At 40.0% G+C, this 115,343-nt stretch carries 115 protein-coding genes, 11 tRNA genes, 3 rRNA genes and 1 other annotated feature (2 of these 130 only partly in view); of the genes, 116 read left to right on the top strand and 13 right to left on the bottom strand.

Annotated features, from left to right (window positions below; translation table 11 throughout):
• Positions 1-127, bottom strand: the beginning of a protein-coding gene (gene serS, locus QE450_RS16575) for a serine--tRNA ligase (protein WP_307300670.1). Its footprint begins 1,157 nt before the window's first position; only the first 127 of its 1,284 coding nucleotides appear in the window; it begins with the start codon at positions 125-127; the stop codon falls past the left edge of the window.
• Between the two features lie 879 nt (positions 128-1,006).
• Between serS and QE450_RS16570 the strand changes: the two genes are divergently transcribed.
• The 91 genes from QE450_RS16570 to glmS all read left to right on the top strand — a co-directional run bounded on the left by QE450_RS16570 (position 1,007) and on the right by glmS (position 75,670).
• Complete coding sequence (locus QE450_RS16570; protein ID WP_307300668.1) at positions 1,007-1,468, top strand: CtsR family transcriptional regulator; 462 nt, start codon at positions 1,007-1,009, stop codon at positions 1,466-1,468.
• 27 nt (positions 1,469-1,495) lie between these two features.
• Positions 1,496-2,020 carry a protein-arginine kinase activator protein McsA gene (gene mcsA / locus QE450_RS16565; RefSeq protein ID WP_273616361.1) on the top strand — a complete coding sequence of 175 codons (525 nt, stop codon included), beginning with the start codon at positions 1,496-1,498 and terminating at the stop codon, positions 2,018-2,020.
• Between the two features lie 13 nt (positions 2,021-2,033).
• Positions 2,034-3,107, top strand: coding sequence for a protein arginine kinase (gene mcsB / locus QE450_RS16560; protein ID WP_204827245.1), 1,074 nt, complete (start codon positions 2,034-2,036; stop codon positions 3,105-3,107).
• Between the two features lie 20 nt (positions 3,108-3,127).
• Positions 3,128-5,623 carry an ATP-dependent protease ATP-binding subunit ClpC gene (gene clpC / locus QE450_RS16555; protein WP_273613677.1) on the top strand — a complete coding sequence of 832 codons (2,496 nt, stop codon included), beginning with the start codon at positions 3,128-3,130 and terminating at the stop codon, positions 5,621-5,623.
• Between the two features lie 198 nt (positions 5,624-5,821).
• Entirely contained in the window at positions 5,822-7,189 is a 1,368-nt protein-coding gene (gene radA / locus QE450_RS16550) for a DNA repair protein RadA (RefSeq protein ID WP_204827247.1), read from the top strand.
• 12 nt (positions 7,190-7,201) lie between these two features.
• Positions 7,202-8,278 (top strand): DNA integrity scanning diadenylate cyclase DisA, encoded by a 1,077-nt coding sequence (disA, locus tag QE450_RS16545; RefSeq protein ID WP_204827281.1) that lies wholly within the window; start codon positions 7,202-7,204, stop codon positions 8,276-8,278.
• A gap of 55 nt (positions 8,279-8,333) precedes the next feature.
• Entirely contained in the window at positions 8,334-9,044 is a 711-nt protein-coding gene (gene pssA / locus QE450_RS16540) for a CDP-diacylglycerol--serine O-phosphatidyltransferase (protein ID WP_069328328.1), read from the top strand.
• A 105-nt stretch (positions 9,045-9,149) separates the two neighbouring features.
• Positions 9,150-10,142, top strand: coding sequence for a PIN/TRAM domain-containing protein (locus tag QE450_RS16535; RefSeq protein ID WP_307300665.1), 993 nt, complete (start codon positions 9,150-9,152; stop codon positions 10,140-10,142).
• Positions 10,143-10,269: 127 nt separating this feature from the next.
• Entirely contained in the window at positions 10,270-10,968 is a 699-nt protein-coding gene (ispD, locus tag QE450_RS16530; protein ID WP_273613675.1) for a 2-C-methyl-D-erythritol 4-phosphate cytidylyltransferase, read from the top strand.
• A complete protein-coding gene (gene ispF / locus QE450_RS16525) occupies positions 10,965-11,444 on the top strand; it encodes a 2-C-methyl-D-erythritol 2,4-cyclodiphosphate synthase (protein WP_307300663.1) in 480 nt (159 codons plus the stop codon). Before ispD ends, ispF begins: the two co-directional genes overlap by 4 nt.
• A gap of 39 nt (positions 11,445-11,483) precedes the next feature.
• Positions 11,484-12,944 carry a glutamate--tRNA ligase gene (gltX, locus tag QE450_RS16520; protein ID WP_307300661.1) on the top strand — a complete coding sequence of 487 codons (1,461 nt, stop codon included), beginning with the start codon at positions 11,484-11,486 and terminating at the stop codon, positions 12,942-12,944.
• A 464-nt stretch (positions 12,945-13,408) separates the two neighbouring features.
• On the top strand, positions 13,409-14,053 hold the full coding sequence (gene cysE, locus QE450_RS16515; protein ID WP_273613672.1) for a serine O-acetyltransferase: 645 nt from the start codon (positions 13,409-13,411) through the stop codon (positions 14,051-14,053).
• 61 nt (positions 14,054-14,114) lie between these two features.
• The gene (cysS, locus tag QE450_RS16510; protein ID WP_307300658.1) at positions 14,115-15,512 is read left to right on the top strand and encodes a cysteine--tRNA ligase; all 1,398 of its coding nucleotides are present in this window, start codon (positions 14,115-14,117) and stop codon (positions 15,510-15,512) included.
• Positions 15,509-15,961, top strand: a complete 453-nt coding sequence (locus tag QE450_RS16505; RefSeq protein ID WP_307300655.1) for a Mini-ribonuclease 3 — start codon at positions 15,509-15,511, stop codon at positions 15,959-15,961. The genes cysS and QE450_RS16505 overlap by 4 nt, the downstream gene beginning before the upstream one ends.
• 32 nt (positions 15,962-15,993) lie before the next feature.
• Positions 15,994-16,746: a 23S rRNA (guanosine(2251)-2'-O)-methyltransferase RlmB gene (rlmB, locus tag QE450_RS16500; RefSeq protein WP_274171827.1), complete on the top strand. Its 753-nt coding sequence runs from the start codon at positions 15,994-15,996 to the stop codon at positions 16,744-16,746.
• Between the two features lie 5 nt (positions 16,747-16,751).
• A complete protein-coding gene (locus QE450_RS16495; RefSeq protein ID WP_273613668.1) occupies positions 16,752-17,276 on the top strand; it encodes an NYN domain-containing protein in 525 nt (174 codons plus the stop codon).
• Positions 17,277-17,461: 185 nt separating this feature from the next.
• Positions 17,462-18,106 (top strand): RNA polymerase sporulation sigma factor SigH, encoded by a 645-nt coding sequence (sigH, locus tag QE450_RS16490; RefSeq protein ID WP_069328338.1) that lies wholly within the window; start codon positions 17,462-17,464, stop codon positions 18,104-18,106.
• Between the two features lie 320 nt (positions 18,107-18,426).
• A complete protein-coding gene (secE, locus tag QE450_RS16485; protein ID WP_069328339.1) occupies positions 18,427-18,618 on the top strand; it encodes a preprotein translocase subunit SecE in 192 nt (63 codons plus the stop codon).
• A gap of 22 nt (positions 18,619-18,640) precedes the next feature.
• Entirely contained in the window at positions 18,641-19,174 is a 534-nt protein-coding gene (nusG, locus tag QE450_RS16480) for a transcription termination/antitermination protein NusG (protein ID WP_204827258.1), read from the top strand.
• A gap of 174 nt (positions 19,175-19,348) precedes the next feature.
• Complete coding sequence (gene rplK, locus QE450_RS16475; protein ID WP_069328341.1) at positions 19,349-19,774, top strand: 50S ribosomal protein L11; 426 nt, start codon at positions 19,349-19,351, stop codon at positions 19,772-19,774.
• Between the two features lie 97 nt (positions 19,775-19,871).
• Positions 19,872-20,564, top strand: a complete 693-nt coding sequence (rplA, locus tag QE450_RS16470; protein WP_273613667.1) for a 50S ribosomal protein L1 — start codon at positions 19,872-19,874, stop codon at positions 20,562-20,564.
• Positions 20,565-20,640: 76 nt separating this feature from the next.
• Positions 20,641-20,805, top strand: a sequence feature (ribosomal protein L10 leader region).
• A 72-nt stretch (positions 20,806-20,877) separates the two neighbouring features.
• Positions 20,878-21,381, top strand: a complete 504-nt coding sequence (gene rplJ, locus QE450_RS16465) for a 50S ribosomal protein L10 (RefSeq protein WP_273613666.1) — start codon at positions 20,878-20,880, stop codon at positions 21,379-21,381.
• A gap of 102 nt (positions 21,382-21,483) precedes the next feature.
• The gene (gene rplL / locus QE450_RS16460; RefSeq protein ID WP_273613665.1) at positions 21,484-21,849 is read left to right on the top strand and encodes a 50S ribosomal protein L7/L12; all 366 of its coding nucleotides are present in this window, start codon (positions 21,484-21,486) and stop codon (positions 21,847-21,849) included.
• An 87-nt stretch (positions 21,850-21,936) separates the two neighbouring features.
• The gene (locus QE450_RS16455; protein WP_307300646.1) at positions 21,937-22,533 is read left to right on the top strand and encodes a class I SAM-dependent methyltransferase; all 597 of its coding nucleotides are present in this window, start codon (positions 21,937-21,939) and stop codon (positions 22,531-22,533) included.
• A 368-nt stretch (positions 22,534-22,901) separates the two neighbouring features.
• A complete protein-coding gene (rpoB, locus tag QE450_RS16450; RefSeq protein WP_204827263.1) occupies positions 22,902-26,450 on the top strand; it encodes a DNA-directed RNA polymerase subunit beta in 3,549 nt (1,182 codons plus the stop codon).
• A 156-nt stretch (positions 26,451-26,606) separates the two neighbouring features.
• Entirely contained in the window at positions 26,607-30,221 is a 3,615-nt protein-coding gene (gene rpoC / locus QE450_RS16445; RefSeq protein ID WP_204827264.1) for a DNA-directed RNA polymerase subunit beta', read from the top strand.
• A gap of 229 nt (positions 30,222-30,450) precedes the next feature.
• On the top strand, positions 30,451-30,699 hold the full coding sequence (locus tag QE450_RS16440) for a ribosomal L7Ae/L30e/S12e/Gadd45 family protein (RefSeq protein WP_069328348.1): 249 nt from the start codon (positions 30,451-30,453) through the stop codon (positions 30,697-30,699).
• Positions 30,700-30,837: 138 nt separating this feature from the next.
• Positions 30,838-31,257 (top strand): 30S ribosomal protein S12, encoded by a 420-nt coding sequence (gene rpsL / locus QE450_RS16435; RefSeq protein WP_069328349.1) that lies wholly within the window; start codon positions 30,838-30,840, stop codon positions 31,255-31,257.
• A 49-nt stretch (positions 31,258-31,306) separates the two neighbouring features.
• On the top strand, positions 31,307-31,777 hold the full coding sequence (gene rpsG / locus QE450_RS16430) for a 30S ribosomal protein S7 (RefSeq protein ID WP_069328350.1): 471 nt from the start codon (positions 31,307-31,309) through the stop codon (positions 31,775-31,777).
• A gap of 51 nt (positions 31,778-31,828) precedes the next feature.
• Positions 31,829-33,904 (top strand): elongation factor G, encoded by a 2,076-nt coding sequence (fusA, locus tag QE450_RS16425; protein WP_273613663.1) that lies wholly within the window; start codon positions 31,829-31,831, stop codon positions 33,902-33,904.
• Positions 33,905-34,014: 110 nt separating this feature from the next.
• Positions 34,015-35,205 carry an elongation factor Tu gene (gene tuf / locus QE450_RS16420; RefSeq protein ID WP_204827267.1) on the top strand — a complete coding sequence of 397 codons (1,191 nt, stop codon included), beginning with the start codon at positions 34,015-34,017 and terminating at the stop codon, positions 35,203-35,205.
• A 329-nt stretch (positions 35,206-35,534) separates the two neighbouring features.
• Entirely contained in the window at positions 35,535-35,843 is a 309-nt protein-coding gene (gene rpsJ / locus QE450_RS16415) for a 30S ribosomal protein S10 (RefSeq protein ID WP_028609655.1), read from the top strand.
• A gap of 44 nt (positions 35,844-35,887) precedes the next feature.
• Positions 35,888-36,511, top strand: a complete 624-nt coding sequence (gene rplC / locus QE450_RS16410; RefSeq protein ID WP_069328353.1) for a 50S ribosomal protein L3 — start codon at positions 35,888-35,890, stop codon at positions 36,509-36,511.
• A gap of 25 nt (positions 36,512-36,536) precedes the next feature.
• Positions 36,537-37,160, top strand: coding sequence for a 50S ribosomal protein L4 (rplD, locus tag QE450_RS16405; RefSeq protein WP_273613662.1), 624 nt, complete (start codon positions 36,537-36,539; stop codon positions 37,158-37,160).
• On the top strand, positions 37,160-37,453 hold the full coding sequence (gene rplW / locus QE450_RS16400) for a 50S ribosomal protein L23 (RefSeq protein WP_069328355.1): 294 nt from the start codon (positions 37,160-37,162) through the stop codon (positions 37,451-37,453). Before rplD ends, rplW begins: the two co-directional genes overlap by 1 nt.
• Before the next feature lie 13 nt (positions 37,454-37,466).
• A complete protein-coding gene (gene rplB, locus QE450_RS16395) occupies positions 37,467-38,297 on the top strand; it encodes a 50S ribosomal protein L2 (RefSeq protein ID WP_069328356.1) in 831 nt (276 codons plus the stop codon).
• Positions 38,298-38,359: 62 nt separating this feature from the next.
• Complete coding sequence (gene rpsS / locus QE450_RS16390; protein WP_069328357.1) at positions 38,360-38,638, top strand: 30S ribosomal protein S19; 279 nt, start codon at positions 38,360-38,362, stop codon at positions 38,636-38,638.
• Between the two features lie 36 nt (positions 38,639-38,674).
• Positions 38,675-39,022, top strand: a complete 348-nt coding sequence (gene rplV, locus QE450_RS16385) for a 50S ribosomal protein L22 (RefSeq protein ID WP_069328358.1) — start codon at positions 38,675-38,677, stop codon at positions 39,020-39,022.
• 20 nt (positions 39,023-39,042) lie between these two features.
• Entirely contained in the window at positions 39,043-39,708 is a 666-nt protein-coding gene (gene rpsC / locus QE450_RS16380; RefSeq protein WP_069328359.1) for a 30S ribosomal protein S3, read from the top strand.
• A gap of 2 nt (positions 39,709-39,710) precedes the next feature.
• Positions 39,711-40,145, top strand: coding sequence for a 50S ribosomal protein L16 (rplP, locus tag QE450_RS16375; protein WP_069328360.1), 435 nt, complete (start codon positions 39,711-39,713; stop codon positions 40,143-40,145).
• The gene (rpmC, locus tag QE450_RS16370; RefSeq protein ID WP_017815370.1) at positions 40,135-40,335 is read left to right on the top strand and encodes a 50S ribosomal protein L29; all 201 of its coding nucleotides are present in this window, start codon (positions 40,135-40,137) and stop codon (positions 40,333-40,335) included. Before rplP ends, rpmC begins: the two co-directional genes overlap by 11 nt.
• Positions 40,336-40,383: 48 nt before the next feature.
• Positions 40,384-40,647 (top strand): 30S ribosomal protein S17, encoded by a 264-nt coding sequence (gene rpsQ, locus QE450_RS16365; RefSeq protein WP_017815371.1) that lies wholly within the window; start codon positions 40,384-40,386, stop codon positions 40,645-40,647.
• A 37-nt stretch (positions 40,648-40,684) separates the two neighbouring features.
• Entirely contained in the window at positions 40,685-41,053 is a 369-nt protein-coding gene (rplN, locus tag QE450_RS16360) for a 50S ribosomal protein L14 (protein WP_069328361.1), read from the top strand.
• Positions 41,054-41,109: 56 nt separating this feature from the next.
• A complete protein-coding gene (rplX, locus tag QE450_RS16355) occupies positions 41,110-41,466 on the top strand; it encodes a 50S ribosomal protein L24 (protein ID WP_069328362.1) in 357 nt (118 codons plus the stop codon).
• Positions 41,467-41,499: 33 nt separating this feature from the next.
• Complete coding sequence (gene rplE / locus QE450_RS16350; RefSeq protein WP_204827268.1) at positions 41,500-42,042, top strand: 50S ribosomal protein L5; 543 nt, start codon at positions 41,500-41,502, stop codon at positions 42,040-42,042.
• 68 nt (positions 42,043-42,110) lie between these two features.
• Positions 42,111-42,296: a type Z 30S ribosomal protein S14 gene (locus tag QE450_RS16345; RefSeq protein WP_037291562.1), complete on the top strand. Its 186-nt coding sequence runs from the start codon at positions 42,111-42,113 to the stop codon at positions 42,294-42,296.
• A 32-nt stretch (positions 42,297-42,328) separates the two neighbouring features.
• Positions 42,329-42,727, top strand: coding sequence for a 30S ribosomal protein S8 (rpsH, locus tag QE450_RS16340; protein WP_069328364.1), 399 nt, complete (start codon positions 42,329-42,331; stop codon positions 42,725-42,727).
• Positions 42,728-42,758: 31 nt separating this feature from the next.
• Complete coding sequence (gene rplF / locus QE450_RS16335; RefSeq protein WP_273613661.1) at positions 42,759-43,301, top strand: 50S ribosomal protein L6; 543 nt, start codon at positions 42,759-42,761, stop codon at positions 43,299-43,301.
• A gap of 81 nt (positions 43,302-43,382) precedes the next feature.
• A complete protein-coding gene (gene rplR, locus QE450_RS16330; protein ID WP_204827270.1) occupies positions 43,383-43,748 on the top strand; it encodes a 50S ribosomal protein L18 in 366 nt (121 codons plus the stop codon).
• 26 nt (positions 43,749-43,774) lie between these two features.
• Positions 43,775-44,272 (top strand): 30S ribosomal protein S5, encoded by a 498-nt coding sequence (rpsE, locus tag QE450_RS16325; protein ID WP_069328367.1) that lies wholly within the window; start codon positions 43,775-43,777, stop codon positions 44,270-44,272.
• Between the two features lie 12 nt (positions 44,273-44,284).
• The gene (rpmD, locus tag QE450_RS16320) at positions 44,285-44,470 is read left to right on the top strand and encodes a 50S ribosomal protein L30 (protein ID WP_204827271.1); all 186 of its coding nucleotides are present in this window, start codon (positions 44,285-44,287) and stop codon (positions 44,468-44,470) included.
• Between the two features lie 45 nt (positions 44,471-44,515).
• Positions 44,516-44,956: a 50S ribosomal protein L15 gene (gene rplO / locus QE450_RS16315; protein WP_069328369.1), complete on the top strand. Its 441-nt coding sequence runs from the start codon at positions 44,516-44,518 to the stop codon at positions 44,954-44,956.
• Positions 44,956-46,254 (top strand): preprotein translocase subunit SecY, encoded by a 1,299-nt coding sequence (gene secY, locus QE450_RS16310; protein ID WP_204827272.1) that lies wholly within the window; start codon positions 44,956-44,958, stop codon positions 46,252-46,254. The genes rplO and secY overlap by 1 nt, the downstream gene beginning before the upstream one ends.
• Before the next feature lie 94 nt (positions 46,255-46,348).
• The gene (locus QE450_RS16305) at positions 46,349-46,996 is read left to right on the top strand and encodes an adenylate kinase (RefSeq protein WP_274171830.1); all 648 of its coding nucleotides are present in this window, start codon (positions 46,349-46,351) and stop codon (positions 46,994-46,996) included.
• 5 nt (positions 46,997-47,001) lie between these two features.
• Positions 47,002-47,751, top strand: a complete 750-nt coding sequence (gene map / locus QE450_RS16300; protein WP_307300616.1) for a type I methionyl aminopeptidase — start codon at positions 47,002-47,004, stop codon at positions 47,749-47,751.
• A gap of 29 nt (positions 47,752-47,780) precedes the next feature.
• Positions 47,781-48,077: a KOW domain-containing RNA-binding protein gene (locus tag QE450_RS16295; protein ID WP_204827282.1), complete on the top strand. Its 297-nt coding sequence runs from the start codon at positions 47,781-47,783 to the stop codon at positions 48,075-48,077.
• 2 nt (positions 48,078-48,079) lie between these two features.
• A complete protein-coding gene (gene infA / locus QE450_RS16290; RefSeq protein WP_017815385.1) occupies positions 48,080-48,295 on the top strand; it encodes a translation initiation factor IF-1 in 216 nt (71 codons plus the stop codon).
• A 113-nt stretch (positions 48,296-48,408) separates the two neighbouring features.
• Positions 48,409-48,522 carry a 50S ribosomal protein L36 gene (gene rpmJ, locus QE450_RS16285; RefSeq protein ID WP_003333770.1) on the top strand — a complete coding sequence of 38 codons (114 nt, stop codon included), beginning with the start codon at positions 48,409-48,411 and terminating at the stop codon, positions 48,520-48,522.
• A gap of 23 nt (positions 48,523-48,545) precedes the next feature.
• Positions 48,546-48,911: a 30S ribosomal protein S13 gene (gene rpsM, locus QE450_RS16280; RefSeq protein WP_069328373.1), complete on the top strand. Its 366-nt coding sequence runs from the start codon at positions 48,546-48,548 to the stop codon at positions 48,909-48,911.
• 16 nt (positions 48,912-48,927) lie between these two features.
• On the top strand, positions 48,928-49,323 hold the full coding sequence (gene rpsK / locus QE450_RS16275) for a 30S ribosomal protein S11 (RefSeq protein WP_017815387.1): 396 nt from the start codon (positions 48,928-48,930) through the stop codon (positions 49,321-49,323).
• Positions 49,324-49,462: 139 nt separating this feature from the next.
• Positions 49,463-50,407, top strand: a complete 945-nt coding sequence (locus QE450_RS16270) for a DNA-directed RNA polymerase subunit alpha (RefSeq protein WP_069328374.1) — start codon at positions 49,463-49,465, stop codon at positions 50,405-50,407.
• A 35-nt stretch (positions 50,408-50,442) separates the two neighbouring features.
• Complete coding sequence (gene rplQ, locus QE450_RS16265; protein WP_069328375.1) at positions 50,443-50,808, top strand: 50S ribosomal protein L17; 366 nt, start codon at positions 50,443-50,445, stop codon at positions 50,806-50,808.
• Positions 50,809-50,952: 144 nt separating this feature from the next.
• Positions 50,953-51,732, top strand: coding sequence for a tRNA pseudouridine(38-40) synthase TruA (gene truA, locus QE450_RS16260; RefSeq protein WP_307300610.1), 780 nt, complete (start codon positions 50,953-50,955; stop codon positions 51,730-51,732).
• A gap of 268 nt (positions 51,733-52,000) precedes the next feature.
• The gene (gene rplM / locus QE450_RS16255) at positions 52,001-52,438 is read left to right on the top strand and encodes a 50S ribosomal protein L13 (RefSeq protein ID WP_273613659.1); all 438 of its coding nucleotides are present in this window, start codon (positions 52,001-52,003) and stop codon (positions 52,436-52,438) included.
• 19 nt (positions 52,439-52,457) lie between these two features.
• The gene (gene rpsI / locus QE450_RS16250; protein WP_069328378.1) at positions 52,458-52,850 is read left to right on the top strand and encodes a 30S ribosomal protein S9; all 393 of its coding nucleotides are present in this window, start codon (positions 52,458-52,460) and stop codon (positions 52,848-52,850) included.
• 365 nt (positions 52,851-53,215) lie between these two features.
• Positions 53,216-53,908 (top strand): phosphoadenylyl-sulfate reductase, encoded by a 693-nt coding sequence (locus tag QE450_RS16245; RefSeq protein WP_204827276.1) that lies wholly within the window; start codon positions 53,216-53,218, stop codon positions 53,906-53,908.
• A gap of 139 nt (positions 53,909-54,047) precedes the next feature.
• Positions 54,048-55,217: a sulfate adenylyltransferase gene (gene sat / locus QE450_RS16240; protein ID WP_274171832.1), complete on the top strand. Its 1,170-nt coding sequence runs from the start codon at positions 54,048-54,050 to the stop codon at positions 55,215-55,217.
• A 234-nt stretch (positions 55,218-55,451) separates the two neighbouring features.
• Positions 55,452-56,561 (top strand): Mrp/NBP35 family ATP-binding protein, encoded by a 1,110-nt coding sequence (locus QE450_RS16235; RefSeq protein ID WP_301263870.1) that lies wholly within the window; start codon positions 55,452-55,454, stop codon positions 56,559-56,561.
• Positions 56,562-56,675: 114 nt separating this feature from the next.
• On the top strand, positions 56,676-57,302 hold the full coding sequence (locus QE450_RS16230) for a stage II sporulation protein M (protein ID WP_274171833.1): 627 nt from the start codon (positions 56,676-56,678) through the stop codon (positions 57,300-57,302).
• Positions 57,303-57,470: 168 nt separating this feature from the next.
• A complete protein-coding gene (locus QE450_RS16225; protein WP_069328383.1) occupies positions 57,471-57,701 on the top strand; it encodes a hypothetical protein in 231 nt (76 codons plus the stop codon).
• A 339-nt stretch (positions 57,702-58,040) separates the two neighbouring features.
• Positions 58,041-59,593: ribosomal RNA gene (locus QE450_RS16220) — 16S ribosomal RNA — on the top strand.
• A gap of 278 nt (positions 59,594-59,871) precedes the next feature.
• A 23S ribosomal RNA gene (locus tag QE450_RS16215) occupies positions 59,872-62,795 on the top strand.
• A gap of 63 nt (positions 62,796-62,858) precedes the next feature.
• A 5S ribosomal RNA gene (gene rrf, locus QE450_RS16210) occupies positions 62,859-62,975 on the top strand.
• Together the 16S, 23S and 5S rRNA genes with 11 tRNA genes alongside form the textbook arrangement of a ribosomal RNA operon.
• Before the next feature lie 52 nt (positions 62,976-63,027).
• Positions 63,028-63,103, top strand: a tRNA-Asn gene (locus tag QE450_RS16205).
• Between the two features lie 3 nt (positions 63,104-63,106).
• Positions 63,107-63,179: transfer RNA gene (locus tag QE450_RS16200), tRNA-Thr, on the top strand.
• Positions 63,180-63,188: 9 nt separating this feature from the next.
• Positions 63,189-63,260: transfer RNA gene (locus tag QE450_RS16195), tRNA-Glu, on the top strand.
• Positions 63,261-63,271: 11 nt separating this feature from the next.
• Positions 63,272-63,347: transfer RNA gene (locus QE450_RS16190), tRNA-Val, on the top strand.
• Positions 63,348-63,371: 24 nt separating this feature from the next.
• Positions 63,372-63,446 (top strand) — tRNA-Gln (locus QE450_RS16185).
• A 5-nt stretch (positions 63,447-63,451) separates the two neighbouring features.
• Positions 63,452-63,527: transfer RNA gene (locus QE450_RS16180), tRNA-Lys, on the top strand.
• Positions 63,528-63,539: 12 nt separating this feature from the next.
• Positions 63,540-63,621 (top strand) — tRNA-Leu (locus QE450_RS16175).
• 8 nt (positions 63,622-63,629) lie between these two features.
• Positions 63,630-63,704 (top strand) — tRNA-Gly (locus QE450_RS16170).
• Between the two features lie 20 nt (positions 63,705-63,724).
• A tRNA-Arg gene (locus QE450_RS16165) sits at positions 63,725-63,801 on the top strand.
• Between the two features lie 27 nt (positions 63,802-63,828).
• Positions 63,829-63,902: transfer RNA gene (locus QE450_RS16160), tRNA-Pro, on the top strand.
• Positions 63,903-63,909: 7 nt separating this feature from the next.
• Positions 63,910-63,983 (top strand) — tRNA-Gly (locus QE450_RS16155).
• A gap of 369 nt (positions 63,984-64,352) precedes the next feature.
• A complete protein-coding gene (gene ppc / locus QE450_RS16150; protein WP_273613655.1) occupies positions 64,353-67,148 on the top strand; it encodes a phosphoenolpyruvate carboxylase in 2,796 nt (931 codons plus the stop codon).
• A 304-nt stretch (positions 67,149-67,452) separates the two neighbouring features.
• Positions 67,453-68,022, top strand: a complete 570-nt coding sequence (gene sigW / locus QE450_RS16145; RefSeq protein WP_069325697.1) for an RNA polymerase sigma factor SigW — start codon at positions 67,453-67,455, stop codon at positions 68,020-68,022.
• Positions 68,023-68,147: 125 nt separating this feature from the next.
• Entirely contained in the window at positions 68,148-68,759 is a 612-nt protein-coding gene (locus tag QE450_RS16140) for a zf-HC2 domain-containing protein (RefSeq protein WP_204827021.1), read from the top strand.
• Positions 68,760-69,066: 307 nt separating this feature from the next.
• Positions 69,067-69,891: a diadenylate cyclase CdaA gene (gene cdaA, locus QE450_RS16135; RefSeq protein ID WP_274171834.1), complete on the top strand. Its 825-nt coding sequence runs from the start codon at positions 69,067-69,069 to the stop codon at positions 69,889-69,891.
• Entirely contained in the window at positions 69,891-71,498 is a 1,608-nt protein-coding gene (locus QE450_RS16130; RefSeq protein ID WP_307300599.1) for a CdaR family protein, read from the top strand. Before cdaA ends, QE450_RS16130 begins: the two co-directional genes overlap by 1 nt.
• A gap of 177 nt (positions 71,499-71,675) precedes the next feature.
• Positions 71,676-73,019: a phosphoglucosamine mutase gene (gene glmM / locus QE450_RS16125; RefSeq protein ID WP_307300597.1), complete on the top strand. Its 1,344-nt coding sequence runs from the start codon at positions 71,676-71,678 to the stop codon at positions 73,017-73,019.
• Positions 73,020-73,837: 818 nt separating this feature from the next.
• A complete protein-coding gene (glmS, locus tag QE450_RS16120) occupies positions 73,838-75,670 on the top strand; it encodes a glutamine--fructose-6-phosphate transaminase (isomerizing) (RefSeq protein WP_273613651.1) in 1,833 nt (610 codons plus the stop codon).
• Between the two features lie 147 nt (positions 75,671-75,817).
• On the opposite strand, the gene QE450_RS16115 is transcribed toward glmS, so the two are convergent.
• The 7 genes from QE450_RS16115 to QE450_RS16085 all read right to left on the bottom strand — a co-directional run bounded on the left by QE450_RS16115 (position 75,818) and on the right by QE450_RS16085 (position 85,033).
• Positions 75,818-76,669, bottom strand: coding sequence for a carbohydrate ABC transporter permease (locus QE450_RS16115; RefSeq protein ID WP_307300594.1), 852 nt, complete (start codon positions 76,667-76,669; stop codon positions 75,818-75,820).
• A gap of 88 nt (positions 76,670-76,757) precedes the next feature.
• A complete protein-coding gene (locus tag QE450_RS16110) occupies positions 76,758-77,654 on the bottom strand; it encodes a carbohydrate ABC transporter permease (protein WP_273613649.1) in 897 nt (298 codons plus the stop codon).
• A gap of 103 nt (positions 77,655-77,757) precedes the next feature.
• On the bottom strand, positions 77,758-79,089 hold the full coding sequence (locus QE450_RS16105; RefSeq protein WP_274171837.1) for an ABC transporter substrate-binding protein: 1,332 nt from the start codon (positions 79,087-79,089) through the stop codon (positions 77,758-77,760).
• Positions 79,090-79,298: 209 nt separating this feature from the next.
• Entirely contained in the window at positions 79,299-80,588 is a 1,290-nt protein-coding gene (locus QE450_RS16100; RefSeq protein ID WP_307300588.1) for an extracellular solute-binding protein, read from the bottom strand.
• A 19-nt stretch (positions 80,589-80,607) separates the two neighbouring features.
• On the bottom strand, positions 80,608-81,591 hold the full coding sequence (locus tag QE450_RS16095) for a substrate-binding domain-containing protein (RefSeq protein WP_274171839.1): 984 nt from the start codon (positions 81,589-81,591) through the stop codon (positions 80,608-80,610).
• Between the two features lie 22 nt (positions 81,592-81,613).
• Positions 81,614-83,398 carry a sensor histidine kinase gene (locus QE450_RS16090; protein ID WP_301264006.1) on the bottom strand — a complete coding sequence of 595 codons (1,785 nt, stop codon included), beginning with the start codon at positions 83,396-83,398 and terminating at the stop codon, positions 81,614-81,616.
• On the bottom strand, positions 83,399-85,033 hold the full coding sequence (locus QE450_RS16085; RefSeq protein WP_307300583.1) for a helix-turn-helix domain-containing protein: 1,635 nt from the start codon (positions 85,031-85,033) through the stop codon (positions 83,399-83,401).
• A 592-nt stretch (positions 85,034-85,625) separates the two neighbouring features.
• Between QE450_RS16085 and QE450_RS16080 the strand changes: the two genes are divergently transcribed.
• Entirely contained in the window at positions 85,626-86,921 is a 1,296-nt protein-coding gene (locus QE450_RS16080; RefSeq protein WP_307300580.1) for an MFS transporter, read from the top strand.
• 30 nt (positions 86,922-86,951) lie between these two features.
• Here the strand turns inward: QE450_RS16080 and QE450_RS16075 are convergent, their stop codons facing one another.
• Positions 86,952-87,854 carry a LysR family transcriptional regulator gene (locus QE450_RS16075; protein ID WP_307300577.1) on the bottom strand — a complete coding sequence of 301 codons (903 nt, stop codon included), beginning with the start codon at positions 87,852-87,854 and terminating at the stop codon, positions 86,952-86,954.
• Between the two features lie 141 nt (positions 87,855-87,995).
• Between QE450_RS16075 and QE450_RS16070 the strand changes: the two genes are divergently transcribed.
• Complete coding sequence (locus tag QE450_RS16070) at positions 87,996-88,664, top strand: O-methyltransferase (RefSeq protein ID WP_307300575.1); 669 nt, start codon at positions 87,996-87,998, stop codon at positions 88,662-88,664.
• A gap of 12 nt (positions 88,665-88,676) precedes the next feature.
• Here the strand turns inward: QE450_RS16070 and QE450_RS16065 are convergent, their stop codons facing one another.
• On the bottom strand, positions 88,677-89,120 hold the full coding sequence (locus QE450_RS16065) for a rhodanese-like domain-containing protein (protein WP_307300574.1): 444 nt from the start codon (positions 89,118-89,120) through the stop codon (positions 88,677-88,679).
• Positions 89,121-89,315: 195 nt separating this feature from the next.
• Here QE450_RS16065 and QE450_RS16060 point away from each other — a divergent pair, with 195 nt between their 5' ends.
• The 3 genes from QE450_RS16060 (at position 89,316) to QE450_RS16050 (ending at position 91,917) form a co-directional block, all read left to right on the top strand.
• Positions 89,316-90,215: a LysR family transcriptional regulator gene (locus QE450_RS16060; RefSeq protein ID WP_307300570.1), complete on the top strand. Its 900-nt coding sequence runs from the start codon at positions 89,316-89,318 to the stop codon at positions 90,213-90,215.
• Between the two features lie 136 nt (positions 90,216-90,351).
• Positions 90,352-91,281 carry a manganese-dependent inorganic pyrophosphatase gene (locus tag QE450_RS16055; RefSeq protein WP_307300567.1) on the top strand — a complete coding sequence of 310 codons (930 nt, stop codon included), beginning with the start codon at positions 90,352-90,354 and terminating at the stop codon, positions 91,279-91,281.
• 207 nt (positions 91,282-91,488) lie between these two features.
• Positions 91,489-91,917, top strand: a complete 429-nt coding sequence (locus QE450_RS16050; RefSeq protein WP_307300565.1) for an RrF2 family transcriptional regulator — start codon at positions 91,489-91,491, stop codon at positions 91,915-91,917.
• Between the two features lie 237 nt (positions 91,918-92,154).
• On the opposite strand, the gene QE450_RS16045 is transcribed toward QE450_RS16050, so the two are convergent.
• Positions 92,155-93,108, bottom strand: coding sequence for a bile acid:sodium symporter family protein (locus tag QE450_RS16045; RefSeq protein WP_274171847.1), 954 nt, complete (start codon positions 93,106-93,108; stop codon positions 92,155-92,157).
• Between the two features lie 194 nt (positions 93,109-93,302).
• Positions 93,303-94,181, bottom strand: a complete 879-nt coding sequence (locus tag QE450_RS16040; RefSeq protein WP_274171848.1) for a helix-turn-helix domain-containing protein — start codon at positions 94,179-94,181, stop codon at positions 93,303-93,305.
• A 573-nt stretch (positions 94,182-94,754) separates the two neighbouring features.
• Between QE450_RS16040 and QE450_RS16035 the strand changes: the two genes are divergently transcribed.
• The 18 genes from QE450_RS16035 (at position 94,755) to QE450_RS15950 (ending at position 111,849) form a co-directional block, all read left to right on the top strand.
• Positions 94,755-95,339 carry a hypothetical protein gene (locus tag QE450_RS16035; protein WP_307300563.1) on the top strand — a complete coding sequence of 195 codons (585 nt, stop codon included), beginning with the start codon at positions 94,755-94,757 and terminating at the stop codon, positions 95,337-95,339.
• Positions 95,326-96,378, top strand: a complete 1,053-nt coding sequence (locus QE450_RS16030; RefSeq protein WP_307300560.1) for an arginase family protein — start codon at positions 95,326-95,328, stop codon at positions 96,376-96,378. The genes QE450_RS16035 and QE450_RS16030 overlap by 14 nt, the downstream gene beginning before the upstream one ends.
• Before the next feature lie 2 nt (positions 96,379-96,380).
• Positions 96,381-97,334, top strand: coding sequence for a hypothetical protein (locus QE450_RS16025; RefSeq protein ID WP_307300557.1), 954 nt, complete (start codon positions 96,381-96,383; stop codon positions 97,332-97,334).
• A 10-nt stretch (positions 97,335-97,344) separates the two neighbouring features.
• On the top strand, positions 97,345-98,595 hold the full coding sequence (locus QE450_RS16020) for an MFS transporter (protein ID WP_307300554.1): 1,251 nt from the start codon (positions 97,345-97,347) through the stop codon (positions 98,593-98,595).
• Between the two features lie 233 nt (positions 98,596-98,828).
• Positions 98,829-99,422: a DJ-1/PfpI family protein gene (locus QE450_RS16015; RefSeq protein ID WP_373462049.1), complete on the top strand. Its 594-nt coding sequence runs from the start codon at positions 98,829-98,831 to the stop codon at positions 99,420-99,422.
• Positions 99,423-99,459: 37 nt separating this feature from the next.
• Positions 99,460-100,020, top strand: a complete 561-nt coding sequence (locus tag QE450_RS16010) for a glycerol-3-phosphate responsive antiterminator (RefSeq protein WP_301263708.1) — start codon at positions 99,460-99,462, stop codon at positions 100,018-100,020.
• Positions 100,021-100,226: 206 nt separating this feature from the next.
• Complete coding sequence (locus QE450_RS16005) at positions 100,227-101,048, top strand: MIP/aquaporin family protein (RefSeq protein WP_273613633.1); 822 nt, start codon at positions 100,227-100,229, stop codon at positions 101,046-101,048.
• Between the two features lie 54 nt (positions 101,049-101,102).
• Positions 101,103-102,596, top strand: a complete 1,494-nt coding sequence (gene glpK, locus QE450_RS16000) for a glycerol kinase GlpK (protein ID WP_204827051.1) — start codon at positions 101,103-101,105, stop codon at positions 102,594-102,596.
• Between the two features lie 200 nt (positions 102,597-102,796).
• Positions 102,797-103,768 (top strand): ABC transporter substrate-binding protein, encoded by a 972-nt coding sequence (locus tag QE450_RS15995; RefSeq protein ID WP_307300544.1) that lies wholly within the window; start codon positions 102,797-102,799, stop codon positions 103,766-103,768.
• A gap of 227 nt (positions 103,769-103,995) precedes the next feature.
• On the top strand, positions 103,996-105,684 hold the full coding sequence (locus QE450_RS15990; protein ID WP_307300541.1) for a glycerol-3-phosphate dehydrogenase/oxidase: 1,689 nt from the start codon (positions 103,996-103,998) through the stop codon (positions 105,682-105,684).
• A 190-nt stretch (positions 105,685-105,874) separates the two neighbouring features.
• Entirely contained in the window at positions 105,875-106,381 is a 507-nt protein-coding gene (locus QE450_RS15985) for a hypothetical protein (RefSeq protein ID WP_307300538.1), read from the top strand.
• Between the two features lie 237 nt (positions 106,382-106,618).
• Positions 106,619-107,947: a hemolysin family protein gene (locus tag QE450_RS15980; RefSeq protein ID WP_307300536.1), complete on the top strand. Its 1,329-nt coding sequence runs from the start codon at positions 106,619-106,621 to the stop codon at positions 107,945-107,947.
• A 68-nt stretch (positions 107,948-108,015) separates the two neighbouring features.
• Positions 108,016-108,279 carry a YqkE family protein gene (locus QE450_RS15975; protein ID WP_273613627.1) on the top strand — a complete coding sequence of 88 codons (264 nt, stop codon included), beginning with the start codon at positions 108,016-108,018 and terminating at the stop codon, positions 108,277-108,279.
• 111 nt (positions 108,280-108,390) lie between these two features.
• The gene (locus QE450_RS15970; protein WP_307300534.1) at positions 108,391-108,594 is read left to right on the top strand and encodes a YwbE family protein; all 204 of its coding nucleotides are present in this window, start codon (positions 108,391-108,393) and stop codon (positions 108,592-108,594) included.
• 77 nt (positions 108,595-108,671) lie between these two features.
• A complete protein-coding gene (locus tag QE450_RS15965) occupies positions 108,672-109,580 on the top strand; it encodes an aldo/keto reductase (protein ID WP_307300531.1) in 909 nt (302 codons plus the stop codon).
• Positions 109,581-109,701: 121 nt separating this feature from the next.
• On the top strand, positions 109,702-110,475 hold the full coding sequence (locus QE450_RS15960) for a ZIP family metal transporter (RefSeq protein WP_307300528.1): 774 nt from the start codon (positions 109,702-109,704) through the stop codon (positions 110,473-110,475).
• 134 nt (positions 110,476-110,609) lie between these two features.
• Complete coding sequence (locus QE450_RS15955; protein WP_307300525.1) at positions 110,610-111,356, top strand: alpha/beta hydrolase; 747 nt, start codon at positions 110,610-110,612, stop codon at positions 111,354-111,356.
• 175 nt (positions 111,357-111,531) lie between these two features.
• The gene (locus tag QE450_RS15950; protein WP_204827062.1) at positions 111,532-111,849 is read left to right on the top strand and encodes a thioredoxin family protein; all 318 of its coding nucleotides are present in this window, start codon (positions 111,532-111,534) and stop codon (positions 111,847-111,849) included.
• Between the two features lie 79 nt (positions 111,850-111,928).
• Here QE450_RS15950 and QE450_RS15945 read toward each other — a convergent pair whose 3' ends face one another.
• On the bottom strand, positions 111,929-112,396 hold the full coding sequence (locus tag QE450_RS15945) for a MarR family winged helix-turn-helix transcriptional regulator (protein ID WP_273613622.1): 468 nt from the start codon (positions 112,394-112,396) through the stop codon (positions 111,929-111,931).
• A gap of 324 nt (positions 112,397-112,720) precedes the next feature.
• Between QE450_RS15945 and def the strand changes: the two genes are divergently transcribed.
• Both def and QE450_RS15935 read left to right on the top strand, forming a co-directional pair.
• Positions 112,721-113,296 carry a peptide deformylase gene (gene def, locus QE450_RS15940; protein WP_273613621.1) on the top strand — a complete coding sequence of 192 codons (576 nt, stop codon included), beginning with the start codon at positions 112,721-112,723 and terminating at the stop codon, positions 113,294-113,296.
• Positions 113,297-113,553: 257 nt separating this feature from the next.
• Positions 113,554-115,343: the 5' portion of a sensor histidine kinase gene (locus tag QE450_RS15935; RefSeq protein ID WP_273613620.1), read on the top strand. 16 nt of this gene lie beyond the right edge of the window; 1,790 of the gene's 1,806 nt are visible here — the first part of the coding sequence; it begins with the start codon at positions 113,554-113,556; its stop codon lies beyond the right edge, outside the window.

Genomic DNA, 115,343 nt, shown 5'->3' with positions numbered 1-115,343 from the left:
GTTGCAAGTACTGATTTTTAAGTTGAGCTTTTTCAAGAAGTTCTGCAATAGATATACTTATTTTCTTTTGATCTGCGACCTCTTGTAATGCTGTAGCATGATTTTTAATATACTGGATATCTAACATAAAATAACCGCTCCTTTTTTCCTAATATAAAGGTAAAATGCACAAAAAAGCTCCTCATCACTTGGGACGAGGAGCTTTTTGCTCGCGGTGCCACCCAACTTGATCAAATACAGATAGTGTATCTGATCCTCTTAGGTTTCGCGATAACGGGCGAAAACCGTTTAACTTAGGAAATAGCAAGCAGTGACTATTCGCTTATGCTATCTCTTGGCGAGAACGCCTCCAGGTTGGATTCCTTTCGATGGCCGTTTCAATATATTGAATTTGTTGTATTGTAACGTATTGTTAAAAAAGTGTCAAGGTCTAGTTTTTATAAAAATTAGATATTAGGGAAATATTATTAGGGGCCAGTCTTTATGAAACTTAAATACTACAAGAATGATATTAAGCCAAATACTTCCAGAACGATATTAAGAAACGATATTAAGAATAGTAAACGATAGCAAGAACTATATATTATAAAAACGATATATCATCAGATTATTAATATTTAATTCGATTGTGAAAAACTAAATTCTAAAAAATATGATTTTCTGTATTATATTTTGCTGTAACCCCTTGGCAAATTCTGAAAATATGTTATAATTAATTTAAAGTCAAAGAAAGTCAAAGTCAGCGCATAGTCAAAGTAATGATGAATACAGTTATTAGATGACGTGAATATGCCTGACGATTTGATGGTAAATAAGATTTATGAACTTTTGATTATAATGATCAGATTATTCATGAATCTATTGTTGTATCATCAAATGCTGTCTTCTTTGGTTTCTTACGATTAGGTTTATGGTTAAGTGATATTTATCTGCTATTTTGAACTTATGATAAATGGGTCAAATTTAGAATAAGTAAATGTTTTAAAACATGATGGAGGAATATACAATGCGTAATATCTCCGACATTATCGAACAATATCTAAAACGAATGCTGCAAGATAGTGGAGAAGGAGCAGTAGAAATACAGCGTAACGAGTTAGCTGATCAATTCTCTTGTGTACCTTCGCAGATCAATTATGTAATTAGTACACGTTTTACATTGGAAAAAGGATATCTGGTTGAAAGTAAACGTGGTGGTGGTGGCTATATTCGTATACGGCGTCTTGAATTGCCTGCTCAAGCTATCCTTCATACTCATATTCATGAAAGTATTGGACAGCATATGAGTCAGACAGCTGCTGAAGGTTTACTATACCAGTTGCTAGAAGCTAGAGTGATTTCTAATCGTGAAGCGGAACTGATGCGTGCAGCAGTATGTAGAGATGTTATTTCGATCAAGCTTCCCTACAGGGATGAGATCCGTGCAAGAATGATGAAGGCGATGTTGATTGCATTACTTCGTCCCTAATCATTCGGGAGAAAGGGGCAATACATGATGATTTGTCAAGAATGTCAGGTAAGACCGGCAACTCTTCATTTTACAAAGATTGTAAATGGTGAAAAAAATGAGTTTCATATCTGTGAAACTTGTGCCCGTGAAAAAGGTGAATTGATTCCAGGAACTTCAGGAGGCTTTTCGATTCACAGTCTACTGTCAGGGTTGATGGATTTTGATTCAAGCAGTAAAGGGCAACTCGCCGGTCAATGCAGTGAAGATGTCCATTGTGAAGAATGTGGTATGACATATACTCAATTTCGTAAATTAGGACGATTTGGATGTAGCTCTTGTTACAAAACGTTTGATAATCAATTAGATCCTCTTTTTAAAAGAGTGCATGGTAGTACTGCTCATGCCGGTAAGCTTCCTAAACGAGGCGGGATCAAAGTAAAAATCAAACGTCAAATGACTGACTTGAAGCAAGAGTTGAAACAGCGTATTGCTGATGAGGAATTTGAAGAGGCCGCACATTTAAGAGATGAAATACGCGAGCTAGAAAAACAAATTTCACAGGAGTCATAAGGAGGAATAACTTATGCCGAATCTCCGTTTTACAGAAAAACCTTTGAGCGATTGGATGCAAAAGGGCGGAGAATATTCGGATGTTGTTATCAGTAGTAGGGTGCGTATAGCCCGTAATCTGATACATCACCCTTTCCCGATTCTGGCAAATATGGAGCAGGCGCAAGAGACACGGAACCAGCTAACAGAAGTGCTAAGTAATGAAGCACTTCAAGCTCTCGGACCGTTTGAGCCATTGCTTTTGGATGAATTAGAAGATGTAGATCGACAAGTCTTGATGGAAAAACATTTGATCAGTCCGAATTTGTTGAATGACTCCAAAAGTGGAGCTGTTCTGCTAACAGATGATGAATCCGTTAGTATTATGGTCAATGAAGAAGATCATTTGCGTATTCAATGTTTGTATCCAGGCTTTCAATTGCAAGAAGCATGGGAACGTGCTACTCAGATCGATGATGCTTTTGAAGATGTAGTGGACTTTGCTTTTGATGATCGTAGAGGTTATCTTACCAGTTGTCCAACAAATGTAGGTACAGGGCTTAGAGTGTCTGTTATGCTACATTTACCTGCATTAGCTATTATGAATCAGGTAGGTCGTGTATTATCTGCTGTATCTCAAGTAGGGCTCGCTGTACGGGGGTTATATGGAGAAGGTAGTGAAGCGATCGGAAATATTTTTCAAATTTCTAACCAGATTACATTAGGCTTATCAGAAGAAGAGATCATTGATAACTTGCATAGTGTTGTGTTGCAAATGATTGAGTATGAACATCATGCTCGCAGTCGTCTACTCAGTGAATCGAAGTTACGTGTTACAGATCGCATTATGCGTTCGTATGGAATACTATCTTATGCAACAATGATGGATTCCAAAGAAGCATTTCAACGCATTTCAGATGTGCGTCTAGGCGTAGATCTAGGTCTGATCGACAAAGCTTCGGTCACACAAATGAACGAATTAACGATAATGACACAACCGGGTTTTCTTCAGAAAACATTCGGTGTTAAAATGGGGTCAGGAGAAAGCGATATGTACCGCGCGCAATTGATCCGTAATACATTAAGTAAAGTAAACGTACAAGACTAAACCGTGGAGGTGCTTTAGATATGATGTTTGGTAGATTTACGGAACGTGCGCAAAAGGTTCTTGCGTTGGCACAAGAAGAGGCAGTTCGTTTGGGTCACAATAATATTGGTACAGAGCATATTTTGCTTGGTTTGATTCGTGAAGGTGAAGGCATTGCAGCCAAAGCACTTATCGGTCTAGGTCTTGGACTTGAAAAAATTCAAGATGAAGTTGAATCTCTTATCGGTAGAGGTCAAGAACAACCTACCAATATTGCTTATACACCACGTGCTAAAAAAGTCATCGAACTTTCTATGGATGAAGCTCGTAAATTGGGTCATACCTATGTAGGTACAGAACACATTTTATTGGGATTGATTCGTGAAGGTGAAGGAGTAGCAGCTCGTGTTCTAAATAATCTAGGTATTAGCTTAAACAAAGCACGTCAACAAGTATTGCAATTGCTTGGTAGCAATGAGGCAGTATCCAGTCATCATGGTACACCAGCAAATGTAAGTACGCCTACGCTAGATAGCCTAGCACGCGATTTGACTGCTATTGCTAAAGATAGTAACTTGGACCCTGTTATTGGACGTAGTAAAGAAATTGAGCGTGTGATTCAAGTTCTAAGCCGTCGTACCAAAAACAATCCAGTGTTGATCGGTGAACCAGGGGTTGGTAAAACAGCAATCGCTGAAGGATTAGCACAAAAAATCATCAACAATGAAATTCCTGAAACATTGCGTGACAAACGCGTTATGACACTGGATATGGGTTCTGTAGTAGCTGGAACTAAATATCGTGGTGAGTTTGAAGATCGTTTGAAAAAAATTATGGATGAGATTCGTCAAGCAGGTAACATTGTACTGTTTATTGATGAGTTGCATACGTTGATCGGTGCTGGTGGAGCTGAAGGAGCTATTGATGCTTCTAATATTTTGAAACCTGCATTGGCTCGTGGTGAACTACAATGTATCGGTGCAACAACACTTGATGAGTACCGTAAATATATCGAAAAAGATGCAGCATTAGAACGTCGTTTCCAACCCATTACTGTAGATCAACCTTCTCCAGAAGAAGCTGTTCAGATCTTAATGGGATTGCGTGATCGTTATGAAGCCCATCACCGTGTAAAAATTACAGATGCAGCTATCGAACAAGCTGTTAAATTGTCTGATCGTTATATTACAGATCGTTTCTTACCGGATAAAGCAATTGATTTAATCGATGAAGCAGGATCTAAAGTAAGATTGAACTCTTATACGATTCCGCCAAATCTTAAACAATTGGAAAGTCGTTTAGAAGATATCCGTAAAGAGAAAGATGCAGCTGTACAAAGTCAAGAATTTGAAAAAGCAGCAGCTTTGCGTGATACAGAACAAAAAATTCGTGAAGAATTAGATACAACGAAAAATCAGTGGAAAGAAAAACAAGGTCGTACTGATTCCGAAGTTACTCCAGAAGATATTGCTGATATTGTAGCTAGCTGGACAGGTATTCCGGTAACGAAATTGAAAGAAGAAGAAACAGATCGTCTGTTGAATATGGAAGATCTATTGCATCAACGCGTAATCGGTCAAGATGAAGCTGTTATTGCTGTCAGCCGTGCGATTCGTCGTGCTCGTGCTGGATTGAAAGATCCTAAACGTCCTATGGGTTCCTTTATCTTCTTAGGTCCTACAGGGGTTGGTAAAACAGAATTGGCTCGTGCTTTGGCAGAATCTATGTTTGGCGATGAAAATGCAATTATCCGTATTGATATGTCCGAGTACATGGAGAAACATTCTACTTCACGTCTAGTAGGAGCTCCTCCAGGATATGTAGGATATGAAGAAGGCGGTCAATTGACAGAGAAAGTACGTCGCAAACCGTATTCTGTAGTGTTATTGGATGAGATTGAAAAAGCTCACCCAGAAGTATTTAACATTTTACTACAAGTACTAGAAGATGGACGTCTTACTGATTCTAAAGGACGTGTTGTCGATTTCCGTAATACATTGATTATTTTGACTTCTAATGTTGGTGCAGATGCGATTCGTCGTAATTCTACACTTGGATTCACCGCTGCTGTTGATTCAGGAGCAGATTACAACAACATGAAGGGCAAAGTAACAGATGAGTTGAAACGTAGTTTCCGTCCTGAGTTCTTGAACCGGATTGATGATACGATTGTATTCCACTCATTGGAACAAAAACATATTGCTGAGATCGTAACATTGATGTCTGAAGAACTTCGCAAACGTCTACGTGAATATGCTGTAGATTTCACTTTGACAGACACAGCTAAAGCATTCTTGGCTAAAGAAGGATTCGATCCTGCTTATGGTGCACGTCCACTACGTCGTGCTATTCAAAAGCATATCGAAGACAAATTGTCTGAAGAATTGCTAACTGGTGGTATTGTTAAAGGTGATACACTGATTATCGATGAAAAAGATGGCGCTTTGACTGTAGAGAAAGTAGCTAAAACAGAAGAGCCTGTCGAGAACGTTTCTATCGATACTACAGAATCAGATGAAGCAAAATCATCTAACTGAGTGTAACTTATTTCATCTAATTTACGTCTAATAAAAGGTTGGTCCTTAAGAGCAGAAATTGCTCCGGGATCAACCTTTTTGATGTTATAATAGAGAAGATGTAGCGCAAAGATGTAAAGTTTACAATATTGTTTTACGATAAAACGTATAGAATGTTAAGCTTATAATAAGTTGACATCAATATAGAGGGAGTTATCCATGGCTAAAGTCAAAACCAAGTTTTTTTGTACAGAATGTGGATATGAATCTCCAAAATGGTATGGTAAATGCCCGGGGTGTCAGTCTTGGAATAGTATGGTGGAAGAAAAAGAAAGCAACGTAAAAACGCAAGGAATGAATTCTTCTTTATTTCAAACCAAGCAGAAACCACAAGCGATTACTGAAATTGAAAGCGGGAAAGAACCGCGTATTCAGACCGGTATCGGAGAGCTTAACCGCGTCTTAGGTGGTGGTGTAGTGCCAGGTTCGCTAGTATTAGTAGGTGGAGATCCTGGTATTGGTAAGTCTACGTTGTTATTACAAACTTCACATGCACTAACACAAGCAGGGCTACGTGTTCTTTACGTATCAGGAGAAGAATCTGTAAGGCAGACCAAGTTACGTGCAGAGCGACTTGGAGCATTATCTGATCAGTTATTTGTACTGTGTGAAAGTAATATGGATTTGATCGAGGAAGCGATTGATCAATTAGATCCTCATTTTCTAGTGATTGATTCGATACAGACGGTTTATCAACCAGAAGTCACAAGTGCTCCTGGTAGTGTATCGCAAGTACGGGAATGTACATCACGCTTTATGAGAGTAGCCAAGATTCGTGGTGTCGCTACAGTACTTGTTGGACATGTTACCAAAGAAGGTGCTATTGCAGGCCCAAGAATGTTGGAGCATATGGTAGACTGTGTTCTTTATTTTGAAGGGGAACGTCATCATACGTACCGCATATTACGAGCTGTCAAAAACCGCTTTGGCTCAACAAATGAAATGGGTATTTTTGAAATGCATGAAGATGGATTGATCGAAGTCTCTAATCCATCAGAATTATTTATATCAGAACGTTCGATAGGAGTAGCAGGTTCAACAGTTGTAGCTAGCATGGAAGGCACACGTCCTATGCTTGTTGAATTACAAGCTCTTGTTGCTGCGACTCATTTTCCTTCTCCACGGCGGATGGGTACAGGTGTAGATCATAATCGCTTGAGTCTCATTATTGCTGTATTGGAAAAGCGAATGGGGATGTTTTTACAAAATCAAGATGCTTATCTAAACGTAGCCGGTGGGGTTAAACTGGATGAACCTGCGGTAGATTTAGCAATTGCTGTAAGCTTAGCTTCAAGCTTCAAAGATGCTCCAACCAAACCAGATGATGTGATCTTTGGAGAAATTGGATTGACTGGAGAAGTTCGTGGAGTATCTCGCGCAGAGCAGCGTGTGAAAGAAGCAGCAAAATTAGGATTTAAACGAGTGATTTTACCAGAAAAAAGTCTGAAAGGATGGAAGCATCCTAAAGGTATTCAATTAATTGGAGTTAATACGGTAGCAGAAGCGTTAAAGGCTGCGTTAGATTAGGGGGACAAGATGATGAAAGAACTCGGTCAGCTTGAGAAGATGAATAATTTGTTGAAGATGGTTGCACCTGGCACTGCTTTTCGAGATGGCTTGGAAAATGTATTGCGTGCCAAAACAGGAGCATTGATTGTGGTTGGTTATAGCCCGCAAGTTAGAGAAGTTGTCGATGGAGGATTCTCAATTGACTGTGATTTTTCACCAAACTACTTGTATGAACTTGGTAAAATGGATGGAGCGATCATTTTAAGTGATGATCTAAAACGTATTTTATATGCGAATACGCAGTTGATTCCTGACTCTTCGATCTCATCGTCAGAAACAGGGATTCGACATCGTACAGCAGAACGTGTAGCCAAGCAAACCGGAGAACTTGTTATTTCAATTTCACAGCGTCGGAATATTATTACGCTATATCAGGGTAATCTTAGATATGCACTAAAAGAAATTGGTGTTATTTTGACAAAAGCCAATCAAGCGATTCAGACGTTAGAACGGTACCGGGCTGTATTGAGTCAATCTTTCACGAATTTGACTGCATCTGAATTTGAACAGTTAGTTACGATTACCGAAGTTGCAGGTGTGGTTCAACGCGTAGAAATGGTCTTGCGTATTCAGACAGAGATTCGCCGCTATGTCAACGAATTAGGTGTTGAAGGTCGCTTGATTACGATGCAAATGGAAGAACTGATCGGAAATACAGAAGAAGAGTTTGTATTATTGTTAAAAGACTATGGTCGGGATACTAGCGAAGAACGTCTCAACGAAATTACAAACAGTCTTAAACGAACTACTGAAAATGAATTGTTAGATATTACTCAGATTATTAAGTTGTTGGGATATCCAACAGCAGCGGCTCAATCTGAAGAAGTGATTGCTTCTAAAGGATATCGTGTACTTAGTAAAATTCCACGTTTGCCTAATGTAATTATCCATAATTTGGTTGAACGGTTTGGAGCATTGCATCATGTGATTGCCGCTAGTATTGATGATCTGGATGAAGTAGAAGGTATCGGTGAAGTACGCGCGCGGACGATTCGAGCAGGTTTGCATCGTATCCAAGATCAAGTATTCATTGACAGACAAATTTAATTTAGCTACAATCGTGAGATGAACTGGTTAATATATCCATCTTTGAGGTGAAAAAATGATAACAAAGTCAATTCCAAACATTTGTACACTATTTAACTTATGTCTTGGAATGGTAGCTATTCTAATGGCACTGAATGATAATTACAGTCTTGCCGCCATTATGATTATAATAGCGATGTTGATGGACGGTCTGGATGGTCGTATGGCACGCGCACTTAATGCGCAAAGTGAGTTTGGAAAAGAATTGGATTCATTGTCTGATCTAGTTTCTTTTGGTGTAGCACCTATTATCATTATGTACGATATAGCATTTAAAGAATTAAATCCGGTATTAGCGATTTCGGCATCTTTAATTTTTCCTATGTGTGGAGCACTTCGTCTAGCAAGATTTAATGTACGTGCGGGAGTTCCTGGTTATTTTACAGGATTACCTATCCCAGCAGCTGGTGGTGTACTAGCTACCTTGTCTTTATTTCATAATGATGTGACTACACCGTATATGATTATAAGTACTATTTTATTGTCGTATTTGATGGTAAGTCGTGTACGCTATCCTAATTTTAAAAAAGCAGGTATTCCACGTAAAGCTTTATGGTTAGCTCCTTGGGTGATTATTGCTGCTGTATTTATCGCAGTCATGTTTCCTAATCAGGTATCCAAATTGATTTTTGTACCGTTAGCTTTATATGCATTGTTAGGCGTGAAGCAAAGTATAGATCGTCTGATACGTCGTCGTTCTAAAAAAGAAAAAGAATCGCTTCGATAAACCGTTACAGCACATGTTATGCTTAAAAGCATTTATTTCTCTACTTCCCGGGAAATGAATGCTTTTTTTCATGGGAAAAATAGATTATGTAAGGAGATTACAAGCATGTGGCAACAATTAATAGGATTTCCAAAAGGTTGGATTGAAGAACAAGAAGGTATGAAAGAACTATGGATTAGTCTCGCCGTTATCGTAATTATGTTGGCTGTTGCTGTACTTAGTGTACGTAAATTAGTGCATTTTGTAGAATGCACCAAAAACCATTTATTAACTGTACCGATCTCGTTAATGATTACAGGAACGAGTGGGCTTGCGATAGGTTTACTGCTTGGATTACTTAGTTCATTTATTATGTTATGGCTAGGAAGTATAGGAGAGATTATTCGAGCGATTTTGATGACCATTTTAGGTTATGTTGGATTGCGAATAGGAATTACCAAAAGCGAAGATATTCTTTCTTTTTGGAAACATAAATCTCTTGCCGAACCAGTACCATCTTCGATGAACAAAATAATCGATAGCAATATAGCGATAGACGGAAGAATTATAGAATTATGTCAGGATGGATTTATAGAGGGCTCAGTATTTGTACCGGATTTTATATTACATGAACTACAATTGCTTGCAGATTCTTCAGATACGTTACGTCGTCATCGAGGAAAAAGAGGACTTGAAGTGATCGCTCATTTGCAACAACTAGAACAGGTAGAAGTCATTATCCAAAATACCCAATACCCAGAGACAGAGCCTACAGATAACAAGTTGCTTCGATTGGCTTTGGACACATCGGCTACCTTAATTACTAACGATAGCAATCTACAACAACTGGGTCATCTCCAGCATATCCACGTGTTGAATCTGAATACCCTTGCTTCGATTATGAAGCCTATTCTGCGTGCAGGACAAATTGTAACAACAGCGATTATCAAATCTGGTAAAGAAGCAGGGCAAGGTATCGCTTATCTGGATGATGGAACAATGATTGTGGTAGAAGATAGCCACCCCTATATCGGACAAGAATGTGAAGTGATCGTGACCAGTGTATTACAAACAGCGAATGGAAAAATGGTTTTTGCCAAGTTACATCGTTCTGAATAAGCTACGATTCAGAGACAATTCCTTTTAATTGTTGTGCTGTACCTATAGACGGGTATATTATTAAGGAATGGAGTTTGGCACTTTGATAGGATTAAAAGTGCAGGACAGTAGGCTAAGGATGGGGATTATGGAAAATAAAGCGGGTGTGATAGTTGTTGCCGCGGGTAAAGGTTCACGGATGGGCACAACAGAGAGCAAACAATATCTAAGGCTGCAAAATAAGCCGATCCTGATACATACACTGGAAGTCTTTGAACATTCATCAATTATTGATGAGATTGTAATGGTAACAGGTAAAGACGATGTACAGCGTTGTGAGGATTGGATCAAAGAGTATGGACTGACCAAAGTGAAAAAAGTGGTGGTTGGAGGTTACGACCGTCAGGAATCTGTTGCTAATGGTCTACAGTTTATACACTCTGATTGGATTATGGTGCATGATGGCGTACGCCCTTTTATAACAGAAGAGCAGATTATGAACTGTTATCATAGTGCAGTGACTTCAGGAGCATCTGTCTTAGCTGTACCGGTCAAAGATACGATCAAGCAGGTGGATCAACAGAAGCATATCGTAAATACACCGGATCGTAGTCAGTTATGGGCCATTCAGACACCGCAAACGTTTCGTAGTGCCGATCTTCAGCAAGCACACCAACAAGCACAAGATGAGAATTTTCGCGGTACAGACGATTCGATGCTGATCGAGCGAATGGGTGTGACGGTAGCTGTGGTAGAAGGCAGTTACGAAAATATCAAAATCACCACACCAGATGATCTGGATTATGCGTCGTATGTATTGCAACGTAGGGGAGAGAAAATAGAATGATTCGTATTGGACAAGGATTCGATGTACACCAGCTTGTAGAAGGAAGAGATTGTATTATCGGAGGAGTTACACTTCCTTATGAAAAGGGATTGTTAGGTCATTCTGATGCAGATGTGTTATTACATGCGATTACAGATGCTGTATTAGGTGCATTAGCAATGGGAGATATCGGTAAGCATTTTCCAGATACTGATCCTGAATTTAAAGATGCAGATAGCTTGAAATTGCTTAACCATGTATGGGTGCTTATTCGTGAACGAGGATATCGTTTGGGAAATATCGACGCAACCATTATTGCTCAAAAACCTAAAATGGCTCCATATATTCCGCAGATGGTAGAAATCATTGCAAAAGCTTTGGAAGCGGAAATTGACCAAGTGAATGTCAAAGCGACAACGACAGAACAACTTGGATTTGCAGGTCGTGGCGAAGGTATTGCTGCACAAGCAGTGGTATGCTTAATCAAAGAATCATAATAAATATGAGTTGCAATAGATTGAAGGAGGAAATAACAAATGACTAACGAAATTCGAGTACGGTATGCACCAAGTCCAACAGGACATTTACACATCGGAAATGCACGTACAGCATTATTCAACTATTTATTTGCTCGCAGTCAAGGCGGCAAATTTATTATAAGAATTGAAGATACAGATATCAAACGTAATATCGAAGGTGGCGAAGAAAGCCAGCTGACGTATTTGAAATGGTTAGGCATGAACTGGGACGAAAGTATTGATGTAGGGGGCGAATATGGCCCTTATCGTCAGACAGAACGTCTTGATATCTATCGTGAATACTGGCAAGACCTGCTAGATCGTGGTCTGGCATACAAATGTTATTGCACAGAAGAAGAGCTAGAGCAAGAACGTGAAGAACAAATTGCACGTGGAGAGAATCCTCGTTACTCTGGTAAACATCGTGATCTAACAGACGAACAACGTGCTGCTTTTGAAGCAGAAGGTAGAGTTGCAAGTATTCGTTTCCGTGTACCTGAAAACAAAACATTTACATTCAACGATATCGTTAAAGGTGAAATTTCATTTACAACTGAAGATACAGGCGATTTCGTTATCGTTAAAAAAGACGGCATTCCTACGTATAACTTTGCTGTAGCTGTAGATGACCATTTGATGAAAATCTCTCATGTTTTACGTGGAGAAGATCATATTTCCAACACACCACGTCAATTGATGATCTATGAAGCTTTGAATTGGGAAGCTCCTATTTTCGGACATATGACTTTAATCGTGAATGAGAATCACAAAAAATTAAGTAAACGTGATGAGTCGATTATTCAATTTATCGAGCAATATGATAATTTGGGTTATTTGCCAGAAGCAATGTTCAACTTTATTGCTTTGCTAGGTTGGTCTCCAGAAGGCGAAGAAGAAATTTTCTCTCGCGAAGAATTGACTAAAATCTTTGATGCTAAGCGTCTATCGAAAAGTCCGGCTGTATTTGATACACACAAATTGTCTCATTTGAACAATCTGTATATCAAAAATGCAGATACCGACCGTATCACAGCACTGGCTATTCCTCATTTACAAAAAGCAGGACGTTTGCCAGCAGAACTAAGTGAAGAACAGCAACAATGGGCACATGATCTTGTGGCATTGTATCAGGAACAGATGACTTCTGCTTCAGATATTGTTGAGTTATCTGAAGTGTTTTTCCGCAGTCATTTGCAAATGGATCATGAAGCTCAAGTGATTGTGGGAGAAGAGCATGTAAGTACAGTGCTTAGTGCGCTATTGGAAAAAATCAAAGCTTCCGAAGAGTTCAGTCCTACTCGTGCAGCAGCATTGATCAAAGAAGTACAAAAAGAAACAGGATTTAAAGGCAAACAGCTATTTATGCCGATTCGTGTAGCATTAACAGGGGAAATGCATGGACGTGATCTTAACCATACGATCTACCTTTTAGGACGTGATCGTGTAATTGAACGTCTAGCTTCTCAAATAAAAGGCTAAATGGTGAACAGACTGTATTGTCTAATCGCATAGAGTTCGTTATAATGATGACCTGAGAATAATTGTTGTATACCTATAAATAGCGATGATCAGGAAAAGTAAAATGATATTGTAAATCCCAGAGACGATGATCGGGTTAGATAATACTATTATCTAATGTTGGCTGGAAATCATCTATTTACAAACATTTGAATATGCACCTGTGAGCTGTATATTTGAACCATATTTGCCATCTTTTATCCGTATTGATGAAAAGATAGCAAACGATGAAGTAAAGTATACCGGTCGTTCCTCGTTAAGGAACATGATAAGTAGAGTTCGTCTGTATATGTATTCGTCTTTTTACAAAAGCGGATAAAAGACAAGCTCAAGCAGAGTGGAACCGCGTCAATTCACGCCTCTGCAGCCTCCTAAGGGGCTGTGGGGGCGTTTTTTAATGAAGCGCAAGTTAAAGGGGAAACGTAATGCTGAAAAATATGCGATCTGATATACAAGCTGTTTTTGACAATGATCCAGCAGCACGTAGCTGGTTTGAAGTGATTTTTACGTATTCCGGATTACACGCGATTTGGTGGCATCGGATAGCTCATGCTTTTTATCGTCGAGGTTGGTTTACAGTCGCACGTACACTGTCACAATGTAGTCGCTTTATGACAGGGATTGAGATTCATCCAGGTGCTACGATTGGAGAAAGATTATTTATTGATCATGGTATGGGTGTAGTCATAGGGGAAACGTGTGAGATCGGTAATGATGTATTGATCTATCAAGGAGTCACATTAGGTGGAACAGGAAAAGAAAAAGGCAAACGTCATCCTACGATTGGCAACAATGTGGTCATAGGATCAGGCGCTAAGATTCTGGGTTCTTTTAAAGTAGGCGATCAAAGTAATATCGGTTCTAATTCGGTCGTTCTTCGTGAAGTTCCTCCAGACAGCACTGTGGTAGGAATTCCAGGCAAAATCGTCCGTCAAAATGGAAAACCTGCTGATCGTTTAAGACATCAAATGCCAGACCCTATTACAAGCAAACTCAATGAATTACAATCCGAGATTGATCAATTACGCAAACAGTTAGCTACCTGTGAAGCAGAGATCAAAAAAGAATGATTTTTACTTCTGCAAAGAATTCGATAAGTACTAGAGCACCATATACGAAAGGGATGACAGTATGGCATTGCAAATATATAACACGATGAGCCGTATGAAAGAAGAGTTTGTTAGTATGACACCAGGAGAAATTAAAATGTATGTATGCGGACCTACCGTATATGACTATATCCATATTGGCAATGCAAGACCGATGATCTTTTTCGATGTTGTACGTAGCTATTTGGAAAATCAGCAGTACAAAGTGAATTATGTAGTTAACTTTACAGACGTAGATGATAAATTGATTCGCAAAGCAGAAGAGCTAAACACAACAGTAGCGGATGTAGCAGAACGTTTTATTGCTGCGTACTTTGAAGATTTAGAAGGATTAGGCATTCGTCATGCCACCATGCATCCTCGAGTGACTGAGAATATGGATATCATTTTAGAATTTATTCAGAGTCTTGTGGATAAAGATTATGCATATGCCAAAGAGGGCGATGTTTATTTCCGTACTCGTAAATTTGCAGACTATGGTAAATTATCGCATCAGAAGCTAGATGAGTTACAATTCGGGATCCGAGTTGAAGTGGATAAACGCAAAGAAAATCCAGAAGACTTTGTATTATGGAAAGCTGCTAAGCCAGGTGAAGTATCCTGGGAAAGTCCATGGGGAGCAGGTAGACCGGGCTGGCATATCGAGTGCTCTGCAATGGCACGTCATTATTTGGGAGATACACTTGATATTCATGGTGGCGGACAAGACTTACAGTTCCCGCATCACGAGTGCGAATGCGCTCAATCTGAAGCAGTTACAGGCAAGCCACTTTCAAATTACTGGATGCACAATGGATTTATTCGTATAGACGATGAGAAAATGTCCAAATCATTAGGTAACGGTATTTTGGTAAAAGATTTGCGTAAAGCACACAAACCAGCAGCGATTCGTTACTTTATGTTATCTACGCATTACCGTAATCCATTGAATTACAATGCAGATACAATCCAACAAGCTGAAAACAGTGTTGATCGTATTGCGAATGCTGTAAATAATGTAAAACATCGCTTATCTGCTTCGGATCAAGCTTCACTAGTAGAAGCAAGTCTAGCTAAGCGTTTGACAGAAATTCGCCAGTTATTCCATGAGAAAATGCAAGATGATTTCAACACACCGGATGCGATTACAGCTATTTTCGAATGGGTGAATGAAGCTAATTTATTATTGCAAAAAGAAGTAGTTGCCAAAGCTGCGCTTGAAGCATTGCTAGAATTGTTTAATGAAATGAATGAAGTGCTACGTATTTTCTGGCAAGAAGAAGAATTGGTAGATGCTGATATTGATCAGTTAATTACAGAGCGTGTAGAAGCTCGTCAAAATAAAAATTGGGCACGTGCGGATGAGATTCGCGACTTATTATCTGCGCAAGGGATCATGTTGGAGGATACTCCACAAGGCATGAGATGGCGCCGCAAATGAGTGAAGAATCATTGAATTCAGCTCAATCTAAAAGTAATGAAGGTTGGTTTAGCTTCGATCCGTCGAAACCGATAGAACAGCTTCCACCACTAGCTCTAGCTTATATGGGCGATGCTATTCATGAAGTAGCGATAAGACAATATCTGTTATCTGGCAAAAACTTGCGTCCGCATCATTTACATCGCGCTTCAACAAGCTTTGTATCGGCGGGCGCGCAAGCCAAAATACTGGCACATCTAGAACCAACGTTAACTGAAACTGAAAGCAATGTCGTACGTCAGGGGCGAAATGCCAAATCAGGTACAATTCCTAAAAATGCCAGTGTGATTGATTATCGGTATGCGACAGCATGGGAGTGTCTTTTGGGTTATCTATATTATAAAGGTGAACATGCACGTATGGAGCAATTGATCACTGAAGGAATCCGTCATCTGGAAAAACAGTCCTGATACGGATGTATACAACATTAGGAGGAAACAGTATGGAAGAAGAGTATATTGCCGGTAAGCATTCAGTAACAGAAGCTTTACGTGCCGGACGAAGTATTAATAAAATTTGGATTGCAGAAGGATCGCAAAAAAATCTAACACAACCTATCCTGACTGAAGCTAAGAAAAAAGGAATCGTTGTACAGTTAGTAGATAAGCGCAAATTAGATACACTTGTACCTGATGTACAACATCAAGGCGTAATTGCTCAAGCAGCTCCTTATGAATATGCAGAAGTAGAAGATCTTCTTCAAGCAGCCAAAGACAAAAATGAAGCACCATTTTTGATTTTGCTAGATGAAATTGAAGATCCTCATAATCTAGGTTCTATTCTCCGTACGGCAGATTGTACAGGTGTACATGGAGTGATTGTACCTAAGCGTCGCTCTGCTTCTATTACAGCTACAGTATCCAAAACATCAGCCGGCGCAGTAGAGTACGTGCCTGTAGCACGAGTTACTAATTTGGGGCAAACGATCGATCGTTTGAAAGAACAAGGTGTATGGGTAGTAGGAACAGATGTTGATACAGAGAGTAGCCTATATGATACCGATGTATTTACAGGACCTGTTGCTGTGGTGATTGGTAACGAAGGCAAAGGGATGGGCAGATTAATTCGTGAGAAGTGCGATGTATTAATCAAGCTACCGATGCAAGGGCAAATCAATTCACTGAATGCTTCTGTAGCAGCAGGCGTAGTAATGTATGAAGTGTTGCGTCGCAGACAATCTTTAGGTCAAGGTTAAATGCGATGACCGATTTACGGGATGTGCTTCTAGTAGATGGCTACAACATGATCGGAGCTTGGCCTGAACTGGCTCAGCTTTCCGAAATCGGTTTGGAAGAAGCTCGCGATCATTTATTAAAACGATTAGCTAATTACCAAGCTTTTTCAGATCGACGAGTGATTGCTGTATTTGATGCGTACCGGGTGATTGGTCTTGGCAAGTCATTTAATCAAGGTAAAGTAGAAGTGTATTTTACCAAAGAAAAAGAAACAGCCGATGAAGCAATAGAACGGTTTGTGCGTGAGCTTGGACGTAAACGCAGACAAATTTATGTGGCAACTAGCGATATGACTGAACAACACGTTATTTTTGGACAAGGTGCACTAAGGGTGTCGGCAAGAGAACTGTTGATAGAAGTTCAACTGAGTGAACGAGAAGTAGAACAGAAAATTACAGATCATAAGCAAACTGGAGCCCGCAATACATTAGATGGTAAATTAAACTCGAAACAACGTGATCTGTTTGAAAAGTGGCGCAGAGGAGAGTAAGTTGTCAGTCAAATGACAGCTTACTTACGAACCTGCGTTCTATTTATTGCTAAATAGCGATGAATATGCGCAAATAAGCGGTAAATACGACATAAGTTGTTGACGATGTGAGGTTACATAATATATACTTGGGCTATATTTCATAGGGTAACGGAGACCTTGCGTTGCAACCGGAGGGATTGTTTGTGAGTGTCGACCTCAAAGATATGATGGTGTCACCGTACGATTACCAAAGTGATGAAGATCTTGTAGAAGCCGTCCGGCAAGGCGATTCTCAGGCACTAGAGTACTTGATTACCAAGTACAAAAATTTTGTGCGTGCGAAAGCCCGATCTTACTTTTTGATTGGTGCAGATCGCGAGGATATTGTGCAAGAAGGTATGATTGGCCTGTACAAGTCGATTCGTGACTTTAAAGGTGATAAACTTTCTTCGTTCAAAGCCTTTGCTGAATTATGCATTACTCGTCAGATTATTACAGCTATTAAGACGGCAACACGGCAAAAGCATATTCCGCTCAATTCGTATGTGTCACTAGACAAACCAATCTATGATGAAGATTCTGATCGTACCCTGCTTGATGTCATTTGCGGTTCTCAGGTATCTGATCCCGAAGAGCTAGTCATTAACAAGGAAGAGTTCGTAGGATTGGAAGATAAGATGTCTGAGATTTTGAGCGATTTAGAACGAAAAGTTCTAATGCTCTATCTGGATGGTCGTTCGTATCAGGAAATTGCTGTTGATCTTTGTCGTCATGTCAAGTCTATTGATAATGCACTACAACGTGTCAAACGTAAACTGGAACGCTATCTCGAAGTACGTGATAATTGAATCCGGAAGCAATCAAGTAAAGACTCTTACTCTGGAGTCTTTTTTATTTTCCAAATGATGTATTCAAATAGTAACCCTATGAATGGAAAATATTTGTTGGTCGTTGTGCTTTATTCGTTGACAGGGTTGGAGCGCTATGATAAAGTGTTTTAGGTAGGCCTAATTTCGCCTGCTCTTAAATGTGTCAATCTTTGTTATATTGCAAAATTAATGCATTTAAAGCAAGTGTAACCACCCTGACCGCATGGGATGCGGAATGCACTAGTTCCAGAACTTGTGATTCTCATCATGTAACCAGATAGTCTTTTGGAGGTGTAGTCGTGGCACGAAGCTTCAAGTCTGTGTTTTCCTTTTTCTCCGAAAGCTGGGCTGAACTTAAAAAGGTTCGCTGGCCTAATCGTAAAGAGCTGACTAACTATACTCTTATCGTTATTGGTACGATTTTGTTTGTCGCCATTTATTTTTGGGTTCTAGACATCGGCATTTCCGCTGTGATCGAAGCGATAATTTAAGAAGGGTTCCAGGTGGCTTGATATGGAAAAAAGATGGTACGTCGTTCATACCTATTCAGGGTATGAGAACAAAGTCAAAGCCAATTTAGAAAAACGCGTTGAGTCTATGGGCATGGAAGACAAAATTTTCCGCGTTCTTGTTCCTATGGAAGAAGAAGTGGTAAACAAAGACGGTAAGAAAAAAACCGTTATGCGTAAAGTTTACCCCGGTTATGTTCTTGTCGAAATGGTTCAAACTGACGATTCTTGGTATGTTGTGCGTAATACTCCTGGTGTAACTGGCTTTGTCGGTTCAACAGGTGCTGGCTCTAAGCCAACCGCATTATTACCAGAAGAAGTAGAACAAATTCTCAAACACATGGGTATGGATGAGCCGAAGGAAACTATTGAATTCGACGTTAAAGAATCTGTACGCATTAAAGTTGGACCGTTTGCGAACTTTGTTGGCTCCGTGGAAGAAATTTTGGTTGAAAAGAGCAAGCTGAGAGTACATGTTAACATGTTCGGACGGGAAACCCCGCTTGAGCTAGATTATACTCAAGTGGAAAAGATATAGTAGGTTTCTAGGATGACACGGGGAATCGTTGATGATCTTGTATCACAATGGCTCCTGATCAGTGCTTCCAGTTTTACCGTAATTATATGAGGATTACGATTTTCATATAATGCGGCGTTTTGCGTGGGAGGGCAGCAATGTCCGTCTACCACTATTCGCAAGGAGGTGTTTTACATGGCTAAAAAGGTAATCAAAATGGTGAAACTGCAAATTCCAGCGGGTAAAGCGAATCCGGCTCCTCCAGTAGGTCCGGCATTGGGTCAAGCAGGTGTCAACATCATGGCATTCTGTAAAGAATTCAACGCTCGTACAGCTGATCAAGCAGGTTTGATCATTCCGGTTGAAATCACAGTGTTTGAAGATCGTTCTTTCACTTTCATCACTAAAACTCCACCGGCTGCAGTTCTTTTGAAAGTTGCTGCTAAGATCGAAAAAGGATCTGGCGAACCTAACAAGAAAAAAGTTGCAGTTGTTAAACGTTCCGCAGTTCGTGAAATTGCAGAACAAAAAATGCCTGACTTGAATGCAGCGTCCGTAGAAGCGGCGATGTTGATGGTTGAAGGTACAGCACGTAGCATGGGTATCACGATCGAAGACTAATTCACTCTTGTAGTGAATAGTCTCAGTACTGAGTTCATTTATGAACCCAGTAGTTGTGGGAGGAATATCCGCTAATACCACAAAGGAGGAATATAAAATGGCTAAACACGGTAAAAAATATTTAGAAGCTGTTAAGCTTATTGATAGCGAAGCAACTTACGAGCCTTCAGAAGCTGTTGAACTAGTGAAAAAGGCATCTACTGCAAAATTCGACGAAACTGTTGAAGCAGCAGTACGTTTGGGCGTAGACCCACGTAAACAAGACCAAGCTGTTCGTGGTGTAGTTGTATTGCCACACGGTACTGGTAAAACTCAACGTGTCTTGGTATTCGCTAAAGGAGAAAAAGCAAAAGAAGCAGAAGCTGCTGGAGCTGATTTCGTAGGCGATCAAGATATGATTAACAAAATCCAACAAGGATGGTTCGAATTTGATGTCTGCGTAGCTACGCCTGACATGATGAGCGAAGTTGGTAAATTGGGTCGTTTGCTTGGTGGTAAAGGTCTTATGCCTAACCCTAAAGCCGGCACAGTAACATTCGACGTTACCAAAGCTGTTCAAGAAATCAAAGCTGGTAAAATCGAATACCGTCTAGACAAAGCAGGACAAATTCACGCTCCTATCGGTAAAGTATCTTTCAGTTCTGAGCAATTGAATGATAATCTTTCTGCACTTGTTGAAGCTCTTAACCGTGCTAAACCTGCTGCTGCAAAAGGTGTTTACCTTAAAAACATTGCGATTTCTTCGACAATGGGACCAAGCGCACGCATCAACGCTTCTACTTACAGATAATTAGTTGTTGACAATAGTCAATATACTTGATATTATGTAAAAGTTGTGAAAATGCTTGAACTTTGTACTTGCATTTACATTTGAATATGTTTAACCGTAGACAGTAGGTGCTGTAACAGGCTTAATTTCCTACCGAGGTGTTATGATAGAATACCGGATACTTGGGAGCGCAGATTAGTCTGCGTCTCGGTTCCGCTCAATCAAGCCTTCGTCATTCTGCGGGGGCTTTTTTTAATGTCCGTGTAGGAAAGTCTTTTCTTCTGACTTCTACGGAAACAGAGAAAAGCTAGAATACGATCAGGAGGTGTCCAATTTGGCAAACGCAAAAGTAATCCAAGCAAAACAAGAAGCGGTAGAAGTTGTAGCAAGTAAATTGCGCGAAAGCACAACTACAGTTGTAGCTGACTATCGTGGTCTAAACGTAGCTCAAGTTACAGAATTACGTAAGCAATTACGTGAAGCTGGAGTTGAATTCCAAGTATTGAAAAATACATTGGTTCGTCGTGCTACTGAATCTGCTGATCTTGCTGGTTTGAATGAAATTCTTACCGGTCCTACTGCTATTGCTTTCAGTAAAGATGATGCAATTGCTCCAGCTAAAATTTTGAATGACTTCGCTAAGAAAAACGATGCTCTTCAATTAAAAGGTGGAGTGGTTGAAGGACGTATTGTTGGAGCTGAAGAAATCAAAGCGTTGGCAGAATTGCCATCACGCGAAGGTTTGTTGTCTATGCTTCTCAGCGTGCTTCAAGCACCAATGCGCGGTTTTGCACTGGCTGTCAAAGCTGTTGCAGAAAAAGAAGAGCAAAGCGCGTAAGCTTTTTGCTCAACCGTTACATTTGTTTAACAGATATAACGATGGCTGTGTGATCAGCTAAAATTGATTTAAAAATAAAACCATTATATGGAGGGTTTACAAATGAGTAACGAACAAATCCTTGAAGCCATCAAAGGCATGACAGTTCTTGAATTAAACGATCTTGTAAAAGCAATTGAAGAAGAATTCGGCGTAACTGCTGCTGCTCCTGTAGCTGCTGCTGGTGGCGCTGGTGGCGGAGAAGCTGCTGCTGAGCAAACAGAATTCGAAGTTATCTTGACTTCTGCTGGCGGATCTAAAATCAACGTAATCAAAGCAGTACGCGAAATCACTGGTCTTGGCTTGAAAGAAGCTAAAGAAGTAGTAGATAACGCTCCTAAAGCAATCAAAGAAAACGTTGCTAAAGAAGAAGCTGATTCTATCAAAGAAAAATTAGAAGCAGCTGGCGCATCTGTAGAAGTAAAATAAGAGTTTTTCTCTTATTTTCGGCAAACCCCTTGAATTCGTTCAAGGGGTTTGTTTTGTAGATCAGCTTGAAAAGAGGGAGCGGAGAATATGGGAGACCATTATTATTCCAATCAGCCAGGAGCGGCACACGATCGGCGAGTCCTGGAAGCAACCTTGCGAGGTAAAGTATTTCGTTTTACAAGCGATGCTGGTGTTTTTTCTAAAACAGGTATTGATTATGGAAGTCGTGTATTGATTGAGGCGATGGATATTCATGAAGATGCTCAAGTGTTAGATGTAGGTTGCGGGTATGGACCTATGGGGTTATCAGCTGCTTATCTTGCTGCTAAAGGTCATGTGACAATGATTGATGTAAACGAAAGAGCTGTTCAATTAGCAAAAGAAAATGCAAAGTTGAATGGGATCACAAACGTAACTATTTTGGAAAGTGATTTGTTTAGTTCAGTCAAAGGGAAGATGTTTGATGTGATTCTAACCAATCCACCTATTCGTGCAGGTAAATCAACAGTTCATACTATTTTTGAAGAGGCTTTTGAACATTTGAATACAAATGGCACATTGTGGATTGTGATTCAGAAGAAGCAAGGTGCACCTTCAGCCAAAGCTAAATTAGAAGAGTTGTTTGAAAAGGTAGAGGAAGTAACAAAGGATAAAGGCTATCGGATTTTTAAAGCGACAAAATAAAAGTTGCTTTAGGATCATTGACTCGAAGTTCTGAACGTGGTATGATTACAAAATGTCAGTATTAAGATGCCCTTCTTGGCTTTAGTTTTCTGAAATAATCATGAAAATTATTCATCCACGAAGGTGTTTAGTATTGTCTATAATCGTATATTAAGGGGTATTTCGGTCAATTTCAACCGTTATACAGCATTCAAATGTGTAATCACATGCGTTGATAGCTGATGCTGCTCTTTTTTCGAAAGCATTCGATAAGGGCTTTTCTCTATTTAATGGATGTGAACTTCTATGTATGCACCTATTATACGTGATCCAAACAGTAGTTCGCAATGAAATTTTTAAGCGAGTAGACATTAAGGGGTGAGTTTAAGTTGGCAGGACATCTTGTTCAATATGGTCGACGCACTCGGCGAAGTTATGCACGAATTAACGAAGTTCTTGAAGTACCTAACCTGATCGAAATCCAACAAAAATCATATCAGTGGTTTTTGGAAGAAGGTTTGCGCGAAATGTTTCACGATATCTCGCCAATCCAAGATTTTACAGGCAATTTGGTTCTTGAGTTCATCGATTACAGCCTTGGTGAGCCGAAATATACAGTAGACGACGCAAAAGAGCGTGACGTTACTTATTCTGCTCCACTTCGGGTAAAAGTCCGTCTCATCAACAAAGAAACGGGTGAAGTCAAAGAGCAGGAAGTATTTATGGGTGATTTCCCGTTGATGACGGAAACCGGTACCTTTGTTATTAATGGTGCAGAACGGGTTATTGTCAGCCAGTTGGTTCGCTCTCCCAGCGTCTATTTCAGCACTAAAGTCGATAAGAATGGTAAAACATCATATACTGCTACAGTTATTCCTAACCGTGGCGCATGGCTTGAACTTGAAATGGATGCTAAGGATATCATTTATGTTCGTATTGACCGTACTCGTAAGATTCCAGTTACGGTACTACTACGGGCACTTGGATTCGGTACAGATGCTGAAATCTTAGACCTACTTGGTAATGATGAATATATCCGCAATACTTTAGATAAAGATAACACGGATTCCACTGACAAAGCGCTGATTGAAATTTATGAGCGTTTGCGTCCAGGTGAGCCACCAACTCTCGACAATGCGAAAAGCTTGTTAGTAGCACGTTTCTTTGATCCAAAACGCTATGACCTTGCTAACGTAGGTCGTTACAAAATCAACAAAAAACTCCACATCAAAAACCGTCTATTCAACCAACGTTTGGCTGAGACGCTTATTGATACGGATACAGGCGAAATTATTGCTGAAGCTGGACAAATGGTAGACCGTCGTCTTTTAGACGAAATTATGCCGTATTTGGAAGGCGATTTGAATCATAAAACATATCATGTGGCTGGCGGCGTATTGGATGATAATGATATCCCAATGCAAAGCATCAATGTATTCTCTCCAATCGAAGATGGTAAAGTCGTTACTTTGATTGCGAACGGAATTATTGATAAAACAGTTAAAAATATTACTCCAGCTGATATTATCGCTTCAATCAGTTATTTCTTGAACTTGTTGAACGGTATTGGCGATACAGATGATATCGATCACTTGGGTAACCGTCGTCTGCGTTCTGTAGGTGAGCTTTTACAAAACCAATTCCGTATCGGTTTGTCCCGTATGGAACGTGTGGTTCGTGAAAGAATGTCTATTCAAGATGCTAACGTCATTACACCACAAGCTTTGATCAATATACGTCCTGTTATTGCATCGATCAAAGAGTTCTTCGGTAGCTCCCAGCTTTCACAGTTTATGGACCAAACGAACCCATTAGGTGAATTGACGCATAAACGTCGTTTATCTGCTTTGGGACCCGGCGGTTTGACTCGTGAACGCGCAGGCTTTGAAGTTCGTGACGTCCATCACAGTCACTATGGCCGTATGTGTCCGATCGAGACTCCAGAGGGACCGAATATCGGTTTGATTAACTCCTTGTCTACATTTGCACGTATTAATGAGTATGGCTTTATTGAAGCTCCATACCGTCGTGTAGATCCGAAGACAAACCGTGTTACAGATCAAATTGATTATTTGACTGCTGATGAAGAAGATAACTATGTTGTCGCTCAGGCGAATGCAGCATTGAATGAAGACGGATCTTTCGCTGAAGAAATGGTTATCGTTCGTTATAACAAACAAGCGGATAACATTTTGCCAATGCCAAATGAACGTGTTGATTATATGGACGTATCTCCTAAACAGGTTGTGTCTGTAGCAACAGCATTGATTCCTTTCTTGGAAAATGATGACTCCAACCGTGCATTGATGGGTTCTAACATGCAGCGTCAGGCTGTTCCTTTGCTTATTCCTAAAGCGCCACTAGTTGGTACAGGTATGGAGCACAAAGCAGCTAAAGATTCAGGCGTTTGTATCGTAAGTAAACATGATGGAATCGTTGAACGCTCTACTGCTAACGAGATTACAGTACGTCGTATTGAAGTCGTAGATGGCAAAGAAGTAAAAGGCGATCTTATTAAACATAAATTACACAAATTTATGAGATCGAATCAGGGAACTTGTATCAATCAACGTCCAATCGTTAAAACAGGCGATTACATCAAAAAAGGAGATATCCTTGCTGATGGTCCTTCGACTGAGATGGGCGAGATTGCATTAGGACGTAACGTAGTCGTTGCCTTCATGACTTGGGAAGGTTACAACTATGAAGATGCGATCCTATTGAGTGAAAAACTTGTTAAAGAAGATGTATACACTTCGATTCATATCGAGGAATACGAATCTGAAGCTCGTGACACTAAACTTGGACCTGAAGAAATCACACGTGATATTCCTAACGTTGGTGAAGAAGCACTTAAAAACCTTGACGAACGCGGAATTATTCGTATCGGTGCTGAAATTGCTGCTGGTGATATTCTTGTTGGTAAAGTAACGCCTAAAGGTGTAACTGAACTAACTGCTGAAGAACGCCTTCTGCATGCTATCTTTGGTGAAAAAGCTCGTGAAGTTCGCGACACTAGTCTTCGTGTACCGCATGGTACAGATGGTATTGTTGTAGACGTTAAAGTGTTCACTAGAGAAAATGGCGATGAGTTGCCACCGGGTGTTAATCACTTGGTACGTGCGTACATTGCTCAAAAACGTAAAATCTCTGAAGGCGATAAAATGGCGGGACGACATGGTAACAAAGGTGTTGTAGCACGTATTTTGCCAGAAGAAGATATGCCGTTTATGCCTGATGGTACTCCAGTACAAGTTGTATTGAACCCACTAGGTGTACCTTCCCGTATGAACATCGGTCAGATTCTTGAAGTCCATTTAGGTATGGCTTCGATGAAACTGGGTATTCATGTTGCTACACCAGTATTTGATGGAGCAAAAGAGTACGATGTATTTGATACGATGGAAGAAGCAGGTATGCAACGTAATGGTAAAACTATCCTTTACGATGGTAGAACCGGTGAAGAATTTGAACGTGAAGTAACTGTTGGTGTCATGCACATGATCAAGCTGGCACACATGGTTGATGATAAAATCCATGCTCGTTCTACAGGTCCTTACTCTTTGGTTACGCAACAGCCGCTGGGTGGTAAAGCTCAGTTTGGTGGACAGCGTTTCGGGGAGATGGAAGTATGGGCACTTGAAGCTTATGGTGCTGCATATACCCTACAAGAAATCCTTACAGTCAAATCCGATGATGTCGTTGGTCGTGTGAAAACATACGAATCCATCGTTAAAGGCGAGAATGTTCCTGAACCAGGCGTTCCTGAGTCATTCAAAGTTCTAATCAAAGAATTGCAAAGTTTGGGTATGGATGTCAAAATTCTCAACGAAAATGAGAATGAGATTGAAATGCGAGAATTGGATGATGAAGAAGAGACTAGCACGAACGATAAGCTAAGTCTTAATCTAGAAGGTTCTGAAGTCGGAGCCGAGTAACTATTGCCACTACACATTCCCTATGTGATCTAACAATGAAGGTAGACCGGAGATTTATCCCGGTCTATCCCTTATTGGTGAGATCATGTTTTGGGATTTATACAGCTTTTGATAAGAATGACAATAAACAGGATTTGGCCTTAGGAGGGGTGTCTTTTGATAGACGTTAACAATTTCGAATTTATGAAAATTGGGCTAGCTTCCCCAGACAAAATTCGTTCTTGGTCCCGCGGAGAAGTTAAAAAACCGGAGACAATCAACTATCGTACGCTTAAACCAGAGAAAGACGGGTTGTTCTGTGAACGTATTTTTGGACCAACCAAAGACTGGGAATGCCACTGCGGTAAATACAAACGTGTACGTTACAAAGGCGTAGTCTGTGATCGTTGCGGCGTTGAAGTAACACGCGCTAAAGTACGTCGCGAACGTATGGGACACATTGAGCTTGCTGCTCCTGTATCTCACATTTGGTATTTCAAAGGTATTCCAAGCCGTATGGGTCTAGCACTTGATATGTCTCCACGTTCTTTGGAAGAAGTAATTTACTTCGCATCTTATGTTGTTACTGATCCAGGTGAGACTCCACTGGAGAAAAAACAACTTTTATCTGAAAAAGAATACCGTAGCTACCGTGAAAAATACGGTCATGGTTTCCATGCAGGTATGGGTGCAGAAGCGATTAAAAGATTGCTTCAAGACCTTGATATCGATAAAGAACTAGAATTTTTACGTGAAGAGCTGCGTACCGCTCAAGGTCAACGTCGTAATCGTGCGATCAAACGCCTTGAAGTTATCGAAGCATTCCGTAACTCTGGTAACTTCCCTGATTGGATGATCATGGATGTATTGCCAGTTATCCCTCCAGAACTTCGTCCGATGGTACAGTTGGATGGTGGACGTTTTGCGACGTCTGACTTGAATGATTTGTATCGTCGTGTAATTAACCGTAATAACCGTCTTAAACGTTTATTGGATCTAGGCGCGCCTGACATTATCGTACAAAATGAGAAACGTATGCTTCAAGAAGCTGTCGATGCTCTTATTGATAATGGTCGTCGTGGTCGTCCAGTAACAGGACCAGGTAACCGTCCATTGAAATCTCTTAGCCATATGCTAAAAGGTAAACAAGGACGTTTCCGTCAGAACTTACTAGGTAAACGTGTCGATTATTCTGGTCGTTCGGTTATCGTTGTAGGTCCTTACCTGAAAATGTACCAATGTGGTCTTCCAAAAGAGATGGCACTAGAGTTATTCAAACCTTTCGTTATGAAAGAATTGGTTAACAAAGGTCTTGCTCATAATATCAAGAGTGCAAAACGCAAAGTAGAACGTGTAAGTCCAGAAGTATGGGATGTACTAGAAGAAGTAATCAAAGAACATCCAGTTCTTCTAAACCGCGCACCTACGCTGCATAGACTTGGTATTCAAGCATTTGAACCTATTTTGGTTGAAGGACGCGCTATTCGTCTTCACCCACTTGTATGTACAGCATATAATGCTGACTTTGATGGTGACCAAATGGCGGTTCACGTACCATTGTCTGCTGAAGCGCAAGCCGAAGCACGCATCTTGATGCTTGCATCTGGTAACATTTTGAACCCTAAAGATGGTAAACCAGTTGTTACTCCTTCACAGGATATGGTCTTGGGCTCATTCTATCTAACAATGGATAACGATGAAGCTAAAGGTTCTGGTATGATCCTGCGTACAGTAAATGAAGCAGTATCTGGTTATCAACGTGGTGTAGCTTCATTGCATGCTCGTGTAGCAATCCCTGTTAAAGCTTTGAACAAAACAAGCTTTACAGAGAAGCAACAAACAGGAATGATGGTAACAACTATCGGACGAATTATCTTTAACGAGATTTTCCCTGAATCATTCCCGTACATCAATGAGCCAACACGTCGTAACTTGTTCCAAGGTACACCGGATCATTACTTTATCTATGATAAAGGCGTAAATATCCGTGAATTTATCAGTAGTGTTCCTCAAACAGGCGCTATCGGTAAAGAGTATTTGGGTTCAATTATCGCTCGTTGTTTTGAAATTTACCATACAACATTAACATCTATGATTTTGGATAAAATCAAGCAACTTGGATTCACTTATTCTACGCGTGCAGGTATCACTGTTGGTGTATCTGACGTTATTGTTCCTGTTGAAAAACAAGGAATTTTGGATGAGTCTGATAAAAAAGTTGCTGTTATTACGAATCAATACCGTCGTGGTTTGATTACGAATGAAGAGCGTTATGATCGTGTTATTGAGATCTGGTCTCGTACGAAGGACGATATTACAGAAGTTCTTATGAAATCAATGGATCGCTATAACTCTATTATGCTTATGGTTGACTCCAAAGCTCGTGGTAACAAATCGCAGATCACTCAGCTTGGTGGTATGCGCGGTCTGATGGCGAATCCATCCGGTCGTATTATCGAACTTCCTATCAAATCGAACTTCCGTGAAGGTCTGACAGTACTAGAGTACTTCCTTTCTACTCACGGAGCGCGTAAAGGTTTGGCGGATACAGCACTTCGTACCGCTGACTCAGGTTACCTAACTCGTCGTCTAGTTGACGTAGCACAAGATGTAATCGTACGTGAAGAAGATTGCGGAACCGATAAAGGTTTCACTGTAAGCCGTATTCAAGATGGTAAAGAAGTTATTGAAGATCTATACGATCGTTTAGAAGGTCGCTATTGCTTCGAAACTGTTCGCCATCCACAAACAGGTGAGATTCTTGCTCGTCGTAACGAATTACTTGATTCGGATAAAGCTGAAGCAATCGTTGAAGCTGGAGTTGAAAAACTTCAAATCCGTTCAGTGCTTAGTTGTCGTGCAAAACACGGAGTATGTAAAACATGTTACGGTCGTAACCTTGCTACTGGTAAACACGTTGAGATTGGTGAAGCAGTTGGTATTATTGCAGCACAATCTATCGGTGAACCAGGAACACAGCTTACAATGCGTACGTTCCATACCGGTGGTGTTGCAGGAGACGATATTACTCAAGGTTTGCCGCGTATTCAAGAGCTTTTCGAAGCGCGTAATCCTAAAGGTCAAGCAATCATCAGTGAAATTGACGGTATTGTTAAAGAAATTCGTGAAGCTAAAGACCGTCGCGAAATCGAGGTTGAAGGTGAAGCGGAAACTAAAGTTTACCCTGTTACTTACGGTTCCCGCCTAAGAGTTAAAGAAGGTATGGAAATCGAAGCTGGGGATGAACTAACAGATGGTTCGATTGACCCTAAAGAAATGCTACGTATCAAAGGTATCCGTGGCGTACAAAACTATATCCTGCAAGAAGTACAACGTGTATATCGTAACCAGGGTGTAGAAATCAATGATAAGCACGTTGAAGTTATGATCAGACAGATGTTACGTAAAATCCGTATCATCGATGCTGGTGAAACAACATTGTTGCCAGGTTCATTTGTTGATATGTACGAATACGAGAATGCAAACAGAGTAGCAATCATGGCTGACAAAGAGCCAGCTGTTGCTAAACCAGTATTGCTTGGTATTACCAAAGCATCTCTGGAAACTGATTCCTTCTTGTCTGCGGCATCCTTCCAGGAGACAACTCGTGTCCTTACTGATGCAGCAATCAAAGGTAAAGTCGATAAATTACTTGGACTTAAAGAGAATGTTATTATCGGTAAGTTAATTCCAGCTGGTACAGGAATGAATCGTTACCGTAGCGTTCAATTTGAGGATGCAGACAAACTTGAACCAAAACAAGAAGGTCTGGAAACAGTAACTGTTGATTAATTAAAGAAGTAACTATAAAGTTATATTGCTCATTCATACGTGGCTAAACTGAATAATGATTATATTATTCAGTTTTAGCTACGATTTAATGAGTGGGATAAGACAATATAACAATTATTTATCAAATAGAATTATAGTTATCTATTGACAGTATCCTTTAGCTAATGGTACTATAGCAAAGGTGCGTGAATAGAGTGCTGATCCCTGATCTTTTGGAGGAAATCGGAAGATGACTAATGACAAAGGATTAAAGGATGCCCGGATCAAAGTAGGCACGAAGCAAACTATGCGGATGGTCGAGACGGGTCAAGCTGAAGAAGTCTATGTTGCGCAGGATGCGGAAAATCATCTCATCTCGAAAATCGTTCAATTATGCTCGACTCATTCTGTTAAAATCACTTATGTGGATACAATGAAAGAATTGGGCAAAGCTTGCGGAATCGAAGTGGGAACTGCTATGGCCGTTGTCCTTAAATAATGCAATCAGGAATGTTTTTGCTGGTCGTGAGTGGCAGGCAAAGGCTTTTCATTTGTTCTTTTATGAACCACCTGGGTCTGTGGACTTAATATATGGTTTATATTGGAACTACAAATATGGGAAGGGGGTGGCAACACAATGCCAACTATTAATCAATTAGTCCGTAAAGGACGTCAAGCAAAAATTGAGAAATCAAAATCACCTGCACTTCAAAAAGGGTACAATGCTTTGAAACGTCAAGAGACGAACATTAGCGCTCCACAAAAACGTGGTGTATGTACTCGTGTAGGTACTATGACTCCAAAAAAACCGAACTCCGCACTTCGTAAGTATGCTCGTGTTCGTTTAACGAACCGTATCGAGGTTACTGCTTACATTCCAGGTATCGGTCATAACCTTCAAGAACACAGCGTGGTACTTATCCGCGGTGGACGGGTTAAAGATTTACCAGGGGTTCGTTATCATATCGTTCGTGGTGCTTTGGATACAGCAGGCGTAAACAATCGTATGCAATCACGTTCAAAATACGGTACAAAACGTCCGAAAGAGAAAAAATAATTCGTTAGCGCAGACCACTGCGCTGCATATCTAAGAAAGGGGGATAACCATGCCAAGAAAAGGTCCAGTAATGAAAAGAGACGTATTGCCAGATCCTATGTATAACAGCAAGTTGGTTACACGTTTGATCAACCGCATTATGGTCGACGGAAAGCGTGGGGTTGCTCAAAGCATCCTTTACAATTCTTTTAAATTGATTCAAGAACGTACAGGTAACGATCCTATGGAAGTATTTGAGGCGGCAATTAAGAACATCATGCCAGTTCTCGAAGTTAAAGCTCGCCGTGTAGGTGGCGCTAACTATCAAGTTCCGATCGAAGTTAAACCTGAAAGACGTACTACATTGGGACTTCGTTGGTTAGTGAACTATTCACGTAGCCGCGGAGAAAAAACAATGGAAGAACGTTTAGCAGCTGAAATCATTGATGCTTCTAACAATACAGGCGCAGCAGTGAAAAAACGCGAAGATACACACAAAATGGCTGAAGCGAATAAAGCATTCGCTCACTACCGCTGGTAGGATTAAAGCCTTTATTTCAAAAATTGATATTTTTGAAGGGAGCACCCATTCATGGCAAAAAGAGAGTTCTCCTTAGAAAATACACGTAATATTGGTATCATGGCTCATATCGATGCTGGTAAAACTACCACTACAGAACGTATCTTGTTCTATACAGGCCGTACGCACAAAATCGGTGAAGTTCACGAAGGCGCTGCTACAATGGACTGGATGGAACAAGAGCAAGAGCGCGGGATCACTATTACGTCCGCAGCTACTACGGCTCAGTGGAGAGGCTACCGCGTTAATATCATTGATACTCCAGGTCACGTTGACTTTACAGTTGAAGTTGAACGTTCCCTGCGTGTATTGGACGGAGCAGTAGGCGTATTTAGTGCAAAAGAGGGTGTAGAACCACAATCCGAGACTGTTTGGAGACAAGCAGATCGTTATGGTGTACCTCGTATAGCATATGTTAATAAAATGGATATTATTGGTGCTGACTACCTTAACGTTGTTAAAGACATGCGTGAACGTCTGCAAGCGAACGCAGTAGCGATTCAATTGCCGATCGGCGCAGAGAATGACTTCGTTGGTATTATCGATATCATCGAGCAAACAGCTATCGAATATCAAGATGATCTTGGACGCGATCCAGTATCTATCGAAATTCCAGAAGATCTTAAAGCAACAGTTGAAGAACTGCGTGCTGACTTGATCGAAAGAGTTGCAGAACTAGACGAAGATCTAATGATGAAATACCTTGAAGGAGAAGAGCCAACAGTCGCTGAGATTAAGGCTGCTCTACGTAAAGGTGTTTGTGACGTTAAAATCTTCCCTGTAATCTGTGGTTCTTCTTACCGCAATAAAGGTGTTCAACCTATGTTGGATGCTGTTATCGACTACCTTCCGGCTCCTACGGATGTACCGGCAATTAAAGGTTTGCACGAAGACGGCACAGAGGCAGTTCGTCATTCTTCGGATGAAGAGCCATTCTCTGCACTAGCGTTCAAAATTATGACAGACCCTTACGTGGGTAAACTTACGTTCTTCCGCGTATATTCTGGCGTATTGCAATCCGGTTCTTACGTTCTTAATGCTACTAAAGGCAAACGCGAACGTATTGGTCGTATCCTGCAAATGCATGCTAACGCTCGTCAAGAGATCAGCGAAGTTTTCTCCGGTGATATCGCGGCAGCTGTTGGTTTGAAAGATACAGGTACAGGTGATACACTGTGTGATGAGAAAGAAACTGTTATCTTGGAATCAATGAACTTCCCTGATCCAGTTATCGAACTCGCAGTTGAACCAAAAACAAAAGCTGACCAAGATAAAATGGGTATTGCTTTGTCCAAATTGACTGAAGAAGATCCAACTCTTCGTGCTCATACGGATGAAGAAACTGGCCAAACAATCTTGGCGGGTATGGGTGAGCTTCACCTTGAAATCATCGTTGACCGTATGCGTCGCGAATTCAAAGTGGACACTAACGTAGGTAAACCTCAGGTTGCTTATCGTGAAACATTCCGTCAACCAGCTCGCGTCGAGGGTAAATTTGTTCGTCAATCCGGTGGTCGTGGTCAATACGGTCATGTATGGGTTGAGTTCGAACCTCTTGAAGCAGGTACTGGTAGTCAGTTCGAAAGTAAAGTTGTCGGTGGTTCAGTACCAAGAGAATACATTGGTCCTGCACTACAAGGTATTGAAGAAGCTATGAAGAACGGTGTTCTTGCTGGTTTCCCACTAGTAGACGTAAAAGCTACTGTAGTGGACGGATCTTATCATGATGTCGATTCCAATGAGATGGCATTTAAAATTGCCGGATCTATGGCGCTTAAAGCTGCAAAAGACAAATGTCGTCCTGTATTGCTTGAGCCACTCATGAAAGTTGAAGTAACAGTACCTGAAGAATACATGGGTGATGTTATGGGTATGTTGAACTCTCGTCGTGGCCGTATCGAAGGTATGGATTCACGCGGTGGTACTCAAATCATTCGTGCAAAAGTACCTTTATCTGAAATGTTTGGATATTCCACAACACTTCGTTCTGGTACACAAGGTCGCGGTGTGTTCTCAATGGAACTTTCTCATTATGAAGAAGTACCTAAGAGCATCGCTGACGAAATTAGCTCCAAAGCAAACGGCTAAGTTCTTAATCCGTTTTCACTTCTGGGATGTACAGGAAGTAGCATGACTGCTCTCTGTACATTTCAAACTAAAATATAAACAACTCTACCTTCAAGGAGGCAACGTTTAACATGGCAAAGGCTAAATTTGAACGTAATAAAACGCACGTTAACATCGGAACTATTGGTCACGTCGATCATGGTAAAACAACTTTGACTGCTGCAATCACAACTGTATTGTCTAAAACTTACGGTGGTGCTGCTGTAGCATTTGATCAAATCGATAAAGCTCCAGAAGAGCGCGAACGCGGTATCACAATCTCAACTGCACACGTTGAGTACGAAACACCTAACCGTCACTATGCACACGTTGACTGCCCAGGTCACGCCGATTACGTTAAAAACATGATCACTGGTGCTGCACAAATGGACGGAGCGATCTTGGTTGTATCTGCAGCTGACGGTCCTATGCCACAAACTCGCGAGCACATCTTGTTGTCTCGTCAAGTAGGCGTACCTTACATCGTTGTATTCTTAAACAAATGCGACATGGTTGAAGACGAAGAGCTTTTGGAATTGGTTGAAATGGAAGTACGCGACCTTCTTAACGAATATGAGTTCCCTGGTGACGATACTCCAATCACTCGTGGATCTGCTCGTGAAGCATTGGCTAACCCTGATGGCGAATGGGCTAAAAAAATCGTTGAAATGTTCGAAGAAATCGATACTTACATTCCAGATCCAGAGCGCGACACTGACAAACCTTTCTTGATGCCTGTTGAGGATGTATTCTCGATCACTGGTCGTGGTACAGTTGCAACTGGTCGTGTAGAGCGTGGTACTGTTAAAGTCGGCGAAGAGATCGAAATCGTTGGTATCCATGAAGAAACTAAAAAATCCGTTGTTACAGGCGTAGAGATGTTCCGTAAATTGTTGGATTCCGCACAAGCGGGCGACAACATCGGCGCATTGTTGCGTGGTGTAGAGCGTAGCCAAATCGAACGTGGTCAAGTACTTTCTAAACCAGGTACTGTTAAACCTCATACTGAGTTCACTGCTCAAGTATACGTTTTGACTAAAGAAGAAGGCGGACGTCACAAACCTTTCTTCACTGGTTACCGTCCACAGTTCTACTTCCGTACAACTGACGTAACTGGCGTTATTTCTTTACCAGAAGGTACTGAAATGGTTATGCCTGGTGATAACATCACTGTTACTGTATCCCTAATCAATCCAATCGCGATTGAAGAAGGTACACGTTTCGCTATTCGCGAAGGTGGACGTACAGTAGGCGCTGGCGCTGTAGCATCTATCCAAAAATAATTAAATCTTCATTGTGAATCAGAAATGATTTGAAGATTTTAATATAAGCAACATTGTACTATAACGAAGTAACATTGTACTGTAAACGAAAGACCAAATGAGGCCTGTTTCCTTATAAGGGAGACAGGTCTTATTTTTTTGTGTAAATGTTTCAAAAAAGACTTGCATAACTGTTTGTTATCATATACAATAATAAATGTTGTTCTGAGACGTTGCGATGACGTGAGAGGTTACCGACACACCCGGCTCCTTTGCCATGGACGGTATGCCGGAAAATTTTCACTGAGTATGTCCGATACCAAATTGGGCGATAGAAGGAGGGACTAAAAATGGCAAAGCAAAAAATTCGTATTCGTTTGAAAGCATACGATCATAGAATTCTTGATCAATCCGCAGAGAAAATCGTTGAAACAGCTAAACGTTCTGGCGCAGGAGTATCTGGACCAATTCCGCTTCCTACTGAAAAACAGATTATCACTGTTCTTCGTGCGGTTCATAAATACAAGGATTCTCGTGAGCAATTCGAGCAACGTACACATAAACGTTTGATCGATATTGTTAACCCAACTCCACAAACTGTGGATGCATTGATGCGTTTGGACTTACCGTCTGGCGTAGATATCGAAATTAAATTATAATCCACATAGATGTGGTAACACGTAAAATGAAAAGAGGTGTCAACATGAAAGGTATCTTAGGAAGAAAACTGGGTATGACTCAAGTCTTTACCGCGGAAGGTAACGTAATTCCTGTAACGGTTATCGAAGCTGGACCATGTGTGGTTCTGCAGAAGAAAGACCTGGAAAATGACGGATACGAAGCGGTACAAATCGGTTTTGCTGATAAAAAAGCAAGCAGATCTAACAAACCGGAAGCAGGACACGCTACTAAAGCGAATACTGTGCCTAAGCGCTACGTTCGCGAAATTCGCGGTGTTGACCTCGCTAATGTCGAGGTTGGCCAGGAACTCAAAGCAGACTTGTTTGCTCAAGGTGAGTTCGTTGACGTAACGGGTATTTCTAAAGGTAAAGGTTTTGCCGGCGTTATTAAACGTTGGGGCCAAAGCCGCGGACCAATGTCTCACGGTTCCCGTTATCATCGCAGACCAGGTTCAATGGGTTCTATCCAAGCGAACCGTGTACCGAAAGGTAAACGTCTGCCAGGTCACATGGGTCATGATACAGTAACGATCCAACGCCTCGAAGTTATCAGAGTAGATGCTGAACGTAACGTAATTCTCGTTAAAGGCTCTATCCCTGGTGCTAAAAATAGTTATGTAAAAGTAAGAGAAACGGTTAAAAAATAACCAATCAAGAAAGGAGGAACAGGAAATGCCAAAAGTAGCACTTTATAGTATCGACGGTAGCCAAGTTGGCGAAGTTGAATTGAGTGATTCCGTATTCGGTATCGAACCTAACACTCATGTGCTTCATGATGCAGTCATTATGCAACGTGCTTCCCTTCGTCAAGGTAATCACAAAGTAAAAGGACGCTCTGAAGTTCGTGGTGGTGGACGTAAACCATGGAAACAAAAAGGAACAGGACGCGCGCGTCAAGGTTCTACTCGTTCTCCACAATGGAAAGGCGGCGGCGTAGTATTTGGACCGACTCCACGCAGCTATGCTTACAAACTGCCTAAAAAAGTTCGTCGTTTAGCGATCAAATCTGCTTTATCTTCTAAAGTAGTAGCTAACGAAATCATCGTTTTGGATGCACTAAGCTTTAGCGCACCGAAAACAAAAGAGTTCGCAGCAATTTTGAACAACCTGAAAGTAGATCGCAAAGTATTGATCGTAACTCCTAGTTATGATGATAATGTTGCACTATCTGCTCGTAATATCCCAGGTGTTAAATTCGTTGCAGCTGACGGCGTTAATGTTCTAGACGTACTTACGTACGATAAGCTGATCCTTACTAAGGATGCAGTTCACAAGGTAGAGGAGGTGTTCGCGTAATGAAAGATCCTCGTGATATTATTAAGCGTCCGGTAATTACTGAGCGCACTGCCGAGTACATGAGTGAACTGAAATATGCTTTCGAAGTAGACATTCGTTCTAATAAAACGGAAGTTAAAAAGGCAATTGAAGAAATTTTCAAAGTGAAAGTGTCTAAAGTAAACACTCTTCGCATGCCTGCTAAACCGAAACGTTATGGACGTCATTCCGGCTACACTTCCGAATGGAAGAAAGCTATCGTGACTTTGGCTCCAGAAAGTAAACCGCTTGAGTTTTTTGAATCTGTAGAGTAAGGAGGAATAAACAGTGCCAATTAAAAAGTACAAACCGACATCCCCGGCTCGTCGTAACATGAGTGTTTCTACATTCGAAGAGATTACAACGAACCAACCGGAGAAATCGTTGTTGGCTCCTCTTTTCAAAAGAGCAGGCCGCAACAACCAAGGTAAAATTACAGTTCGTCACCACGGCGGCGGACACAAACGTAAATACCGTATCATCGACTTCAAACGTACTAAAGATGGAATACCAGGTAACGTTGCTACAATCGAGTACGATCCAAACCGTACTTCTAACATTGCTCTGATCCACTATGCTGATGGAGAGAAACGTTACATTATCGCTCCTAAAGGATTAAAAGTTGGAGATCAAATTTTCTCTGGCGTAGGATCTGATATCAAAATCGGTAACTGCCTTCCATTGGAAAACATTCCAGTTGGTACAGTTATTCACAATATCGAATTAAAACCAGGTAAAGGTGGTCAGCTTGTTCGCGCAGCTGGTACGGAAGCTCAATTACTTGGTAAAGAAGAAAAATATGTCTCCATTCGCCTTTCTTCTGGTGAAGTACGTCGCGTACTTAAAGTATGTCGTGCTACAATCGGATCTGTTGGTAATGAAGATCATGAATTGATTAAAATCGGTAAAGCCGGTCGTAATCGCTGGTTGGGCAAACGTCCACAAGTTCGAGGCGTAGTAATGAACCCTAATGATCACCCACACGGTGGTGGTGAAGGTAAAGCTCCAATCGGACGTAAATCTCCAATGTCTCCATGGGGTAAACCTACTCTTGGATACAAAACTCGTAAAAAAGGTAAGGCTTCCGATCAATACATCATTCGCCGCCGCACGAAGTAAGATTTGTGCTTGAATGCTTGTAAAGTGTGAAGTGACGAAAAGATGAAGGGAGGATTCAACCTATGAGCCGTAGTCTTAAAAAAGGTCCTTTCGTGGACGGGTACTTGCTTAAAAAAGTAGAAGTATTGAACGAAGACGATAAAAAAGTCGTAATCAAAACTTGGTCCCGTCGCTCGACGATTTTCCCACAATTTATCGGACATACATTCGCTGTTTATGATGGTCGCAAACATGTACCGGTATATGTAACGGAAGATATGGTCGGACACAAGCTTGGTGAGTTCGCACCAACTCGTACGTACAAAGGTCATGCTAATGACGACAGAAAAACAAGACGTTAATATATAAGGATTTAAAGTAAGAGAGGAGGTCACGCAATGCAAGCGAAAGCACACGCAAAGTTTGTACGCATCGCTCCGCGTAAAGTTCAATTAGTAGTTGACTTGATCCGCGGTAAGCAAGTTGGAGAAGCGATCGCAATTCTGCGTCATACGCCGAAATCCGCATCCCCAATTGTTGAGAAGCTTCTTAACTCCGCAATTGCCAACGCTGAGTTTATTAGCTCAGAAAAAGAGTTGACTTTTGATGTTAACAACTTGGTAATTTCCCAGGTTTACGTTAACCAAGGACCAACACTGAAACGTTTCCGCCCTCGTGCAATGGGACGTGCAAGTAAAATTAACAAACGCACCAGCCATATTTCTTTGGTGGTAGCTGAAAAATAAGATAGAAGGAGGGAAAACGTGTGGGCCAAAAAGTAAATCCCGTCGGATTACGTGTAGGTATTATCCGTGATTGGGAATCTAAATGGTATGCTGGTAAAGACTTTGGCGATCTTCTTATCGAAGACGTTAAAATCCGTGAATACCTTAAAACCAAACTTAAAGAGTCTGCTGTCTCTCATATCGAAATCGAGAGAGCGGCTAATCGTGTGAACGTGACGATCCATACAGCTAAACCTGGTATGGTTATCGGACGCGGTGGTTCAGAAGTTGAAGTTCTTCGTACACAAGTAACTAAAATTGCTGGTGGTAAAAAAGTTCATATCAACATTTCTGAAATTAAAAATCAAGAGCTTGATGCAATTCTAGTTGCAGAAAGTATTGCACAACAATTGGAACGTCGTGTTTCTTTCCGTCGTGCATTGAAACAAGCAATTCAAAGAACTATGCGTTCAGGCGCTAAAGGAATTAAAACAGCAGTTAGCGGACGTCTTGGCGGTGCTGAAATTGCCCGTTCTGAAGGCTACAGCGAAGGAACTGTTCCACTTCATACGCTTCGTGCCGATATTGACTATGGTACAGCAGAAGCGCATACTACTTATGGTCGTATTGGCGTAAAAGTATGGATTTATCGTGGAGAGGTTCTTCCTACGGCTAAGAAACAAGCTGCTCAGGAAGGAGGCAACTAATCATGTTGGTACCAAAACGTGTAAAACACCGTAAACAACAACGCGGAAGCATGTCAGGTCGCGCTAAAGGCGGTACTGAATTGAACTTCGGAGAATTCGGTTTGCAAGCTACTGAGCCTTCTTGGATCACTAACCGTCAAATCGAAGCTGCTCGTATTGCTATGACTCGTTATATCAAACGTGGTGGTAAAGTATGGATCAAAATTTTCCCGGACAAGCCAATCACTCAAAAACCTCTTGAGGTTCGTATGGGTAGTGGTAAAGGTAACGTAGAAAAATGGGTTGCCGTTGTTAAACCAGGTAAAATTATGTTTGAACTTGCAGGTGTTTCTGAAGAGATCGCGCGTGAAGCTATGCGTCTTGCTTCTCACAAGTTGCCTGTAAAAACTAAGTTTGTGAAACGTGAAGAATTGGGTGGTGAAGCAAATGAAAGCTAATGAATTGCGCAACCTTACCACTGCTGAAATCGAGCAAAAGATTGCTGGTTTTAAAGAGGAACTCTTTAACCTGCGCTTTCAACTTGCTACCGGTCAATTGGATAACCCTACTCGTATCAGTGCTGTGCGTAAACAAATTGCACGTGCTAAAACAGTAGTTCGTGAAAGAGAACTTGGAATCACATCGTAATCCAATATTTGAGAGCTTAAATGCTATCAGCTAGGAAGGAGATTAACTATGAGCGAACGCAATGCCCGTAAAGTACAAGTAGGCAAAGTGGTCAGTGATAAAATGGATAAAACCATCGTTGTTGCTGTAGAAACTTATAAAAAGCATGACTTGTATCACAAACGTATTAAATATACGAAAAAATTCAAGGCTCATGATGAAAATAACACTGCTAAAATTGGTGATGTTGTTAAAATCATGGAGACACGTCCATTATCTAAAGATAAAAACTGGAGATTAGTGGAAGTTGTAGAAGAAGCAATCATCATTTGATGAATGATGCTAACCTGTCTGGAAGGAGGAACTAACAATGATTCAACCATTTACACGTTTGGCTGTAGCCGATAACTCTGGCGCAAAAGAACTTATGTGTATCCGCGTACTAGGTGGTACTGGACGTCGTACAGCTGCAATCGGCGATTTGATCGTTTGTTCTGTAAAACAAGCAACACCAGGCGGCGTTGTCAAAAAGGGTGATGTTGTAAGAGCGGTAATCGTTCGTACAAAGAGTTCCGTTCGTCGTAAAGACGGATCTTACATCGCATTTGATGAGAATGCAGCAGTAGTCGTTAAAGATGACAGAGGCCCTCGTGGTACTCGTATCTTTGGACCAGTTGCTCGTGAATTGCGTGATAAAGACTTCATGAAAATCGTTTCTTTGGCTCCGGAAGTTATCTAAACGATTGTAAGATATAAAGGCTATGGCCTGAAGTGAGTTATAGGAGGTGTACACAAATGGCGAAAGTGAAAAAAGTGTTGGAATCTCACAACCACAAACTACACGTGAAAAAAGATGATACGGTTCTTGTAATCAGCGGTAAAGACAAAGGTAAAAAAGGTCGCGTTATCGCAGCGTATCCTCGTGAAAACCGCGTGTTGGTTGAAGGCGTGAATATGATCACCAAACACCAAAAACCAACTCAACTGAATCCGCAAGGAGGACGTGTTGAGCAAGAAGCGCCGATCCACGTTTCGAACGTAATGCACGTTGATCCTAAGGACGGAAAAAAAGTAACCCGTATCGGTTACAAAACATTGGATAACGGCAAAAAAGTTCGCGTAGCTAAACGCTCCGGTGAAACAATCGACTAATACTAATTGTTACGGAAAGGAGGACCTTCCAAAATGGCAACAAGAATGAAAGAGCTTTACTTGAATGAGATCTCCCCGGCTTTGGTACAAAAATTCAACTATACAACGGTTATGCAAGTACCGAAAGTTGAAAAAGTTGTTATCAACATGGGTGTAGGTGAAGCAGTATCGAACTCCAAAGTATTGGATTCTGCTGTTAACGATCTTCAATTGATTTCTGGTCAAAAACCAGTTATCACACGTGCTAAAAAATCTATCGCTGGATTTAAGCTTCGTGAAAACATGCCTATCGGTGTTAAAGTAACACTTCGTGGCGATCGTATGTACTATTTCTTAGATAAATTGTTCAACATCACACTTCCACGTGTACGTGACTTCCGCGGTGTTTCTTCCAAAGCATTTGACGGACGTGGTAACTATACACTGGGTTTGAAAGAGCAATTGATCTTCCCAGAAATCGAGTATGATAAAGTAGACAAAGTTCGCGGTATGGACATCGTTATCGTAACGACTGCTAAAACTGACGAAGAGTCTCGCGAATTGCTTACCCAATTGGGAATGCCTTTCGTAAAATAATTATTGAAATGTACAGGGTTCGGATATAAACCCTAGTTCTCCGAAAATATTAGGAGGTGTCAGGCTAAGTGGCTAAAACTTCAATGAAAGTTAAACAACAACGCACTCCGAAGTTCAAAGTACGTGCATACACACGTTGCGAACGTTGTGGTCGTCCACACTCGGTATTGCAAAAGTTCAAAATTTGCAGAATTTGCTTCCGTGAATTGGCTCATAAAGGCCAGATCCCTGGTGTGAAAAAAGCAAGCTGGTAAACATTTGATTAAGGGGAAGGAGGTTTACACACATGACTATGTCAGATCCAATTGCTGATATGCTTACTCGTATTCGTAACGCCAACGTTGTGCGTCACGAAACAGTTGAAGTTCCTGCTTCTACGATGAAGAAGCAAATCGCTGATATCCTAAAACGTGAAGGTTTCATTCGTGATGCTGAAGTTGTTGAGGATAACAAACAAGGAATTATCCGTATTTTCTTGAAATACGGTCAAAATAACGAACGTGTAATTACTGGTTTGAAACGTATCAGTAAACCAGGACTTCGTGTTTACACGAAAAGCAATGAAATCCCTCGCGTACTAGGTGGACTGGGAATCGCTATCATCTCTACTTCTAAAGGGGTAGTAACTGATAAAGAAGCTCGTCAATCGAAAAGCGGCGGCGAAGTTGTTTGCTACGTTTGGTAATTAACGTCATATAATAAGGAGGTGCAACTCTATGTCTCGTATTGGTCGCAAACCAATCGAAGTACCAAGTGGTGTTGAAATCAACTTGGATAATACTCAAATTACGGTTAAAGGACCGAAAGGTACGCTTTCCCGTGAGATTCATAAAGATATGAAAGTAAATATCGAAGAGAACACGATCACAATCGAACGTCCTTCTGATAATAAGACTCATCGTTCCCTGCACGGCACTACTCGTAGTGTAGTAAGTAACATGGTGAGTGGAGTAACTACAGGTTTCTCCAAATCCCTAGAACTAGTTGGTGTTGGATACCGCGCAAGCAAATCTGGCGACAAAATTGTTCTAAACGTGGGTTACTCTCATCCAGTAGAAATTTCTCCTGAACCAGGCATCGAGTTCGATGTGCCTACAAATACGAAAATCATCGTTAATGGAATCGATAAAGAGCGCGTAGGAGCTTACGCTGCAAAAATCCGTTCCGTACGTGAACCAGAACCATATAAAGGTAAAGGTATCAAGTATGAAGGCGAGCGTATTCTTCGTAAAGAAGGTAAAGCTGGTAAGAAAAAATAAGATAAAGGAATACGTTCCTTTACCTTATGCGTGTTGAAGTGAGCCTGTGAAGGCAACGTGAAAGGAGTGAAATGTACAGTCATGATTACAAAAGCAGATAAAAATAAAGCACGTCTGAAAAGACACCTACGTGTTCGTAAGAACATCACTGGTACTTCTCAACGTCCACGTTTGAACGTATTCCGTTCTGCTAAACATATCTACGCTCAATTGATCGATGACGTAGCGGGTGTAACTTTGGTTTCCGCTTCGACTCTTGATAAAGAACTTGCAGATATTAAAAACGGCGGTAGCGTAGAAGCTGCTACTAAAGTTGGCGAACTGGTTGCAAAACGTGCATCTGAAAAAGGGCACACAGCTGTTGTATTTGATCGCGGAGGCTACTTGTATCACGGACGGATTCAAGCCTTGGCAGATGCAGCTCGTGAAGCTGGTCTTCAATTCTAAAACATTGTAAAAAGGAGGTTAACGACTTGCGTATTGATCCAAACACTTTAGAGCTGACTGAAAGAGTTGTAAACATTAATCGTGTAGCTAAAGTAGTTAAGGGTGGACGTCGTTTCAGCTTTAGCGCACTTGTAGTAGTGGGCGATGGTAATGGTTGGGTAGGCGCTGGTATCGGTAAAGCCGGTGAAGTACCTGACGCTATCCGTAAAGGCATCGAAGATGCTAAGAAAAACTTGATTCATGTTCCGATCGTTGGAACAACAATTCCTCACCTTGTTACAGGTAAATTCGGAGCAGGACGTGTATTGTTGAAACCAGCATCCGAAGGTACTGGAGTTATTGCTGGTGGACCAGTTCGTGCTGTACTAGAACTTGCTGGTGTAGGCAATATCTTGACTAAATCTCTGGGTTCTTCGAATTCCATGAACATGGTTAACGCAACGTTAGAAGGCTTGTCTCGTTTGAAACGTGCTGAAGACGTGGCTAAACTTCGTGGAAAATCTATCGAAGAGTTGCTCGGTTAAGGAGGGAACCTCATGGCTAAATTGGAAATTACCCTCGTCCGTAGCGTGATCGGTCGTTCAGAGAAACAACGTACTACTGTTAAAACACTAGGACTACGTAAACTGAACCACTCAGTAGTTCAAAACGATAATGCTGCTATGCGCGGTATGATCAAACAAGTGCAACATTTAGTATCTGTAAAAGAAATCGAAGGTTAATTTTTAAAAAATTAACCTACTATCAATAAGGAGGTGCAACGAACGATGAAATTGCATGAGCTTTCACCAAGCCCAGGTTCACGCAAGGAACGCAAACGTGTAGGTCGCGGTCCAAGTAGTGGTACTGGTAAAACATCGGGTCGTGGTCACAAAGGACAAAACTCTCGTTCAGGCGGAGGAGTTCGTCCAGGATTTGAAGGCGGACAAAATCCATTGTATCGTCGTTTGCCTAAACGCGGATTTGTTAACCCTACTCGTAAAGAATATGCACTCGTAAACATCGAAGATTTAAACAGCTTTGCTGCTGATACAGAAGTAACTCCTACGTTCTTGATGGAACAGGGAATCGTTAAAAATGCAAGAAGCGGAATTAAAATTCTTGGTAATGGCGACATCACTGTGAAATTGACTGTAAAAGCGAATAAGTTCTCTCAATCTGCGGTAGAGAAAATCGAGGCTGCCGGCGGTAAAACCGAGGTGATCTAATGTTCAAGACCCTAAAGAATATATGGCGGGTTGAGGATCTTAGAAATCGGATTATCTTTACCTTGCTGGTGCTCATTGTCTACCGTATCGGTGCGTTTGTACCGGTTCCGGGTGTAGACAAAAGTGTTTTCCAGTCTGCTAACGCTCAAGGTAAAGAACTATTCGGTCTTCTAAATACTTTCTCAGGGGGAGCTTTGGGGCATTTCTCCATTTTTGCCCTTGGGATCATGCCGTATATCACTGCATCCATTATAGTTCAGTTATTATCGATGGATGTCATTCCGAAATTTGCGGAATGGGCCAAACAAGGGGAACACGGTAAAAAGAAACTGGCACAGATTACCCGGTATGGTACTGTTATTCTGGGTCTGATCCAAGCCTTTGGTACATCGATTGGTTTCAACCGTTTATACAATGCAGAAATGATTCCTAATGCTACTGCGGTAGATTACATCATTATTGCAATCGTGTTGACGGCGGGTACATCATTCTTGATGTGGCTCGGGGAACAAATCACTGAAAAAGGAATCGGTAACGGTATTTCGATCATCATCTTCGCTGGTATTGTTGCAGCTATTCCACAGCATATCCGTGATATGGTTCAATCGGATTTCCTGCAACAAGGTCAGACGTTCTTTAATGTTGCGAAGTTAGCCATTGTTGTTATTGTCGTGATTTTCATTGTTGTCGGAGTTATCTTTATCCAACAGGGTATTCGTAAAATTCCAGTACAATATGCAAAACGCGTTGTAGGTAACAAAATGTATGGTGGACAGAATACACATATTCCGTTGAAAGTTAACTCAGCGGGTGTTATCCCTGTTATCTTTGCCGTTTCATTGCTACAATTTCCGATTATTATAGCAAGCTTCTGGTCTACTCATCTCTGGGCGAAATGGATTACTCAGAATTTGTGGTATGACAAACCGCTTGGTATGGTGCTATATGTTATAATGATCATAGGTTTTACTTTCTTCTATACATTTGTGCAAATGAATCCTACGCAAATGGCCGATAATATGAAAAAGAATGGTGGATATATCCCGGGTGTTCGTCCAGGTAAGCCAACGGCTACTTATTTGACTCGTGTTATGACTCGTTTGACCATGACAGGATCATTATTCCTGGCGGTTATCTCGGTACTACCAGTATTCTTAGGAGCTATTTCAGGTTTGCCACAATCTGTGCAAATCGGTGGTACATCGCTTCTTATCGTTATTGGGGTTGCCCTTGACACGATGAAAACGATCGAAAGCCAGCTCATTAAACGCCATTACAAAGGTTTTATCAATAAATAGACGGCAGGTTCCGGCTGGAATAAGTCATGCTTGTTCACAACCGGCGCCTTTCGTGCTGTTCTTGCAGCATTAGTCTTAGGGGGAGTGACATTACGTGAACATCATATTCATGGGGCCTCCGGGAGCAGGAAAAGGAACACAAGCAGCTGTGATTGTGAAAGAGCTAGGTATTCCTCACATTTCTACAGGCGATGCATTTCGTCTAGCGATCAAACAGGAAACTCCTATTGGAGTAAAAGCCAAAGAATTCATAGATCAAGGTTTACTTGTACCGGATGACGTAACGAACGGAATCGTGGAAGAGCGTCTTGCTCAGCCCGATTGTAAAAAAGGTTTCTTGCTTGACGGTTTTCCAAGAACTTTAGCTCAAGCTGAAGCACTGGATAAAATGCTGGCAGCAATGGAGCGTAAGCTGGACCACGTGATCAATTTAAAAGTAGATCTCAACAAATTGCTTGTTCGGATTACCGGACGACGTATTTGCAAGACTTGTGGAGCTACTTACCATATTGAATTCAATCCGCCGAAGCAAGAAGGCGTATGTGATCTTGATGGTGGTGAACTTTATCAACGTGCTGATGATAACGAAGAAAGTGTAGGAACGCGTCTGAATGAGTATCATACGAAAACAGAAGCGCCTCTTATTGCTTACTACGGTGATCAAAAGCTGTTGAGAGAGATTGATGGCGATCAAAGTATTGATGCAGTATCTAAGGATATTGTTTCATTACTAAGAGGTTAGGCAGAATGATCATTTGCAAATCCGAAACAGAACTAGGCTTTATGCGGGAAGCAGGGCGAATTGTAGCTGAGACGCATCGTCTAATCAAGCAAGCGATCGAGCCAGGTATTACGACCGAACACCTTGATCAGATTGCAGACCGTTATATTCGCAGTCAAAATGCCTTACCGTCATTCAAAGGATACAATGGTTTTCCTGCCAGCATTTGTGCTTCGGTTAATGAGCAATTAGTTCATGGATTCCCGAATAAACGCAAATTGCAAGAAGGCGACATCGTTACACTTGATATTGGAGCTGAGTACCGCGGTTATCATGGAGATTCTGCATGGACATATCCGGTAGGACAGATTTCTGATGATGCAAAAAAACTTTTGGAAGTAACTGAAGGTTCTTTGTATGCAGGACTTGAACTGGTCAAGCCAGATGTACGCTTGTTTACAATATCGCATGCGATACAGCGTTTTATTGAAGATGCCGGTATGTCTGTTGTGCGTGAATACGTAGGACATGGTATCGGAACGAAGCTGCACGAAGCACCTCAAATTCCTAATTATGGAGTTGAGGATCGCGGACCGAGGCTGAAGCCGGGAATGGTTCTGGCAATCGAGCCGATGGTAAATGCCGGCACGCAACATGTCAAAACGCTTGAAGACAAATGGACAGTAGTTACTGTTGATGGCTCATTATGTGCCCATTTTGAACATACAGTTGCGGTTACACCGGACGGTATGGAGATTTTCACAAAACTAAACTAAATGCGTAGGTGATTCTTGTGAAAACAACAATGAACCCGCAGGTCGGTCAAATTGTGAAAGTGTTAAAAGGTCAAGGAGCTCCTCAACCTGCTGTTATCATTGCAATACCGGATGAGAAGTTTGTTTATATCGCCGACGGGAACAAACGAAAGTTTGACCAGCCGAAGAAGAAGAATCTGCTTCATCTGGAGCTAATGCCGGTGATCAGCAGCGAAGTAGTAAACAGTTTGCAAGAAAGCGGTCGGGTCACGAACGGGAAATTGCGTTATGCAGTTACCAAGTTCTTGGAATCTGCCGAAAACAGTGTTGAACAGAAAGGAGACTGACTGTGGCCAAGGAAGATGTTATTGAGGTAGAAGGCGTGGTTCTTGAACCCTTGCCGAATGCAACGTTCAAAGTTGAATTAGAGAATGGTCATCAGATTCTCGCTCATGTTTCTGGAAAGCTACGGATGCACTTTATCCGTATTCTGACTGGAGATAAAGTAGTTGTACAATTGTCACCTTATGATTTGACAAAAGGTCGTATAACTTACCGCAAATAGACACTTTAACACTAATCTATGTTATAATAGATGTTTATGAAATCATTGCTTGTCAGCAGATACAATGATTACAAGTAAGTTTTACGAACGTAAAACTTGAGGAGGTAATTAGCATGAAGGTAAGACCTTCTGTAAAACCCATCTGCGAAAAATGCAAAGTCATTCGCCGCAAAGGGAATGTAATGGTTATTTGTGAGAATCCTAAACACAAACAAAAACAGGGATAATTATCTAGGGGGTGTAGCGTAAAATGGCACGTATAGCTGGCGTGGATTTACCACGTGATAAACGCGTTGAGATCGCCTTGACATATATTTTCGGAATCGGTAAAACGACTTCCCAGAAAATTCTGAGTGATACTGGTATTGACCTGAACACTCGTGTCCGCGATCTTACAGAAGATGAAGTAGGAAAATTGCGTGAAGTAATTGGTAGTACTAAAGTTGAAGGTGATCTTCGTCGTGAGATCTCTCTTAACATTAAACGTCTAATCGAAATCGGATGTTACCGTGGTGTTCGTCACCGTCGTGGATTGCCGGTTCGTGGACAACGTACTAAAACTAATGCTCGTACACGTAAAGGTCCTCGTCGTACAGTAGCGAACAAGAAGAAGTAAGGGAGGTTAAAGCACAATGGCTAAAGCTAAAAAAGTCGTACGTACAAAACGTCGTGACCGTAAAAATATTGAATCTGGCGTGGCGCACATCCGTTCCACGTTTAATAATACAATCGTTACAATTACGGATCCTCACGGAAACGCGATCTCTTGGGCTAGCTCAGGCGGTTTAGGTTTCAGAGGTTCTCGTAAGTCTACTCCATTCGCAGCGCAATTAGCAGCTGAAACAGCAGCTAAAGCAGCAATGGAACACGGTATGAAAGCCGTTGAGGTTATGGTTAAAGGTCCAGGAGCTGGACGCGAAGCAGCAATTCGTTCTTTGCAAGCAGCTGGTCTTGAAGTTAACCTAATCAAAGATGTAACGCCAATCCCGCATAACGGATGCCGTCCACCAAAACGTCGCCGCGTATAATTGAAGCATGTCTCTTTATTTTGTAGTATAATCCCCGGCAAAGGTAAAGATACATTTACCGGGTATACTACTGCATGTCTATTTGTAAGTATTCAGCGACAGTTTCACAGGAGCGACGTTTTGAAGGAGGGATATTGCAGTGATAGAAATCGAAAAGCCGAAAATTGAGACCGTAGATGTAAATGATGAAGGTAACTACGGTAAATTCATCATTGAACCGCTCGAACGTGGTTATGGCACAACACTTGGCAACTCACTTCGTAGAATTTTGTTATCTTCTCTTCCGGGAGCAGCAGTAACATCTGTTCAAATCGATGGTGTATTGCATGAGTTCTCAACGGTTCAAGGTGTGATGGAAGACGTTACAGAAATCATTCTGAACCTCAAGGCCCTTTCGCTTAAGATCCACTCTGATGAAGAAAAAGTGTTGGAGATTGATGCGGAAGGAGAAGGGGCGATCACTGCAGGAGATATCCGTGCAGACAGTGATGTTGAAATCCTGAATCCGGATCTTCATATCGCCACTTTAGCTCCAGGTTCTAGACTTCATATGCGTATTTTTGCAAATCGTGGTCGTGGCTATGTTGCTGCAGATAAGAATAAACGTGATGATCAACCAATTGGTGTCATTCCTGTAGATTCTATCTATACTCCGATTTCCCGCGTTAACTATGGCGTGGAAAATACTCGTGTAGGTCAAGTAACGAACTATGACAAGCTAACTATTGAAATTTGGACGGATGGTAGCATTCGACCAGAAGAAGCAGTTAGTCTGGGCGCTAAAATTTTGACTGAGCATTTGATGTTGTTTGTTGGTCTGACTGACGAAGCAAAAGATGCTGAAATCATGGTCGAAAAAGAGGAAGATAAAAAAGAGAAAGTGCTCGAGATGACTATCGAAGAGCTTGATCTCTCTGTACGTTCTTACAACTGCTTGAAACGTGCTGGTATCAATACCGTACAAGAGCTAACTACGAAATCCGAAGACGATATGATGAAAGTCCGCAACTTGGGCCGCAAATCGCTTGAGGAAGTTCAAGAGAAGCTTGAAGAATTAGGATTAGGACTTCGTCAAGAAGACTAATCATTTAATAGTGTAATGAAGGAGGGAAAAACAACATGGCATACCAAAAATTGGGTCGTAATTCCAGCGCTCGTAAAGCTTTGTTTCGTGACCTGGTAACTGACCTGTTCTTGTATGAGCGTATTCAAACGACTGAAGCTAAAGCGAAAGAAGTTCGTTCTATCGCTGAAAAATTGATCACCCTTTCTAAACGTGGAGATCTTCATGCTCGTCGTCAAGTAGCTGCTTATGTTCGTCGCGAGTCTCTCGATGGTGGACAAGATGCTATCCAAAAATTGTTTTCTGATTTAGCAACTCGCTATGCAGAGCGTCCAGGTGGATACACTCGTATTCTTAAATTAGGACCTCGTCGCGGCGATGCTGCACCTATGGTTTATCTTGAATTGGTAGACCGCGCGTAACATGCAGATGAGGAAAGGGTGGACAGGGTCAACAGATTCTGACAAAACCCTTTTTTTCTCTGTTTGGAACATGCAGTGTTTGAGGATAATGAGGGAGGGAGCTCCATTAGGGGCTCCCTTGCTTTGTATAAAAGGTGAGGATATATGAGGAATCTTTGTATGACTGTCAATTACGATGGAACAAGATATAACGGATTTCAGACCCAACCAGACGGAAATACGATTCAGGATCATTTAGAAAAAGCAATTGCTTCGATCATTGGAGAAAAACCAAAGATTCATGGCTCAGGTCGTACCGATGCGGGTGTACATGCGATCGGACAAGTATTTCATTTCTTGACTGAATCAACTGTTCCAGCAGAACGTTGGCCACTTGCTTTAAATGGTCGCTTGCCCAAAGATATTATTGTTACAAATGCGCGCGAGGTTCATTTGGACTTCCACTCACGGCGCTCAGCTAAACGTAAAACATATCGATACACGATTAACGCTAATCAATATCCAGATGTTTTTCTAAGGCATATGCAATTACATCATCCAGGCAAACTGAATATTGGAGCAATGCGTGAAGCTCTTTCCTACTTTATTGGCACTTATGACTTCACAACGTTTGCTTCAAAACATTCCGAAAAGCAAAGTCATATCCGTACAATCTATGAGGCACGTTTGGAAGTAGATTATTCTATGACCCGTCCTGATACAAGAGACCAAGGTATTTTACACTTTTATATAACAGGCAGTGGATTTTTACAGCATATGGTACGTATCATTATAGGGACTCTGGTACAAGTGGGAGAAGGTAAACACGAACCGGAGGCTATTCCTAGAATGATTGCTGCAGAGGATCGTAGTATGGCAGGACCTACCGCAGTTAGCAAAGCGTTAACGATGTGGGGGGTTCACTATGAGGAGTTTAATACATAGTAAAATTTCAAAGGAAATTCCTAAGAAAATTTTTCTAGAAAAACTTCAAATAGTTCTTGCTTAACATGTTTTTATGCTGTAAAATAAAGTTTGTGTTTTCTTAAGGCTATCCCACAGCCCCATTAAGAATAACACCACCAAAAATTTTTAATCCATCACTTAATGACTATGTAACACTGTGTATTAACAACACTAACTCAAGAACGAAGATATATGAGAATATGTCTTAATGATATATTTTCAAAAGCACACTAAGGAGGAACTTTTCATGCGTACGACGTACATTGCGAAGCCAAGTGAAGTAGAACGCAATTGGCACATTATCGATGCTGAAGGCAAAACGCTTGGTCGTTTGGCTAGTGAAGCAGCTGCACTTATTCGCGGCAAACACAAACCACAATTTACCCCTCATGTAGACGGTGGAGATTTCGTTATCGTAATCAATGCTGACAAAATCCACTTGACTGGTAAAAAATTGCAAGACAAAAAATACTACCGTCACTCCATGCATCCAGGTGGTCTTAAAGTTACCACTGCTGATGAAATGATCAAAAACAAACCTGAACGTGTAATCGAATTTGCAGTTCATGGTATGCTTCCAAAAACTCGTATGGGTAACCAAATGAAGTTAAGATTGAAAGCATATGCTGGCGTAGAACACCCACATGCAGCACAAAAACCGGAAGTTTACGAACTTCGCGGCTAATTAAAAGGAGGACAGTTTCATGGCACAAGTACAATACTATGGGACAGGTCGTCGTAAACATTCGGTAGCACGTGTTCGCCTTGTACCGGGTGAAGGACGCATTGTCATCAATAAACGCGACATCAATGAATATTTCGGTTTAGATACACTTAAACTGATCGTAAAACAACCACTTAACTTGACAGAAACAATCGGAAGCTACGATGTAATCGTATTGGCTCACGGTGGTGGTATTTCTGGTCAAGCAGGAGCAATCCGTCACGGTATTTCCCGTGCATTGCTTAAAGCTGATCCTGAACTTCGTGGATCTTTGAAAAAAGCTGGATTCCTGACTCGTGACCCTCGTATGAAAGAGCGTAAAAAATACGGTCTTAAAGCAGCACGTCGCGCACCTCAGTTCTCCAAACGTTAATATTCCTTGTTTATCAAGGATTACAGAAGCCTCTTACCAGAAATGGTGGGAGGCTTTTTTGTGTTTATCTTTCAATTGAAGCTCGTTTGACCACCATTTGACCACATGTGATTTGTGCATAACCTTGTGTATAAAGTAACAATTTCGACAATCATTTCAACAAAGTTATTCCTAGTTATAAAATAGTGTGAATAACTTGTGATTAACTTTCAAAATACTATTGAATCCTCAACCATTAAGTACTATAATATACATAATTCTTAGTTGTTTAGTCGGCTTTAAAAATGTGATTAAAAAATAGTCATTTGTTGAACGTACTTAAAACCAAAATGGGAAAATGAATTCCAAAGGTGGGGGAACTAAATATGAATCTATTGGAAAAAGAAGAATTAGCTAGAGTGAAAGCTGAAGAACTAGAGCATGCTACAGCTGAACAAGTGATTCGTTGGGCTGTAGATAATTTTGAAAGTCTTACTTTTGCTTGTAGTTTTGGAGCGGAAGATGTAGTTATTGTTGATATGTTACAAAATATCAGCCCGTCCACTGATATTTTCTATTTAGATACCGATTTCCATTTTAAAGAAACCTACGAGACACGTGATCGTATGATTGAACGTTATGGTTTGGAGTTTGTAAAAGTAGATCCTAAGCTAACACCGGAAGAACAAGCAGCCGCTCATGGAGAAGCTTTATGGACAGTAGATCCTAATGCATGCTGCAATATTCGTAAAGTAGAGCCTTTAACTCGTATATTATCTCAATATGATTCTTGGATTACAGGTATTCGTCGCGATCAAGCGCCAACTCGTGCAAATGCTAAAAAAATAGAGTACGATTCTAAATTTGGATTAATGAAGTTTAATCCGATTGCAGATTGGACTTCTGAAGACGTATGGAAGTATATTCGTGATAACGATATTATCTACAACCCTCTTCATGATCAACATTATCCTAGTATAGGTTGTGAACAATGCACACGTCAGGTGATGCCTGGTGAAGACCCTCGTGCAGGACGCTGGGCTAATTCAGATAAAACAGAATGTGGATTGCACAAATAAACAAATTAACTTCATGATAAATATAAATAACATAAGCCGACCAAGTGATTTTTCTAACCATCTGGTCGGCTTCATGTATACTTAGCACAGTTAGACAATACAACATACCTATTTATGATAAGACAGGAGCGATTACAGAATGACAACAATTTTGCCGCATGGTGGTCGATTGATTCAACGTATTGTAAAAGAGGAAGATCGTGATCAGTTATTGGCTCAAGCTCAGCAATGGAAACAGATTCCTATCAATACATGGACTATATCTGATCTAGATCTTATAGGTGTAGGTGCTTTCTCTCCACTAGAAGGATTTATGGAAGAGAAGGACTACCATTCTGTTTTGGAAAATATGAGATTGTCCAATGGTACGGTATGGAGTATTCCAATTACTCTAGCTTTAGACGAGTCTATTACATCCACATTGCAAATTGGTGAACAGGTGGCTTTGGTAGGAGAGCAGGATGGAGAAATCTACGGTACATTAGAAGTACGTAGTATCTATAACGTAGATCAACAACAAGAAGCTGTGAAAGTCTTCAAAACCGATGATCCCGAGCATCCAGGGGTACAAAAATTACTTAGTCGTTCTTCCATTTATGTTGGAGGACCTATCCAAGTCTTAAAACGTCCTCAGCCTGAGAAATTTGGTGAGTTTTATTTTGATCCCGAACAAACAAGACAAATTTTTGCAGATAAAGGTTGGAAAACTGTAGTAGGATTCCAGACTCGTAATCCTGTTCATCGTGCTCATGAGTATATTCAAAAAAGTGCGATGGAAATTGTAGATGCTTTGTTTCTGAATCCATTAGTAGGTGAAACCAAATCGGATGATGTTCCTGCTAATGTACGGATGCGTAGTTATTTGGTTCTTTTAGAAAATTACTATCCAAAAGATCGAGCATTTTTAGGGGTGTTTCCGGCGGCTATGCGTTATGCAGGACCAAGAGAAGCAATATTCCATGCAATGGTTCGCAAAAATTATGGTTGCACTCATTTTATCGTTGGTCGTGATCATGCAGGTGTGGGCGATTATTACGGAACATATGAAGCTCAAGAAATTTTTAAGCATTTTACAGCAGAAGAATTAGGAATTATGCCACTATTTTTTGAACATAGCTTTTTTTGTACCAAATGCGGTAACATGGCTTCTAGCAAAACCTGCCCGCATCCGAAAGAAAATCATTTAACCCTTTCTGGGACAAAAGTAAGAGCATTACTAAGAGATGGTCAATGCCCTCCACCTGAATTCACACGTCCAGAAGTAGCAGAAGTGTTGATTGAAGGTATGGCTGAACATATCAACTCCTAAATGTGAGAACAACAAAACCGTTTTACTTGGGTCATGTTATGATGATCTAGAGTAGAACGGTTTTTGTATATAGAATAACTGGAATAGATGCAGAAACATTTTATTTGTATTTTTACAGTGTATGATTCGCGAATCAATATTATAAAATGGTATAATACAACGTATTGCGTTATGATCTCATGGTTATCTTTATAACGGTATATTGAATCTAATCACATAAGGAGTGCACCTCATATGTTATCAAGAGACTATGTTTTGGAATTACTAAGTACTGTTACAGATCCACAGTATGATTTTCCTCTAGTAGAAATGCAATTTATTCGTGATATTATGATCAAAGATTCCAGAATTTCTCTCACCGTAGTGGGGATTGAGTTAGGTCAAGAGTATAAAGACGCTTTAGAACAGTCGATTCGGTCAGCTCTTAAAATTGTAGAACCTATTGATCTACATATTCGTTTTAGAGCGCCTTCTGAGCTTGAAATGGCTACAGTACGTCAATTACTCTCTCCAGACACAGAAGAAGCATTACCGCCTGAATCTGAGACCCACAAAGGTCATGCAGCAGGTCTGGAGCAGCTCCCTATCATTCATGCTAACTCTGGTGTTCGTTTTATAGCTGTAGCTAGTGGTAAAGGTGGAGTAGGTAAATCTACTGTTACTGTCAATTTAGCAACCGCATTAGTGCGCCAAGGAAAAAGAGTCGGCATTATTGATGCTGATATTTACGGGTTCAGTATTCCAGATATGATGGGAATAGAAGAAGGGCCTACAGTAGAAGAAGGACGTATTCAACCGGTGGAGCGATTTGGAGTTCAAGTGATGTCGATGGGATTCTTTATTAAAGAAAATAATCCTGTTATATGGCGCGGACCGATGCTTGGCAAAATGCTTCGTCAATTTTTTGCCGATGTAGATTGGGATCAACTGGATTACATGTTGTTAGATCTTCCACCAGGAACAGGTGATGTAGCACTCGATGTTCATCAAATTCTGCCACAAAGTAAAGAGATACTCGTCACGACTCCTCATGCAACAGCAGCATTTGTAGCAGCTCGCGCAGGAACAATGGCACTACAGACCGATCATGAAATTCTAGGTGTTGTTGAAAATATGTCCTATTACCAGGCAAGAGATGGACAAAGAGAGTATGTATTTGGTAGAGGTGGCGGTGGACAACTTGCAGAAACCTTGCATACAGAGTTACTCGCTCAAATCCCATTAGGTGCACCTGATAATTTACCAACAGACCCGGACTTTTCACCTTCTGTCTACAAAGAAGATAGTGAAATCGGTCAACTGTATAATGAATTAGCTCTGAAAATTATTGAAAAACACAACTAAATCTTAAACTAGATCATGAGGAATATATAAAGAGCAGATAGAGAGGAAGGAGTAGTATACCTTTCTCTTTATTTTTTATCTTTCTATCAAATGACATTGCAAAGGAGTACACATATGGGTTCATTATTTTCGTTTCGTACCTTTTGGCGCGATCTCAAATCCAACCGATCCATGCTGCTGGTTTCAACTGTTCTGTTTGTAGTAGGAATCATAGCAGGTATCTTATTAGTGGAACCATTAGGTAACTATCTAAGGGAACAACTACAACAATTGCAAATAGTTAAAGAGCAGCTTGATCAAGGACAGCATGTAGAACTTAATTATTTTGTGTTCATCTTTTTAAACAATGCAATTAAAAGTATCCTTATCATCTATTTAGGAGTCTTTATTGGGATTGTCCCTGTATTCTTCTTAGTCATGAACGGAATGATTATAGGATTTCTATTACGAACTTATGATATGCAAGGACAGGATGTGGTGACTTTAATAGTCAAAGGATTATTACCACATGGAATATTTGAAATTCCAGCTATTCTTATCGCAGCAGCTTATAGCTTAAAATTGGGCAAGTTAGTATTAGATAGTCTCACTACTTGGAACCCAGCAGGGCGATATCAACTTAAAATAGCGTGGAAACAATTTATGAGATCTACAATTACTGCTTCATTTTGGATCGTAATTATCCTTTTTGTAGCAGCAATCATCGAGAGTACAATAACATTTTGGTTGATGAAGGCTTAGTTATTTATAAAAAACCACATACAAACAGTTACAAGTATGCCTAATTAGGTTAATTCATCACTATCCAGAAGGCTGTTATCTATCATAATTCTATCAAGAGGTATGAACTGATAAATAGCAGCCTGAAAGATATACTGTGAAGAGTTACAATTTAGGGAGGATATTTATATGCTTGGAATGTTATTGAACGATAAAGAGTGCAAAGAGATGGCGTATGTATTACGGAAAGAGTTAGACGAAATGTTATTTGATCTAAGTGATCAACGATTAAATCAAGATATACGTAAATCAATAGATAAAAGATATAAAACTATTTTCCAAATGTATGCACGTTTTGCACCACAAAAAGAACTATCAAAATATGTACGGAATGGTCGTTACAAAGAGACTAATAATTAAATTATAAAAAACTATTGACGTAAACTATAAATATATGATAAATTAATTCTCGCACTGTTTTTAATGTTTTAAAGTGATGAACGCAATGAAAGAGATTAACAAATTTCAACATTGTAGATCGCTTGAAAAAAAGATTGAAAAAAAGTGTTGACGAAATGAAATGAGCATGATATATTATAAGAGTTGCTGATGCGATAACGCGTCGGTGCACAAAAGCAAAACAAACGAAATGTTTGATCTTTGAAAACTGAACAACGAGTGAGTAAATAAAGGTCTTAGCCGACCTTTAAAAATAGAGAACTTCGGTTCTCGCCAGTTTCAATTGAGCAAGTCAAACACTTTATGGAGAGTTTGATCCTGGCTCAGGACGAACGCTGGCGGCGTGCCTAATACATGCAAGTCGAGCGGAGAATGAAGGAAGCTTGCTTCTTTTATTCTTAGCGGCGGACGGGTGAGTAACACGTAGGCAACCTGCCCTCAAGCTTGGGACAACTACCGGAAACGGTAGCTAATACCGAATACATGATTTGTTCGCCTGAACGAATCTGGAAAGACGGAGCAATCTGTCACTTGAGGATGGGCCTGCGGCGCATTAGCTAGTTGGTGAGGTAACGGCTCACCAAGGCGACGATGCGTAGCCGACCTGAGAGGGTGATCGGCCACACTGGGACTGAGACACGGCCCAGACTCCTACGGGAGGCAGCAGTAGGGAATCTTCCGCAATGGACGCAAGTCTGACGGAGCAACGCCGCGTGAGTGATGAAGGTTTTCGGATCGTAAAGCTCTGTTGCCAGGGAAGAACGTCTGAGTGAGTAACTGCACTCAGAGTGACGGTACCTGAGAAGAAAGCCCCGGCTAACTACGTGCCAGCAGCCGCGGTAATACGTAGGGGGCAAGCGTTGTCCGGAATTATTGGGCGTAAAGCGCGCGCAGGCGGCTTTTTAAGTCCGGTGTCACAGCCCAAGGCTCAACCTTGGGTCGCACTGGAAACTGGAGAGCTTGAGTACAGAAGAGGAAAGTGGAATTCCACGTGTAGCGGTGAAATGCGTAGAGATGTGGAGGAACACCAGTGGCGAAGGCGACTTTCTGGGCTGTAACTGACGCTGAGGCGCGAAAGCGTGGGGAGCAAACAGGATTAGATACCCTGGTAGTCCACGCCGTAAACGATGAATGCTAGGTGTTAGGGGTTTCGATACCCTTGGTGCCGAAGTTAACACATTAAGCATTCCGCCTGGGGAGTACGGTCGCAAGACTGAAACTCAAAGGAATTGACGGGGACCCGCACAAGCAGTGGAGTATGTGGTTTAATTCGAAGCAACGCGAAGAACCTTACCAAGTCTTGACATCCCTTTGACCGGACTAGAGATAGTCTTTTCCTTCGGGACAAAGGAGACAGGTGGTGCATGGTTGTCGTCAGCTCGTGTCGTGAGATGTTGGGTTAAGTCCCGCAACGAGCGCAACCCTTATGCTTAGTTGCCAGCACATCATGGTGGGCACTCTAAGCAGACTGCCGGTGACAAACCGGAGGAAGGTGGGGATGACGTCAAATCATCATGCCCCTTATGACTTGGGCTACACACGTACTACAATGGCCGGTACAACGGGAAGCAATATCGCAAGATGGAGCCAATCCTTAAAAGCCGGTCTCAGTTCGGATTGCAGGCTGCAACTCGCCTGCATGAAGTCGGAATTGCTAGTAATCGCGGATCAGCATGCCGCGGTGAATACGTTCCCGGGTCTTGTACACACCGCCCGTCACACCACGAGAGTTTGCAACACCCGAAGTCGGTGGGGTAACCGCAAGGAGCCAGCCGCCGAAGGTGGGGTAGATGATTGGGGTGAAGTCGTAACAAGGTAGCCGTATCGGAAGGTGCGGCTGGATCACCTCCTTTCTATGGAGAATCGTTTCCTGCAACGGAAACATTCGAACGTCTTTTCTTCGGGAAAGACAAACGCAGAGCACTTCGGTGGATCTGTGGTCACCCAAGTGGTGACACCACTCACTCGTTGTTCAGTTTTGAAAGAGTAAACCTCTTTCAGACTGTTGATCCTTGAAAACTGGATATCGAAAACGAAACATCGCGTTTTAGAAGGTTTCTTCTCTACAAACTGTGCAAACAGTGGTAGGCGAGAAATTGAAATACACCGTTTCTAGAAATAGAAACACTTAGGTTAAGCTACTAAGAGCACACGGTGGATGCCTAGGCGCTAGGAGCCGATGAAGGACGTGGCGAACAACGATAAGGCCTCGGGGAGCTGTAAGCAAGCTGTGATCCGGGGATGTCCGAATGGGGAAACCTAACTGGATTCATCTCCAGTTACTCACACCTGAATACATAGGGTGTGCAGAGGCAGACGAGGGGAACTGAAACATCTAAGTACCCTCAGGAACAGAAAACAAGAGTGATTCCGTCAGTAGCGGCGAGCGAACGCGGAACAGCCCAAACCAATGAGCTTGCTTGTTGGGGTTGTGGGACGTCTCTTTGGAGTTACAAAGGAAGATGGTAGGCGAAGAGGTCTGGAAAGGCCCGCAAGACAAGGTGAAAGCCCTGTAGCTAAAATCATCTTCTCTCCGAGACGGATCCCGAGTAGTGCGGGGCACGTGAAACCCCGTATGAATCTGCCAGGACCATCTGGTAAGGCTAAATACTCCCTAGCGACCGATAGTGAAGCAGTACCGTGAGGGAAAGGTGAAAAGGACCCCGGAAGGGGAGTGAAATAGAACCTGAAACCGTGTGCTTACAAAAAGTCAGAGCCCGTTTTATGGGTGATGGCGTGCCTTTTGTAGAATGAACCGGCGAGTTACGTTCCCGTGCAAGGTTAAGGTGAAAAGCCGGAGCCGCAGCGAAAGCGAGTCTGAATAGGGCGACTGAGTACGTGGACGTAGACCCGAAACCAGGTGATCTACCCCTGTCCAGGGTGAAGGTACGGTAACACGTACTGGAGGCCCGAACCCACGCACGTTGAAAAGTGCGGGGATGAGGTGGGGGTAGCGGAGAAATTCCAATCGAACCTGGAGATAGCTGGTTCTCCCCGAAATAGCTTTAGGGCTAGCCTCGGAAGGTGAGTCGTGGAGGTAGAGCACTGATTGGATGCGGGGCCCGCAAGGGTTACCAAGTTCAGTCAAACTCCGAATGCCACAGACTTTATTCCGGGAGTCAGACAGTGAGTGCTAAGATCCATTGTCGAAAGGGAAACAGCCCAGACCATCAGCTAAGGTCCCCAAGTGTGTGTTAAGTGGGAAAGGATGTGAAGTTGCACAGACAACCAGGATGTTGGCTTAGAAGCAGCCACCATTGAAAGAGTGCGTAATAGCTCACTGGTCGAGTGACTTTGCGCCGAAAATGTAACGGGGCTAAACACACCACCGAAGCTATGGCTTGATACATTTGTATCAGGGGTAGGGGAGCGTTGAATGAAGATTGAAGGTGTACCGCAAGGAGCGCTGGACCTCATTCAAGTGAGAATGCCGGTATGAGTAACGAAAAGATCAGTGAGAATCTGATCCGCCGAAAACCCAAGGATTCCTGAGGAAGGCTCGTCCTCTCAGGGTAAGTCGGGACCTAAGGCGAGGCCGAAAGGCGTAGTCGACGGACAACAGGTTGAAATTCCTGTACCACCGAAAGCCGTTATGAGCAATGGGATGACGCAGGAGGATAGTGACGCGGACTGATGGATGTCCGTTCAAGCAGTGAGGCTGGTATGTAGGCAAATCCGCATACCGCAAGGCCAGGCTGTGATGAGGAGCGAAAATTGTAGTAGCGAAGGTCATGATTTCACACTGCCAAGAAAAGTCTCTAGCCAGGAAGCAGGTGCCCGTACCGTAAACCGACACAGGTGGGTGAGAAGAGAATTCTAAGGCGCGCGGAAGAACTCTCGTTAAGGAACTCGGCAAAATGACCCCGTAACTTCGGGAGAAGGGGTGCCCCGGTAGTGTGAATAGCACGAGGGGGCCGCAGTGAAAAGGCCCAAGCGACTGTTTAGCAAAAACACAGGTCTGTGCGAAGCCGCAAGGCGAAGTATACGGGCTGACGCCTGCCCGGTGCTGGAAGGTTAAGGGGAGTGGTTAGCGCAAGCGAAGCTATGAACCGAAGCCCCAGTAAACGGCGGCCGTAACTATAACGGTCCTAAGGTAGCGAAATTCCTTGTCAGGTAAATTCTGACCCGCACGAATGGCGTAACGATTTGGGCGCTGTCTCAACGAGAGATCCGGTGAAATTTTAATACCTGTGAAGATGCAGGTTACCCGCGACAAGACGGAAAGACCCCATGGAGCTTTACTGCAACTTGATATTGAACTGGGGTGCGATTTGTACAGGATAGGTGGGAGCCGTAGACATCGGAGCGCAAGCTTCGGTTGAGGCGCCGTTGGGATACCACCCTGATCGCATTTGAGTTCTAACCTCGTACCGTGATCCGGTACAGGGACCGTGTCAGGTGGGCAGTTTGACTGGGGCGGTCGCCTCCTAAAGTGTAACGGAGGCGCCCTAAGGTTCCCTCAGAATGGTTGGAAATCATTCGAAGAGTGTAAAGGCATAAGGGAGCTTGACTGCGAGACAGACACGTCGAGCAGGGACGAAAGTCGGGCTTAGTGATCCGGTGGTACCGCATGGAAGGGCCATCGCTCAACGGATAAAAGCTACCCTGGGGATAACAGGCTTATCTCCCCCAAGAGTCCACATCGACGGGGAGGTTTGGCACCTCGATGTCGGCTCATCGCATCCTGGGGCTGAAGTAGGTCCCAAGGGTTGGGCTGTTCGCCCATTAAAGCGGTACGCGAGCTGGGTTCAGAACGTCGTGAGACAGTTCGGTCCCTATCTGTCGTGGGCGTAGGAAATTTGAGAGGAGCTGTCCTTAGTACGAGAGGACCGGGATGGACGCACCGCTGGTGTACCAGTTGTTCCGCCAGGAGCATCGCTGGGTAGCTACGTGCGGAAGGGATAAGCGCTGAAAGCATCTAAGCGTGAAGCCCCCCTCAAGATGAGATTTCCCAGTATGTAAGACCCCTTGTAGACGACGAGGTGGATAGGTTGGGGGTGGAAGTGCCGCAAGGCATGGAGCTGACCAATACTAATCGGTCGAGGGCTTATCCAATAAGCTAACACGCGATGGTTTTCGTTTTCGGATTCAGTTTTCAGGGAGCAACACACCTGCCTGTTTGGTAATGATGGCGGAGGGGTTCCACACGTACCCATCCCGAACACGACCGTTAAGCCCTCCAGCGCCGATGGTACTTGGACCGCAGGGTCCTGGGAGAGTAGGACGTTGCCAAGCGAAGCAAGACGATTGACCGTTTCGAGGAGAGATCCGGCGAAGCGGTGACTATTCCCTGATAGCTCAGTTGGTAGAGCACTCGACTGTTAATCGAGTTGTCACAGGTTCGAGTCCTGTTCGGGGAGCCATTTGCTCTCATAGCTCAGTAGGTAGAGTGCATCCATGGTAAGGATGAGGTCACCGGTTCGAATCCGGTTGAGAGCTTCGCAATCGGGCCCGTTGGTCAAGTGGTTAAGACACCTCCCTTTCACGGAGGTAACAGGGGTTCGAGTCCCCTACGGGTCATATTACTTTTTGGAGATTTAGCTCAGCTGGGAGAGCATCTGCCTTACAAGCAGAGGGTCGGCGGTTCGATCCCGTCAATCTCCACCATTTCTTATTCAATCTTTTCTTTATTGGGGATTAGCCAAGCGGTAAGGCAACGGACTTTGACTCCGTCATGCATAGGTTCAAATCCTATATCCCCAGCCATTTATGAGTCATTAGCTCAGTCGGTAGAGCACCTGACTTTTAATCAGGGTGTCGAAGGTTCGAGCCCTTCATGACTCACCATTTTTCTTACATGCGCGTGTGGCGGAATTGGCAGACGCACTAGACTTAGGATCTAGCGTTTCACGACGTGGGGGTTCAAGTCCCTCCACGCGCATAGGTTTTGCGGACGTGGCTCAGCGGTAGAGCATCGCCTTGCCAAGGCGAGGGTCGTGGGTTCGATTCCCATCGTCCGCTCCAATCTTTTTACAGAATTATATGCGCCCTTAGCTCAGCTGGATAGAGCGTTTGACTACGAATCAAAAGGCCAGGAGTTCGAATCTCTTAGGGCGCGCCATTTTTTCACAAATGAATAAACGCATAACGGGATGTAGCTCAGCTTGGTAGAGCACCTGGTTTGGGTCCAGGGGGTCGCATGTTCAAATCGTGTCATCCCGATCGTTTTGCGGGTGTAGTTCAATGGTAGAACTTCAGCCTTCCAAGCTGATAGCGTGGGTTCGATTCCCATCACCCGCTCCATTTTTTAATTCAAAGACCGGAAACGGTCTTTTTTTGCTATATACAGATATAAATTGCTTGTGTATAGTCTGATATTAGCTTTGTACTTTTTTACTTTGGGTTTACATTTAAAGTACTATATGGCTTGAAAGATGTGATATTACCTCTAACATTGAAAAAATGCTGTTACTGAGATAAAATTAACGAATTATTACTATGAAAATTTTGTGGGATATGGTTTATTTTCATTGTGATTGATTGGTTAAAAGTTTGCATAATCATTCATAAGTTCAAAATTAATTAAAGTAATCAGTGTAGCTTTGTTGTATGATGTTAAGAAGATGTTAACATATAGAGGAATTAACACCGGTGAAAGATAGGAGGAAGAGCATGTCTGAGTTGACAGTGAATGCTAGTAAAAATCATTCTAACAACTTGCTGCGGCGAGATGTACGTTTTTTGGGGAATATTCTAGGTGAGGTGCTTGTCCATCAAGGCGGACAGGAACTTTTGGATATTGTTGAAAAAATTCGTGAATTAAGTAAATCATTGCGTGCAGTAGCTTTACCTGAGGTTTTTGAGGAATTCAAAACACTTATCAAAAATCTGGATTCTGATAATCGACACCAAGTAGTACGTGCTTTTGCTATTTATTTTCAATTGGTGAATATTGCAGAACAGAATCACCGTATTCGTCGTAAACGCGATTATGAACGCTCTGCTGGAGAAACGATTCAACCGGGTTCTATGGAAAGCGCTGTACAAGAGTTAAAAGAAAAAAACTTTACTGCTGATGAAGTGGAAGCTATTTTAGCTGACCTTTCTTTGGAATTGGTAATGACAGCTCATCCTACAGAAGCTATGCGTCGTGCTATCCTGGATATTCATAAACGCATTTCAGAAGACGTTACTCTTTTAGACAATCCTACACTGACTTTCCGCGAGCGCGAGCAATTACGTGAAAAGTTATTGAACGAAGTGATTACATTATGGCAAACAGATGAATTGCGTGATCGTAAGCCAACTGTACTGGATGAAGTGCGTAATGGGATGTATTATTTCCATGAGACTTTATTTGATGTATTACCAGAATTGTATCAGGAGTTAGAACGCTCGTTGAGCAAGTATTATCCAGAACATGAATGGCATGTACCTAGCTTTTTACGCTTTGGTTCTTGGATTGGCGGAGACCGCGATGGTAATCCTTCTGTTACAGCAGACGTGACTTGGAAAACGTTACAAATGCAGCGCCGCCTTGCAATTCGGGAATATCAACGTATTTTGACAGACTTGATGAAATCATTAAGTTTCAGTACGACTATTATTGATGTCTCTGAAGAATTGTTATCTTCTATTCAAAAAGATCGTCTACATGTAACGATTGATAAGAAGTTCAGTTGGAATAATGAAAATGAACCTTATCGCATTAAAATTGCTTATATGTTGCGTAAATTAAATAATATATTAGATGAGTCTAAAAAAGGAACAGCCGAAAGTTATAGTCATATGGGTGAACTTTTAGAAGACTTGCGAGTGATTGATCAAAGCTTGCGTCATCATTATGCAGATTATGTGGCGAATACATATGTGAAAAAGTTGATTCGTCAGGTAGAACTGTTTGGTTTTCATACAGCAACATTAGATATCCGTCAGCATAGTCAAGAACATGAGAATGCGTTGACTGAAATCTTAGCGAGCATGAAAATTGTAGAGGATTATTCCAAACTTAGCGAAGAAGAAAAAATTGAGCTTCTTGGCAAGTTGTTAACAGATCCTCGTCCTTTGACATCAACATACCTGAATTACAGTGAAAGCACAGAAGAGTGCCTGGCTGTATACCGTACTATTTTCAAAGCACAAAAAGAATTTGGTACAAACTGTATTTCTAGTTACTTGATCAGTATGACTCAAGGGGCTAGTGATATTCTTGAAGTAATGATATTTGCCAAAGAAGTAGGTCTGTTCCGTCAAGATCCTGATGGTACGGTTCATTCTACACTGCAAGCAGTACCGTTATTTGAAACGATTGATGATCTACATGCAGCACCACAGATTATGCGCCAAGTATTGGATCTACCTGCTTACCGTCAATCAGTAGCAGCAATGAATAATTTGCAAGAAATCATGCTGGGTTACTCGGATAGTAACAAAGATGGTGGAGTGGTAACGGCTAACTGGGAATTGCGCCTCGCTTTGAATGAAATCACAGCAATGGGTGCAGAGTATGACATCAAACTTAAATTTTTCCATGGTCGTGGCGGTGCTTTGGGTCGTGGTGGTATGTCACTAAACCGTAGTATTTTGGCTCAACCTCCTCATACAGTAGGTGGCGGTATCAAAATCACTGAACAAGGGGAAGTTATTTCTTCTCGTTATTCTTTACAAGGTATTGCTTATCGTAGTCTTGAGCAAGCCACATCAGCGCTTATTACGTCTGCGATTATTGCAAAAGTAGGCGAACCTGAAGGCGAGCACAATAAGAAATGGGAACAAATCATGGAAGAAATCTCTGAGGTATCACTGAATAAGTATCAAGATCTTATTTTCCGTGATGAATCCTTTATGAGTTTCTTCAAAGGTTCTACACCACTTCCAGAAGTGGGAGAACTTAATATAGGTTCTCGTCCGTCTAAACGTAAAAATAGTGATCGGTTTGAAGACTTACGTGCGATTCCATGGGTATTTGCATGGACACAAAGTCGTTATTTGTTACCTGCATGGTATGCAGCAGGAACAGGTATAGAACATTTTTATCAAAACAAAGAAGAAAATATGGCTGTTCTTCAACAAATGTATCAAGAGTTCCCGTTCTTTACTACTCTAGTAGATACGCTACAGATGGCTATTGCAAAAGCAGATTTGATTATAGCTAAAGAGTATGCAGGAATGTATAAAGATGAAGAGCAACGTGAACGTATTTTTGGATTGATTCAAGAAGAGTTTAATCGTACTCGCGATCTGGTGCTACAGATTACACGTCAACAAGATATTTTGGATAATGTGCCTGTTATTCAAGAATCTGTTCGTTTGCGTAATCCGTATGTTGATCCACTCAGTTATCTTCAAGTTCAATTGTTGAACGAGCTACGCAATCTGCGTGAACAAGATGAAGATAATCCAGACTTGCTTCGTGAAGTATTGTTAACGATTAATGGTATTGCAGCAGGGCTTCGTAATACCGGTTGATACCTAATCAAGATGTAATCCATCTCACGTATTATTAAATGATGATACATGGAAGAGATAAAGATGGAGAGAACTCAAGCATTATTCCTCCAGTAATGATCAACTCTATCAATTATGGATTGGAAGTAGCCGAAATATACATTATTGCTACAAATAATGATATATTTCGGCTTTTTTTGTATAAAACGTTAAAATTCGCAGGATTACGATTGCAATTTTGGTCTGATTGAATTACGATTTGTAGTGGATTGTAAAATAAATCTATTAATACACATACATATAGGGTTCGAAGTCTGGGGGAGTGATGGTGGACAATATAGAAACGAGATTGGTGAAGCTAGCACTTAAAGGGGATCAACGTGCTTTTGCCGAAATCGTTGAATTATACAAAGATAAAATTTTTCATTTGGGCTATCGGATGCTAAGCAATCGTCATGAAGCAGAAGATGTAGTACAAGAAACCTTTTTGCGCGTATACAAAAATTTAGATCGATATGATCAAAAGCAAAAGTTTTCAACATGGATTTACCGAATAGGTACGAATCTGTGTATAGATCGGTTACGTAAGCGTAAACCTAGTTATTCATTAGATGCAGAATTGAATGACCAAGATGGTACAGATGGATATGCTCTGTTGCCTGGGGATGAACGAACGCCGGAAAGTGAATATTTGCTTTCAGAAACGCAACAATTGATTCATCAAGCGATTGATTCTTTGCCGGATAAATATAAGACTGTTATGGTATTAAGATACTTGCAAGAGTTGTCTTTACAAGAAATTAGTGAAGTTATGGATATGCCCGTTACGACGATTAAGACCCGTGTGCATCGTGGACGGGAATTTTTACGTAAAAAATTAGAACCTAAACTATAAATTAAATGATAAATTATGAAACCCATTGAAATACGATTCGTATTTAAGAAGGTAGAAGCTGTTTCAACAGCTTCCTTTTGGTTATACGTGTCGAAAAAGTATTTGAACAGAAAGGATTGGCTCATATGGATTGCAAACTGGCCGTCTCACTGATGCACGAATATTTAGACGGCGACTTACTGGATGAAGAAACAGATGAATTGAAGCAGCATCTGGCTGAGTGCGAAGAATGCCGTATAGCATTCAAACAGTTAGAACAAACAGATATGCTTCTTTTCGCCGTAAATCACCGCAAGCCGCCAGTATCTGATGAGCTCACTGCTCGAATTATGCAGTCTTTACCTAAGTCTAAACAGACACATGTTTGGTGGACTTGGCTAAAACGACATCCTGCATTAACAGCAGCGGCAGCTTTCTTTATTATTTTGCTTGGAACACTTCCATTATGGAATGAAGGCCCTGAGATGATTGTCAAAGGCACAGATTTGGATCAAGTGGTTATTGAAGGAAATTCTGTAATAGTACCGGAAGGTCGTACGATCGCTGGTAATTTAACGATAGAAAAAGGACAGGCTAAGATTTATGGAGATGTGGAAGGAAATGTCACTGTGATTGATGGTGGGATATTCCAAGCAAGTACAGCGCATATTTCGGGGCAAGTTCAAAGTATTAATCAATCGGTAGACTGGGTTTGGTACAAAATCGCAAATGTGTTTTCTGAAGTCGCCTCTCCTTGATTTGTTATTATTGCCTGAAAGGCGCCTCTTGTTAAAGAAGGCGTCTTTTTGCGTGTGTGCTTATAAAACGTGTACAATAAGAAAATAGTAGGTTGCAACGATAGAGGTATCGTTATACCCTAGATGTAGTAGTATTTTGCACAACAATAGTTAGGATCGGTACAAATAATTCATAAAAATAGATTTATTGCGCATTTGGTGGCAGGTTTGGGTAATCTTTTATACAAAACCTACTTTCTGTGTATACAGTCATGAGGAAAATAATAGATGATAAGTCCACTAGATAGAACATGACGGGGGTTTCAGTATGGATTATTTTACAAGCTTAACTTGGAAAGATTCGATCAAAGATATCATTGATATTTTAATCGTAACCTATATTATTTATCAGTTAATTCTATTGGTTCGTGGTACACGAGCAGTACAATTGCTGAAAGGTATTTTGGTGCTTGTGTTTATCTGGGCAATCAGTAGTTGGTTTGATTTGTATACATTAAAATGGTTAATGAATCAGGCATTTACGTTTGGGGTATTAGCTATATTTATTATTTTCCAACCGGAACTGCGACGTGGACTGGAGCAATTAGGTCGTGGTAAGATCTTTGGTCGAACGTTAGCAGATGATGAAGAAATTACTAAAATGGTCAATGAAGTGATTAAAGCTGTTCATTATCTATCCAGACGCAAAATAGGAGCTTTGATTGTATTTGAACGTACAACAGGTCTGAACGAGTATACCGAATCAGGTATCAAAATGCAGTCAATGGTGAGTTCAGAGTTGCTTATTAATATTTTTATACCTAATACGCCTCTACATGATGGAGCTGTTATTATTCAAGGTCAGCAAATTTCCGCAGCAGCTTGTTATTTACCGCTGTCTGAGAATCCATTTATCAGCAAAGAGCTGGGAACAAGACACCGCGCTGCGATAGGAATTAGTGAAGTGGGCGATGGTGTATCTTTAATCGTATCTGAAGAAACCGGTCAAGTGTCTCTTGCTATGAATGGACAGGTTATTCGTGATATTCATGAAGAGTCTTTGATCTCGAAATTGCATGATGCTTTGAAACCAAAAGTGGCAACAAAAGAGAAAAAAAGCCCGTTCTGGAAACGTAAAGGAGGGGAGCAGTAATGATGGACAAATGGATCAATAACAACACAGTTGCTAAAGTACTGGCTCTGGTTGTAAGTATACTACTGTGGGTTATGGTCCATCTCGATGGAGGAGCAGCTTCTATTCGCACCACCTCCGTTTCTTCAGCGATGGGAACCAATGTAATCGACAATGTGCAGGTTCAAGCGTATGGATTTGATGAAGATAAGTATGTGCTTAAATCATTAGATCCTACACGTGTGAGTATTCAGGTAAGAGGACAACAGTCTGATTTGACTTCATATTTCTCATCAGAGAGCTATAAAGTGAAGGTAGATTTAAGTCAGGTCACTCAGGCAGGAACAATGACGTTACCATTGATTCCGGAATTGCCTGCTAGTGTACAGTATGTATCGATGAGTCCAAGTACTGTTAAAGTAACCATTGAAGAGAAAACGTCTAATGCATTTGTACCGGAAATCGTAACCCAGGGCGAACCTGCAACAGGCAATCAAGCAGGAGATCCTGTTATTACCGATGGAACCGATAAAGTTAGCGTTACATTACCTCAGAGCAGACTTGAAGATGTACAGAAAGTTCAAGGTGTTGTGAATATTGAGGGTGCTACGGACACAGTCTCCAAAACGGTGTCTCTGATCGTCTATGCCAAAGATGGATCAGTTATTAAAGATGCTGTTGTCTCGCCCGCTAGCGTCAAAGTAGAAGTGCCTATAGGGACGTCTGTGAAGACTTTGCCACTGAATCTTAGTTATACTGGTGAACTTCCAAATAGTCTGATATTGGCGAATACAGAAGCAAGCGTGAATGAAGTGACTGTGTATGGATCCGAGAAATCGTTAGCCGCACTAGGAGATTCGATTACAGCAACAGTCGATCTAGGATCGATTAAAGAAGCAGGTACTACGAATCTGACGGTTAAATTAGATATTCCTGAAGGTGCAGACCGAATCGCACCATCTACAGTTCAAGTAAAAATTACAGCAGAATCGTTCTCACAAAAAGATGTCACTAATATTCCTGTTATTTTTAAAGGGGCAAGTGATAATTATACAAATGTGATTACTGATCCAGCGAATCAACAAGTGACTCTAAATGTAAAAGGAACGCCTGAAGCATTAGAAGCACTCAAGCCATCCGATATTGAAGTATCAGCTAATATCAGTGGTAGAAAGCCAGGCACTTATAAAATTCCTGTACAGGTTATTTTGCCAGATACGATTGCTTTGTCTGATCCAGCAAATACCCCTACAGTCACAGTAACCATCAGTGAAAAAACGGACAATACAACGCCAAAGGATCCGGCGGATACTGATAATTCAGGAACAGGCACTACCGATGGAACAGGTTCAGGTAGTGGCACTGATTCAGGTACGGGTACAGGTACAGGTGGAACAACACCAGATACCGGTAACCCGGGAACGACAACTCCTTCAGAAGAAACGCCTACCACTCCAGAAGGAACCACACCTGAACAGAATCCTGAAAGTAACGGGTCTGCCGGAGCAGAGAACGGTGGGACAACAACGATTCCTCCAGATAACAGTAGTAACAATACTAATAGTAATAGTACGACATCAGAGGCGGCTACAAGTACGAAAGCTGTATTTCCCAGTACGTACCGATAAGCAGTTGATAGATGAAGTATAGTATTGACATTATGTGAGGGTCAGCGTATAAAGGATAAGATTGCTGAAATAGATTGTAATTCGTTCTCATAGATGTATTTATCAACGATATAGTAAACCAATTCACTACAATCTTAGAAATGATAATTTGAACAATAATAAGGAGCACAATAAATAATGGGTAAATATTTCGGAACAGACGGCGTACGAGGCGTTGCTAACAAAGAATTAACAGCAGAGATGGCTTACCAGATCGGGCGCTGTGGAGGTTATGTACTTACTCACGGAGCAGAGAAGCCGACAGTGGTCATCGGGATGGATACTCGTATTTCCGGTCTGATGCTGGAATCTGCATTGGTTGCTGGATTGTTATCAATCGGTGCACATATCATCCGTCTAGGTGTAGTCAGTACACCAGCAGTAGCTTATATTACTCGTCTACTCAAAGCAGATGCAGGTGTTATGATTTCAGCTTCGCATAATCCAGTAGAAGACAATGGGATCAAATTTTTCGGTGGAGACGGCTTTAAGTTAACCGACGAAACTGAACTTGAAATTGAAGCATTGATGGATGCAAAAGAAGATACATTGCCACGTCCAGTCGGTGCGGAATTAGGTACGATTGTGAATGACGATATGTCCAAATTCAAATATTTAGAGCATTTGAAATCAACTATCACTCATTCTTTTGCAGGAATGAAAATTGTGATGGACTGCGCAAACGGTGCAGCGTATGAATTAGCACCAACTTTTTTTAAAGAATTAGGTGCAGAAGTGATTACGATTGCAGCAGAACCAAACGGTCTGAATATCAATGATCATTGCGGTTCGACTCACCCTGAGAAGTTAAAAGAAGAAGTTCTTCGTCATGGTGCACATATCGGGCTTGCTTTTGACGGGGATGCTGATCGTCTAATTGCGATTGATGACAAAGGTGAAGAAGTTGATGGTGACTATATCCTTTGTATCTGTGGTGATGCTATGAATCGCGCAGGTAAATTGAAAGATAGTATGATTGTATCGACTGTAATGAGTAATATTGGTTTCTTCAAAGCAACTAAATCGCTTGCTCTAGAAACGAAAATTACAGCTGTAGGCGATCGTTATGTGATGGAAGAAATGAAACGTGGAGGATATACGCTAGGTGGCGAACAATCCGGTCATGTGATTTTCCTCGACTATATTACAACAGGTGATGGAATCTTAACTGCGGTGCAGTTGGTTGATACATTGGTGGGTTCTGGTAAATCATTAAGCGAATTAAAATCGATGATGGACAAATATCCACAAGTATTGGTAAATGTACGTGTAGAAAGCAAAGCACGTTATGAAGGTAATACTGCGATTGCAGCAGCTGTCAAAGCAGTTGAAGATCAATTAGGTGACAACGGTCGTGTATTGGTTCGTCCGTCTGGAACCGAATCTTTAATCCGTGTTATGGCTGAAGGCCCAAACAAAAATGAATTAGAGCAATATGTGGATCAAATTGTAGATGTGGTTAAAAAAGAATTAGTCGTTTAAATCAGTAATATCTAAACATGAGGTTGCCAGATGACGATGTGTATTGGCAGATATACTGTCAGTTACATCGAATAAGGCAGCCTCTTTTTATTGAATATCGTGCGTCAGGTCAATAAATAAGGTTAAATAGTAATAGTCTGTTAGTTAGAGAGCATAGACGCATTTCGGAAATGTATAAGTGGCTTGTTTAATGACAAAATAGCGGGTTAAAAGCAATGAAATTACTTTGTGAGTATTTTGTCAGATTTTTATCATTGTTTTATAAAAGATTAATAGATATAATGTACAAGTTACCAAGTGTAATGAAACTGTAATGTAAATGAAATCTAATGTACTCAAATATAGAAAGTGAGGATAGAGGTTGGAATCAAGATTCACTAAGCGCCAGAGCTTGATCGCTACGGAGAAATTAGATCAAGCTGACGAGGTGGAGGTGTTCGAATGTTCGGCGGGGGCCTCCCGGTGACGCATCAAACCGTGAAGCAGAATTTAAAAGGAGAGAGTGATCTCTGCGACAAAGATTCTGTTTGGTGCATAAAATGGTACAAAAAGCTGAATAATCAGCATATTATAGCAGGATTACTTTTATCAAAACTACTAATGTGCATAGAACATGAGCAGGATTGCAGCATCACATAGAATGTACATTGAAAGCTGAATAATCGATAACTATCGATAATAGAACTCCAAACTAAATATAGTGCAGAGATGATCTACAGTGCATATCTATTCTAATGTCATGATCTGTATATCCCTGACTCCTGTTCTTATGTGCAACTAACGTCATGAGACGAACATTCGAACGGAGGAATACAACGATGTGTGGTATTGTTGGATATATTGGGAATAAAGATACGCAAGCTATTTTGGTGGATGGTCTTCGTAAGTTGGAATACCGTGGTTATGATTCAGCGGGGATTTCTGTTTTTACAAGTAAAGGATTGCAAGTGGTTAAAGCTTTGGGTCGTATGAATAACTTGGAAGCTAAGCTAGAAGAGCACCCTTTGGTTGGTAATGCAGGGATTGGACATACTCGCTGGGCAACTCATGGTAAACCATCTGATGTTAACTCTCATCCACATACAGATGCAACAAGCAAATTTTCTGTTGTGCATAATGGTATTATTGAGAACTATTTGGAGCTTAAAGATGAATTGATCGCTTCTGGTGTTGTATTTGTATCGGAAACAGATACAGAAGTTATCGCTCACTTAGTGGCTCGTGAATATAACGGTGATATCGTTAAAGCAGTACAAAAAGCAGTAACCTTTATGCGTGGTGCTTTTGCACTTGGCGTATTAACAGAGTATGAACCTAATAAATTAGTAGCTGTACGTCAAGCAAGTCCACTTGTTATCGGCGTAGGTAAAGGCGAAAACTTTATTGGTTCTGATATTCCAGCAATCTTGAAATATACTCGTGATGTGTATATTTTGGAAGATGGCGAAATGGCTGTTTTGACTGAAGATGCAGTAGAATTAATGACGATTGAAGGCAACTTTATTTCTCGGGAAATATTCCATGTCGATTGGGATGCAGTTACCGCAGAAAAAGGCGGCTTTGATCACTTTATGTTAAAAGAAATTCATGAACAACCTAAAGCTTACCGTGATACAATGCTAGGTCGTATTAACGAAGATGGCAAAGGTGTTCATTTCACCGACTTGAACTTAACGAAAGAACAAATCAAAAATATTCGTAATATTCAGATCGTAGCATGTGGTACAGCGTATCATGCAGGTCTTGTAGGACGTAATATTATTGAAAGTCTAGCGAAAATTCCGGTAGAAACAGATGTAGCTTCCGAATATCGTTACCGTTCACCAATCATTGCAAAAGACACATTGGTTATTGTAGTGAGCCAATCTGGTGAAACAGCAGATACATTAGCAGCTCTACGTGAAGCACAAGCCAATGGTGCTCATGTTATTGCTGTAACGAATGTAGTAGGTAGCTCAATCGCTCGTGATGCTAATGATGTGATCGCTACATTAGCTGGACCTGAGATTGCGGTAGCATCGACTAAAGCATATACGTCTCAATTGATTGCTTTCTATCTATTGGGTCTATATATGGCTGAAATTCGCGAAACCAAAACAACCGAAGAAATCGCTCATATTCTTGCAGCAATGGATTCATTGCCTGAGCAAGTAGAGCAAGTATTAACACAAGCACCAATTATTAAAGAATATGCAGAGCATATCGCTCAACATAAACATTTGTTCTTTATCGGACGTGGTGTAGATTATGCAGTCGTACAAGAAGGTTCTCTGAAATTAAAAGAGATTTCTTATATCCACTCTGAAGCTTATGCAGCAGGCGAATTGAAGCATGGTACTCTTGCTTTGATCGAAGAAGGTATTCCTGTTATCGCTCTAGCTACACAAGAAGATGTGCTTGAGAAAACATTAAGCAACATCAAAGAAGTAAAAGCTCGTGGTGCAGAAGTGATGGTTGTGAGCTATGAAGAACGTCGTGAAGAGCTAATGAAATCGGTAGATAAAGTATTATCGATTCCAAGAACATTGCCATTATTGACTCCAGCATTGTCTGTTGTTGTATTGCAATTGCTTGCTTACTATGCTTCATTAGCACTTGAACATGATGTAGACAAACCACGTAACCTTGCGAAAAGTGTAACGGTAGAATAGTATTGGCTACTGATTACCACTTTATGTTGTAGACATGAATCTGTAAATTGATAGATATAATCAAAAGCCGAGTCCATTCAGGGTTATTCCTGATTGTGACTCGGCTTTTTTTACTATTGAATCTAATCATTGTGTTCTATTGAAGTATTACTTCACAGCTCCGGCTGTAATTCCACTGGCAATCTGACGCTGGAAAAATATATACATAATCAATACTGGCACAATACTGATAAATAGTCCTGCGAACAATGGTCCCCATTCGGTACGATATTGCATTTCAGCTTGCATTACGGCTATGCCGATCGGCAAGGTGTAATGATCTGGATCATTAATAAGCACCAGTCCCACAAAGTATTCGTTCCAAATATTGAGGATATTGACGATAGCTACTGTAACAAGTCCCGGTTGAGATAATGGAAGCATAACACGGAAAAAGGTTCCAAAGTAAGAAGCACCATCCATCGCAGCGGCTTCTTCTAATTCTTTCGGCAATGTTTTGAAAAAGCCCACCAGTACAAAGACACCAAAAGCAATCAAAGTCGTAGCATAGACCAAGATCAAACCGATAGAAGTATTAATCAGGTTCAGCTTATTCATTAAAAAGAACAACGGAATCAATGCCAGACTAAAAGGAACCATCATAGAACTGATATAAAGTAGAAATAACGCATTACTGCCTTTAAACGGATATCGTGCCAGTACATAAGCAGTGGTAGCAGATAACACCAATCCTAACAATGTAGAACCCAGTGTGATAATCAATGAATTGGTAAAATATTTGCCAAAGTTGTACGTTTCCCATACATAACTGAAATTGCTCCATAACAACGGAAGATCAGGCAAAGCCCAGGGTGGGTTAGCGTAAAACTGTTTGTTGTCTTTGAGCGCATCCAGCAATGTCCACAGTAACGGATATAATACAGTAATACTCCAAATTGCTAACACCAGATAGAAAAAGATACGAATAATAGGATTGCGAATACCCATAATATTGCCCATCGAGCTCCTCCTTGATTGACGTTCTGATGCTCCAATATGCGGAATTCAGACCGATAGGTTTATTTAATCTCTGTGTGAATAATCAATATTAATTCATTTCTACAGTTTCTTGACGCATAATACGTTGTAATGCGATCGTTGTGATTAACGACATAATCAAAATAATCACGCCAATAGCAGCCCCATATCCAAAATGATATTGTTGGAAAGCCATCTGATACAGATAAGAGCCCATAACCTGAGTCGAATTATCCGGCCCACCATTGGTCATAATCATTACGATGACAAATGAGCCGTTCAGTGTAGTCATCATAATATTTAATACCGAAACTTTAATCTGTTCCCAGATCAGCGGTAATGTAATATGCGTAAATTGATGCCATTGCCCTGCACCTTCCAGTGAAGAAGCTTCATAGTAGGATTCAGGAATCCCTTGAATCGCGGCAATTAGCAAAATCATATAAAATCCAATCCCTGCCCAGATTGATGGAGGGAGTAACATCCAGATCGTATGAAATGGGAAGCCTAACCATGCGGTTTTGACTTCAGTACCTGTAATCAGTGAAAGAATCGAGTTCAAAAATCCAATCTGCGGATTGTAGATAAATGCCCATAATACACCGATAACAACGACAGAAATAATATTTGGAATAAAGAAAATAGAGCGGAAAAACAAAGCAAATTTGAGCCGGAAGCGGGTTAACGATACTGCAAAAAAAGTAGCCAAAACCATAATACCAATCATTTTACCTGCTACTAGAAAATAATCATTACCTATCGCTTGCCACATAATCGGATCGTGCATCAGATCGACGAAATTTTTGAGACCGATAAAGTCTTTATTTTCAGAAGAACCTGACCAGTCAAATAAAGAATAATAAAGTGCTTGAATAATGGGATATACCATAAACAATGCGTATAGAATAAGCGTAGGTAAAATAAACGATAAAATAAATATATTCCGTTGCCAGTGCCGTGAAGTCATCAAGCCACCATCCTTTTTCAATCCCATATATTCATAATTCTGAATGTAAAACAGAAGAGAACCGGATGATAAGCATCAGGCTCTCTCCTGTGATCCATCTTTATTAATTTGCTGCTTTTTGAGCGGCAGCGGATACCCGTTCGATCCATCCATTCGGATCAATAGTACCGATAGTTAGAGCGACTGTTGCATCATTCATTGCTTTTTCTACATCAGCATTAAATGTGATCGTAGGTACAACAATAGTATCTTTAGAATTTAAATATTCAGCGGCTTGTTTAACAAAAGCAGGAGCATTGGAAGCACTGATATCTCCTTTGATATTGGAAGGAGCGCCGCTTAATTCAGCCCATTGAGAAGCTTGTTTTTTGGCGAAAATAAATTGAATAAATGCATAAGCAGCTTCTTTATTTTTGGCTTTAGATGCTACACCAACGGTAGCTGTAGAGGTAACAGCGATCGATTTACCACCTGGTTTCTGTGTGATCGATGGCATAAATCCAAAGTCGAAACCTTCAGGTACATCTTTGGACATTTCATTAGGCATCCATAATCCGTTAGCGATAAAAGCATCTTTGTGTTGCAGGAATAACATTTGTGAATCGGTATGATTAAGCTGTACAGCAGCCGGATCGATAATTCCGTCATCACGCATAGTCACAATTTGGTTTAGTGCAGTCATAACAGCCGGGCTTTTGAAAGCTTCTGGATCATTAGCGGCTATTTTCTGCAAAATGGAAAAGTCATCATTGTTAGCAGATACCATAGCTGGATACAAAATAGAGTTGTTGATGTAATACGGATAAATACCGGTATGGATAAAAGGAGTGATTCCTTTTGCTTTGATTTCTTTACTTACAGATATGAATGAATCGAAGTCTGTTGGCGCTTTCCAATTATTATCAGCGAACAATTTTTGATCCCAGAAAATACCCCATGAACTTAAAGCGAGTGGAATATTGTATGTTTTGCCATCGTAATCTTCCGGTGCTTGAGTAAGAGATTCAGAGATTAGATCACCGTCTACTGTTTTGGCTGTTTTGTACCATTCTGTTAAGTCTTCCAATTGTCCGTCTTCAATCATTTGACGAGCATTCAGACCTGCGCCATCGATATAAACGAAATCGGGTGGATTACCACCAATCCAGCGGGGTTTCATTTGATCATTGATTTTCGGTCCTGCGCTGACTTTAATCTTCAGATCGGGGTTAGCGGTTTGGAATTCTTCTACAACTTTTTTCCACCAGGCATCGCCATAACCGCCTACAAAATATTGAACTTCAAAGTCTCCAGTAAGACCTTTACCGGATGAAGCAGTTGTTCCTGTACTTGCCGTTCCACTTGCTGAATCGTTGCTACTGCCACAACCTGATAATGTAAATACAGTCAGCAATGCCGCTGCACTTAATACAGATAATCTTTTTTTCCATGACATAAAAAATCAAACCCCCTAATTGATAATTTAAATCACGCCTTTGTGTTAGCAATACAACGATTTGGCGTCTGTGTTTATCATAAGGGATTTGATTATGCAAATATATTGAATATATTATTTTAAATCTTGAATATTTTACGAGATTTTATAGAATTTCATGAACTTTAAGTTAAATATAGTTACTTAATATGTTATATAAGTGATATATATTACGGATGAGTAGGGTTTTGATAAAGCGTTTGTTGTCGTTCCGCATATTGTTGTACTTGATCCAAAGCGGCTTGAGGGGTGATTCCATTGTATAAAATAGCATTACCCATTTTACGAGTTAATGCCATAATATCTCCCCATTCTGGTTGTTGCAATGGGTAAAAGTAAGCTTTTTGTAGTCGATTGATATCAGCTTCCATCAATGGATTTTCTAAAGATAATTTATTCGCAACAGTGGTTGTAACAGGGATCATTCCTTCCTGACGGATAATATTTTCGTAATTCTCGTCATTGTACAAATAATCCAAAAAAGTAGATAATGCTTCTTTATTCGTATGATCTGTTTTGAATGATAACATAACATCTTGAACCCCAAAGTTCATTTCAGGTTGTCCATCTTTTACAGGAATCATGCCACTACCCCACGCTGTATTTGGAAATTCACGTTCTGTAACAGCCGCAAAATAATTACCACTAATCATCATGCCTAATTGCCCATCTCCCAAAATACGCTGTTTCTCGTCTCGAATCGTAACTGTAGGTTCAGGATCAGTCAGACCTTTAGTGTACAAATGCTTGAGATACGTCAGACCAGTAACATTTTGAGGAGAATTGATATCCCATTTTCCATTTTTCATCCAACCGCCACCTGCTCCAAAAAAGAAATAAGATAGATAGGCAGGGATCTCGTTATCTGTTAAATCAACACCAAAGCCATACGCACCGATTGCTTTCAATTTGGTAGCATCTTTGGTCAATTGAGACCATGTCTGTGGAGGGGATGATATGCCTGCTTGTCGAAACAGATTTTGTTCATAATATAATTTGCGAATAGTCGCTACATAAGGAATCGCATATTGTTGTCCGTCAATACGATCAAGCTTTAACAAATGAGGAGAAAGTTTATTTTTTAGATCTTCTGAAATCAGTTCATCCATATTGTTCAGCAATTGATCATGCCCGAAGCGAGCATACATATTCATATTAAGTAAGTCAGGAGGTTGTCCTTCACTAATCATCGAAGTATACACGCCATCAATAAGATCCCAATTGACCACTTGCAGCTCTACCGTAATTGAAGGATTTTCACGCATAAAATTACGAACTAATCGTTCAAGTACAGGCTTGGTGCTTGAACTGTATTCAGCGGCTACAAATTTGATCACTGCTTGTTGTTCAGTATTTCCTACGGGTACAGGTGTGACAGTAGAAGAACTGCAACCACTTAATAGAAGAACCAGTATCAACAAGCTAGTGATTCGAAAATCTATCCAACGATTTGCTCGCATATCTACCTATCCTTCTGTTTTATTTTTCATAAAAGGGAAACAATAACTTTTGATTTTCAGGAGTATACATAGTTGTTGGTGTAATAACGGTAGAAGGAATCATCGTCACCGAGTGTTGGCTATCCAGCACACTTGGATCAGTGAGAGCTTTTTGTACAGCCAAATAACCCATATTAAAAGGCTTTTGTACAATCAAAGCATCTAGCGTTTTTTCTTCCAACAATTCGATCTCGTAAAAGGAACTATCAAAAGCGATAAACATTATCGAATCCAAATGACGTTCTTTGAGTGCTCGTGCTGCACCGACAGCGATAGGTTCATTCATCACGATTAATGCATTAGGACGTGGATATTCATCTAATAATTTGTTGGTTAATACATAGGCTAGTTGTTCAGATTCTCCTGAATAATAAGTGACAGTACGATGATGAGGCATATTGCCTAGTACTTGCTTGATTCCTTGCTCACGTGCTTTGAAAATACTGGAGGATTGATAATCGCCGATAATCGCAACATAAGGTGAAGTATTGGTTTGATAAGCTGCCATTCTTCCTGCTTGCATTCCCATCTGTACATGATCGCTGGATACAGAAGAAGGAGCATTATTAACAGGTAAAGGAGTATCCATAACGACTACAGGAATACGAGCATTTTGTAGTCGAGTAATACCAGCCAACACACGCTTATCATTTAACGGTGCGATAACGACAGCAAGTGGCTTGATCACAAGTGCATCTTGAAGAGCATTTAACTGATTATTGATATCTGTATCATCTAAAGGCCCGGATACAAGAAATTGAATTCCTTTTTCTTTGGCAGCCTCTTCTGCACCGCTACGAACTGTCTGCCAGAAGTCGGATTGAGGACTATTGGACTTGAGAATAATCATAATCGTTCCTTCTTCTTCAGCAGTAGAAGTAAACCAGACAAAATAACTGATAATATACAGCGCACCGGCTACCAGTAAAATGGCGATCCACCAGCTAATACGTTGATTCCTCATACTCAATCTCACTTTCTGTAGGTCACAAAATAGCAGGTACGCGAATCGTCACAACGGTACCTTCTCCTAATACACTGTGTATACTCATACCGTACGTTGCTCCAAAATAAAGCTGTATCCGTTCATTAACATTGCCAATACCGATCCCATGCTGGGTATTAGTAGCTACTGTGCCCTCATTGACTTGAGCAAGACGCTCAGCAGTCATGCCAAGTCCGTTATCTCGCACTTCAAACAGCAAGTCATCTTGTTCTTGCCGTGCTGAGATATAGATGATACCAGGTGTAGTCTTACTACGTATTCCATGATAAATTGCATTTTCGATAAACGGTTGAAGCAGAATTTTGACCGTTTTGTATTGCAGTATATCTGAAGGGATATCAAATACATAATCCAATTGTTCACGATATCGCATTTTCTGAATAAATAAATAATGACGGATATGTTCAATCTCTACCCGAATTGATACTAATTCTTGATCACGTGTAATACTAGCGCGGAACATTTTGGCAAGAGCAGATGTCATATCGACTACTTCTTCATGCTTTTCTTGTTCTGCCATCCAGATGATAGAATCGAGTGTGTTATAGAGAAAGTGAGGATTGATCTGTGCCTGTAATAACAAAAGTTCAGTTTTGCGCTTTTGTTCGCTAGTCTGTACAGTCTCGTCCATCAGATGTTTAATTTCATTGACCATCACATTAAATGATTGCCCTAATTGATTTATTTCATTATCTTCTTCAATAGAAGTCTGAATATGAAAATTACCTAGTTCGACTTGCTTCATATCTTGTTGCAAACGTTTGATAGGCTTAGTCAGATGCAGCGATAATAGCAGAGAGATGATAATAGAGATACCGATCCCAAGCAGAGCATACAGTAAAATCGAATGTTGAATCGAAGATTTGTTAGCGATCAGATCATCACTGTAAGTTACGCCTACGATTTTCCAACCTAATCCGGTATCTTGTACAGAATAGATTCGTTTGCCTTTATTATCATCAGCAGTAAACGATTGACCACTTGCTGTAGTCAATACTTGCGGAATTTCTTCTGTCGCTAGATTGCTATACAACAATTGTTGCTGAGGATGGTAAATAATATTGCCTGTACCATCTACAATAAATACATAGCCTTTTTTGCCTAAATAAATCTGACTACATAATTTATCAATAACGCTCAAATTCAGATCGACCAAAAAAATGCCTTCAGGCGTTATACCATCATTACTTTTAAGTTCACGACTTAAAGAAACGACCCAGCGGTATTCGCCACTAATCACATTTTGAATATGAGGGGGAGATACGATCGATTTGCCATTCATTTTTTGCGCATTGATATACCATGATTGTTGCTTGGGATCAATATTCGGATTAAGTGCAGTGATCCGCCGATCAGATACAGTACGCCCATTGTAACCAAACACCATAATCGAAGCGATATCATTGCGACTGTAGAGAATATTTTGAAATAAATCGGAAATCCGTTTCTCATAAGGACGAATATCATTTTTGCCGATAAAGCTATTGCTAGAAATATAGTAGGTCACATCTTTATTGGTCAAAGCAAGCAATGAGATATTTTCCATATTATCAATATACGTCTGGATATTCGTATTCACCTGACGCATAATCTCTTGAATATACACCTGAGAATTCTGTTCTGCGGCATCGACAGTCAACCGATAATTGTTAAGACTGATAATTGCGATCACGATCAGAATCAGACCGGAAAAAGCAACCAGTAAGCTGGTTGTCAAGCTTTTCCATTTCCAGGTGGTAAAGATTCTGAATAGATCACGTAACATTTATCTGTACAACTCCTTTACATGACGATGCTGTTCCCGGTATTGCTTGGGCGTTATGCCGGTATGTTTTTTAAAAGAAGAACTGAAATAATTAGGATCGGTATAGCCTACTTTTTCAGCGATTTGATAAAATTTGTATTCGGTTAAACGCAGTAATTGTTTGGCTTTATCGATTCGAATGCGAGTAAGATATTCTACATAAGTCACTTCTGTATATTGCTTAAATGCTTGACTAAAACTGCTTGTACTCATCAACACATGACTACAGATATCTTGTAATGATAAATGAGCTTCTGCATAATGTTGCTCGATATAATAGATCGCTTTTTGAATATGTTGCTGACTATTGATCTGTATTTGTTTGTTCAAATGCGCAGATACATGATCTAACACAGCGAACCATTCTTGCAAGATCTGTTGCAGTGTAGGAGCAGTTAACCATTGAGGTTGATTTACAAACGTACTTAATATAGATTCTAATCCTAATTGCTGTAACCAATCTTGGATACGCAAAGCGATCTGACGAAATTGTAAAATACATTCGGTAGGCGATGTTCGCCGGGTAATCATTTGCTGTGCCATCTGAGCAGATAAACGTTGTGCTTCTTCTAGATCATTGTTGCTAAGATGAGTTACAATTTCTTTTTCCCAATCGATATCTGGTATAGGAGAGAAGGATTGTTGTTGTAGATTGGCAAAAGATAAAAGAGTCCCGGTACCAAAAAGAAACCGATATTCTAATGCTTGCATCGCTTGTTCATATTGCTGGGGCATATCTGTGATATCAATACATCCGGTAGCCAGACCGATTGTAAAAGACGTATCGATCTGCTGGCTAGATAATTGATAGAGTTGGTTAATCGTCTGGGTGATCTGTTCAAAGATTGCAGGTGTAGATGAGTGATCTACAGAGGGATAAGAAAATAAATATACATACCGGGATTGATATACTATCGAAGTATATTCCCATTCTGTCGGTAATATAGTTTGAATAATAGAAGAGAGTGAATCTACTAATGCTTGCACAGGTGGAACAGTCTGTGTAGAAGAATCTGTTATCGTATCGTTATCGGGTTCAATAACAACAAGCTGATAAGCAGAGGACAACGAAGGCAAAGCAAATTGAAGTCGGTGTTGCTCCCATTCAGTATGACTGACGCCTGAAGTTAATACCTTTTCCCAGAATCGCTCTTTAAGTAATGGAAGACTTTGTGACCATTGCGTATGCAATTGATCGATATTATGATGTAATTGACGTTGATCATCCATTTCTAGCTTGATCTGTTTGAGTAATTCACGAATCTCTTTGGCTGTAACTGGTTTGAGAATAAAGTCAGACACTTTAAGCCGAATCGCTCTTCTCGCATATTCAAATTCATCAAATCCTGTCAGGATAATCATTTTGATATCTGGATAATGGTGATGAACAAATTCAGCCAATTCCAATCCATCGACAAAAGGCATACATATATCTGAAATAATCAAATCAGGCGGATCAGCAACGATAGCTGTTTGCGCTTCTAACCCATTCGCATAATCTCCTGCCAATTCAAATCCGTACGCTTGCCAATCAATCCGAGTCTTGAGACCTTCACGTATAATCATCTCATCATCAACCAACATCACTTTATACATTGATATCTCTCCTTCCAAGCATTCGGCATTGTAACATGAAGCAACATAAAAAGATGTTTACCGAGCAAACGATCTATAATTTAGAGTGAAAAGTTAGCAATATGTTATATAATGTATCGCTTATTTATAAGTTATAATCACGTAGGAATTTGTTCACTTTATCATGTTTTAAAAAGACTGACAACTGCTGTTATGACTATATCAAGGGCAGAAATATCCAGATTAAATCTTGTAGAAAAGTGACATCACAATAAAAATAAACATTGATCACTTAAAAAATGAAGCTTTTTCCAAAAATTGATTTGCACATGGTATAATCAGTAAAATTATGTAAAACCATACGAAAGGAGAATTGATTATGAGTGTATTGCAACGACAGCGACTAATATTAATTCCTCTCCAAACCTATCATAAAAAAGCAATAACAATATCCCAAAATATCAGGAATAGACACTGGATCAGGCCATAGCTATGTATATACTAGATTGACCTATCACTAGTTATCCCAAAGTATATAAGTTAGATAAAGAGAATGATATACATAGATTGATTATGACCTGATTCGTGTCTTTGCCTTTAAGGAGACATTATAATGACCTTTAATCCTCATTCTAGCAAGCACTCTAAATGGAAAAACCATATTCACTTTTGGAAATATCCTTCGATTTTATTAACCGGTGTAGCTATTGCTAATATTGGAGATTGGATTTTCTTAATTGCACTCAATCTTACTATGCTCGATATGTCAGGGTCTCCGCTTGCAATCGCAGGTCTGTATATCCTCAAGCCATTTGCAACCTTATGTACGAATAGTTGGGCAGGAAGTGTAGTGGATCGGCTGAATAAACGTCGATTAATGATTACTTTTGATCTTATTCGAGCAGTGCTTATTTTTACGCTTCCTTTTTTATATCATATTGGCTTGATCTATGCAGTAGTACTGGTAATCTATATGGCAAGTTCTATTTTTAGACCGACTTCTATGGTATATACAACCAAGTTGATTCCAACAGAACATCGTAAACGTTTTAATTCTATTCAAAGTTTAATTCATTCAGGTGCCTTTTTGATTGGGCCAGCGATCGCAGGTTTGTTATTTTTGATCACCAGTCCGCAAATGGCGATTTTTGTTACTGCGGTTGCTTTTGGTATCTCTAGTATGATGACATGGATATTACCTGATCTTGAAAAAGGAACTGTTACAATAGACCATCCAGTTAACCAAAATCCGATTACCAAAATGGCAAAATCTAACCGCTCATGGCAAATGATCAAGCAAGATTGGCGATTAGTGATAGAATTTAGCCGACAAGCTTGGAATGTGATGCTTATTTATTTTCTATTTCAAATTCTGATGGTATTGGCAGCCGGGCTAGACTCAATGGAAGTTGCTTTTGTCAAAGAAGTGCTTGCAGGTACAGATAGTCAATATAGTTATCTGGTGAGTGTAGCAGGTATAGGACTAGGTGTGGGAGCACTTGTAAATATGGTGATTGTGAAGCGTTTAACTGTCACGATATTGTTAGCAGTCGGGGCGATTGGATTCGGAGCAGGATATGTGATCTATAGCTTATCCGATTCTTTTACAGGTGCAGCGATTGGATTTTTTGTATTAGCTTTTTTTATGGCATTTATGAATACAGGATTTATGACTTTTTATCAAAATCATGTACCTATTGATATGATGGGACGCATTAGTAGTATTTATAGTCTGGTAGCCGCTGTTATGCAAATGTTGTCTGTGTTTATTCTAGGGCTGACCGCTCAATTATGGTCGATCTCATGGTCAGTAATTATCGGTTCGTGTGTTATGTTAGGTATTACATTGGTGCTTGCTCTGGCGGTTCGTCTATATATGCCGATATCTCCACCAGAAGAAGCACAGTAAAGAATGGTACGTCTAACAGATGAGAATCATTTAATAAAGAATAGAACTATTCTGCCGAATCGTATGAATAAACTGCTGACTGGCTATCGATAAAGGCTCATGCAGACGGGTACAAATAGCAATACTATTTTGCAAATACACATCGTTAACAAATACACGTGCTAATTGTCCTCGTTCTACATAATCTCTTACAACGAATGAAGACACGAAATTAGCTCCATAACCAGCAATAACAGCTTGAATCGCTTCTGGCAATCCATTAAATTGTAAAGGAATCTGCGGAGGAGGAGTATTGTGAGTTCGACATAAGGCTAATAAACGCTCTCGTGTCGAACTTCCTTGCTCACGCATGACAAAAGGTTCTTTCATCATCTGTTGTAGTGAAATATGTTGACCGGCATAACGATGATTGGGTGCTACGACAAACCACAGTTCATCTCGAAATAATTCTTCCGCTTGAATATCTGCTGTCTGTTCTTCAGCGAGTCCCCCATAAATAGCAATATCGACTTCCATTTGTAATAACTGACGTAAAGCATCGGTGGAATTGGTTGTAGTTATGGTCATATCTACATTCTCGTATTGTTGCTTGAACTTGGCGATCCATGCAGGCAATAGAAAATGAGCAGGCAAATAAGTAGCCGCTAAACGAATCTGCCCACGCTTTCCTTGATGATACTCGTTGATCCATTGTTCGACCTGTCCGGTAATCGCAAAAATACGCTGTGTAAATCCCAAAAATTCTTTAGCTTCGGTCGTTAAAGCAATCCCTCGTCCTTGTGGAATCAATAAAGTGATCCCTATTTCTTTTTCTAACTTCTTAATCTGTGCTGTAATTGCAGGCTGACTAATATTTAATAGATCAGCGGCTCTAGTTACACTACCTTGAACAGCAATCGTATGAAATAAATAAAGAGCATGCATGTTTAACATTCTTCTGATCCCTACTTTCGCATGTATTCATATATTTTAAGTATAAATAAGAAATAATTATATATTATTAATATGAATACATACAAGCTACAATAATTATAGAAACCACAAGAAGTTTTTATAAATAGGAGGATGATAAGTATGAGCGATATTCAAGTATGGAGTCAGATGGATCACTATATTGAAGAAAATCTTATCCCCAAAGATGCTATTCTAGAACAAGTGTTACGTAACAATCAGCAAGCATCTTTACCCGAGTATGATGTATCACCTGCTCAAGGGAAATTACTTCAATTAATCGTGATGATGAACAAAGCCAAACGCATTTTAGAAATAGGTACATTGGGTGGATACAGTACTATATGGATGGCACGTGCTTTACCTGTAGATGGACGATTAATTACACTAGAATATGATCCTCATCATGCCAAAGTAGCTGGGCAGAATATTACATTCGCTGGGCTAGAGGACAAAGTGGATATTCGTATCGGTGATGCCTCAGAACAATTATCCCAGATGGAAACAGAACAAATAGAAGCGTTTGATCTCATTTTTATTGATGCAGACAAAAATAATAATGCTCGTTATTTACAATATGCTTTGCAAATGTCTCATCCGGGCACTGTCATTATTGGAGACAATGTGGTTCGAGAAGGAGCTATCTTAGATCAACATAGTAATGATAGCCGTGTACAAGGGATTCGCCAATTTTATGAATTATTAGCTAACGATCCTCGTATCACAGCTACATCGATTCAGACGGTAGGTAGTAAAGGTTATGATGGTTTTGCAATTGGAATTGTTATCTAGTACATGAGTTGATTATATCGACCAGTACATTGGAGCTTCTATACCTAATGTCCCTTCAACGGGTCCACCTTCTTTGCGCCAGTATTCGATTCCACCTAGTAGTTCTTTTACTGGAAATCCAAGAGAAGCTAATTTGGCTGCTGCTTTGGTTGCTCCATTACAAGCAGGTCCCCAGCAGTAAGTTACAATGGTCGTGTTTTTATCTAAATGGGCAGTTGTTTTCTCATTGATCTGCCTGCCTGTAATATGAATTGCACCTGAAATATGGCACTGCTCATAAGTTGCTTCATCTCGTACATCTAATATTACAAATGGCGGATTTCCTTTTTGACAATCGATCATGACATCAGCCACATCGGTTTCGTATGCGGCTTTAGCTGTAAAATGACGATAAGCATCTGTCGTATTTGCCGCAGGGGTTTCAAGTGTAAGTGAAAAGCGTGGAGCACGATTCATAAGTAGACAACTCCTTCAATAGTGGGTTATGTTGAATAAGACTAAGAGATAGGGTCTGTATTGATTGTACAAAAAGTAAAAGATACAAGTGTTATAGAGTTATAGATACTCACTATCGATCTGATCGATAATACATTTATTTGATAGAAGCTATATAAGAGATTCCGTATTTTTGCGTAGAGAAAGAGTGATTAGATGGAACTGTTATATCTCAAAACGTTTTGTGAATTGGTAAAATGGGGCAATTACACACGTACTGCGCAGGCACTCGATTATGCTCAATCCAGTGTAACCAATCATATTCAGCGATTAGAACAATTATATGGTGGAAAACGATTATTTCAGCGCAAAGGCAATACTGTGATATTAACGCCAATCGGAGAGAAGTTACTACCCTATGCTCGTCAAATGATTGATTTACAACAACAAGCCAGACAAGCATTATCTATAGAAGATCTTGAACCTTCGGTGCTAACGATAGGAACGATTGAAAGTCTATCTCTTTACTATTTGCCCGGTATTATGGCACAGTTCCGACAACAGTATCCTCATATACAAGTCAAAATTGTATTAGATCAAGAACAACAACTGATACGTCGTCTACGCGAGCAAGAATTAGACATTGCTCTTATTTTGGATACACCGTATCAAGCTCGTGATATCACATCGATTCCCCTTTTTCCTGTAGAAATGAAAGTCGTGATCTATCCAGAGCATACACTGGCTCAACGTTCTTCCATCTCTGCTGGTGATCTGCATCAACAACCGTTAATTTTGACAGAAGAAGGATGTACGTATCGCGCCTATCTGATCCAAAAGATGAAAGAACAACAACAGATCAGTCAGATTTATCTGGAACTGGGTAATATCGAATCGATTAAGCAAGCTGTTGCCAAGCAATGGGGAATCGCTTTTTTACCTCAATTTGTATTGCATCAAGAAGAAGCATACAGTGGATTGCACATTCTCCCCTGGAAAGAAGAAGATCCGCAGTTATATAGCCAGATTCTGTACCATGCAGAGCGACCGCTGAGTAGTATCGCCGCAGATTGGGTTACTTTATGTAGAGCCAATCCTACCGTAGCCGTACTTTGAAAAAATGTTACACAGTTATTCCTATACAATTAATAGGATTAAACTTCATTTTCATTTGAAATCAAGGTATACTATGGAAGGAAACTTGAAAGGGTTAGCCCTTTTTTGCCAAAACAGATTGCGAAGGAGTGTCATTATGTCAAAAGTATTAGTTTTTGGTCATAAAAATCCGGACACGGATACGATTACAGCTGCGCTTGCTTATGCAGCATTGAAAAAAGAATTGGGTGTAGATGCTGAAGCGGTTCGTCTAGGTGAAGTGAACGGCGAAACACAATACGCTTTGGATTATTTTAAAGTAGAAGCTCCACGTCTTGTAGAAAAAGTCGCTGCTGAAGCGAAAGAAGTTATTCTTGTTGACCACAATGAGCGTCAACAAAGTGCCGATGATATCGAAGACGTTACAGTAATCGAAGTTATCGATCATCACCGTATCGCTAATTTTGAGACTAGCGGCCCGTTATACTATCGTGCAGAACCTGTAGGTTGCACAGCAACAATTTTGAATAAATTGTATAAAGAACATGGCGTATCAATCTCCAAGCAAAATGCAGGTTTGATGTTATCTGCAATTATTTCAGATTCATTGTTGTTCAAATCGCCTACATGCACACCACAAGATGTAGAAGCAGCGAATGAATTGGCTCGTATTGCTGAAGTGGATATTGCTAAATACGGTCTGGATATGCTTAAAGCAGGTGCTGATCTAAGCGACAAAACAGTAGAGCAATTGATCACTTTGGATGCAAAAGAATTCCAAATGGGTGATGCTAAAGTCGAAATCGCGCAAGTCAATGCGGTAGATGTGAATGACGTATTGTCTCAACAAACAGCGATTGAAGCAGCATTAACAGCAGTTATTGAGAAAAAAGGTCTGGATCTATTCTTATTTGTAGTAACAGACATTTTGAACAACGATTCTGTAGGTCTTGCTCTAGGCAAACGTACAGATGTTGTAGAAGAAGCATACAATGTAAAACTTGAGAATAATCAAGCTATGCTTAAAGGTGTTGTTTCTCGTAAATCTCAAATCGTACCTGTATTAACAGATACATTTGCTAAATAATATAATCATATGCTACATAAGCATATAGTTATCCAAAAGGCGGTTGGAGTTCTATTCCAATCGTCTTTTTTTGGTGTATAAATATATTGCCTTCAAGCTAGTGCTAGGCTACACTTTTGTACATCAACATCAACATCAACATCAACATCAACATCAACATCAACATCAACATCAACATCAACATCAACATCAAGTGGGAGGGCGTTTATGACGACACGAGCTAAATTGATTGGACCCGCACGCTTTAGTGTAGCTGTTCATGCTCTTGCCGGGCTTGCTTCAAATGGTGGAACATTATCCAGCGCGATGCTTGCTGCTCAAGTTCATTCCCATCCAACCTTTTTACGAAGAATACTAGCTACACTAGCCAGTCATAAAATTGTAGATACGCGAGAAGGACGAGACGGTGGTTATACTTTGCGGATGCCAGCCGATCAATTAACGTTGTCTGCTATCTACCTTGCTATTCGTATCGAACAACCGATGCATGAGTTGCCTACCGCTGACGGTATACAAGATAGTCAAAAGGCAAATCAGCGATTGAGTAATATCATGAAAGGTGCAGAACAACAAGTGATAGATTATCTTCAACAATTCACATTAGCTGATATTATAGAAGATTCAGATGATTATTAGAACGATGCTGTGTAAGCTATTATTCAGCTACAAGCAGAGCGGTTATATCAATACACCAAGCACAGGATAAACGTAAAACTGAAAAGTATATCAAAAGACAGTAAGTACTCAGCATAAAGACTCTATTTCTCAACAACATCGTACAGTTGTTATTGAAATAGAGTCTTTGTATGGACTGAATAGACAGAAGTATTATCCTACTTGCTGAATATAAGTAGATGTACTTTCAAAAAAATATTAAGTCTCTTTTGTCTGTTGCTCTTCTTTAGCAGCACGACGAGCAAACCATGTTGCTAATAACGAACCTGAAATATTATGCCATACACTAAAAATGGCACTTGGCACAGCGGCTAAAGGATTGAAATGAGCCGCAGCTAGACTTGCTCCTAGCCCTGAATTTTGCATACCTGTCTCAAAAACAATAGCTTTACGTTGTGCAGGATTCATACGAATCGCTTTGGCAAACAAATATCCGAGCAAATAACCAAGTCCATTATGTAAAATAACGACAAGGAAAATCAATAATCCTGTTTCAACAATTTTGTCGCGATTTAGACCTACAACAATCGAGACGATCAATACAATCGCAAGCGTAGAAACAAAAGGCAATGCCACTGTAGCCGCTTCTGCTTGTTTGCGAAATAGTGATTTTACAATAACGCCTAGTACAATAGGAACGATCACGACTTTGAGGATATCTAGAATAAGACTGCTTGCACTAATATCCATCCATTGTCCAGCAAGTAACGAAATCATCGCCGGTGTAGCCAGTGGAGCGATCAGAGTCGATACAGAAGCGATAGATACGCCTAGCGCTACATCTCCTTTAGATAAAAAAGTCATAACATTAGAAGATGTACCACTTGGACAACAACCGACAAGAATTACACCCACAGCAATATCAGGCGGAAGTTGCAATGCAATCGCTAGACCATAAGCAAGTAACGGCATAATAATATAATGCCCTACTACTCCCAGCGCAACATCTAACGGACGACGAAACACTTCGCGAAAATCAGCAGAAGACAACGTCAATCCCATTCCAAACATCACGATTCCAAGCAATAACGAAATCTGTCCTTTCAACCCTGTAAATACACCAGGCATAAAAAATCCAAGTAACGCAAATAATATCACCCAGATCGAAAATGTATCCCCTACAAACTTACTAACTTTGGCTACAGCATTCATGATGTAATCTCCTATTCTAAGTAATATATACATAATTAGTTATTGTTTTGACAAGCAATTATAAAAATATAGCTCATCAACGCTTTAATGCGCAAAAACTAAGGTATGCAAATTTTACTATAAAAGATTTTACATGGCTACTGTTTTGATTATTTTTATTGATAAAATTTTTATTAATTCTATCTATTTTTGATTTAGGAAGGCAACAATTGTAATTCCTTATCAATAATAGATATTAACTTCGTTTTATTCGTTAACTCAAAAATACAACGTGCCTTAAAAATATATATTTTTCCTTCTTCAATACGATTCAATTTAATCAAATTGCTACCTACTTGATAATGTAATTCTCCAAACAAATAGAGATTTTCTTCACGTATACATAATTTAATTCCGATTTCTGAATAAAATATAGATTTTTGATATTCTTCAAGGTTGATTAAAGTTTTAGAAAAATTGTAATAGATGCGGAGTTGGATTTTTTTATCTTGAATGAGTGGGAGTTTTTCTAAACTATCCAAAGCTAGAGAAAAAAGCTCAGCTGCTTTAGAAAAATTTTTTAATTGATCATGAATTATTCCTAAACTATTAAGTATTTCAGTTTGCCGTTCAGAATAGATCAAATTAATCCTTGAGGTTAAATGTAAAGCAGTATAAAGACAATTTGTAGCGTAGTCAACATCCTTATGAATTTGAAAATGGCACATTCCTTCATGCCACAATAAGAATTGTTTTTTTTCTGGAGAATTAAATAAGGGATTATTTTTTTCTTTTTGTACCATCCATAGTGCTTCATCATATTCTTTATCTCTAACGTGTTTTCGTAAAAAGTAGAAAAAATCATTCACATAATCAAACTCAGGACTTTTAACAACTGAAAAAAAATAATCCAGTGTAATACCAAGTCTATTCGTTAATTCGGATAAAGTACTGCTTAAAGGAAGAATATCTCCTTTTTCAATTTTACTAATTTGAGCTTGCGTACAGATATCTTTTGCCAATTGTGTTTGTGACATTCCCATTTCTAATCTGAATTTTTTTAAGGTTGATCCAATAGTTGTGTATTGGTACATAATCTCCTCCTCAAATATAAATGGAATATTCCTACAATTATATTTTATCACGCTAGAGCAAATATATGTTATTTAGTAGCATAAAAACTAAAAAATATAAGACTAGAACCGTTTTTCATGAATTTTAATAATAATGTATGCTGAACTTAGTTAATAAACAGGAGGTGTTGATCGTGAAAAATGTATTCAGATCATTATGTGTTGGATTAGTATTTCTATCAGCTGTTAACTTCATAATGGGAATAACCACAGTCACCAAAAACATCTCCATTGAAAAAGATAAAATTCAAGTATCCAAAGAAGTAGAGTTACCTCACGAGAATGGGTTAGAGGTCTAATTAGACTTTTAATAGATATTATTCTAGAAAGGAGGAACCCATTATGAAAAAAAGTATTGTTTTAAAACCTGTTGATATTAAAGATTTAAAAGAAATGGAAGCTAATCGTAGAGCAGCTTCTGGACGTTGTGCAAGCGGTCGTTGTGCTGCAGGTCGTTGCTAATTAAAATACTTAAGAGGTGTAAAGAGCTCCGGCTTTTTACACCTCTATTATTTAATAAGGGTGATGTAGAAAATGATCATTATAGAGGTCATGATTATATACATTTTCTTTACTTTTATAAGCACTTATATTCATGAGTTAGGTCATGCTTTGAGTGCTTATTTTTTGGGAGCAGAACAAGTCGCTATTACTAAGCAAAGAAACTCCTATCAGATAGAATTTAAAACGTACTTTTCATTTTCGTATCCTATTACACTTTCAAAAAATATAGTGATTAGTTTTGCAGGAGTAGTTGTACAATTTTTATTTTCTGTTTTGTGTATTATTCAACCTTTTTCTATAAGTTTGTCGTTAATTTCGTTGGTGTATATGCCCTATATCTTTTTTAATATTTTATATTTTTATGGGCTGGATGGATATTATGTACTGGAAAATTTAAAAACAGAAGCTGTAAAAAAATGGAGTGTTGTATTAACCATTATTTTTGGATGCAGTTGGATTTTTGCATGGAATGGATTGTTAGAGATTTGGAATCAACCTTTATTGATAGAGAAAGTCACATATCTTGTACTTAGCCTATTTATATGGGGACAAATTGCAGTGAAGTTCATTCGTAATATTTTAAAAGAAAGAAGGTTAGAATATGACAAATATTAAATATATTTTGGAAAAAAATAATCGTGGAGAATCTATTATAAGCGATGAATCATTAGAATTTTTTTGGACATCAGAGGACATTTCAATACGGAGCAAAGAAAACAAATTAACATTCTATAATATTCAGGAAGATGTTCCTGTAAATGCAAAAAGTATTCATATTGTCGGAGTTCCATATAGTTCAGGTTCCAATCACAACAATAGTTCGGTAGAACAGTTTCCCCATACATTACGTTATTTGAGTACCAAGACGCCAATTTATCCTTCCCTAAACGATCTATATACTAGCGGAATTTTGGATTTGAATAATGAAAAAATTCTTCATGATTGTGTACTGAATGATTTAGGAGATATCACATTTGTAGAACAATCAAAACAAGAATTAGAATCAAAATTAAACACTTATATAGACCATTTTTGCTCTACAGAATCTCAATTTTCTTTTATTGGCGGTGACCATTCTATTACATACTATATTTTGAAGCAATTAAAAGAGAATGGGAAAAATATTATTTATATTCACTTCGATGCTCATCTGGATTGTGGTTCGGATCCGTTGCGCTTAGATGTAGAAGTAGATCATGGTAATTTTGTACGCCATTTAATACAAGATCAAATTGTAGAGCATGTTGTTCAATTAGGAGTTAGAGGCTTGCGTTCTCTAGGTCAGTATTACGAACACACTAATTTATCTTATATTTCTAGTCAAAAGCTAAATGTTAATTCGGTAAAGAAAGCAATAGAGCCTTTATTAAATAAAAATTCGTATTTCTATATTTCTTTCGATGTAGATGTTTTGGATCCTACTATATTTCCATATGTTGATTTTCCTTCTTCTGGAGGGGCTTCTATAGAACAGATATTTGAAGTGTTGCAAATGTTTCAGAGCGTGCCTAATATTATTGGCTTTGATGTTGTAGAAGGACAGGGGGCAAATACAGATCATATTCCTTATCAATACGATGTAATCATAAATATTTTTTCTCAATTACTCAATGTATTGAATAAATCCAAAAATATAATAAATGGAGGAGAATGATGATGAATATAAAAACTGAAGATTTAAAAAGTCAATTGAATCAGTTACTTCAAACGGAAAAAGAACTAGGAGTTGAGTATGATGATTTTATGGCTTTAATGAATATATGTAAGGAATTTTTGCCTTTAGATCATACATCTTCTACAGATGTCGAAAAAATTTGGATGCAATATAGACTTAATAATTTAGAACAAAATGAGTATCGATTTCAGCCAGAATTGTTTACAGGATTTGATGAAATTATTGGTCAAGAACATATATTAGAATGTATCCAAAATAAAGGTGTATTTGGTACTTTTCATTATGGAGCTTATCGATATGTAGCTTTAGAGCTAATCAAACTAGTTAAAGAACATTCATCTTCTCTAGATGTGGTTGTAGATACAGATTCTTATGAAAGCGAAAAAGATCTACACAAATGGAATGAAATAAGAAAAAAAGCAGATGTTAACTATATTATTTCAGAAGAACATGGAAGTGGCTTGAAATTAGTACGCATATTAAAGAATAGAGGAAATATTCTTTTATATTTAGATGGTAATACAGGTTCAGGAGAAGATTCTCAACCTATGTTTTGTGATCATATCACTTCTTCTGTAAACATGAGAAGTGGTATTTATCGACTTGTTTCTTTATTAAAAAAAGAGTTGTGTGTTATTTTAGCTGATCAGCCTGAACCTGGTTACAATAGATTAATTGCCTATAAACCATTTGCAGTATCAAAATCAAATATTAAAGAAGGTGTCGATCAAAGTTATGAATTTTTTCGAGAATCTTTATTGCATCGTCCAGATTTATGGCGCTTCTGGTATAGACACCATCACTATGTAGAAAATTGGCAAGAAATAGCGGCAAACCAAGACCTAGCTACTCCTAATATCGATTGGGTTGAAGCAGAATATGGCTTAGGAATTGATTTGAGAACAGGTCACATGTACGAAACTAAAACAAGTTGAGGTAAATATTATGGAATTGTGGAGAAATAAACAATTTATTTATTTGTTTTCAGCACGTTTTGTCGCATTGATTGGGGATGGCTTGTTATTTTTAGTATTATTGAAAATGTTGGAACTAAAAAATACTGGTAGCATAGGGTTGTCTTTCTATTATCTTGCTGCAGGTATTCCAGCATTTTTATTCGCTATACCTGCAGGAGCAATTGTAGAAAAATCTAATTTACAAAAAACAATGATAGCTACAGATATTGTACGTGCAATATTAATTTTTGTTTTTATTGTAATGAATTTGTATGTCACCTATTCACCGATACTGATTTATTGTTTATTATTCCTAATTACTATTAATGACATGTTTTTCTTACCTGCAAGTCAATCTTTACTTCGTTGGATTGTACCTGAACATCTCAGACCGCAAGCCAATGGGCAATTACAAATAGCTATGATGACAGGAAAGTTATTATCTTATTCATTAGGTGCATTTCTTATTAAAATAGGATTAGAGTTAAACGCGTTATTAAGTATAGTGATAATTTCTTTTTTAGTCTCTATATGTATAGTTTTTCAAATAAAGCCACAGATTATCAATCGTGCTGATTCCTCAGAAAAAACATTTCAACTTGCTGTAGAAGGATTGAAATTTATTCAAAATACTAAAATTATAAAAAAAATCTTTATTATATTTGGTTGTGCATGGTTAATAGGTTCATCTATTGATATTTTTTTAATTTCATATCTAAACGATGTATTACAATTAGGTACAGAAGATCTTTACCTGATCACAACATTTTCACTATGCGGTATTGTAATTGGTTCTTTTTTAGGACCCAAATGGTATAGTACAATCAATAAAAAGCTAGGATTTTATCTACCCAGTTTAATTTTTGGACTTGTCATTTTGATGTATGCTATGAAGCTTCCTTTTTTTATACTTTTATTTTCGTTGATGATAGGCGGTATAGCTCAAGGCGTATTTTTGACATTTATTAATTCTTATTTGCAGGAAATTACGTCTCAAGATTATTATGCAAGAGTATCAAGTTTTTATACCTTGTTAATGCAAGGAGCAAGTTTGCCAGGTTTCTTTTTAATCGGTTTTTTAATTCAACAAACAAGCGTCGTGTACGTAGGTTATATCATTGGAATTTATATGATAACATTATCTATATTTTCTTTCTTTTTGTTACCTAATATTAGGAATGAAAATGAGAAAAATATCATCCTTCCTAGAAAATCGTTAGAAGATGATTATGTCTCATAACGTGAAACATCATATGAGTACGATATCCAAGCATGTCTTCATGACATGCTTTTTTGAATGCGATAACTATATAAAGATATTAATTTAATCTAAATTCTATTGTTTTTTATTTCACATATAAGGCATGATAGAGAAATACATCCAATTCGCAAAAAAATGAGGTTAGCATCCCTTACAGTAACAACCATTTCAATACATAAGGAGAATGATCAAATATGCTAATACATAATGATATCCCAGAACGTTATCAGGTCGGTATTTTGTTGTTTGATGAAGTGGAAGTAATGGATTTTGCAGGGCCGTTTGAAGTGTTTTCACTTGCAGAGACGGTAGATAAGCAGAAATTATTTCAAGTACACACGATATCTCCAGATGGTGAACTTATCAGTGCTCGTAACGGACTAAAAGTACAACCGGATTATGCGATTCAAGATATGCCTGCAATGGATATTTTAATTATTCCCGGTGGGTACGGGGCAGAAGAAATCATTATTCATGATCCTGTCATTATCAAATGGATACAAACACAAGCTCAACAGGTGAAATTACTAGCTTCTATTTGTACCGGTGCATTGGTGCTAGCAGAAGCAGGGATGTTACAAGGTCTAGAAGCAACTACTCATTGGATGGATCTGGATCGATTGCAACAAGATTATCCTGATGTGATCGTCAAATCAGGTGTGAAATTTGTAGATCAAGGATCGATTATGACATCCGCAGGCATCTCGGCAGGTATCCATTTGGCATTACATATTGTAAGTGAATGGGTTAATATAGACTGTGCTCGAACTATCATCAAACGAATGGATATAGATATTGAGATGTAATGAAACAACTTACTTAGGGAGAAAAGAGTGATTAACGATGTTTCACGGTCAGGCGATTTTGCCAGCAGCCAAAAGTATGAAGCAATTTGAACAAATCTTATCCAGTTCATATGAATATGGAGTATTTTTGGATACCCATATTGCTCAACTCAAAAATATTTATAAAATGGCAAATCATCATCACAAAAAAATGTTTTTGCATGCCGATCTAGTACATGGTCTCAAAAATGATGAGTATGCAGCTGAATATTTGTGTCAGGAGATTAAGCCTTACGGTATTATTTCGACACGCGGTAATATGATTTTAAAAGCCAAGCAAAAAGGAGTTATCGCTATTCAGCGTGTTTTTATGCTTGATACGATTGCGCTGGAGAAAAGTTATGCTTTATTGCAAAAGACACAGCCTGATTATATTGAAGTCTTACCCGGCGTTGTTCCTCATATGATCAAAGAAGTCATTGAACGCACCAATATTCCTGTATTTGCAGGTGGATTGATTCGTACAGCCAATGATGTGGAACAAGCACTTGCTGCGGGGGCAACAGCGGTTACGACATCCAATGATCAGTTGTTTGCTCATTACCGTACAGACAAGTAAAAAAACAGTCATAATGAAGATCACATGAATATTGTCATGTTGACACCGCTTACATGTTACGATATGATGAACTTATCAAGTTAATAATGTGACGGAGAACCGGAGAGCCACGCAAAGACCCCTACATCTGAAGGGGTGGTTTGCAGTGGCTTTTTCTGTTGTCTATCGGTTGAAATAACTTGCTACTTCGAATGGAGGGAAATATAATGTCACCATTTATAGCTGAATTGGTAGGAACGATGATTCTGATTGCATTAGGCGCTGGTGTTTCTGCCGGGGTTGCACTTAAAGGATCTTTTGCAGAAAGTTCTGGTTGGATGGTTATCACTGCAGGTTGGGGTCTTGGAGTAGGAATGGCAGTATATGCTGTCGGCGATATTAGTGGGGCTCATTTGAACCCGGCTGTAACATTAGCACTTGCATTTAACGGCGATTTTCCATGGAGTCAGGTTCCATCATATATTCTGGCACAGATGATCGGAGCTATGGCAGGCGCATTACTGGTCTACTTACAATACTTACCGCACTGGAAAGCAACTCCAGATCCTGCGACTAAATTAGGCGTGTTTTCAACTTCACCGGCTATTAAACATCCTGTCGGAAATATGTTGAGTGAAATTATCGGTACATTTATTTTTGTCATGGTATTGTTATCTATGGGTGCCAATCAATTTACAGAAGGTGTTCATCCATTGATTGTCGGTTTATTAGTTGTTAGTATCGGATTGTCGCTTGGAGGTACAACAGGGTATGCTATTAATCCAGCTCGTGATCTAGGTCCTCGTCTGATGCATACATTGTTACCGATTGCTGGTAAAGGATCTTCCAATTGGCGATACGCTTGGGTTCCATTTATCGGCCCATTGTTAGGTGGTTCGATCGGCGGTCTATTTTATAAAAATGTATTTCAGGGTCAAAGTACTCCGATGTTATGGGTACTATTACTGGTTACTGTGATTTGCTTGTTTTTCGCTCATCGTTCAGGTCGCAAAACACAAGAATCTGTTTCTAGCAAAGTAACCGCTTAAATCTAAATCTAAAACTACTCACACTATGTATACCACTCAAGGAGGAACTTATTTATGGAAAAATATATTATGGCACTGGATCAAGGAACAACAAGCTCACGCGCAATTTTGTTTAACAAAAAAGGTGAAATTGTATACATGGCACAACGTGAATTTCCACAATATTTCCCTAAGCCAGGTACAGTAGAACAAAATGCGAATGAAATTTGGAGTTCGATTCTAGCGGTTATCGCTTCTTGTCTGTCCGAGTCTGGAATCAAGCCTGTACAAATCGCAGGGATCGGTATTACGAACCAACGTGAAACCACTGTAGTCTGGGATCGCAAAACAGGAGATCCTGTCTATAATGTACTGGTATGGCAATCTCGCCAAAGTGCTGAAATCTGTGAAGATCTTAAAAAGCGTGATCTAGAACAAACTTTCCGTGATAAAACAGGATTGTTGATCGATCCTTACTTCTCCGGTACGAAAGTAAAATGGATTCTGGATCATGTTGAAGGTACACGTGAACGTGCAGAACGTGGAGAATTAATGTTCGGGACTATTGATACATGGTTGATCTGGAAATTATCCGGTGGTAAAGCGCATGTAACGGATTATTCTAATGCTTCTCGTACATTAATGTATAACATCTATGAATTGAAATGGGACGAAGAGTTGTTAGATATTTTAGGAGTTCCAGCTTCAATGTTACCAGAAGTGCGTCCTTCTTCTGAAGTCTATGCACATACCGTTGATTATCATTTCTTCGGTCAAAATATTCCGATTGCTGGCGCAGCAGGAGATCAACAAGCAGCATTATTCGGACAAGCTTGCTATGAAAAAGGATCGATCAAAAACACATACGGTACAGGTTGCTTTATGCTTATGAATACTGGCGAAGAACCGATCCGCTCCGAGCATGGTCTAATCACAACGATCGCTTGTGGTGTAGATGGCAAAATTCATTATGCACTAGAAGGAAGTATCTTTGTAGCTGGTTCTGCTATTCAGTGGTTACGTGATGGTCTACGTATGTTCCGGGATGCGGCAGATAGTGAAGCTTATGCTGCACGTGTAGAATCTACAGATGGCGTATATCTTGTACCTGCTTTTGTAGGATTGGGTAGTCCATATTGGGATAGTGAAGTACGTGGAGCCGCATTTGGTCTCAGCCGCGGAACAACCAAAGAACACTTTATTCGTGCTACATTAGAATCACTAGCTTACCAGACCAAAGATGTATTAACCGCAATGGAAAGCGATACAGGGCTTAAAGTAGAATCATTGAAAGTCGATGGCGGCGCAGTAAAAAATAAATTCTTAATGCAGTTTCAAAGCGATATTCTAGGCGTTCCTGTAGATCGTCCTGTAGTAAATGAAACGACAGCGCTAGGAGCAGCTTATCTGGCAGGACTTGCAACAGGTTATTGGACAAGTCTTGATGAGATTGCCGCAGCACATGAAGAATTAAATGATCAATTTACACCGAATATGGAAGAGTCCCGTCGTGAAAGTCTATATGCTGGCTGGCAAAAAGCTGTTCATGCAACCATGGCTTTTAAATAAATAAAGTAAGCAAATAGAATCGAATAAATATGTAATAGCAAAAACCCCTTTTCTGGATTCAAGAGAAGGGGTTTTTAGTATATGTTATTTTCAAAAAAATGGATGCAATCCTTCTCATTCTATGCTAAGATTTCAATTGATAATGATAATCTTTATCATTTAAAAGCGACATATCATAATATAAAAGGCGGTTATACAGCATGTATAGTATCAAAAAAGTAAGTATAATCTTAACGACGATTGTGCTAATTGCTATTCTGGCAGCTTGTGGTCAAAGTACAACATCCACATCTTCTACATCTGCACCAACCTCTACAGATACACCAGCAACAACGAATAAGACGATTACATACAAAGCAGCAAATGGTGAAGTCCAAGTACCCGGTCATCCTCAGCGCGTAGTTGTGATAGCAGATAGTTATTACGGATATTTATATGCATTAGGGATCAAGCCGATTGCAACAATTGATTATGTATTTCAAAGTGCAATTTTAAAAGAAACGACAGAAGGTGTAACCAACTTAGGTAATAACCCGGATGTTGAAAAAGTATTAGCTCTAGATCCAGATCTAATTGTAGTCTGGGATAACGATAAAAATATAGAAAATTATGAGCAAATTGCTCCTACTGTTGCGATCAAATACGGACAATATACGTACAAGGAATTATTGCAAGAATTCGGTAAAATGACAGGTACAGAGGATAAAGCTAAAGAAGTAGCCGCTGCCTGGGAAAGCAAAATCAACAAACTAAAACCACAAGTACAAGCCGCAGTCGGCGACAAAACAGTATCTATTCTGCAACCATATGCTAAAGGGATCTATGCGATGGGTGATACGTATGGTCGCGGAGGAGAGATTATTTATCAAGCATTAGGTCTTGAAGGTACACCGATGTTGCAAAAAGAAGCTATTGATAGTGGCAAAGGTTTTGCAAGTCTTTCCCTTGAAAATCTGCCTGATTTTGCAGGCGATTATATTTTCACTTCACCGTGGGGTGGAGATGGTGATAAAGATGGAAGTAACGTATACAACAGCAGTCTATGGAAAGACTTGCCGGCAGTGAAAAATAACCACGTATTCAAAATTGATCCGGTTGCTTATTATTTCAACGATCCGATTTCGATGAATGGACAGCTTGATTATATTGTAAAATGCCTAACTCAATCGTAACCCATCATTACTAATGTTTAAAAAATTGTCTAAATTCTTTGCTACCCTAAAGCTAATATGGTACAATACAGTTAACAAGTTAATAATAATGTCATGAGACTTTGGAGAGACCACGAGTACACGCGGTATACAACCGTTTTAGTGTAATTATTCGTGGTCTCTTTTTTATGGCTTATGATTGGTAAAAATAAACAGTATAGCGCGTTCAAATAAGGGAGGATATACCGATGAATACAACATTTTCAGCACAAAACAGAGCAAATGCATTAGAGCATATGAGCAGTGACGTATTAGATGTACTGGTAATTGGTGGCGGAATTACAGGATCAGGGATTGCTTTAGATGCCGTTACTCGCGGAATGAAAACAGGGCTGGTAGAAATGCAGGATTATGCCGCAGGAACATCCAGTCGTTCTACGAAACTGGTTCATGGTGGATTACGTTATTTGAAGCAATTTGAAGTGAAGATGGTTGCAGAAGTAGGGAAAGAACGTGCTGTCGTATATGAAAATGGACCGCATGTTACTACACCAGAATGGATGCTACTTCCTTTTCACAAAGGCGGAACATTCGGTAGCTTCAGTACTTCAATCGGTCTACGTGTATACGATTACTTAGCAGGTGTCAAAAGAAATGAACGTCGTAAAATGTTAAGTGTTAAAGAAACGATGGGCAAAGAACCTTTGATCAAAAAAGATGGTCTACAAGGTGGCGGTTATTATGTAGAATACCGTACCGATGATGCTCGCTTAACGATTGAAGTGATCAAAGAAGCGGTCAGACGTGGTGCTTATGCGTCTAACTATACCAAAGCATCTGAATTTATTTATGAAAATGGCAAGCTAAAAGGTGTAAAAGTCACCGATACGATTAACGGTCAAGAATATAGTATTTTCGCTCGCAAAGTAATCAATGCAGCCGGTCCATGGGTAGATACACTTCGTCAATTGGATAAATCCAAAAAAGGTAAAGTACTACAAATGACTAAAGGGATTCATTTGGTTATCGATCATGAGCGTTTCCCGTTAGAACAAGCTGTTTATTTTGATACACCGGATGGTCGGATGGTATTCGCGATTCCGAGAGATGGCAAAACGTATGTTGGTACAACCGATACCGTCTACAAAGCAGATCCGATCCACCCACAAATGACACTGGAAGATCGTGATTATGTATTAAAAGCGATCAACTATATGTTCCCGAGTGTGAAAGTTACAGCCGCTGATGTCGAATCAAGCTGGGCAGGTGTACGTCCATTAATCTATGAAGAAGGTAAAGATCCTTCTGAAATTTCGCGTAAAGATGAAGTATGGCAATCAGATAGTGGCTTGATTACGATTGCTGGTGGTAAATTAACAGGTTACCGCAAAATGGCGGAAATGGTTATAGATCTAGCTGCTGAATTGATCGGCAAAGAACAAGGCAAAAAATTCAAACCTTGTCAGACCAAACATATGGCAATCTCTGGTGGGGATGTAGGCGGTTCAGCGAACTTACCTGCTTTTATTTTGCAACAAGGAGACAAAGGTAGACAAGCTGGATTAACAATAGAACAAGCAGAATATCTAGCAGGCTTCTACGGTTCCAATGTAAGCAAATTATTTGATCTGGTACGTCAATCAGACTCTATCGCAGATGAATTGAAATTACCAGCAGATATTCGCGCTCGTATTGCGTATGCTATTCAAGAAGAAATGACAGTTAAACCGGTCGATTTCTTTATCCGTCGTACAGGAGCTTTATTCTTCAATATCAATTGGGTACATGAATGGAAACAACCTGTGATCGAATATATGTCCAGACGTTTTAACTGGACAGCCGACCAAAAACGTCGCTACACTGACGAATTAGAAGGACATTTACATGATGCTGTTGTACCTGTTGATGCTCCAACGAAAAGTGAATTTGCAGTCTAATTTTAACTTTAATGTAGAATATAATGTATTCAGGGCTCTTCCTTTGTGGAAGGGTCTTTTTATATGTAGATTGAAGTCATCTACGACTTTAGTCTAGGTTTATTTTCTTCTATAGGCGGATGAGTTGCAAAGCAAGGTGTGATACAGTGTAATCAAGGATAATCGAATAGAAAAGGGGTGTGTAAGGATCATGATTAAAAAAGCAGTTCTTGCACCGGTATTATTGTTGTTAGGTGTTTATTTATTTTTGAATCCGGGCGGGTCTACAGGGGTAGGAACTATTTTTGCTACATTTTGGCCGACTTTGTTTGTTATTCCGTTAGGGCTATTTTTTCACTGGTTACATTTTTCGTTAATGAATTCCAAACACAAAGGGTTATTGATTCCAGGTGGAATTTTGCTAGGAGCAGGTGTAGTGAGTCAAATCGCTACATTGTTTGATCTTTGGGCTGTGATGTGGCCGGGTTACATACTTGCAGTAGCGTTAGGATTGTTTGAGTTTTACTGGTTAGGTTCTCGTAACAAATGGTTGTTGATTCCGATTAATATTTTGACAGTAATCGGATTGTTGTTTTTCGCTGTCTTTTCGTTAGATTCTATACTCCATCACGTGGTATTTGTACAACCTTTGGTTGCACTTGCTGTTTTATTAGGCGGAGCATGGTTATTAGTCGATCGTAAACCGAAAACAAAATAATATAACATATTGAAGTTATCCATATATGATGAAGTCGTATATGTGATACAACGATTTTTAAGCAAAGCGATTTGAACAGTAATCTCTGTTCTGATCGCTTTTTTTGTTGTGTATCATTAGGATTTTTTGTATAGAATCAAAGCATAGCAGTCAAAAATGGGTAATGTATTTCATATGTGTACATCTATACATACTTTTAGTGAGCAAATAGATAGATCACGCAAAGGGGAGCAAGGTATGGAATTTTTGAATTTGATATTGGTTATTGTACTGATTTTATTAACAGCCTTTTTTGTAGCATCTGAGTATTCGATTATTCGTGTACGTATTTCCAAGATCAATCAATTGGCTGATGAAGGCAACAAAAATGCAGTTGCTGTTCAGAATATTATTTCCAAATTGGATGAATTTTTATCAGCTTGTCAGTTAGGAACGACGCTCACATCACTAGCACTGGGTTGGTTAGGAGAATCGACGATAGAAGAATTACTTCATCCGATCTTTGTCTGGGTTCATGTTCCAGCAGGATTAGAATCGGTCATATCGTTTATTATCGCCTTTTTGTTACTGACCTATTTCGAAGTGTTGATCGGAGAACTGGTTCCCAAATCGTTCGCTATTCAACTGGCTGAACCGATGGCATTATTTTTTGCTCGTCCGATGATGGTCTTTTACCGCATTACGTATCCATTTAACTGGGTACTGAGCCGTTCAGCACGTCTGATTACCGGATTATTCGGAGTAAAGCCTATCTCTGAACAAGATGCCGCACAGAGTGAAGCAGAATTACGATTTGCTCTATCGGAAGGATTCAAAAGTGGTAATATTACACCGACAGAATATCGTTATTTGAATAATGTGTTTGAATTTGATGAATTAGTCGGTAGCGAGATTATGGTTCCACGTACAGAGATGAAGTATATCGGGCATGAAGCACAATTAGCAGACTTCTATGAGCTGGTGAAAGAAGAGCCGTACAGCTTGATTCCTGTCGCTCTGGATGGAGACAAAGACCGTATTATTGGATTGCTCAATGTCAAAGAAGTATTGCGTGATGCTGTGAGTCATCCACATACACCTACTGATCCGATTGCGCCTTTTATCAAGCCTGTCTTGCAATTGATAGAGACTGTGCCTGCTCGTGAATTATTAGGGCAAATGCAAAAGCAAAATATTCATATGGCGGTGTTGCTAGATGAGTATGGTGGAACAGCAGGTATGGTGACATTAGAAGATATTTTAGAAGAAATTGTGGGCGATATTCCTTCCAAATCAGATATCGAACCTGCTGCTACTCCAGCGATTCATAAGCTAGGAGACAAGCATTATCGTCTACAACCACTTGCATTGATTCATGAAGTGAATCGTCGTCTAGGAACGGATATCGAAGCTGGAGAAGCGTATACGATTGGTGGATGGATCTGGGCGCAGAAATTTAATATTCATGAAGGTGAATCGGTACGAGTGGAAGAATATGAATTTACCGTAACCCGTATGGAGAATCGTCATATCAAAGAAATTGAAGTGACTACATTTGAAGAAGATGAAGAAGAGGAGCAAGAGTAATCATTTTCGTCTATTCCGTAACGATGGTATACTATAACAAGTTCGTATAGTAAAAGAGGTGATTATAGATGGCTAAGAAAAATAGAGCATCTGCAAGACCGACAGCCACACCAGCACAAGATCGACCAGCTACACTCAAAGACATGCTAAGTGCTGATGTATTGGATAAGCTCAAAGCGCAAGCAACCGAGCTCAAAGCAGAAGAGCAACAACGCAAAGAGAAACAACAACAAGAAGCAGACGATGCTCGCAAAGCAGAACAAAAACGTCGTGATAACGATTTTGAATATTTGCTCGAAAACACCAAACAAGACTGGAAAAAATTCAAATAAATCTGTTAGCTACAACGTATATATCAATGATCCAAATGCCGGTATTGTGCTCGTAGGAGTGCCTTATCGGCATTTGTTATACATGTTAAATATAGAAAGTGGGAATTATAAATGAGTGGTCAGACACGCGCGAATATTAAAGCAGGAATCGAAGTCGATATTGTACTCAAACAAGATCAACGCACAGGGAAATTAACAAGAGGAATTGTCAAAGATATCTTAACCAATTCACCCAATCATCCACATGGAATCAAAGTACGTCTTCAATCAGGAGACGTAGGACGGGTAAAACATATTATTAATAGCACCGTGTAATGTTTAATAAGTAGTATTACGGCTATATCGATAAGTGAAAGAAAGATCAGATCAATATCGTGAAAGGATGATCAATTATGAAAAAGAATAGACTAGGTACATCAGATTTAATCGTAGGTGAAATTGGACTGGGTTGTATGTCTCTGGGAACAGACGAGAGCAAAGTGATTCCTTTGCTACATGAAGCACTTGATCTGGGGATTAACTTTTTGGATACAGCAGATATTTATGATAACGGGCACAATGAAGAATTGATTGGTAAAGCGATCAAAGGTCGCCGCAGTGATGTGATTATCGCTAGCAAAGTAGGTAATACTCGTGTAGAAGGTCAAGACGGCTTAGTATGGAATCCATCCAAAGCTCATATTATGGAAGCGATCAAAGAAAGCTTACGACGCTTACAGACCGATTATATTGATCTGTATCAACTGCATGGCGGTACACTGGATGACAATATAGATGAAACGATCGAAGCTTTTGCACAATTAAAAAGAGAAGGTCTGATTCGAGAATACGGTATTTCTTCGATTCGTCCTAATGTGATTCGTGAATATGTAGATCGTTCGCATATTGTCAGTGTAATGAGCCAGTACAGTATTCTAGATCGTCGTCCTGAAGAAGAAGTATTACCGTTATTAACACAAAAAGGGATCAGTTCTATTGTACGTGGTGCTGTAGCAAGTGGAGCTTTAGCAGATGGACGTGAAGACAAAGCACAGAAGGGTTATCTGGATATCAGCGGTGAAGATGTTATTAGTCTGCGCCAGCAATTAGAACCTCTTACACAAGCTAATAGAAGCCTTTCCCAGACCGCTATTCAATATGTACTTGCTCATCCAGCAGTAGCAGTGCTAGCCGCAGGAGCGAGTTCATCACAACAATTACGTGAAAATGTAGAAGCCGCTTCATCGCCAGCATTAACAGATGATGAACTGCAAATGATCCGTTCTATTCGGGCTGCTAACCAGTATACACAACACCGTTAATGATATGAAAAAGCGTTCATATTCGCATTAAATTCATTTATTCTATTTTTTTATGCTCACATCGGTCTAAAGTTCTTATTTTGGGTTAATAATAAGACAGTGTAGTGAGAGGAGAATAAATATGTGGAATGCGTTAATGTGGGGTGCGATAGCAGGCTCTGCTGTTTTATTAGGAGCTTTGATTGCCATGTTTTTCAATATGCCCAAGAAGATTATTGGTTGGATTATGGCTTTTGGTACAGGGACGCTTATCGGAGCGGTTGCTTTTGAATTGTTATCAGATGCAGTAGAAGATGGAGGCATCTGGGCAACAGGTATAGGCTTTATGGTGGGTGCGATTATATACACTGCATTTGATCTATACATATCTCGTAAAGGGGGAGCGAACCGTAAACGTTCCTATATGAGCAAGGAAGACTCGTCTTCTTCTAATTCATCCTCTAAAGAAAAGGATGGCGGCAGTCAAAGTGGACTTGGTATATTTGCAGGTACGGTGATGGATGCTATTCCTGAATCCATTATGATCGGAGCAAGTCTGCTTGCAGGTCAGGGTGTAAGTCTGGTATTAGTTATTTCTATTTTTGTCAGCAATATTCCTGAAGGATTGTCCAGTACAGTAGGGTTGAAGCAAAGTCATTATTCACGTGGCAAAATTTTTGGCATGTGGGCTGTTGTTCTGGTGATCTCTGCTCTGGCTTCGATGGCAGGGTACCTATTCTTAGAATTATTGCCAGATGAGATCAAAGCAGGAATCGGTGCTTTTGCCGGTGGTGGTATTATAGCGATGATCTGTTCAACGATGATGCCGGAAGCGTATGAAGATGGTGGCCCGTTAGTAGGGTTGATCGCTTCACTTGGATTACTGACTGCATTGTTGTTAAGTATCGGATCATAAGTCAATATCAATCGATATCTGTGTTTGAAAAGGAGCTTATTCGGTGTACATAACATCGATAAGCTTTTTTTGTCATCTTCTCGATCATTTGGTATACTAATTGATAATGATTATCAGTAGGGGGAGAGAATCGTATGCGAGGAACACTTTTTACCAAAATGTATGCAGGTCGAGACTTGCTGATTTATTTGCCACCTTCTTATGATAAAGCATCGTATCCGTTACCAGTCGTCTATGTTCATGATGGCGGAGATGTATTTGATCTGGTATTGAACGGAACTTTATATAATTTAGAACAACGCTTTGCCGCAGGTACTTTGCCGGAATTAATTCTAGTCGGGATAGCTGCGTACGATCCTTTAGTTGAATATACACCATGGTATGCACGTGCTCTTTATCCAGGGCTGGGTCATGGAGATTTTGGCGGACGGGCGACCGAGTATTTGAATCTGATTGCTCATGAGATTAAGCCATGGATCGATCAGAACTTTTATACAGATAGTCGACCTGAAATGACAGGAATTGTAGGCAAGTCTTTGGGTGGTCTGGTGTCTTTATTTGCCGCCTATGTCTATCCGCATGTGTTTGGCAGAATTGGAATTATGTCGGCTTCGCTCTGGTATGAAGGATTTATTGAATTTATGAGAGAACGTCAGCATCTATCTCCTGATCTGCGTATCTATATGGATATCGGTAATCTAGAAGGCTTGGGGAAAGCGAATCGTCAGCGGTTGATACAGACGTGCACAGATGAAGCGGTAGGTATTTTGATGAATAATCTGGCAGAATCTCATTTCTATTTTGAACGAATCGAAGGTGACGATCATGATCCTGAAACGTTTTATCAGCGTTTTCCTGATCTGACTGGGCTGGTTATTTGATCAAAAAACAGTCGGTTTATTGAAATAATCATCATTTTTAATACACTTTATACACTACATTGTTGCTAAATTACAATAAAGAGCAGATAATAAAGATAGCAACATCTTCATATTAAGAGATTATATTTTGTATTGTTGCTAATTGAATCATCATTTAAAGGAGGATCACTTCCTAATGGAAAGAATAGAATCGGAAGATCAATACCGCAATTTGATTAATGGTAACGACCTTACTGTGATCAAATTTGATACAAACTGGTGCCCGGATTGCAAAACGCTTGACCGTTTTATGGTTGATATTATCGAAAAGAACAATGATAAACAGTTCTTTGCGATGGATGCAGAAAAATTTCAAGATTTGGCAGAGCAAAATGAAGTAAGAGGAATTCCAAGCTTGCTTGTATATCGTAATGGTGAAAAAATAGCTCATTTGCACAGTAAATTTGCTAAAACACCTACGCAAGTTGCTGAATATTTAGCAACAGTAGAGTAATATAAATAAAAACGCCCGGATGGAATATATTCCATTCGGACGTTTTTTATATACAACAGGATACTACAACAGCAATGTCTTAACTTTTTACAGATAATTCGTTTACCGTCAAATCTTTACGCTTCATAATTAAATGTTCTACACTTCTGAAATGTCCTAGTAATTCATGTGCCTCATCATCACTAAGCCCACGAATACTTTCAACTAATTTATTAGACATGATTTTGTACATTCCATCTAGTGCTTCTTCCCCTTTACGGGTAATCGAAATACTCACATACCGACGATCTTGATCGGATCGTGTACGTTCAATCAACTCTTCTTGTCCTAACTTATCGCAGATCTGTGTAACGGCACTGGTAGTCAGACCTGTTGCCCGGACAATGTCTGTACCATATTGACTGCCGTTTGCTAACAAAAAGTGCAGGATATACACTTCTGTAGCATTGGACTTGAGTTGTCGCATTAAGGTAGGGAGCTCCATAATACGTGGCATACGATCCACAAGTGTTAAATAGCTTTTGAGAAGTTCATTAGACGTTTCCAAATTGTAAATCCTCCTTCGATATATATAAATAAAACTCTTAGTTAACTATCATTGTATACTGCACTATACAACTACAATTAACAGTAAAAAACGAAAGTAAATGTGAAAAAGATACTAAGATTTCGATCATTCTTAAAACTTCCTTAACATTATAGTAATTTGTTACCATACTATCGTCAATGCAAATTCGACAGATTGAGACAAGTAAACGTTATCATTGACGTAAAATTGAACATTTTTTATAATTAAATCTAAAATAATGTGATTTGACTATCACTTTGTGTGAATTCCAATCTATGACAAATATAAAGGTGGCTCTATACATTGAATAATTCTTCACTTTCTTTTGTGACGATGGACGAGATTGTGCGTGAAGGTGATCCGATTTTGCGAAAAGTAGCGGAACCTGTGAAATTACCGTTATCTGATGAAGATCGTACACGTGCGAATCGAATGATGGATTTTTTGAAAAAATCGCAAGATGAGAAATTAGCTGAGAAATATGGTTTGCGTCCAGGAATAGGATTATCAGCTAATCAGGTTGGTTGGGATGGAAGAGTGTTTGTAGTCTACTTTACTAATGACCAAGATCGGCAACTTGAATATGTGTTTTGCAATCCCAAATTAGTTAGTCATTCCACAGCAATGGTCTATCTGGAGCACGGAGAGGGATGTTTGTCAGTTGACCGTGATGTAGAAGGATTCGTACCACGGTATGAGAAAATAACGATTAAAGCATTTACACCTGACGGGAAGCCTTTTACATTGAAACTAAAAGGGTTTGAAGCTGTCGTCATTCAGCATGAATTAGATCATTTGAACGGTGTAATGTTCTATGATCATATCAATAAAAAAGATCCAAGCCGTTTGCCAGAGGTTGAGTTTATTCGTCCACTGTAACTATTCATTACAGCTATAGCGGACGGTTGAATCATATCAACTGGATATTATGGATGAAAATGGATTGATATTGTTAATATACTAAGCTATTAATGATATCGGCGAAAAGACTGCTGTTGTGAAGGCAGTCTTTTCAAATTGGTTTGTGATATGATAAATAGAATAAACAAAAACTAGATTTTATGTTATATTATTCTGATTTCTGTAAGCGTTTTATCCAAAACGGCAAACAAATGGTGTAGAAAGTAGGGGGAGTCATGTGGAAGCCGTTGATTGAGCGCATGAATAATGTAAAAATTAAAAATAAATTGATTTTTGCGTATATCTTTATTGTCGCGCTTCCTGTACTAGGCATTGGCGGGGTCGTAGTAGATTATTTTAGACAATCGGCTCTGGATAATGCGATTGAGCAGACCACCAATAATGTAGAACGTGTCAAAAATCAAATGGATACTATGTTGCGTGTACCTATTGATATCTCTAACAAGCTACTATTTGATTCCAGACTAAGTGATGTGGTCAACACACGCTATACCAAAGTATATGATCTGGTTGTCGCTTATCATAATTATCAGGAATTTCAAGAATATCTGCGTTTGTACTCTGAAATATCAGCAATCCGATTTTACACCACTAACAACACTATTCAGAATAATTTGGAATTTATGAAAGTCAGTAATGAAGTACGTGATAGTAAATGGTATCAGACGGCGATCAATAGTCGCAAGATCAATTGGATTTACCGCAATGATATCGAAATTAGTGAAACTAAAAAACTCAGTCTGGTACGCAAAATCAACTTTACCGATTATACGACAAATGGTGTACTCGTTATTGAACTCAGCCAGTCCTATCTTAATTCAATTTTGAGTGCAGAACCATTTGAGACAATGATTTTGGATCATAGCGGTTATGTGGTCGCTGCCAAAGATGTCACTTTAATCGGCAAACAGTTGGGTGACCCAGAGCTAGGCATAAGCTCCGATCTACAAGGCAAAGGAATCTATGAACGTGATGTGAAAGGACAGCTTTCGAATATTGTAGTGGATGAAGTGATGCCTGATAGCAGTGATAACGGGCTAAAAATCATCTCTGTATTTGCCAATGAAAGTATAGTTCGGGATTCGAATCGTATTATTCTGATTGGTACTGGATTACTAATATTGATTCTATGTACTGGATTATTATTTTTATACTTGATCTCACACTTGATTACGCGCCGCTTATCCGGTCTAAGTCGTCAGATGAACAAAGTAGGAACGGGCGATCTAAAAGTCGTCTCTCATATTGCAGGAGCCGATGAGATTGGACAGCTTTCACGAAAATTCAACGATATGGTCGTGAGTATACGAACTTTAATGGATCAAGTATATGAATCGAATGAGCGCAATACTCGCCTGGAAGTGAGTCAAAAAGAAATCAGCTTTAAAATGTTAGCCAGTCAAATCAATCCTCACTTTTTATTTAATGCTCTGGAATCGATACGGATGAAAGCTCATATTCGAGGTGAACAAGAGATTGCGTATATTGTGCGCTTGCTGGGTAAATTGATTCGTAATAATTTAGAGATTGGTATGAAAAATACAACTTTACAAGGCGAAATGGAATTAATTAAATCGTATTTGGAAATTCAAAAGTTTCGCTTTGGTGATCGCTTAAATTATGAATTGCTTATCGATCCTCAAACAAAAGAAATATCGATTCCACCGTTAATTATTCAGCCTTTAGTAGAAAATGCGATTATTCATGGTCTGGAAAGTCGGGAAAATGGCGGATTGATTATTATTCGTACATTACGGATTGAACAAGATGTGATGATAGATGTTATTGATAATGGAGCAGGGATAGCAGAGGAACGTTTGCAATGGGTGAAAAATTCACTCCAAGTCAATGAAAGTCAGGAAGGAGATCGTATTGGATTACGCAATGTACATCAGCGATTGATTTTGTCGTACGGTGCAGCGTATGGGCTTCATATATCCAGTATGCTTGGGGAAGGAACTCAAATTTCATTTAAAATACCAGCCACAACCGATCAATTAATGTC

Origin of the sequence: Paenibacillus sp. SORGH_AS_0306 (assembly GCF_030819345.1) — a bacterium.
Taxonomy (GTDB): domain Bacteria; phylum Bacillota; class Bacilli; order Paenibacillales; family Paenibacillaceae; genus Saccharibacillus; species Saccharibacillus kyungheensis.
This window is presented reverse-complemented; position numbering and strand designations above follow the sequence as displayed.

What these genes read in the sequence shown, in the direction of transcription:
- QE450_RS16570 (WP_307300668.1), top strand. Translation starts at nt 1,007, where the DNA reads ATGCGTAATATCTCCGACATTATCGAACAATATCTAAAACGAATGCTG.
- mcsA (WP_273616361.1), top strand. Translation starts at nt 1,496, where the DNA reads ATGATTTGTCAAGAATGTCAGGTAAGACCGGCAACTCTTCATTTTACA.
- mcsB (WP_204827245.1), top strand. Translation starts at nt 2,034, where the DNA reads ATGCCGAATCTCCGTTTTACAGAAAAACCTTTGAGCGATTGGATGCAA.
- clpC (WP_273613677.1), top strand. Translation starts at nt 3,128, where the DNA reads ATGATGTTTGGTAGATTTACGGAACGTGCGCAAAAGGTTCTTGCGTTG.
- radA (WP_204827247.1), top strand. Translation starts at nt 5,822, where the DNA reads ATGGCTAAAGTCAAAACCAAGTTTTTTTGTACAGAATGTGGATATGAA.
- disA (WP_204827281.1), top strand. Translation starts at nt 7,202, where the DNA reads ATGAAAGAACTCGGTCAGCTTGAGAAGATGAATAATTTGTTGAAGATG.
- pssA (WP_069328328.1), top strand. Translation starts at nt 8,334, where the DNA reads ATGATAACAAAGTCAATTCCAAACATTTGTACACTATTTAACTTATGT.
- QE450_RS16535 (WP_307300665.1), top strand. Translation starts at nt 9,150, where the DNA reads ATGTGGCAACAATTAATAGGATTTCCAAAAGGTTGGATTGAAGAACAA.
- ispD (WP_273613675.1), top strand. Translation starts at nt 10,270, where the DNA reads ATGGAAAATAAAGCGGGTGTGATAGTTGTTGCCGCGGGTAAAGGTTCA.
- ispF (WP_307300663.1), top strand. Translation starts at nt 10,965, where the DNA reads ATGATTCGTATTGGACAAGGATTCGATGTACACCAGCTTGTAGAAGGA.
- gltX (WP_307300661.1), top strand. Translation starts at nt 11,484, where the DNA reads ATGACTAACGAAATTCGAGTACGGTATGCACCAAGTCCAACAGGACAT.
- cysE (WP_273613672.1), top strand. Translation starts at nt 13,409, where the DNA reads ATGCTGAAAAATATGCGATCTGATATACAAGCTGTTTTTGACAATGAT.
- cysS (WP_307300658.1), top strand. Translation starts at nt 14,115, where the DNA reads ATGGCATTGCAAATATATAACACGATGAGCCGTATGAAAGAAGAGTTT.
- QE450_RS16505 (WP_307300655.1), top strand. Translation starts at nt 15,509, where the DNA reads ATGAGTGAAGAATCATTGAATTCAGCTCAATCTAAAAGTAATGAAGGT.
- rlmB (WP_274171827.1), top strand. Translation starts at nt 15,994, where the DNA reads ATGGAAGAAGAGTATATTGCCGGTAAGCATTCAGTAACAGAAGCTTTA.
- QE450_RS16495 (WP_273613668.1), top strand. Translation starts at nt 16,752, where the DNA reads ATGACCGATTTACGGGATGTGCTTCTAGTAGATGGCTACAACATGATC.
- nusG (WP_204827258.1), top strand. Translation starts at nt 18,641, where the DNA reads ATGGAAAAAAGATGGTACGTCGTTCATACCTATTCAGGGTATGAGAAC.
- rplK (WP_069328341.1), top strand. Translation starts at nt 19,349, where the DNA reads ATGGCTAAAAAGGTAATCAAAATGGTGAAACTGCAAATTCCAGCGGGT.
- rplA (WP_273613667.1), top strand. Translation starts at nt 19,872, where the DNA reads ATGGCTAAACACGGTAAAAAATATTTAGAAGCTGTTAAGCTTATTGAT.
- rplL (WP_273613665.1), top strand. Translation starts at nt 21,484, where the DNA reads ATGAGTAACGAACAAATCCTTGAAGCCATCAAAGGCATGACAGTTCTT.
- QE450_RS16455 (WP_307300646.1), top strand. Translation starts at nt 21,937, where the DNA reads ATGGGAGACCATTATTATTCCAATCAGCCAGGAGCGGCACACGATCGG.
- QE450_RS16440 (WP_069328348.1), top strand. Translation starts at nt 30,451, where the DNA reads ATGACTAATGACAAAGGATTAAAGGATGCCCGGATCAAAGTAGGCACG.
- rpsL (WP_069328349.1), top strand. Translation starts at nt 30,838, where the DNA reads ATGCCAACTATTAATCAATTAGTCCGTAAAGGACGTCAAGCAAAAATT.
- rpsG (WP_069328350.1), top strand. Translation starts at nt 31,307, where the DNA reads ATGCCAAGAAAAGGTCCAGTAATGAAAAGAGACGTATTGCCAGATCCT.
- fusA (WP_273613663.1), top strand. Translation starts at nt 31,829, where the DNA reads ATGGCAAAAAGAGAGTTCTCCTTAGAAAATACACGTAATATTGGTATC.
- tuf (WP_204827267.1), top strand. Translation starts at nt 34,015, where the DNA reads ATGGCAAAGGCTAAATTTGAACGTAATAAAACGCACGTTAACATCGGA.
- rpsJ (WP_028609655.1), top strand. Translation starts at nt 35,535, where the DNA reads ATGGCAAAGCAAAAAATTCGTATTCGTTTGAAAGCATACGATCATAGA.
- rplC (WP_069328353.1), top strand. Translation starts at nt 35,888, where the DNA reads ATGAAAGGTATCTTAGGAAGAAAACTGGGTATGACTCAAGTCTTTACC.
- rplD (WP_273613662.1), top strand. Translation starts at nt 36,537, where the DNA reads ATGCCAAAAGTAGCACTTTATAGTATCGACGGTAGCCAAGTTGGCGAA.
- rplW (WP_069328355.1), top strand. Translation starts at nt 37,160, where the DNA reads ATGAAAGATCCTCGTGATATTATTAAGCGTCCGGTAATTACTGAGCGC.
- rpsS (WP_069328357.1), top strand. Translation starts at nt 38,360, where the DNA reads ATGAGCCGTAGTCTTAAAAAAGGTCCTTTCGTGGACGGGTACTTGCTT.
- rplV (WP_069328358.1), top strand. Translation starts at nt 38,675, where the DNA reads ATGCAAGCGAAAGCACACGCAAAGTTTGTACGCATCGCTCCGCGTAAA.
- rplP (WP_069328360.1), top strand. Translation starts at nt 39,711, where the DNA reads ATGTTGGTACCAAAACGTGTAAAACACCGTAAACAACAACGCGGAAGC.
- rpmC (WP_017815370.1), top strand. Translation starts at nt 40,135, where the DNA reads ATGAAAGCTAATGAATTGCGCAACCTTACCACTGCTGAAATCGAGCAA.
- rpsQ (WP_017815371.1), top strand. Translation starts at nt 40,384, where the DNA reads ATGAGCGAACGCAATGCCCGTAAAGTACAAGTAGGCAAAGTGGTCAGT.
- rplN (WP_069328361.1), top strand. Translation starts at nt 40,685, where the DNA reads ATGATTCAACCATTTACACGTTTGGCTGTAGCCGATAACTCTGGCGCA.
- rplX (WP_069328362.1), top strand. Translation starts at nt 41,110, where the DNA reads ATGGCGAAAGTGAAAAAAGTGTTGGAATCTCACAACCACAAACTACAC.
- rplE (WP_204827268.1), top strand. Translation starts at nt 41,500, where the DNA reads ATGGCAACAAGAATGAAAGAGCTTTACTTGAATGAGATCTCCCCGGCT.
- rpsH (WP_069328364.1), top strand. Translation starts at nt 42,329, where the DNA reads ATGACTATGTCAGATCCAATTGCTGATATGCTTACTCGTATTCGTAAC.
- rplF (WP_273613661.1), top strand. Translation starts at nt 42,759, where the DNA reads ATGTCTCGTATTGGTCGCAAACCAATCGAAGTACCAAGTGGTGTTGAA.
- rplR (WP_204827270.1), top strand. Translation starts at nt 43,383, where the DNA reads ATGATTACAAAAGCAGATAAAAATAAAGCACGTCTGAAAAGACACCTA.
- rpmD (WP_204827271.1), top strand. Translation starts at nt 44,285, where the DNA reads ATGGCTAAATTGGAAATTACCCTCGTCCGTAGCGTGATCGGTCGTTCA.
- rplO (WP_069328369.1), top strand. Translation starts at nt 44,516, where the DNA reads ATGAAATTGCATGAGCTTTCACCAAGCCCAGGTTCACGCAAGGAACGC.
- secY (WP_204827272.1), top strand. Translation starts at nt 44,956, where the DNA reads ATGTTCAAGACCCTAAAGAATATATGGCGGGTTGAGGATCTTAGAAAT.
- map (WP_307300616.1), top strand. Translation starts at nt 47,002, where the DNA reads ATGATCATTTGCAAATCCGAAACAGAACTAGGCTTTATGCGGGAAGCA.
- QE450_RS16295 (WP_204827282.1), top strand. Translation starts at nt 47,781, where the DNA reads ATGAACCCGCAGGTCGGTCAAATTGTGAAAGTGTTAAAAGGTCAAGGA.
- rpmJ (WP_003333770.1), top strand. Translation starts at nt 48,409, where the DNA reads ATGAAGGTAAGACCTTCTGTAAAACCCATCTGCGAAAAATGCAAAGTC.
- rpsM (WP_069328373.1), top strand. Translation starts at nt 48,546, where the DNA reads ATGGCACGTATAGCTGGCGTGGATTTACCACGTGATAAACGCGTTGAG.
- rpsK (WP_017815387.1), top strand. Translation starts at nt 48,928, where the DNA reads ATGGCTAAAGCTAAAAAAGTCGTACGTACAAAACGTCGTGACCGTAAA.
- rplQ (WP_069328375.1), top strand. Translation starts at nt 50,443, where the DNA reads ATGGCATACCAAAAATTGGGTCGTAATTCCAGCGCTCGTAAAGCTTTG.
- truA (WP_307300610.1), top strand. Translation starts at nt 50,953, where the DNA reads ATGAGGAATCTTTGTATGACTGTCAATTACGATGGAACAAGATATAAC.
- rplM (WP_273613659.1), top strand. Translation starts at nt 52,001, where the DNA reads ATGCGTACGACGTACATTGCGAAGCCAAGTGAAGTAGAACGCAATTGG.
- rpsI (WP_069328378.1), top strand. Translation starts at nt 52,458, where the DNA reads ATGGCACAAGTACAATACTATGGGACAGGTCGTCGTAAACATTCGGTA.
- QE450_RS16245 (WP_204827276.1), top strand. Translation starts at nt 53,216, where the DNA reads ATGAATCTATTGGAAAAAGAAGAATTAGCTAGAGTGAAAGCTGAAGAA.
- sat (WP_274171832.1), top strand. Translation starts at nt 54,048, where the DNA reads ATGACAACAATTTTGCCGCATGGTGGTCGATTGATTCAACGTATTGTA.
- QE450_RS16235 (WP_301263870.1), top strand. Translation starts at nt 55,452, where the DNA reads ATGTTATCAAGAGACTATGTTTTGGAATTACTAAGTACTGTTACAGAT.
- QE450_RS16230 (WP_274171833.1), top strand. Translation starts at nt 56,676, where the DNA reads ATGGGTTCATTATTTTCGTTTCGTACCTTTTGGCGCGATCTCAAATCC.
- QE450_RS16225 (WP_069328383.1), top strand. Translation starts at nt 57,471, where the DNA reads ATGCTTGGAATGTTATTGAACGATAAAGAGTGCAAAGAGATGGCGTAT.
- ppc (WP_273613655.1), top strand. Translation starts at nt 64,353, where the DNA reads ATGTCTGAGTTGACAGTGAATGCTAGTAAAAATCATTCTAACAACTTG.
- sigW (WP_069325697.1), top strand. Translation starts at nt 67,453, where the DNA reads ATGGTGGACAATATAGAAACGAGATTGGTGAAGCTAGCACTTAAAGGG.
- QE450_RS16140 (WP_204827021.1), top strand. Translation starts at nt 68,148, where the DNA reads ATGGATTGCAAACTGGCCGTCTCACTGATGCACGAATATTTAGACGGC.
- cdaA (WP_274171834.1), top strand. Translation starts at nt 69,067, where the DNA reads ATGGATTATTTTACAAGCTTAACTTGGAAAGATTCGATCAAAGATATC.
- QE450_RS16130 (WP_307300599.1), top strand. Translation starts at nt 69,891, where the DNA reads ATGATGGACAAATGGATCAATAACAACACAGTTGCTAAAGTACTGGCT.
- glmM (WP_307300597.1), top strand. Translation starts at nt 71,676, where the DNA reads ATGGGTAAATATTTCGGAACAGACGGCGTACGAGGCGTTGCTAACAAA.
- glmS (WP_273613651.1), top strand. Translation starts at nt 73,838, where the DNA reads ATGTGTGGTATTGTTGGATATATTGGGAATAAAGATACGCAAGCTATT.
- QE450_RS16115 (WP_307300594.1), bottom strand. Translation starts at nt 76,669, where the DNA reads ATGGGCAATATTATGGGTATTCGCAATCCTATTATTCGTATCTTTTTC.
- QE450_RS16110 (WP_273613649.1), bottom strand. Translation starts at nt 77,654, where the DNA reads ATGACTTCACGGCACTGGCAACGGAATATATTTATTTTATCGTTTATT.
- QE450_RS16105 (WP_274171837.1), bottom strand. Translation starts at nt 79,089, where the DNA reads ATGTCATGGAAAAAAAGATTATCTGTATTAAGTGCAGCGGCATTGCTG.
- QE450_RS16100 (WP_307300588.1), bottom strand. Translation starts at nt 80,588, where the DNA reads ATGCGAGCAAATCGTTGGATAGATTTTCGAATCACTAGCTTGTTGATA.
- QE450_RS16095 (WP_274171839.1), bottom strand. Translation starts at nt 81,591, where the DNA reads ATGAGGAATCAACGTATTAGCTGGTGGATCGCCATTTTACTGGTAGCC.
- QE450_RS16090 (WP_301264006.1), bottom strand. Translation starts at nt 83,398, where the DNA reads ATGTTACGTGATCTATTCAGAATCTTTACCACCTGGAAATGGAAAAGC.
- QE450_RS16085 (WP_307300583.1), bottom strand. Translation starts at nt 85,033, where the DNA reads ATGTATAAAGTGATGTTGGTTGATGATGAGATGATTATACGTGAAGGT.
- QE450_RS16080 (WP_307300580.1), top strand. Translation starts at nt 85,626, where the DNA reads ATGACCTTTAATCCTCATTCTAGCAAGCACTCTAAATGGAAAAACCAT.
- QE450_RS16075 (WP_307300577.1), bottom strand. Translation starts at nt 87,854, where the DNA reads ATGTTAAACATGCATGCTCTTTATTTATTTCATACGATTGCTGTTCAA.
- QE450_RS16070 (WP_307300575.1), top strand. Translation starts at nt 87,996, where the DNA reads ATGAGCGATATTCAAGTATGGAGTCAGATGGATCACTATATTGAAGAA.
- QE450_RS16065 (WP_307300574.1), bottom strand. Translation starts at nt 89,120, where the DNA reads ATGAATCGTGCTCCACGCTTTTCACTTACACTTGAAACCCCTGCGGCA.
- QE450_RS16060 (WP_307300570.1), top strand. Translation starts at nt 89,316, where the DNA reads ATGGAACTGTTATATCTCAAAACGTTTTGTGAATTGGTAAAATGGGGC.
- QE450_RS16055 (WP_307300567.1), top strand. Translation starts at nt 90,352, where the DNA reads ATGTCAAAAGTATTAGTTTTTGGTCATAAAAATCCGGACACGGATACG.
- QE450_RS16050 (WP_307300565.1), top strand. Translation starts at nt 91,489, where the DNA reads ATGACGACACGAGCTAAATTGATTGGACCCGCACGCTTTAGTGTAGCT.
- QE450_RS16045 (WP_274171847.1), bottom strand. Translation starts at nt 93,108, where the DNA reads ATGAATGCTGTAGCCAAAGTTAGTAAGTTTGTAGGGGATACATTTTCG.
- QE450_RS16040 (WP_274171848.1), bottom strand. Translation starts at nt 94,181, where the DNA reads ATGTACCAATACACAACTATTGGATCAACCTTAAAAAAATTCAGATTA.
- QE450_RS16035 (WP_307300563.1), top strand. Translation starts at nt 94,755, where the DNA reads ATGATCATTATAGAGGTCATGATTATATACATTTTCTTTACTTTTATA.
- QE450_RS16030 (WP_307300560.1), top strand. Translation starts at nt 95,326, where the DNA reads ATGACAAATATTAAATATATTTTGGAAAAAAATAATCGTGGAGAATCT.
- QE450_RS16025 (WP_307300557.1), top strand. Translation starts at nt 96,381, where the DNA reads ATGAATATAAAAACTGAAGATTTAAAAAGTCAATTGAATCAGTTACTT.
- QE450_RS16020 (WP_307300554.1), top strand. Translation starts at nt 97,345, where the DNA reads ATGGAATTGTGGAGAAATAAACAATTTATTTATTTGTTTTCAGCACGT.
- QE450_RS16010 (WP_301263708.1), top strand. Translation starts at nt 99,460, where the DNA reads ATGTTTCACGGTCAGGCGATTTTGCCAGCAGCCAAAAGTATGAAGCAA.
- QE450_RS16005 (WP_273613633.1), top strand. Translation starts at nt 100,227, where the DNA reads ATGTCACCATTTATAGCTGAATTGGTAGGAACGATGATTCTGATTGCA.
- glpK (WP_204827051.1), top strand. Translation starts at nt 101,103, where the DNA reads ATGGAAAAATATATTATGGCACTGGATCAAGGAACAACAAGCTCACGC.
- QE450_RS15995 (WP_307300544.1), top strand. Translation starts at nt 102,797, where the DNA reads ATGTATAGTATCAAAAAAGTAAGTATAATCTTAACGACGATTGTGCTA.
- QE450_RS15990 (WP_307300541.1), top strand. Translation starts at nt 103,996, where the DNA reads ATGAATACAACATTTTCAGCACAAAACAGAGCAAATGCATTAGAGCAT.
- QE450_RS15985 (WP_307300538.1), top strand. Translation starts at nt 105,875, where the DNA reads ATGATTAAAAAAGCAGTTCTTGCACCGGTATTATTGTTGTTAGGTGTT.
- QE450_RS15980 (WP_307300536.1), top strand. Translation starts at nt 106,619, where the DNA reads ATGGAATTTTTGAATTTGATATTGGTTATTGTACTGATTTTATTAACA.
- QE450_RS15975 (WP_273613627.1), top strand. Translation starts at nt 108,016, where the DNA reads ATGGCTAAGAAAAATAGAGCATCTGCAAGACCGACAGCCACACCAGCA.
- QE450_RS15970 (WP_307300534.1), top strand. Translation starts at nt 108,391, where the DNA reads ATGAGTGGTCAGACACGCGCGAATATTAAAGCAGGAATCGAAGTCGAT.
- QE450_RS15965 (WP_307300531.1), top strand. Translation starts at nt 108,672, where the DNA reads ATGAAAAAGAATAGACTAGGTACATCAGATTTAATCGTAGGTGAAATT.
- QE450_RS15960 (WP_307300528.1), top strand. Translation starts at nt 109,702, where the DNA reads ATGTGGAATGCGTTAATGTGGGGTGCGATAGCAGGCTCTGCTGTTTTA.
- QE450_RS15955 (WP_307300525.1), top strand. Translation starts at nt 110,610, where the DNA reads ATGCGAGGAACACTTTTTACCAAAATGTATGCAGGTCGAGACTTGCTG.
- QE450_RS15950 (WP_204827062.1), top strand. Translation starts at nt 111,532, where the DNA reads ATGGAAAGAATAGAATCGGAAGATCAATACCGCAATTTGATTAATGGT.